The sequence below is a fragment of the Bradyrhizobium sp. 33ap4 genome, assembly GCF_032654765.1.
In the GTDB taxonomy this organism is placed as follows: Bacteria; Pseudomonadota; Alphaproteobacteria; order Rhizobiales; family Xanthobacteraceae; genus Bradyrhizobium; species Bradyrhizobium australafricanum.
This window is the reverse complement of record NZ_JAUMTJ010000009.1, coordinates 1-111,102: the sequence shown is the minus strand read 5'-3', so window position 1 is coordinate 111,102 and position 111,102 is coordinate 1. Positions and strand designations below refer to the sequence as shown.

The 111,102-nt window shown below is 65.0% G+C and carries 110 protein-coding genes, 1 tRNA gene and 2 pseudogenes (1 of these 113 only partly in view); 55 read left to right on the top strand and 58 right to left on the bottom strand.

The annotated features are described in order from the left end of the window. The 3 genes from Q2M23_RS09465 to Q2M23_RS09455 all read left to right on the top strand — a co-directional run. Window positions 1–280, top strand: the 3' portion of a protein-coding gene (locus tag Q2M23_RS09465) for an NADP-dependent oxidoreductase (protein WP_076834990.1). It extends 638 nt beyond the left edge of the window; the window shows 280 of its 918 coding nt (coding positions 639–918); its start codon lies off the left edge, out of view; its stop codon occupies window positions 278–280. 97 nt (window positions 281–377) lie between these two features. Next, window positions 378–995, top strand: coding sequence for a nitroreductase family protein (locus Q2M23_RS09460; protein ID WP_141341232.1), 618 nt, complete (start codon window positions 378–380; stop codon window positions 993–995). A 21-nt stretch (window positions 996–1,016) separates the two neighbouring features. Next, a complete protein-coding gene (locus tag Q2M23_RS09455; RefSeq protein ID WP_076834988.1) occupies window positions 1,017–1,562 on the top strand; it encodes a carboxymuconolactone decarboxylase family protein in 546 nt (181 codons plus the stop codon). A gap of 545 nt (window positions 1,563–2,107) precedes the next feature. Here Q2M23_RS09455 and Q2M23_RS09450 read toward each other — a convergent pair. Beyond that, entirely contained in the window at window positions 2,108–3,166 is a 1,059-nt protein-coding gene (locus Q2M23_RS09450) for a polysaccharide deacetylase family protein (protein ID WP_316395399.1), read from the bottom strand. Between the two features lie 311 nt (window positions 3,167–3,477). On the opposite strand from Q2M23_RS09450, the gene Q2M23_RS09445 reads away from it, so the two are divergent. After that, window positions 3,478–3,693 (top strand): hypothetical protein, encoded by a 216-nt coding sequence (locus Q2M23_RS09445; protein ID WP_076834986.1) that lies wholly within the window; start codon window positions 3,478–3,480, stop codon window positions 3,691–3,693. 137 nt (window positions 3,694–3,830) lie between these two features. On the opposite strand, the gene Q2M23_RS09440 is transcribed toward Q2M23_RS09445, so the two are convergent. Then, entirely contained in the window at window positions 3,831–5,510 is a 1,680-nt protein-coding gene (locus Q2M23_RS09440) for an MFS transporter (protein ID WP_316395398.1), read from the bottom strand. Window positions 5,511–5,681: 171 nt separating this feature from the next. Between Q2M23_RS09440 and Q2M23_RS09435 the strand changes: the two genes are divergently transcribed. The 7 genes from Q2M23_RS09435 to Q2M23_RS09405 all read left to right on the top strand — a co-directional run bounded on the left by Q2M23_RS09435 (window position 5,682) and on the right by Q2M23_RS09405 (window position 13,647). Continuing rightward, complete coding sequence (locus Q2M23_RS09435; protein WP_316395397.1) at window positions 5,682–7,043, top strand: hydrolase; 1,362 nt, start codon at window positions 5,682–5,684, stop codon at window positions 7,041–7,043. Window positions 7,044–7,127: 84 nt separating this feature from the next. Continuing rightward, the gene (locus tag Q2M23_RS09430; protein ID WP_316395396.1) at window positions 7,128–8,513 is read left to right on the top strand and encodes a cytochrome P450; all 1,386 of its coding nucleotides are present in this window, start codon (window positions 7,128–7,130) and stop codon (window positions 8,511–8,513) included. Between the two features lie 41 nt (window positions 8,514–8,554). Then, window positions 8,555–9,964: an adenylate/guanylate cyclase domain-containing protein gene (locus Q2M23_RS09425; RefSeq protein WP_316395395.1), complete on the top strand. Its 1,410-nt coding sequence runs from the start codon at window positions 8,555–8,557 to the stop codon at window positions 9,962–9,964. Window positions 9,965–10,241: 277 nt separating this feature from the next. Beyond that, window positions 10,242–10,745 (top strand): TerB family tellurite resistance protein, encoded by a 504-nt coding sequence (locus Q2M23_RS09420; RefSeq protein ID WP_016847256.1) that lies wholly within the window; start codon window positions 10,242–10,244, stop codon window positions 10,743–10,745. 226 nt (window positions 10,746–10,971) lie between these two features. After that, window positions 10,972–11,751: an SDR family NAD(P)-dependent oxidoreductase gene (locus Q2M23_RS09415; RefSeq protein ID WP_076834982.1), complete on the top strand. Its 780-nt coding sequence runs from the start codon at window positions 10,972–10,974 to the stop codon at window positions 11,749–11,751. A gap of 142 nt (window positions 11,752–11,893) precedes the next feature. Beyond that, window positions 11,894–12,721 carry a glutamine amidotransferase gene (locus Q2M23_RS09410; RefSeq protein ID WP_316395394.1) on the top strand — a complete coding sequence of 276 codons (828 nt, stop codon included), beginning with the start codon at window positions 11,894–11,896 and terminating at the stop codon, window positions 12,719–12,721. 116 nt (window positions 12,722–12,837) lie between these two features. Beyond that, window positions 12,838–13,647, top strand: a complete 810-nt coding sequence (locus Q2M23_RS09405) for an enoyl-CoA hydratase (protein WP_253588455.1) — start codon at window positions 12,838–12,840, stop codon at window positions 13,645–13,647. Between the two features lie 334 nt (window positions 13,648–13,981). On the opposite strand, the gene Q2M23_RS09400 is transcribed toward Q2M23_RS09405, so the two are convergent. After that, a tRNA-Ala gene (locus Q2M23_RS09400) sits at window positions 13,982–14,057 on the bottom strand. A gap of 297 nt (window positions 14,058–14,354) precedes the next feature. On the opposite strand from Q2M23_RS09400, the gene Q2M23_RS09395 reads away from it, so the two are divergent. The 3 genes from Q2M23_RS09395 to folD are packed head-to-tail and all read left to right on the top strand — an operon-like array spanning window position 14,355 to window position 15,888. Then, window positions 14,355–14,645: a YggT family protein gene (locus Q2M23_RS09395; protein WP_016847252.1), complete on the top strand. Its 291-nt coding sequence runs from the start codon at window positions 14,355–14,357 to the stop codon at window positions 14,643–14,645. Between the two features lie 21 nt (window positions 14,646–14,666). Then, complete coding sequence (locus Q2M23_RS09390) at window positions 14,667–15,002, top strand: DUF167 domain-containing protein (protein WP_016847251.1); 336 nt, start codon at window positions 14,667–14,669, stop codon at window positions 15,000–15,002. Between the two features lies 1 nt (window position 15,003). Next, window positions 15,004–15,888 (top strand): bifunctional methylenetetrahydrofolate dehydrogenase/methenyltetrahydrofolate cyclohydrolase FolD, encoded by an 885-nt coding sequence (gene folD, locus Q2M23_RS09385; protein ID WP_316395393.1) that lies wholly within the window; start codon window positions 15,004–15,006, stop codon window positions 15,886–15,888. A gap of 154 nt (window positions 15,889–16,042) precedes the next feature. On the opposite strand, the gene ppa is transcribed toward folD, so the two are convergent. Both ppa and Q2M23_RS09375 read right to left on the bottom strand, forming a co-directional pair. Next, complete coding sequence (ppa, locus tag Q2M23_RS09380) at window positions 16,043–16,573, bottom strand: inorganic diphosphatase (RefSeq protein ID WP_316395392.1); 531 nt, start codon at window positions 16,571–16,573, stop codon at window positions 16,043–16,045. Window positions 16,574–16,738: 165 nt separating this feature from the next. Next, window positions 16,739–17,248 carry a GNAT family N-acetyltransferase gene (locus Q2M23_RS09375; RefSeq protein ID WP_028343770.1) on the bottom strand — a complete coding sequence of 170 codons (510 nt, stop codon included), beginning with the start codon at window positions 17,246–17,248 and terminating at the stop codon, window positions 16,739–16,741. A gap of 374 nt (window positions 17,249–17,622) precedes the next feature. Here Q2M23_RS09375 and Q2M23_RS09370 point away from each other — a divergent pair, with 374 nt between their 5' ends. The 3 genes from Q2M23_RS09370 to Q2M23_RS09360 all read left to right on the top strand — a co-directional run bounded on the left by Q2M23_RS09370 (window position 17,623) and on the right by Q2M23_RS09360 (window position 19,948). Then, complete coding sequence (locus Q2M23_RS09370) at window positions 17,623–18,090, top strand: DUF2269 domain-containing protein (RefSeq protein WP_316395391.1); 468 nt, start codon at window positions 17,623–17,625, stop codon at window positions 18,088–18,090. A gap of 63 nt (window positions 18,091–18,153) precedes the next feature. Then, complete coding sequence (locus tag Q2M23_RS09365) at window positions 18,154–19,482, top strand: SDR family oxidoreductase (RefSeq protein ID WP_316395390.1); 1,329 nt, start codon at window positions 18,154–18,156, stop codon at window positions 19,480–19,482. A gap of 58 nt (window positions 19,483–19,540) precedes the next feature. Beyond that, window positions 19,541–19,948, top strand: a complete 408-nt coding sequence (locus Q2M23_RS09360; protein ID WP_316395389.1) for a thiol-disulfide oxidoreductase DCC family protein — start codon at window positions 19,541–19,543, stop codon at window positions 19,946–19,948. 97 nt (window positions 19,949–20,045) lie between these two features. Here Q2M23_RS09360 and Q2M23_RS09355 read toward each other — a convergent pair whose 3' ends face one another. The 8 genes from Q2M23_RS09355 to Q2M23_RS09320 form a co-directional block, all read right to left on the bottom strand. After that, window positions 20,046–20,384 carry a hypothetical protein gene (locus tag Q2M23_RS09355; protein WP_316395388.1) on the bottom strand — a complete coding sequence of 113 codons (339 nt, stop codon included), beginning with the start codon at window positions 20,382–20,384 and terminating at the stop codon, window positions 20,046–20,048. Then, window positions 20,384–20,797: a hypothetical protein gene (locus Q2M23_RS09350; protein ID WP_316395387.1), complete on the bottom strand. Its 414-nt coding sequence runs from the start codon at window positions 20,795–20,797 to the stop codon at window positions 20,384–20,386. Before Q2M23_RS09350 ends, Q2M23_RS09355 begins: the two co-directional genes overlap by 1 nt. Before the next feature lie 68 nt (window positions 20,798–20,865). Beyond that, window positions 20,866–22,116 carry an NAD(P)/FAD-dependent oxidoreductase gene (locus tag Q2M23_RS09345; protein WP_316395386.1) on the bottom strand — a complete coding sequence of 417 codons (1,251 nt, stop codon included), beginning with the start codon at window positions 22,114–22,116 and terminating at the stop codon, window positions 20,866–20,868. 164 nt (window positions 22,117–22,280) lie between these two features. Then, window positions 22,281–24,107: a translational GTPase TypA gene (gene typA, locus Q2M23_RS09340; protein WP_016847242.1), complete on the bottom strand. Its 1,827-nt coding sequence runs from the start codon at window positions 24,105–24,107 to the stop codon at window positions 22,281–22,283. Between the two features lie 276 nt (window positions 24,108–24,383). Further along, entirely contained in the window at window positions 24,384–24,605 is a 222-nt protein-coding gene (locus tag Q2M23_RS09335; protein ID WP_057021309.1) for a hypothetical protein, read from the bottom strand. Window positions 24,606–24,616: 11 nt separating this feature from the next. After that, window positions 24,617–24,895, bottom strand: coding sequence for a hypothetical protein (locus Q2M23_RS09330; protein ID WP_076834973.1), 279 nt, complete (start codon window positions 24,893–24,895; stop codon window positions 24,617–24,619). Continuing rightward, window positions 24,892–26,337: a radical SAM protein gene (locus Q2M23_RS09325; protein ID WP_316395385.1), complete on the bottom strand. Its 1,446-nt coding sequence runs from the start codon at window positions 26,335–26,337 to the stop codon at window positions 24,892–24,894. The genes Q2M23_RS09330 and Q2M23_RS09325 overlap by 4 nt, the downstream gene beginning before the upstream one ends. Next, a complete protein-coding gene (locus Q2M23_RS09320) occupies window positions 26,318–27,037 on the bottom strand; it encodes a prolipoprotein diacylglyceryl transferase (protein WP_316395384.1) in 720 nt (239 codons plus the stop codon). Before Q2M23_RS09320 ends, Q2M23_RS09325 begins: the two co-directional genes overlap by 20 nt. Window positions 27,038–27,341: 304 nt before the next feature. On the opposite strand from Q2M23_RS09320, the gene Q2M23_RS09315 reads away from it, so the two are divergent. The 4 genes from Q2M23_RS09315 to Q2M23_RS09300 all read left to right on the top strand — a co-directional run bounded on the left by Q2M23_RS09315 (window position 27,342) and on the right by Q2M23_RS09300 (window position 32,788). Continuing rightward, on the top strand, window positions 27,342–28,721 hold the full coding sequence (locus Q2M23_RS09315; protein ID WP_316395383.1) for a hypothetical protein: 1,380 nt from the start codon (window positions 27,342–27,344) through the stop codon (window positions 28,719–28,721). Window positions 28,722–28,985: 264 nt separating this feature from the next. Beyond that, complete coding sequence (locus Q2M23_RS09310) at window positions 28,986–29,444, top strand: hypothetical protein (RefSeq protein WP_028343759.1); 459 nt, start codon at window positions 28,986–28,988, stop codon at window positions 29,442–29,444. Between the two features lie 135 nt (window positions 29,445–29,579). After that, on the top strand, window positions 29,580–31,319 hold the full coding sequence (locus Q2M23_RS09305; RefSeq protein ID WP_316395382.1) for a type I secretion system permease/ATPase: 1,740 nt from the start codon (window positions 29,580–29,582) through the stop codon (window positions 31,317–31,319). Next, window positions 31,316–32,788 carry an HlyD family type I secretion periplasmic adaptor subunit gene (locus Q2M23_RS09300; RefSeq protein WP_316395381.1) on the top strand — a complete coding sequence of 491 codons (1,473 nt, stop codon included), beginning with the start codon at window positions 31,316–31,318 and terminating at the stop codon, window positions 32,786–32,788. Before Q2M23_RS09305 ends, Q2M23_RS09300 begins: the two co-directional genes overlap by 4 nt. Window positions 32,789–32,803: 15 nt before the next feature. On the opposite strand, the gene Q2M23_RS09295 is transcribed toward Q2M23_RS09300, so the two are convergent. The 3 genes from Q2M23_RS09295 to Q2M23_RS09285 all read right to left on the bottom strand — a co-directional run bounded on the left by Q2M23_RS09295 (window position 32,804) and on the right by Q2M23_RS09285 (window position 35,341). After that, window positions 32,804–33,574, bottom strand: a complete 771-nt coding sequence (locus Q2M23_RS09295; RefSeq protein ID WP_057021302.1) for a response regulator transcription factor — start codon at window positions 33,572–33,574, stop codon at window positions 32,804–32,806. Window positions 33,575–33,780: 206 nt separating this feature from the next. Next, window positions 33,781–34,059: a hypothetical protein gene (locus Q2M23_RS09290; protein ID WP_076834967.1), complete on the bottom strand. Its 279-nt coding sequence runs from the start codon at window positions 34,057–34,059 to the stop codon at window positions 33,781–33,783. A gap of 517 nt (window positions 34,060–34,576) precedes the next feature. Further along, window positions 34,577–35,341 (bottom strand): Crp/Fnr family transcriptional regulator, encoded by a 765-nt coding sequence (locus tag Q2M23_RS09285; protein ID WP_057021301.1) that lies wholly within the window; start codon window positions 35,339–35,341, stop codon window positions 34,577–34,579. A gap of 201 nt (window positions 35,342–35,542) precedes the next feature. Here Q2M23_RS09285 and Q2M23_RS09280 point away from each other — a divergent pair, with 201 nt between their 5' ends. Together Q2M23_RS09280 and Q2M23_RS09275 are read left to right on the top strand one after the other, a co-directional pair. Next, window positions 35,543–35,917, top strand: a complete 375-nt coding sequence (locus tag Q2M23_RS09280) for a response regulator (RefSeq protein ID WP_229191914.1) — start codon at window positions 35,543–35,545, stop codon at window positions 35,915–35,917. A gap of 92 nt (window positions 35,918–36,009) precedes the next feature. Further along, window positions 36,010–37,131 (top strand): hypothetical protein, encoded by a 1,122-nt coding sequence (locus Q2M23_RS09275; RefSeq protein ID WP_253588476.1) that lies wholly within the window; start codon window positions 36,010–36,012, stop codon window positions 37,129–37,131. 22 nt (window positions 37,132–37,153) lie between these two features. Here Q2M23_RS09275 and Q2M23_RS09270 read toward each other — a convergent pair whose 3' ends face one another. From Q2M23_RS09270 to Q2M23_RS09260, 3 genes are all read right to left on the bottom strand, one after another. Continuing rightward, window positions 37,154–38,086 (bottom strand): N-acetylmuramoyl-L-alanine amidase, encoded by a 933-nt coding sequence (locus tag Q2M23_RS09270; RefSeq protein WP_076835004.1) that lies wholly within the window; start codon window positions 38,084–38,086, stop codon window positions 37,154–37,156. A 375-nt stretch (window positions 38,087–38,461) separates the two neighbouring features. Next, a complete protein-coding gene (locus tag Q2M23_RS09265) occupies window positions 38,462–40,024 on the bottom strand; it encodes an alkaline phosphatase D family protein (RefSeq protein ID WP_057021298.1) in 1,563 nt (520 codons plus the stop codon). A gap of 182 nt (window positions 40,025–40,206) precedes the next feature. Beyond that, window positions 40,207–41,610, bottom strand: a complete 1,404-nt coding sequence (locus tag Q2M23_RS09260) for a TAXI family TRAP transporter solute-binding subunit (RefSeq protein WP_229160558.1) — start codon at window positions 41,608–41,610, stop codon at window positions 40,207–40,209. 212 nt (window positions 41,611–41,822) lie between these two features. Here Q2M23_RS09260 and Q2M23_RS09255 point away from each other — a divergent pair, with 212 nt between their 5' ends. Together Q2M23_RS09255 and Q2M23_RS09250 are read left to right on the top strand one after the other, a co-directional pair. Further along, entirely contained in the window at window positions 41,823–42,128 is a 306-nt protein-coding gene (locus Q2M23_RS09255; RefSeq protein WP_168858057.1) for a 4a-hydroxytetrahydrobiopterin dehydratase, read from the top strand. A 91-nt stretch (window positions 42,129–42,219) separates the two neighbouring features. Beyond that, window positions 42,220–42,597: a YkvA family protein gene (locus Q2M23_RS09250; RefSeq protein WP_057021296.1), complete on the top strand. Its 378-nt coding sequence runs from the start codon at window positions 42,220–42,222 to the stop codon at window positions 42,595–42,597. 355 nt (window positions 42,598–42,952) lie between these two features. Here the strand turns inward: Q2M23_RS09250 and Q2M23_RS09245 are convergent, their stop codons facing one another. Beyond that, on the bottom strand, window positions 42,953–43,933 hold the full coding sequence (locus Q2M23_RS09245) for an NADPH:quinone oxidoreductase family protein (protein WP_316395380.1): 981 nt from the start codon (window positions 43,931–43,933) through the stop codon (window positions 42,953–42,955). A 105-nt stretch (window positions 43,934–44,038) separates the two neighbouring features. On the opposite strand from Q2M23_RS09245, the gene Q2M23_RS09240 reads away from it, so the two are divergent. From Q2M23_RS09240 to argG, 7 genes are all read left to right on the top strand, one after another. Then, window positions 44,039–44,875 (top strand): SDR family oxidoreductase, encoded by an 837-nt coding sequence (locus Q2M23_RS09240; protein WP_057021294.1) that lies wholly within the window; start codon window positions 44,039–44,041, stop codon window positions 44,873–44,875. A gap of 154 nt (window positions 44,876–45,029) precedes the next feature. After that, window positions 45,030–45,623 carry an invasion associated locus B family protein gene (locus tag Q2M23_RS09235; RefSeq protein WP_057021355.1) on the top strand — a complete coding sequence of 198 codons (594 nt, stop codon included), beginning with the start codon at window positions 45,030–45,032 and terminating at the stop codon, window positions 45,621–45,623. Between the two features lie 125 nt (window positions 45,624–45,748). Beyond that, window positions 45,749–46,963, top strand: coding sequence for a 23S rRNA (adenine(2503)-C(2))-methyltransferase RlmN (gene rlmN / locus Q2M23_RS09230; RefSeq protein WP_057021293.1), 1,215 nt, complete (start codon window positions 45,749–45,751; stop codon window positions 46,961–46,963). A gap of 119 nt (window positions 46,964–47,082) precedes the next feature. Next, complete coding sequence (locus Q2M23_RS09225) at window positions 47,083–47,568, top strand: hypothetical protein (RefSeq protein WP_316395379.1); 486 nt, start codon at window positions 47,083–47,085, stop codon at window positions 47,566–47,568. Between the two features lie 19 nt (window positions 47,569–47,587). Beyond that, window positions 47,588–47,890: a hypothetical protein gene (locus tag Q2M23_RS09220; RefSeq protein ID WP_156436599.1), complete on the top strand. Its 303-nt coding sequence runs from the start codon at window positions 47,588–47,590 to the stop codon at window positions 47,888–47,890. Window positions 47,891–47,927: 37 nt separating this feature from the next. Beyond that, entirely contained in the window at window positions 47,928–48,710 is a 783-nt protein-coding gene (locus Q2M23_RS09215) for a phosphatase PAP2 family protein (RefSeq protein ID WP_316395378.1), read from the top strand. Window positions 48,711–48,800: 90 nt separating this feature from the next. After that, a complete protein-coding gene (gene argG, locus Q2M23_RS09210) occupies window positions 48,801–50,138 on the top strand; it encodes an argininosuccinate synthase (RefSeq protein WP_316395377.1) in 1,338 nt (445 codons plus the stop codon). A 168-nt stretch (window positions 50,139–50,306) separates the two neighbouring features. On the opposite strand, the gene Q2M23_RS09205 is transcribed toward argG, so the two are convergent. Next, a complete protein-coding gene (locus Q2M23_RS09205) occupies window positions 50,307–50,894 on the bottom strand; it encodes a TetR/AcrR family transcriptional regulator (protein ID WP_225163120.1) in 588 nt (195 codons plus the stop codon). A gap of 96 nt (window positions 50,895–50,990) precedes the next feature. Here Q2M23_RS09205 and Q2M23_RS09200 point away from each other — a divergent pair, with 96 nt between their 5' ends. Both Q2M23_RS09200 and Q2M23_RS09195 read left to right on the top strand, forming a co-directional pair. Then, window positions 50,991–51,356 carry a nuclear transport factor 2 family protein gene (locus Q2M23_RS09200; RefSeq protein WP_253588480.1) on the top strand — a complete coding sequence of 122 codons (366 nt, stop codon included), beginning with the start codon at window positions 50,991–50,993 and terminating at the stop codon, window positions 51,354–51,356. A 112-nt stretch (window positions 51,357–51,468) separates the two neighbouring features. Continuing rightward, the gene (locus Q2M23_RS09195; protein ID WP_316395376.1) at window positions 51,469–53,226 is read left to right on the top strand and encodes an alkaline phosphatase; all 1,758 of its coding nucleotides are present in this window, start codon (window positions 51,469–51,471) and stop codon (window positions 53,224–53,226) included. A gap of 298 nt (window positions 53,227–53,524) precedes the next feature. Here Q2M23_RS09195 and Q2M23_RS09190 read toward each other — a convergent pair whose 3' ends face one another. The 6 genes from Q2M23_RS09190 to Q2M23_RS09165 form a co-directional block, all read right to left on the bottom strand. Then, window positions 53,525–55,777, bottom strand: coding sequence for an OmpA family protein (locus Q2M23_RS09190; protein ID WP_316395375.1), 2,253 nt, complete (start codon window positions 55,775–55,777; stop codon window positions 53,525–53,527). A gap of 172 nt (window positions 55,778–55,949) precedes the next feature. Beyond that, on the bottom strand, window positions 55,950–56,240 hold the full coding sequence (locus Q2M23_RS09185) for a hypothetical protein (protein WP_057021353.1): 291 nt from the start codon (window positions 56,238–56,240) through the stop codon (window positions 55,950–55,952). Between the two features lie 106 nt (window positions 56,241–56,346). Next, entirely contained in the window at window positions 56,347–56,733 is a 387-nt protein-coding gene (locus tag Q2M23_RS09180; protein ID WP_316395374.1) for a VOC family protein, read from the bottom strand. 198 nt (window positions 56,734–56,931) lie between these two features. Further along, window positions 56,932–57,789: an FkbM family methyltransferase gene (locus tag Q2M23_RS09175; protein WP_316395373.1), complete on the bottom strand. Its 858-nt coding sequence runs from the start codon at window positions 57,787–57,789 to the stop codon at window positions 56,932–56,934. Between the two features lie 57 nt (window positions 57,790–57,846). Continuing rightward, entirely contained in the window at window positions 57,847–59,871 is a 2,025-nt protein-coding gene (locus Q2M23_RS09170) for an ABC transporter ATP-binding protein/permease (RefSeq protein ID WP_253588484.1), read from the bottom strand. A gap of 269 nt (window positions 59,872–60,140) precedes the next feature. Then, the gene (locus tag Q2M23_RS09165) at window positions 60,141–62,285 is read right to left on the bottom strand and encodes a hybrid sensor histidine kinase/response regulator (protein WP_316395372.1); all 2,145 of its coding nucleotides are present in this window, start codon (window positions 62,283–62,285) and stop codon (window positions 60,141–60,143) included. 333 nt (window positions 62,286–62,618) lie between these two features. Between Q2M23_RS09165 and Q2M23_RS09160 the strand changes: the two genes are divergently transcribed. The 3 genes from Q2M23_RS09160 to Q2M23_RS09150 all read left to right on the top strand — a co-directional run bounded on the left by Q2M23_RS09160 (window position 62,619) and on the right by Q2M23_RS09150 (window position 67,659). After that, on the top strand, window positions 62,619–62,906 hold the full coding sequence (locus Q2M23_RS09160; RefSeq protein WP_057018132.1) for a ferrous iron transport protein A: 288 nt from the start codon (window positions 62,619–62,621) through the stop codon (window positions 62,904–62,906). Next, a complete protein-coding gene (gene feoB, locus Q2M23_RS09155) occupies window positions 62,903–64,777 on the top strand; it encodes a ferrous iron transporter B (protein WP_316395371.1) in 1,875 nt (624 codons plus the stop codon). Before Q2M23_RS09160 ends, feoB begins: the two co-directional genes overlap by 4 nt. Before the next feature lie 128 nt (window positions 64,778–64,905). Next, window positions 64,906–67,659, top strand: a complete 2,754-nt coding sequence (locus tag Q2M23_RS09150) for a bifunctional acetate--CoA ligase family protein/GNAT family N-acetyltransferase (RefSeq protein WP_316395370.1) — start codon at window positions 64,906–64,908, stop codon at window positions 67,657–67,659. A gap of 25 nt (window positions 67,660–67,684) precedes the next feature. Here Q2M23_RS09150 and Q2M23_RS09145 read toward each other — a convergent pair whose 3' ends face one another. The 5 genes from Q2M23_RS09145 to Q2M23_RS09125 form a co-directional block, all read right to left on the bottom strand. Continuing rightward, window positions 67,685–68,470, bottom strand: a complete 786-nt coding sequence (locus tag Q2M23_RS09145; protein WP_028337893.1) for a succinate dehydrogenase iron-sulfur subunit — start codon at window positions 68,468–68,470, stop codon at window positions 67,685–67,687. An 18-nt stretch (window positions 68,471–68,488) separates the two neighbouring features. Further along, the gene (sdhA, locus tag Q2M23_RS09140; RefSeq protein WP_316395369.1) at window positions 68,489–70,327 is read right to left on the bottom strand and encodes a succinate dehydrogenase flavoprotein subunit; all 1,839 of its coding nucleotides are present in this window, start codon (window positions 70,325–70,327) and stop codon (window positions 68,489–68,491) included. Between the two features lie 3 nt (window positions 70,328–70,330). Beyond that, entirely contained in the window at window positions 70,331–70,705 is a 375-nt protein-coding gene (sdhD, locus tag Q2M23_RS09135) for a succinate dehydrogenase, hydrophobic membrane anchor protein (protein ID WP_316395425.1), read from the bottom strand. Window positions 70,706–70,719: 14 nt separating this feature from the next. Then, entirely contained in the window at window positions 70,720–71,118 is a 399-nt protein-coding gene (gene sdhC / locus Q2M23_RS09130; protein ID WP_028337891.1) for a succinate dehydrogenase, cytochrome b556 subunit, read from the bottom strand. Window positions 71,119–71,347: 229 nt separating this feature from the next. Next, entirely contained in the window at window positions 71,348–72,268 is a 921-nt protein-coding gene (locus tag Q2M23_RS09125; protein ID WP_316395368.1) for a LysR family transcriptional regulator, read from the bottom strand. 104 nt (window positions 72,269–72,372) lie between these two features. On the opposite strand from Q2M23_RS09125, the gene Q2M23_RS09120 reads away from it, so the two are divergent. Together Q2M23_RS09120 and Q2M23_RS09115 are read left to right on the top strand one after the other, a co-directional pair. After that, window positions 72,373–72,612 (top strand): hypothetical protein, encoded by a 240-nt coding sequence (locus tag Q2M23_RS09120; protein ID WP_076834686.1) that lies wholly within the window; start codon window positions 72,373–72,375, stop codon window positions 72,610–72,612. Window positions 72,613–72,625: 13 nt separating this feature from the next. Further along, window positions 72,626–73,486: a sulfite exporter TauE/SafE family protein gene (locus Q2M23_RS09115; protein ID WP_316395367.1), complete on the top strand. Its 861-nt coding sequence runs from the start codon at window positions 72,626–72,628 to the stop codon at window positions 73,484–73,486. Here the strand turns inward: Q2M23_RS09115 and Q2M23_RS09110 are convergent. Further along, window positions 73,464–73,988 carry a DUF3658 domain-containing protein gene (locus Q2M23_RS09110; protein WP_316395366.1) on the bottom strand — a complete coding sequence of 175 codons (525 nt, stop codon included), beginning with the start codon at window positions 73,986–73,988 and terminating at the stop codon, window positions 73,464–73,466. The genes Q2M23_RS09115 and Q2M23_RS09110 overlap by 23 nt on opposite strands. Before the next feature lie 26 nt (window positions 73,989–74,014). After that, a complete protein-coding gene (locus tag Q2M23_RS09105) occupies window positions 74,015–75,544 on the bottom strand; it encodes a malonyl-CoA synthase (RefSeq protein ID WP_316395365.1) in 1,530 nt (509 codons plus the stop codon). Window positions 75,545–75,630: 86 nt separating this feature from the next. On the opposite strand from Q2M23_RS09105, the gene Q2M23_RS09100 reads away from it, so the two are divergent. Next, window positions 75,631–76,392 carry an SDR family oxidoreductase gene (locus Q2M23_RS09100; RefSeq protein WP_229192485.1) on the top strand — a complete coding sequence of 254 codons (762 nt, stop codon included), beginning with the start codon at window positions 75,631–75,633 and terminating at the stop codon, window positions 76,390–76,392. A 257-nt stretch (window positions 76,393–76,649) separates the two neighbouring features. On the opposite strand, the gene Q2M23_RS09095 is transcribed toward Q2M23_RS09100, so the two are convergent. Next, on the bottom strand, window positions 76,650–78,050 hold the full coding sequence (locus Q2M23_RS09095) for an MFS transporter (protein WP_316395364.1): 1,401 nt from the start codon (window positions 78,048–78,050) through the stop codon (window positions 76,650–76,652). A gap of 325 nt (window positions 78,051–78,375) precedes the next feature. On the opposite strand from Q2M23_RS09095, the gene Q2M23_RS09090 reads away from it, so the two are divergent. The 3 genes from Q2M23_RS09090 (at window position 78,376) to Q2M23_RS09080 (ending at window position 80,539) form a co-directional block, all read left to right on the top strand. After that, window positions 78,376–78,930 carry a fasciclin domain-containing protein gene (locus tag Q2M23_RS09090; protein WP_057020966.1) on the top strand — a complete coding sequence of 185 codons (555 nt, stop codon included), beginning with the start codon at window positions 78,376–78,378 and terminating at the stop codon, window positions 78,928–78,930. 180 nt (window positions 78,931–79,110) lie between these two features. After that, window positions 79,111–79,743 (top strand): cytochrome b/b6 domain-containing protein, encoded by a 633-nt coding sequence (locus Q2M23_RS09085; RefSeq protein WP_076834681.1) that lies wholly within the window; start codon window positions 79,111–79,113, stop codon window positions 79,741–79,743. A 10-nt stretch (window positions 79,744–79,753) separates the two neighbouring features. Beyond that, window positions 79,754–80,539: a molybdopterin-binding protein gene (locus tag Q2M23_RS09080; protein WP_057020964.1), complete on the top strand. Its 786-nt coding sequence runs from the start codon at window positions 79,754–79,756 to the stop codon at window positions 80,537–80,539. A 113-nt stretch (window positions 80,540–80,652) separates the two neighbouring features. Here Q2M23_RS09080 and Q2M23_RS09075 read toward each other — a convergent pair whose 3' ends face one another. Continuing rightward, window positions 80,653–81,861, bottom strand: a complete 1,209-nt coding sequence (locus tag Q2M23_RS09075; RefSeq protein WP_316395363.1) for a YbfB/YjiJ family MFS transporter — start codon at window positions 81,859–81,861, stop codon at window positions 80,653–80,655. A gap of 89 nt (window positions 81,862–81,950) precedes the next feature. Continuing rightward, entirely contained in the window at window positions 81,951–82,814 is an 864-nt protein-coding gene (locus Q2M23_RS09070) for an EamA family transporter (protein WP_316395362.1), read from the bottom strand. A gap of 262 nt (window positions 82,815–83,076) precedes the next feature. On the opposite strand from Q2M23_RS09070, the gene leuB reads away from it, so the two are divergent. Beyond that, window positions 83,077–84,189 carry a 3-isopropylmalate dehydrogenase gene (gene leuB, locus Q2M23_RS09065; RefSeq protein ID WP_092086966.1) on the top strand — a complete coding sequence of 371 codons (1,113 nt, stop codon included), beginning with the start codon at window positions 83,077–83,079 and terminating at the stop codon, window positions 84,187–84,189. Window positions 84,190–84,365: 176 nt separating this feature from the next. On the opposite strand, the gene Q2M23_RS09060 is transcribed toward leuB, so the two are convergent. Further along, window positions 84,366–84,770, bottom strand: coding sequence for a hypothetical protein (locus Q2M23_RS09060; protein ID WP_057020960.1), 405 nt, complete (start codon window positions 84,768–84,770; stop codon window positions 84,366–84,368). Window positions 84,771–84,946: 176 nt separating this feature from the next. Further along, the gene (locus Q2M23_RS09055; protein WP_316395361.1) at window positions 84,947–85,741 is read right to left on the bottom strand and encodes a hypothetical protein; all 795 of its coding nucleotides are present in this window, start codon (window positions 85,739–85,741) and stop codon (window positions 84,947–84,949) included. Window positions 85,742–85,857: 116 nt separating this feature from the next. Between Q2M23_RS09055 and Q2M23_RS09050 the strand changes: the two genes are divergently transcribed. Together Q2M23_RS09050 and Q2M23_RS09045 are read left to right on the top strand one after the other, a co-directional pair. Continuing rightward, window positions 85,858–86,892, top strand: a complete 1,035-nt coding sequence (locus Q2M23_RS09050) for an aspartate-semialdehyde dehydrogenase (protein ID WP_316395360.1) — start codon at window positions 85,858–85,860, stop codon at window positions 86,890–86,892. Window positions 86,893–86,929: 37 nt separating this feature from the next. Beyond that, the gene (locus Q2M23_RS09045; RefSeq protein ID WP_316395359.1) at window positions 86,930–87,490 is read left to right on the top strand and encodes a TIGR00645 family protein; all 561 of its coding nucleotides are present in this window, start codon (window positions 86,930–86,932) and stop codon (window positions 87,488–87,490) included. Window position 87,491: 1 nt separating this feature from the next. Here Q2M23_RS09045 and Q2M23_RS09040 read toward each other — a convergent pair whose 3' ends face one another. After that, the gene (locus Q2M23_RS09040; RefSeq protein WP_168858194.1) at window positions 87,492–88,148 is read right to left on the bottom strand and encodes a carbonic anhydrase; all 657 of its coding nucleotides are present in this window, start codon (window positions 88,146–88,148) and stop codon (window positions 87,492–87,494) included. A 143-nt stretch (window positions 88,149–88,291) separates the two neighbouring features. On the opposite strand from Q2M23_RS09040, the gene Q2M23_RS09035 reads away from it, so the two are divergent. Continuing rightward, the gene (locus Q2M23_RS09035) at window positions 88,292–89,170 is read left to right on the top strand and encodes an HpcH/HpaI aldolase/citrate lyase family protein (RefSeq protein WP_229192521.1); all 879 of its coding nucleotides are present in this window, start codon (window positions 88,292–88,294) and stop codon (window positions 89,168–89,170) included. A gap of 169 nt (window positions 89,171–89,339) precedes the next feature. Here Q2M23_RS09035 and Q2M23_RS09030 read toward each other — a convergent pair whose 3' ends face one another. The 3 genes from Q2M23_RS09030 to Q2M23_RS09020 all read right to left on the bottom strand — a co-directional run bounded on the left by Q2M23_RS09030 (window position 89,340) and on the right by Q2M23_RS09020 (window position 91,310). Next, complete coding sequence (locus Q2M23_RS09030) at window positions 89,340–90,128, bottom strand: hypothetical protein (RefSeq protein WP_316395358.1); 789 nt, start codon at window positions 90,126–90,128, stop codon at window positions 89,340–89,342. A 93-nt stretch (window positions 90,129–90,221) separates the two neighbouring features. Next, complete coding sequence (gene leuD, locus Q2M23_RS09025; protein ID WP_028336269.1) at window positions 90,222–90,824, bottom strand: 3-isopropylmalate dehydratase small subunit; 603 nt, start codon at window positions 90,822–90,824, stop codon at window positions 90,222–90,224. 87 nt (window positions 90,825–90,911) lie between these two features. After that, complete coding sequence (locus Q2M23_RS09020) at window positions 90,912–91,310, bottom strand: metallopeptidase family protein (protein WP_016847635.1); 399 nt, start codon at window positions 91,308–91,310, stop codon at window positions 90,912–90,914. Window positions 91,311–91,425: 115 nt separating this feature from the next. On the opposite strand from Q2M23_RS09020, the gene Q2M23_RS09015 reads away from it, so the two are divergent. The 3 genes from Q2M23_RS09015 (at window position 91,426) to Q2M23_RS09005 (ending at window position 93,002) form a co-directional block, all read left to right on the top strand. Continuing rightward, entirely contained in the window at window positions 91,426–91,752 is a 327-nt protein-coding gene (locus Q2M23_RS09015) for a hypothetical protein (RefSeq protein WP_057020952.1), read from the top strand. 553 nt (window positions 91,753–92,305) lie between these two features. Then, a complete protein-coding gene (locus tag Q2M23_RS09010) occupies window positions 92,306–92,539 on the top strand; it encodes a hypothetical protein (protein ID WP_057020951.1) in 234 nt (77 codons plus the stop codon). A gap of 127 nt (window positions 92,540–92,666) precedes the next feature. Then, window positions 92,667–93,002 carry a hypothetical protein gene (locus tag Q2M23_RS09005; protein WP_063790190.1) on the top strand — a complete coding sequence of 112 codons (336 nt, stop codon included), beginning with the start codon at window positions 92,667–92,669 and terminating at the stop codon, window positions 93,000–93,002. A 75-nt stretch (window positions 93,003–93,077) separates the two neighbouring features. Here the strand turns inward: Q2M23_RS09005 and Q2M23_RS09000 are convergent, their stop codons facing one another. After that, the gene (locus Q2M23_RS09000) at window positions 93,078–93,371 is read right to left on the bottom strand and encodes a DUF1330 domain-containing protein (RefSeq protein WP_225163585.1); all 294 of its coding nucleotides are present in this window, start codon (window positions 93,369–93,371) and stop codon (window positions 93,078–93,080) included. 158 nt (window positions 93,372–93,529) lie between these two features. Between Q2M23_RS09000 and Q2M23_RS08995 the strand changes: the two genes are divergently transcribed. Beyond that, window positions 93,530–94,096 carry a hypothetical protein gene (locus tag Q2M23_RS08995; RefSeq protein ID WP_316395357.1) on the top strand — a complete coding sequence of 189 codons (567 nt, stop codon included), beginning with the start codon at window positions 93,530–93,532 and terminating at the stop codon, window positions 94,094–94,096. A 125-nt stretch (window positions 94,097–94,221) separates the two neighbouring features. On the opposite strand, the gene Q2M23_RS08990 is transcribed toward Q2M23_RS08995, so the two are convergent. From Q2M23_RS08990 to Q2M23_RS08960, 7 genes are all read right to left on the bottom strand, one after another. Further along, on the bottom strand, window positions 94,222–94,431 hold the full coding sequence (locus Q2M23_RS08990; RefSeq protein ID WP_016847629.1) for a hypothetical protein: 210 nt from the start codon (window positions 94,429–94,431) through the stop codon (window positions 94,222–94,224). 171 nt (window positions 94,432–94,602) lie between these two features. Further along, complete coding sequence (leuC, locus tag Q2M23_RS08985) at window positions 94,603–96,009, bottom strand: 3-isopropylmalate dehydratase large subunit (RefSeq protein ID WP_316395356.1); 1,407 nt, start codon at window positions 96,007–96,009, stop codon at window positions 94,603–94,605. Between the two features lie 359 nt (window positions 96,010–96,368). Then, window positions 96,369–96,749, bottom strand: coding sequence for a 50S ribosomal protein L19 (rplS, locus tag Q2M23_RS08980; protein ID WP_018269387.1), 381 nt, complete (start codon window positions 96,747–96,749; stop codon window positions 96,369–96,371). A 109-nt stretch (window positions 96,750–96,858) separates the two neighbouring features. Continuing rightward, on the bottom strand, window positions 96,859–97,620 hold the full coding sequence (gene trmD / locus Q2M23_RS08975) for a tRNA (guanosine(37)-N1)-methyltransferase TrmD (RefSeq protein WP_316395355.1): 762 nt from the start codon (window positions 97,618–97,620) through the stop codon (window positions 96,859–96,861). 9 nt (window positions 97,621–97,629) lie between these two features. After that, on the bottom strand, window positions 97,630–98,376 hold the full coding sequence (locus Q2M23_RS08970) for a zinc-binding dehydrogenase (protein WP_316395354.1): 747 nt from the start codon (window positions 98,374–98,376) through the stop codon (window positions 97,630–97,632). Then, the gene (locus Q2M23_RS08965) at window positions 98,373–98,711 is read right to left on the bottom strand and encodes an alcohol dehydrogenase catalytic domain-containing protein (RefSeq protein WP_316395353.1); all 339 of its coding nucleotides are present in this window, start codon (window positions 98,709–98,711) and stop codon (window positions 98,373–98,375) included. The genes Q2M23_RS08970 and Q2M23_RS08965 overlap by 4 nt, the downstream gene beginning before the upstream one ends. Window positions 98,712–98,845: 134 nt before the next feature. Continuing rightward, complete coding sequence (locus Q2M23_RS08960) at window positions 98,846–100,045, bottom strand: MFS transporter (RefSeq protein ID WP_253638300.1); 1,200 nt, start codon at window positions 100,043–100,045, stop codon at window positions 98,846–98,848. A 172-nt stretch (window positions 100,046–100,217) separates the two neighbouring features. On the opposite strand from Q2M23_RS08960, the gene gcvA reads away from it, so the two are divergent. Next, window positions 100,218–101,129: a transcriptional regulator GcvA gene (gene gcvA / locus Q2M23_RS08955; RefSeq protein ID WP_316395352.1), complete on the top strand. Its 912-nt coding sequence runs from the start codon at window positions 100,218–100,220 to the stop codon at window positions 101,127–101,129. A 13-nt stretch (window positions 101,130–101,142) separates the two neighbouring features. Here the strand turns inward: gcvA and rimM are convergent, their stop codons facing one another. From rimM to ffh, 3 genes are all read right to left on the bottom strand, one after another. Next, on the bottom strand, window positions 101,143–101,664 hold the full coding sequence (rimM, locus tag Q2M23_RS08950; RefSeq protein WP_057020943.1) for a ribosome maturation factor RimM: 522 nt from the start codon (window positions 101,662–101,664) through the stop codon (window positions 101,143–101,145). 18 nt (window positions 101,665–101,682) lie between these two features. Further along, window positions 101,683–102,015 (bottom strand): 30S ribosomal protein S16, encoded by a 333-nt coding sequence (rpsP, locus tag Q2M23_RS08945; RefSeq protein WP_016847621.1) that lies wholly within the window; start codon window positions 102,013–102,015, stop codon window positions 101,683–101,685. A gap of 85 nt (window positions 102,016–102,100) precedes the next feature. Beyond that, on the bottom strand, window positions 102,101–103,648 hold the full coding sequence (gene ffh, locus Q2M23_RS08940) for a signal recognition particle protein (RefSeq protein WP_018269389.1): 1,548 nt from the start codon (window positions 103,646–103,648) through the stop codon (window positions 102,101–102,103). A 600-nt stretch (window positions 103,649–104,248) separates the two neighbouring features. Here ffh and Q2M23_RS43970 point away from each other — a divergent pair. Next, window positions 104,249–105,125 (top strand): annotated as a pseudogene (locus tag Q2M23_RS43970) (MBL fold metallo-hydrolase). Between the two features lie 145 nt (window positions 105,126–105,270). Here Q2M23_RS43970 and Q2M23_RS08925 read toward each other — a convergent pair. Next, the gene (locus Q2M23_RS08925) at window positions 105,271–106,011 is read right to left on the bottom strand and encodes an SIMPL domain-containing protein (protein ID WP_316395350.1); all 741 of its coding nucleotides are present in this window, start codon (window positions 106,009–106,011) and stop codon (window positions 105,271–105,273) included. Between the two features lie 5 nt (window positions 106,012–106,016). Further along, entirely contained in the window at window positions 106,017–106,721 is a 705-nt protein-coding gene (locus Q2M23_RS08920) for a GyrI-like domain-containing protein (RefSeq protein WP_316395349.1), read from the bottom strand. Between the two features lie 183 nt (window positions 106,722–106,904). Between Q2M23_RS08920 and dapF the strand changes: the two genes are divergently transcribed. Together dapF and mtaB are read left to right on the top strand one after the other, a co-directional pair. After that, window positions 106,905–107,789: a diaminopimelate epimerase gene (dapF, locus tag Q2M23_RS08915; RefSeq protein ID WP_316395348.1), complete on the top strand. Its 885-nt coding sequence runs from the start codon at window positions 106,905–106,907 to the stop codon at window positions 107,787–107,789. Between the two features lie 18 nt (window positions 107,790–107,807). After that, window positions 107,808–109,082 carry a tRNA (N(6)-L-threonylcarbamoyladenosine(37)-C(2))-methylthiotransferase MtaB gene (gene mtaB / locus Q2M23_RS08910; protein ID WP_316395347.1) on the top strand — a complete coding sequence of 425 codons (1,275 nt, stop codon included), beginning with the start codon at window positions 107,808–107,810 and terminating at the stop codon, window positions 109,080–109,082. Window positions 109,083–109,338: 256 nt separating this feature from the next. Here mtaB and Q2M23_RS08905 read toward each other — a convergent pair whose 3' ends face one another. Both Q2M23_RS08905 and Q2M23_RS08900 read right to left on the bottom strand, forming a co-directional pair. Continuing rightward, window positions 109,339–110,478, bottom strand: coding sequence for a DUF2336 domain-containing protein (locus Q2M23_RS08905; RefSeq protein ID WP_057020939.1), 1,140 nt, complete (start codon window positions 110,476–110,478; stop codon window positions 109,339–109,341). A gap of 204 nt (window positions 110,479–110,682) precedes the next feature. Then, window positions 110,683–111,027 (bottom strand): annotated as a pseudogene (locus Q2M23_RS08900) (pseudouridine synthase); the annotation flags it as partial. Window positions 111,028–111,102 lie beyond the last annotated feature (75 nt).

The following is a 111,102-nucleotide window of genomic DNA, read 5'->3' as shown; positions in this document are numbered from 1 at the left end:
GCTTGGCGGCGACATCGCGAAGCGGTCCGCGCGCCTGATTCGAGCCGGAGGAACGCTCGTGACCATCGCCGGTCCGACTGAGGCACGGCCCGCTGACGGCCGGACGATAGACTTCGTCGTCGAACCCGATCGCGCGCAACTGAGTGAGATTGTCCGGCGGGCGCGTGACGGACGTGTGCGGACAAACATCGGCAACGTGGCTGCCCTCGACGATGCCGTTGCCGCCTTCAACCCGACCGAGCGGATCAGCGGGAAGACGATCATTCGCGCTCGTCCGTGAGCGGCGCGCGCCTATCGATGAATGCGGCCGGCCCGCTCTCAAAGAGAGCGAAAGCACTCTCGCGCCTCAACCTATCCCGTCACTTATAGGACCAACCATGACCAATGCTGTTATCGAATGTATCCTGAGCCGCAGCTCCACCAAGTATTACGACCCTGCCGCCACCCTGAGCGACGACCAGATCCGAGAGCTCGTGCGAATCGGCACCGCCGCACCGACATCCTTCCACATGCAGAACTGGCGCTTCATCGCCGTGCGCACGCCTGAAGCCAAAGCCCGGCTGAGTCCGATCGCTTGGAATCAACCCACGATCACCGACGCAGCCGTTACCTTCATCGTCTGCGGCAAGTTGGCCGATTCCAGCGTAATACCAGAGCGCCTGGCGCCGCTGGTGGAATCGGGCGTCATGCCGGCGAAGATGGTGCCGGAATGGGAGATCCCGGCGCGCAATCTGTACATGGAGTACCCACAACGCCAGCGCGATGAAGCGCTACGAACCGCCTCCTTCGGCGCGGCAGCGATCATCTATGCGGCCCGCTCGCTAGGCCTGGGTTCGACGCCGATGATCGGTTTCGACGCCGAACCGGTGCACCGCGAGTTCGGATTGGCGAAGGACGAAGTGCCGGTCCTGCTGTTGGCCGTGGGGCCGGAGCGTCCGGGAAACTGGGCGCAGAAGCCGCGCCGTCCGGTGGCCGATGTGCTGGACCTGGTATAATACGATCTACGGAGATTACTGATGGCTCGAAATGCATTGCCAACACCGGCTCAGGTGCCGGCAGCTTCGAAACCGACTCTCGATGGATTCACCAGGAACATCGGGTTCACTCCGAATATGATGACGACCTTCGCGCTGAGCCCGATCGCGTTCAACGCATGGGCTACACTGCTCAGCTCTTTGAGCAAGGCGCTTGACGTGAAGACACGTGACAGCATCGGCCTCGCTGTCTCCGAAGTGAATGGGTGCAACTACTGCCTGACGGTTCACAGCTTTACGGCCGAGCATATGGCCAAGCTGCCGGCTAACGAAATCATTCTCGCTCGGAAGGGTCATGCCAGTGATCCGAAGCGGGACGCCGCTCTCCAGTTTGCGCGCAAAGTCATCACAACCCGCGGCAAGGTCGGTGACGCCGATATGAAAGCCGTCCGGGACGCTGGCTACACAGATGCGAACGTCATGGAGATCGTCGCGCTAGTGGCCATGTACTCCCTGACGAACTTTTTCAATAACGCGTTCGATCCCGAGCAGGATTTTCCTGCCGTTGCGCCAGCTGGCTCGATCTGAACTCTATCCGATCGCATCAGCGTTTCCGAAGATGGTTGGAGGTTTCATGTGATGGGAGCGTGAGACGGGACAATACATCTCGGCCGATCCGAACGCCCGCTGCGCCCGCGCCGGGGCGAAGGTGAGGATGCGCCTGGCCGGCACCATCGAGCAACCCGGTCAACGTTCCGGTGCTCCCGATCCGAACCACGAATGGAAACAAGCCGGTAGATGCTGCGTCGAGGGCCTCAAGCCTTCGCCGTCTTGCAAAAGGAGGGCTCCAGAGGGCTATGGAGTAAAGATAGTTCTCATCTTCACCTGGTGCGGCGCACCAGCCCTCAAACGGTCAGTCTGGAGACGGCATCCGCCAGCTCCTTTGCATGGGGTTGTTTTCGATATTTTGGTTGAGCCGCAGCCACCGGGCGCGATGGTGCCACTCTCGAAGGCGCACGGGCGTTCACCGTCGTCCGGCCGTGTCGGATCAGCAGAGGGTGGCTGCGATCAGAAAGCGAAGCGCCCCTGGATCGGGTCCAGGGGCGCTTTGCGTTGAGAGTGCGTTCGCGGGGTTACTCGGCGACCGTCTGCACGACGTTGCCGATCGGCCGGCCCGTTGCGATCGGCTTCTCGGTCTTCGCCATCATCGCGTCGTATTCGGGCAGCGTCTCGAGCTGGGTCTTGGCCTTCATCCAGACCACCTTGTAGCCGCCGGCCTTGAGCTTGCGGAGCAGCGTCGGCAGCGCCTGCGCGGTGTGCTTCTGCAAATCGTGCATCAGGATGATGCCCTTGTGCTCCTTGTCGAGCTTGGTCATCACGTTGTTGATCACCTCGTCCGCGCTCTTGGACTTGAAGTCGTTGGAGTCGACGTCGACCGAGAACATCGCGATGTTGCGGGTGCCGAGATAGGCTGTCGTCGCCGGCGTGTGCGCCAGCGCCGGGAAGCGGAAGAACGGGGCGGGGCTCGCGCCCAGCGCCATCTTCACCGCGCTAAAACCCTTCTCGATCTCGTCCTTGGCCTGCTGCTCGGTCAACTTCTTGCTGGCGAGATGCGCATGCGACCAGGTATGGGCGCCGATGGTGTGGCCGGCGGCGGCGACCTGGCGCAGGATGTCCGGGTGATAGGTGGTGTGCAGGCCGATCGGGAAGAACACCGCCTTGGTGCATTCATCGGCCAGCGCCTTGAGCACGGCCGGCGTGGTCGGCCACGGACCGTCGTCGAAGGTCAGCACGACCTCCTTGTCGGTCAGGAAGTCATACTGCTTGTACTGCAGGAAACCGAAGCCCGGGCCGCCATTGGTGTCGACCACGACGGTGCGGCTGATGCCGAGCGCGTCGGGGTTGGCGCATTTGGGCGCGGCCGCGACGGGGGCCGGCGCCGGCGCCGGGGCAGGAGTGGCGGCCGGGGCCGCGGCCTGGGTGGCATCGGCGCGCTTCGACAGCGCGGCGGTCGTCTCGACATCGTCCCTGGCGGCCTGTTTTGCCGCCGCAGGCATCGGATCGGCCTTGGCCGCAGCCGTGGTTTGCGGAGGAGCCGCGTCGGCACGCGGCGAGGAGGTCCAGAACCACACGCCGGCGATCACGATCGCCGTTACAACACTGGCCAGCATCAGGCCCAACGCACTACGCATCGCTACACACTCTCTCGGAACTTAAGGATACGCCACAGCCGTAACGAGCGATTAATGCCAACAAGGTCTTAACGCGATCCCAACAAGGCGCCGGAAGGACAAGAAAAAGCGGGCGTTACCATGCGTGATGACCGTCACAGTCGGTTTCAAGCTTCTTCGCGGCACGGAAACGCTATAGAACCGGCGTCGCATTCCCTGGAGCTGTTTCCGCTCCGATGAAATCGGAACGGGGCTCCGGATTCCTTATTTGACGCGTTGTCTTCACGCGAACCGCACCCCTTCGCGCGAAAACGCTTGAGAGGCTTTGAGAGATGACCCGATTTCTGCTTGCCGTCGTTCCGCTGGTTCTGTTGACGTCGGCCGCCTCGGCGCAGCAGCAGGGGCGCGATGCCTGCTCGCGCGATGCCTCGCGGTTCTGCCGCGCCCATCTCGGCGAGGGCGATCAGGTCGTATTGGCGTGCCTGAAGGAGCATCGCAGCCGCCTCAGCAAGGCCTGCCAGCAGACGCTCGCCGATCACGGGCAGTAGACCCATCAGCTGTCATTCCGGGGCATTGCGGAGCGATGAACCTCAGATGCGCAACTGCGCATCGGGGAATCTCGAGCTGATGATCTCCAGATTCCGGGTTCGCGCTATTCGCGCGCCCCGGAATGACAATGGAGTGACTACGTACTGCTGCCCGCTGCGGTCGCGACCACCGGGATCACCTCCTTGGCGGCGCGGTCCGGGGTCTCGTCCTTCCAGCGCACCGATCCGAACGGACGCTCCAGCATCCGGCGCACGCGGATCGGCTCGGCGCCGATGTGGAAGTCGGCGGCCTTCTGATGCAGTTCGCGCTCGATCTGCGTGGCGCGGTTGCGCTGGCGCAGGAAATCGAGCCAGGTCGGGCAATGATAGCGCTCGGTCCACAATTCGGGATCGGCGATGTCGCGGGCGATCGACCAGCCATAGGCGCCGTTGCGCTGGCGGCTGAGCTGCACGTCCTGCATCACATTGTGGAACGCGCGGGCGTTGTCCTGGGCCACCCGGTATTCGATCTCGACCACCAGCGGGCCGCTGCGCCCGCTCAGTTGCAGCCGCACCTCGGGGTCGGCCAGCGCATCCGTCGCGTCCTCGTTGCGCGCGCCGATCGGCGGCATCCTGAGCCAGATGCCGAGCAGCGGCGACAGCAGCATCAGACCGGCGGAGATCAACAGCGCCATCTCGACGCCGCCGACGTCCGTGATGCGGCCCCAGCACCAGCTGCCGATCGCGATGCCGCCGGCGATCGCGGCCTGGAAGGCCGCCAGCGAACGTCCCGCGACCCAGCGCGGTGCGGAGAGCTGCACGCCGATATTGAACAGCGCGATCGCCAGCATCCACACCGCTCCGGCAACCACCAGCGCGGCGGCGGTGATCACCGGCTGCTTGCTCACGGCAACCGCGGCGATCGCCGCGCCCATCGTCAACGCACAGACGCGGATGGCGGCTTCGCCGCTGAGCCGGCTGCGGATCTCGCTGATGTTGAGCGCGCCGATCACCGCGCCCATGCCGAAGGCGCCGAGCATGATGCCGTAGGTCTGCGCGCCGCCATGCAACAGATCACGCGCCACCAGCGGCATCAGCGCCGAGACCGAGCCGCCGATGATGCCGGTCACCATGGTGCGGGTCAGCACGATCTTGATCGACGGCGAATTGGTGATGTAGCGCACCCCGGAGACGATGGCGCGGTTCAGCCGCTCGCGCGGCAGCCGCGACGGCTCGCTGACGCGATTCCACAGGAACAGCACGACGAGCAGCGGCAGATACAGCACGGCATTGGCGGCGAAGGCGGCCACGGCGCCCGCGGACGCGACCACGATGCCGCCGATCGCCGGACCAAAGCTGCGCGCGATGTTGTAGCTGATGCCGTTCAGCGCGACCGCCGCGGGCAGCGTCTCCGGCGGCACCTGTTCGCTGACCGAGGACTGCCAGGCCGGGCCGAACAGCGCCATGCCGCTGCCGACGACGAAGCACAGCGCGAGCAGGATGTTCGGCGTTACCAGATTGAGCCAGGCCAGCACGGTCAGGCTGGTGGCGCCGGTCAGCGCGATCGCCAGCGACACCAGCGCGACGATGCGGCGGTCGTGCATGTCGGCGATGGCCCCGGCCGGCATCGAGATCAGCATCACCGGCAACATCAAGGCGGTCTGCACCAGCGCGACCTTGTCGGCCTCCGAGGTCATTTGCGTCATCGCCCAGGCCGCGCCGACGCCCTGGATCAGGATGCCTAGATTGGAGAGCAGGCTCGCGAGCCAGATTCGCCTGAAGATTGAATGCCGCAACGGTGCAGTGATACTGTCGGAGCGATCGCGCGGTTCGGTCATATCCAGTTCCGGTTGGCCTGCTATGGCTTGTTGGACGATTCCGGCTGCACCAACTGATGCCCGCGAAACGCGTGTTCTGTCCAGCGATTACGGCATCCTTGGCGGGGACAGGGCACAGCTAAGGCACTGAAAGACCTGAGGAAGGCCGAGGAAAGTCGGGGGAAGGGGCCAATGGCGCTGTCGCGGCGGAGAATATTGCAAGGGGCCGGCGCCCTGTCCCTGCTGGCCGGCCGCCTCGGCGCCCCGGCCTTGGCTCAGCCGGCGCCCGCCGGTGACACCCCGCCGATTCTGTTCGTGCACGGCAATGGCGATCACGCCCCGCTCTGGATGACGACGTGCTGGCGGATGGAATCGAACGGCGTGCCGCGCGAGCGCATGGCCGCGATCAATTTCACCGATCCGCTGGCACGCACCGACGACAAGGTCGAACAGGCCGGCCGCTCCTCGACCGAGGATCAGCGCCGCGAGCTCGCCGAGGCGATCAGGGAGCTGAAGCAGAAGACCGGTGCGCCGCGGGTCGCACTGGTCGGCAGTTCGCGCGGCGGCAACGCGATCCGCAATTACATCAAGAATGGTGGCGGCGGCGACATCAGCCACGCGGTGCTGTGCGGCACGCCCAATCACGGTGTGTATGCGTGGGACGACGGGCTCGGCAACGAGTTCAACGGGCGTGGTCCGTTCCTGCGCGGACTGAACGATGGCGACAGCGAAGTGACTGTCGGCACCCTGTTCCTGACGCTGCGCAGCGACGGCCTCGATAAATATGCGCAGGCCGACGGCCGCTTCGTCGGCAAGCCGGGCACGCCGACCAACGTCACGACGGACGGCCCGGCGCTGAAAGGCGCGACCAATCTGGTGCTTGGCGCGGTCGATCATCGCGAGACCGCCTTTCATCCGCGGGCCTTTCGCGAGATCTACAAATTCATCGCAAGGCACGAGCCGTCGCGGATCGAGATCGTGCCGGAGACCGCGGTGAGGCTGAGCGGCCTCGTCACAGGCATGCCCGGCGGCGTGCCGACCAACCGGCCGGTGCCGGGGGCCACGGTAGATATCTATCATGTCGCGGCGGAGACCGGCGAGCGCATCGGCGGCCCGCTGCACAGCTCGCAGACCGGCGCTGACGGTCGCTGGGGTCCGGCGCAGGTCGATCCGTCGTGGCCGCTCGAATTCGTGCTGACGTCACCTGGTACGGCGACGACGCACATCTATCGCTCGCCGTTTCCGCGCTCGTCCGAGATCGTGCATCTGCGCGCGGCGCGGCCGCTGGGACCGGCCGATGCCGGCGCAGGCGCGGTCGTGCTGATGTCGCGGCCGCGCGGCTATTTCGGCCTGCCGCGCGATATCGTGCTGTTCGACGGCAAGGGGCCGGCTGATGTAAAGCCGGGCGTGCCGACCGATTCGGTGACGACGCTGCGGCTCGCCGCGGACGACGTCGGCCGTCCGGTCGCCGCGATCTTCAACGGGGAACGCATTATGATGCGGGCCTGGCCGGCATCGGAGAATCGCATTGCGGTCGCCGAGCTGACTTATTAGGTCTGGTGCAGGGTCCGCGCGCCTTCATGGCGCCGGGATCGCATGGCCGGATCGGCCGTCGCGTGAGGCAGGGAAGCGAGGACCATGAGCATAGCCGAGGTCTACGATATCACGGTCACGCGGCGTCCCCTGGTCCCGCCGGCCCCGCCGCGCGCGCCCGACGACATGGGCGCGTTCCAGCGCATGCGGGTGATGCGCAACTCGCCGATCGAGACCTGGGGCCAGCGCGCCTATGAGGACGATATCGTCCAGGGCCGCTTCCTCAAGCACTCGAGCTTCATCCTCAACACGCCGGATGCGATCCGCCATGTGCTGGTCGACAATTACGAGAACTACACCCGCACGCCGGCCGGCCTTCGCGTGCTGCGTCCGATGCTCGGCGAGGGGCTATTGATCGCCGAAGGGCGTGCATGGAAACACCAGCGCCGCACGCTGGCGCCGGCGTTCACGCCGCGCGCGGTGACGACGCTGGTGCCTTACATGATTGCGGCGGTCGACGAGACCATCGCAAAGCTGAACTCCGCCAGCGGCGGCCCGGTCGATCTGCGCGAGGCGATGCAGCGGATGACGCTGGAGATCGCCGGCCGCACCATGTTCTCGTTCGGCATGGATCGCCACGGCGCCGCGCTGCGGGATTTCGTGATGGAGTATGGCAACACGCTGGCGCGGCCGCACATGCTGGATCTGGTGCTGCCGTTGAACTGGCCGACGCCGCAGGATTTCCGCCGCGCCCGTTTCCGCAAGCGCTGGACCGCGTTCGTCGGCATGCTGATGGCCGAGCGACGTGCGGCCGGCAAGGATGACAACGCGCCGGCCCGCGACCTGTTCGACCTGATGGGCGCCGCGCGTGATCCTGAAACCGGCGAGGCCTTCACCGATGCCCAACTCGGCGATCAGGTCGCCACCATGATCCTGGCCGGCCACGAGACGACTGCGACCGCGCTGTTCTGGGCGCTCTATCTGCTGGCGCTCGATCCCCTGACCCAGGAACAGCTGGCGGCAGAAGTCGGGAGCGCGGCGACGTCTGGCGCGCTCGACATCGAGCGGCTGAAATTCACCCGCGCGGTGATCGACGAAACCATGCGGCTTTATCCGCCGGCGTTCCTGATTGCGCGTGCGGCAGGCGGTCCCGATACCATCGCGGGCCGTCCGGTCAGGAAGGGTGACGTAATCCTGATCGCGCCGTGGCTGTTGCACCGGCATGAGAAGCTGTGGCGCGATCCGAACGCGTTCGTGCCGTCGCGTTTCATGACGGGAGCGCCGCCCGATCGGTTCGCCTATCTGCCGTTCGGAGTCGGCGCGCGGGTCTGCATCGGCGCGCATTTTGCGCTGGTCGAGGCGACGCTCGCGCTTGCGAAGATTGTCGGCGCATTCCGCGTTGCGCTGGCGGACAAGGATCCGGTGCTGCCGATCGGCGTGGTGACGACACAGCCGAACCGTTCGCCGGTGTTTACGATCAAGCCGCGCTGATCTTGCGCGGCGGTGTCCCAATGCTCATCTAGGGGCTCACCATGAGCGATACGCAGGCCCATTTCGCAGTCCTCAGGCAGACGACCGATCCGGCCGTCGTCGATGCCATGCAGCAGCTGATCGCGGACGGTCATGATAGGGATCTCAATCGCATCAATCTGCTGGATTTCTCGAGCCGCACCGGGCTCGACCAGGAAAAGGTGATTTCCGGCTTCCTGCATGCGTCGCGGCTCGGCCTGTTCGACATGAGCTGGAATGTGCTGTGCCCGGGCTGCGGCGGCGTGCTCGACGCGCATTCGACGCTGAAGTCGTTGCGCCATGACGACTACAACTGCGCGCTGTGCGCGGCCGGTTACGAGGCGTCCGTCGACGATCTGGTCGAGGTCGCCTTCACCGTCAGCCCGCGCGTGCGCCGCATCGGCGCGCATGATCCGAACACGCTGCCGATCTGGGAATATGTCCGCCAGATGTTCTGGAGCTCGGGCATCGAGCTCAACGAAGACTCGCTGGAGCGCCTGCTCAAGGAGGTGACGCTGGAATCGCTGGAATTGCCGGCCGGCGAGAAGGCGCTGCTGTCGCTGCAATTGCCGAAGCAGTTCCTGATCGTGTTCGAGCCGGTGACGCACTCGGCGCATTTCTTCGACGTGCAGGGCGAGCCGACCACTGAGCGCCAGCAATTCTCGATCGTGTTCAACAAACTGCAGGCGCCGACCGGCACCACGGTGCTGCGGCCGGGGCCGCTCCGGCTGTCGCTGGACAACCAAACCGACACCCGCGTGCTGCCCGCTGTTTGGGTAGCAGCCGATGCGCTGCATGAGCTGCTCGGCAAGCGCAAGCCGATCCTCACCGCGAAGCGGATGCTGTCGAACCAGACCTTCCGCGATGTGTTCAAGGCCGACAACCTCACGGTCGACCAGCGGCTGAAGATCACCGCGCTCACCTTCCTGTTCACCGACCTCAAAGGCTCGACTGCGCTCTATGAACGGGTCGGAGATCTCGCCGCGTTCGATCTGGTGCGCGCGCATTTCCACGCGCTGCTCGAGATCATCGCTTCCGAGCACGGCGCCGTGGTGAAGACGATCGGCGATGCCGTGATGGCGACCTTCATCCGGCCAGAGCATGCATTGTCGGCGGGCCTGCGCATGCGGGCGGCGATGAAGCAGCTCAACACCGAGCGCGGCAAGGAAGATCTGATCGTCAAGATCGGCATCCATGAGGGGCCGTGCCTCGCGGTGACACTCAACGAGCGGCAGGATTATTTCGGCCAGACCGTGAATATCGCAGCCAGGGTGCAGAGCCTGTCGACGTCGCAGGAAATCCATTTGACGCAGCCGGTGATGGAATCGGCTGAGGTCGCGGGCATCCTCGATCGCGCCGCGATCAGGCCGATCCAGAAGGAAGCGGCACTGCGTGGCATTGCCGACAAGCTCGTGGTGTACGAGATACCGTAGTTGAGCACATCGTCATTCCGGGATGGTCCGTCAGGACCAGACCTCAGATGCGCAATTGCGCATCGGGGAATCTCGAGATTCCGGGTTCGATGCTTCGCATCGCCCCGGAATGACTCAATCCATGTTGCCGAAACGTAATGTCGCAGCGGGAACCTGCGCGGATTGCACCGGTTCTGTTTCCACGCCATATAGATTTCAACGGAGCGGGATCCGGAAAAACTTGATAGCCGGATAGATCGCGCTCAAATCAGGCAGACTTCATTCCACAGAGAGAACGATGCTCGACGGACTTCGCCAATTCATTGCCGATATCGTTTCCCCCGACGCCCAGGCCGACCGCACCTTCGATGACGGCGACTATCGCCTGGCGGCGACCGCGCTGCTGGTGCATGTCGTCTCGCTGGACGGCGAGCCGACGCCGGCCGAGACGCGCAAGCTGCACGGCCTGATCGAGAGCCGTTTCCAGCTTGACCGCGGCGCGGCCGACAAGCTGATCGCCTCTGCCATGCGCGTCGAGGGTGAGGCCGTGGATCTCTATCACTTTACCAGTGTGATCATGCGCTCGGTGAACGAGGAGGGACGCCTGCGCATCGTCGAGATGATGTGGGAGCTGGTCTATGCCGACGGTCAGGTCAGCGAGTTCGAGGACAATGTGGTCTGGCGCGCCGCCGATCTGCTCGGCATTTCCTCGCGCGACCGCATCGATCTCAAGCATCGGGTTGCCGAGAAGCAGGCGGCGCTGCCAAAGGGCCCATGGGGCACGGCGGACGCCGCAATCTGACGCGATTGCCCGCGTCGGCGGACGCATCGTCACCGGTATCAGGGATGACGAAATTTTAATGTCCGCCGCGATTGTGGGCGATCCGACTGAAAATCTGGCGTTTCATCACAAAACCAGTGCCTCGCCGCTGTCCACAAGCTTACACACGGCTTGCGTCCCACCGCATGCCTATGCTCTCGTCGGCTTGTTGGGGACCTCACTAGAATTTGCAGTAAGAGTTTGAAACGTGACCGAGCGTGTGACGCTGATAACCGGGGCATCGGCGGGCATAGGCACCGAACTGGCGCGCGTGTTTGCATCGAATGGTCACCGTGTGGCGCTGGTGGCGCGGCGCGCCGACCGCCTGAAGGCGCTCGCCGACGAACTCGGGGCCAAGGGCGGCGCAGCGCCGATTGTGATCCCCTGTGATCTCCAGCACGCCGATGCGGGCGACCGGATCGCGCAGGCCCTGACCGACGCTGGGGTCGAGGTCGAATTTCTCGTCAATAATGCCGGCTTCGGCCTGTTCGGCCGCGCCATCGAGCGCGACCGTGCCGAGCAACTCAACATCATCAACGTCAACATCCGAGCGCTGACCGATCTGACGCTGCGCTTTGCCGACCAGCTGATCCGCAACCGCGGCGGCATCCTCAATCTCGGCTCGATCGCCGGATTTCTGCCGGGCCCCGGCATGGCCGTGTACTACGCCAGCAAGGCCTATGTGCTGTCGTTTACCGAGGCGTTGCGCTGTGAGCTGGCGCCGCAGGGCGTGCGTGTCACCGTGTGTTGCCCGGGCCCGGTACCATCGGAGTTTCAGGATCGCGCCGGATTTGCCCCCGGATTCGATTCCGCCATCCTCAACGTTTCACCGGAAGAGGTGGCCCGTCAGGCCTATCGCGGGTTGATGGCCAACAAGCGCGCGGTGCTGCCCGGCACCTTCATCAAGCTGGTGCCGTTCCTGCTCCGGCTGTTTCCGCGCGACTTCATCCTGACGGCGGTCGGCGGATTTCAGCTCCGCAAGCGCTAGCTGCCCTGGAAAGCCCACTCGTTGCCGCTAAGGCTGTTTCTGGCCCGCGATTTGCTTCGCCTGGCTGTGCGCAAACTCACACGATGTTAACGACCACTTAGCTATGATCGCGCCTTACGTGCCGAAACTTTAAGCAGAGGCAATGTCGTTCCGGACTGACCAGAGCCGTGTCGTGGTGCCCTTCGCCAGCCGAAGGCAGGCCGCGGCCACGCCCAGGGATCAGATCTTGGATCAGGTTTCGGCTCAGGTCTCGTTGCGGCCGGTGCTGATCGTGCTGCATCAGGAGACATCGACTCCCGGCCGGATCGGCAACGCCCTGCGCGCGCTGGGCTACCGCCTCGACATCCGCCGCCCGCGCTTCGGCGACGCGCTGCCCGAAACGCTCGACGCGCATGCCGGCGCGGTGGTCTTCGGCGGTCCGATGAGCGCCAATGATGGCGACGACTATGTGCGGCGCGAGATCGACTGGATCGCCGTTCCGCTGCGCGAGCAGCGTCCGTTTCTGGGCATCTGCCTCGGCGCGCAGATGCTGGCGCGGCAGCTCGGCGCCGAGGTCGCGCCGCATCCGCAAGGCCGTGTCGAGGTCGGCTATTATCCGGTCAGGCCGACCGAGGCGGGCCGCGCGCTCTGCCCGGACTGGCCGGCGCGGGTCTATCACTGGCACGGCGAGGGATTTCAATTGCCCGCCGGCGCCGACCTGCTCGCGGCGGGCGACGATTTCCCGGTGCAGGCGTTCCAGTTCGGCAACGCCTTCGGCCTGCAATTCCATCCCGACGTGACCTACGCGATGATGCATCGCTGGACCACACGCGGTTGCGCACGGATGGATTCGCCGGGCGCACAACCGGGCCATCTGCACTTCGCCGAGCGTGCCGTGCACGATGCCGCCGAGCGCGCGTGGCTGAAGCATTTCATCGACGGCTGGATCGCGCGCGTGCCGCAGCGGCAGCTGCTGCAGGCCGCTGAATAGCCGCCACGCGGAATTTCGCGCCGGCTTTTCATTCTCGTGAATGTGCTACTGTCGGCCGCCGCGCGCAGGCCGCATCGCCGCGCGTATCGATAACAACAAGGCACAGGGAGATCGCCGTGAGCTACGAGCACATCCTCTATGAGGTCAGCGACAGGATCGCGACCATCACGCTCAATCGCCCCGATCGCATGAATGCGTGGACCGCGATCATGGAGCGCGACGTGCGCCACGCCATGGAGGCGGCGGCCAACGACGAGAACGTTCGCGTCATCGTGCTGACCGGCGCGGGCCGCGGCTTCTGCGCCGGCGCCGACATGGACGCGCTGAAGGGGATCGATCCCAACGAGGTCAGGCGCGGCGAGAACATCCCGTTCGACATGAACCGCCGCGCCGACTGGCAGACGCGCTACGCCTACTATCCCGCGATCCGGAAGCCCGTGATCGCGATGCTCAACGGCGCCACCGCCGGCATCGGCCTGGTTCACGCGCTCTATTGCGATTTGCGCTTCGCCGCCGACACTGCGGTGTTCACCACCGCCTTCGCGCGGCGCGGCCTGATCGCCGAACACGGCATCAGCTGGATGCTGCCGCGGATCGTCGGCCACGCCAACGCGCTCGATCTGTTGATGTCGGCGCGGCGGGTGTCGGCCGAGGAGGCGCTGCGCATCGGCCTCGTCAACCGGCTCTCTTCGCCGGAGAAGCTGCGCGAGGAGACCTATGCCTATGCCCGCGACCTCGCCGATTTCGTCTCGCCGAGCGCGATCGCTGTGATCAAGCGCCAGATCTACGACGTGCCGTTCCAGACGCTCGCGGAGGCCACCATCGATGCCAACCGCGAGATGCAGATCGCGCTGAAGGGCAATGATTTCAGGGAAGGCGTCGCGAGCTTCGTGGAGAAGCGGCCGCCCAGGTTTACCGGGACGTGAGGGGGAGGGGCTAACGGATAAAGTCCGTCTTCGCCCTTTGGGCGTGGGCAGCTTGTCTCAGCCCGGCTTCGTCCTTCGGGCTACGCCGCGGCAGCCTTCGTTCGCATCGCTGCGATGGACTATCCGGGCTTGCCGAGCCGAAGCTCGCGAAGCGAGAGCTTCGTCGGGAAGCGGCCACCGCGGTTTACGGGGACGTAAGGGGGAGGGATTGGGTCGGAGTTCATAACACCAGCCCGGCTTCGCCCTTCGGGCTACGCCGCGGCAGCCTTCGCTCGCATCGCTGCGATGGACTATCCGGGCTTGCCGAGCCGAAGCCCGCGAAGCGAGCGAAGGCTGGTGGAGCCAGGCGGGATCGAACCGCCGACCTCGTCATTGCGAACGACGCGCTCTCCCAGCTGAGCTATGGCCCCATCGCGGCCGGGTGTTGCTGAGTATCCCGGCCGTCAGTCGGGCGCCATTTACAGTCCCGTCCAAGGTCAAGTCAAGAACAGTGAAAGCGCGGTTTTCGGCCCGTCCCGCCGGGAACTTCCCTTGTTTGCGGGGGGATGAACCGATATCTAGGGCGTGATCCCGACCCGGCGGACCGCCCGAGCGCCCAGTGCATAGCGGTTTTCCGAAACGATCCCGCTCAAACAAGAAGCGCGATGGCGGCTCAGTCCGGTCTCGTTGCGCTTCATCCGGTTGTCTTACCCGCGAGCCCCCCTCATATGCGCGCTGTTCTCGACATCGTCATTATCATCCTCGACCTCTATGTCTGGCTGCTGATCGCCTCCGCCATCCTGTCCTGGCTGGTCGCCTTCAATGTGGTCAACACGCGCAACCAGTTCGTTTCCGCGGTGGCCGAGTTCCTCTACCGGATCACCGAGCCGGTGCTGCGGCCGATCCGCAACGTGATGCCGAATCTGGGCGGGCTCGATATCTCGCCGATCATCGTGATCCTGATCATCATGTTCATCCAGCGGGTGATCGCCTATTACATCTATCCCAACGTGATCTGACCCTTTCTCGACGTGGCCTTGATGGATCCGTGGCGCTATTCCACCGAGGGCATCAGCATCGCGCTGCGCGTGACGCCGCGCGGCGGCCGCGACGACATCGACGGGATCGAGACGCTGGCCAACGGCCGTTCGGTGGTGAAGGTGCGGGTGCGCGCCATCGCCGAGGGCGGCGAGGCCAACCGTGCGGTGACTGAGCTGCTGGCCAAGGCGCTCGGCGTGCCGAAAGCCAGGGTGAAGCTGCTGTCCGGCGCAACCTCGCGGCTCAAGCAGGTCGCGGTCGACGGCGATCCGAAAGGGCTCGGCGATACATTGAGGAAGCTGACTGCGGCCAAGCCGAACCAGCAGACAAGGGACTGACATGACTGCCCGCATCATCGACGGAAAAGCCATCGCCGCCGAGCTTCGCGCCCGCGTCGCCGACGAGGTCGCCCGCGTCAAGCGCGACCACCAGCTCACGCCGGGGCTCGCCGTCGTGCTGGTCGGCCATGATCCCGCGAGCGAGGTCTATGTCCGCAGCAAGCACACCCAGACCCAGGCCGCCGGCATGGCTTCGTTCGAGCACAAGCTGCCGGAGGATGTGTCGCAGGCCGATCTGCTGGCGCTGATCACGCGGCTCAACCGCGATCCCATGGTGCATGGCATCCTGGTGCAGCTGCCGCTGCCGAAGTCGCTGCACACCGAGACCATCATCAACGCGATCGATCCGGCCAAGGACGTCGATGGTCTGCACCCCAACAATGCCGGCCGGCTCGCCGGAGGCCTGACCGCGCTGTCGCCCTGCACGCCGCTCGGCTGCATCATCCTGACCAAGAGCGTGCACGCCTCGCTCGAAGGCATGAACGCGATCGTGATCGGCCGCTCCAATCTGGTCGGCCGTCCGCTGGTGCAATTGCTGCTGAACGAGAATGCGACGGTGACGATCGCGCATTCGCGCTCGCGCGATCTGCCAAAGCTCTGCGCCCAGGCCGATCTGGTCTATGCCGCGGTCGGCCGGCCCGAGATGGTGCGGGGCGACTGGCTGAAGCCGGGCGCGACGGTGATCGATGTCGGCATCAACCGCATCCCGGTGCCCGGCGGCAAGCCGAAACTGGTCGGCGATGTCGCGTTCCTGGAAGCCCTCAATGTCGCCGGCGCAATCACGCCGGTGCCCGGCGGCGTCGGGCAGATGACGGTGGCGTGCCTCCTGGTCAACACGCTGCGCGCCGCCTGCGCGATTGCCGGCCTGCCGGCGCCGGCGGTGTGAAATGCTCCCTCGCCCCGCTCTTGCGGGGAGAGGGTTGGGGTGAGGGGCCCCTCTCCGAGATGGGACTGTCGAAAGACCTGTACCCCCTCACCCGGATCGCATTCCGCTCCGCTACATGCGATCCGACCTCTCCCCGCAAGCGGGGCGAGGTTAGTCACTTCATCTTCGCGCGCTCGATGCCTTCGAGGATCAGCCTGCGGGCTTCGTCGGCGTCGCCCCAGCGCAGCACCTTCACCCACTTGCCCTTCTCGAGATCCTTGTAGTGCTCGAAGAAGTGCTGGATCTGCTGCAGCGTGATGTCGGGCAGGTCGCTGTAGTTCTGCACCTTGTCGTAGCGCTGGGTCAGCTTCGATGACGGCACCGCGATGATCTTCTCGTCGCCGCCGGCCTCGTCCTCCATCAGGAGCACGCCGACCACGCGGACGCTCATCACCGCGCCCGGCACGATCGCGCGGGTGTTGACGATCAGCACGTCGCAGGGATCGCCGTCGCCGGACAGCGTGTGCGGGATGAAGCCGTAATTGCCGGGATAGCGCATCGGCGTGTAGAGGAAGCGGTCCACCACGAGCGTGCCGGCTTCCTTGTCCATTTCGTACTTGATTGGCTCGCCGCCGACGGCAACCTCGATGATGACGTTGACGTCGTGGGGCGGATTTTTTCCGATCGATATGGCGTCGATACGCATGGATTGCTCCGCGTGGCCTCTGGAAGTTGAGAACGATGTGATTTTTTGGTTGGCGCCGCCGGGCCGCGAAACGGCTCCCGGCCCGGCCTTGAGACCGGGCTGGCCGACGCGCGCAGCGCTGGAGGCTGGTTTAGCCTTGCTGCAGCTGCGAGAGAAGCAGGATTTTCAGTTGGCCCAGGCGAAAGCGACCTTGTCGAGCGACTTGGGCCCGAACCGCTCCGAAGAGCGCGCCACCATCCGGCCGCCCAGCGCACGGTAAAACTCGGTTGCCGGCTCGTTGTCGGAGAGCGCCCAGATCACCATGCTCTTGAGGCCGCTCTGCATCAGGTCGCGGCGGGCGGAGGCGAACAGGCGCCGGCCGAAGCCAAGCCCCTGGAATTCCGGCCGCAGATAGAGCTCGTAGATCTCGCCTTCGAAATGCAGGCTGCGGGCGCGGTTGCGGCCGTAATTGGCGTAGCCTGCGACCCGGTCGCCGAACACCAGCACGCTGACGCGGCTGCCCTTGCGGATGGCGCTGTCCCACCACTGCGGGCCGCGGCGATTGATCAGCTTTTCGAGTTCGGCGCCGGGGATGATTCCCTGATACGCCGAGCGCCAGGCTTCGTCATGGGTAGACGCCACCGCCGCCGCGTCTGCAGCTTTGGCCGGCCGGACCTCGATTAGCGTTGTGCTCATGGGTGTAATCAAAGCAAGTCGGCGGGCCGCCTTCAAGGTCCATCGTTAATTATCGGTTAATCTGTGGATTTTTTGCATCAGTGTCGTGAGAACTTGTTCCGAAAGAGGACACTTGCCGGAGTTCAAGCGGCCAACCGCCGATCCGGAGCTGTGCAAAGCGTGGATCGCGAGCGCAGTATGACACTGCCATAGTTGGAAAAAGCTCATTCGGGGGCTGATTCGCGGCCGGGATTCTGCGGGCGAATCCAGACGCGATGTGGGTACTCCGACCGCGCCACGCCTGCGCCGCCGCAGTGGATTTTCGCGCCCGACCGGCCTATGGCAGCGGCGGTATTTGTGCGCGCCGAAGTTGGCCTGATCACGAGCGGACTGCGATGACGCTCTACTTCCTGATCAAATATCTGCACGTGCTCGGGGCCATCGTGATCCTGGGCACCGGGACCGGCATCGCCTTCTTCATGCTGGCGGCGCATCGCACGCAGGATGTGGCGTTCATCGCGCGCACGGCGGCGACCGTCGTGATCGCGGACATGATCTTCACGCTGAGTGCCGTGCTGCTTCAGCCGGTGAGCGGCGGACTGCTGATGCTGTTGTCGGCAACGAGCATCACCGAGCGCTGGCTGGCGGTTTCGCTTGCGCTCTACGCGCTGGCCGGCGTGTTCTGGGTTCCCGTCGTCTTCATGCAGATCGAGATGCGCAACCTCGCGCAGGCGGCCGTCGAAAAAGGCCTTCCGCTGCCGCCGCGTTATTTTGCGCTGTTTCGCCGCTGGTTCCTGTTCGGTATTCCCGGCTTCGGCTCCGTGATGAGCATCCTCTGGCTGATGATCGCGAAACCATTTTAGCGCAGTGTCGTCATTCCGGGTTCGCTTCGCACCCCGGAATGACGCCAAATAGTCTGGGGCCTCATGAGTGACGACGCATCACACAACATCCTCGTGCTCGGCGCCTCGGGCCTGATCGGGCGCACCATCACCGACGATCTGAGGGCGCGCGGCTTTCACGTGATCGGGGTCGCGCGGCATTTCACGCCGGCGCAGAAAATCAGCGCGACCGACATCGAGCTGCCTGTCATGTCGATGGATGCCGCGGCGCTGACGCAGCTGCTTCGCACGCACGAGGTCAACATCGTCGTGAACTGCCTCGGCGTGCTGCAGGATGGCCCGGGCAGCGACACAAGCGCGGTGCATCGCGACCTCGTCGCGCGGCTGTTGCAGGCGATCGGTGACAGCCACCGCGCCATCCGTCTCGTCCACATCTCGATTCCCGGCACGGCCGATGCGGACCGCACCGCCTTCAGCACCACCAAGCGCGAGGCCGAACGGCTGATCGCGGCGTCCGGGATTCCCCACGCGATCCTGCGTCCGGGCTTCGTCATCGCGCCGTCGGCTTATGGCGGCAGCGCCATGCTGCGCGCGCTGGCGGCGCTGCCGGTCGATCTGCCGGCCGAGGAGGCTGCTACGCCGTTCCAGCCGGTCGCAGTCGAGGATATCGCCGCCACCATCGCCTGGCTCGCGGCGCGCGATGTCGCTGATGAAGCGGTGCGATCGGTGACATGGGACCTGATGCAGGAGCAGCCGATTTCGCTCGGCGGCGTTATCGCCCAGTTCCGCCGGTCGTTCGGCACGGCAAAGCATGTCCGCATCGCGACGCCGCCGGTCCTGATCGATCTCGGCGCCCGCCTCGGCGATCTCGCGAGCCGGCTCGGCTGGATGCCGCCGCTGCGCTCCACCGCGATCGCCGAACTGCGCCGCGGCGTCACCGGCGATCCCGCAGGCTGGATGCAAGCGACCGGCATCGTGCCGAAGACAATCGCGCAAGCGGTCGGCGGGCGCCCCGCGACCATTCAGGACAAATGGTTCGCGCGGCTGTTTTTGATCAAGGCGCTGATCTTCGCAAGCCTCGTGCTGTTCTGGGTCGCATCCGGCTTCATCGCGCTGGTGATCTCTTATGACGCCGCCGCCGGCATCCTGAGCGCGCACCATTTCCCGCCGCCGCTGGTCGGGCCGGTGACGGTGTTGACCAGCCTGATGGACATGAGCATCGGGGTGCTGATCGCGATCCGTCGCACCGCGGCGTTCGGTCTGATCGCAGGCATCGTCGCCTCGCTCGGCTACATGGCGGGATCGGCGATACTGACGCCGGATCTCTGGATCGAGCCGCTCGGCGCGCTGGTGAAGACGGGACCTGCGATCGTGCTGATGCTGATCGCGCTGTTGATCCTGGATAACCGGTAGCGTTTTCGAGCGAAGTGGGAACCGGTTCGCGTGAAGAAAACGCGTTGAGGGAATCGAGATGAGCACTTGGCCCGACGACGACGTGATCCTCTATGACGGCGTCTGCATCTTCTGCTCGCGCTGGGTCCGCTTCGTCATCGCCCGCGACACGGCACGCCGCTTTCGCTTCACGCCGATCCAGTCCGGCTACGGCACGCGGCTGGCGAAGAGCTTCGGCATCGATCCTGACGACCCCGACACCAACGCCGTCGTCCACGGCGGCGTCGCCTACATGAAATCCGACGCGGCGCTGACGGTGCTGAGCCATCTGCCCGGCTGGCGCTGGACCCGCACGCTGTTCGCCGTGCCCAAGCCGCTGCGCGACGCCGTCTACAACCTCATCGCCCGCAATCGCTATAAGATTTTCGGGAAGTACGAGACGTGCTTCGTGCCGGATGCGGATTTGCGGGCGCGGGTCATGGAGTGATCTTTCTTAGTTCTTAATTGAGGTGTTGCAGTAAGGGTGTGTCATCTGGCCGTTGGCGGCGGCGCCGACGCCGCCATCGCGCACTCGATCCACGTGATCATACGAAACAGATTTCGCAGGCTCGATTATTCTCCATCGTCGCGCGCGCCTTAATGAACTTCTTAAAGAAGAACCCGTCGTTGTTCTTTATTCTCTCTTTGAATAAGTAGAGCATTCCAAGCAAAAGATCAGGAATATGACGCCCCTTGTCGGAGTAGAAGTACACTGCTGGATGAAGTCCAAGGCTTGCAGCGTCATTTCCGGTCACGCGGTTCATTACGTCCAAACACTCATCCAATACCCCAATGGTCTCTGAGCCATCGGCGTCAACTGCAAAATCACTGATCGAGCGTCGGCTCTTGCCTGCATCGGCGCACGTCGTTGAAATCAGATTCATTAGTAGGTCGAGTGCAAGTATCGGAGATTTTGTTCCGCCAAGTGGTAGGTCGAGCGTTTTAATGGGTTGATTGATCTCGGGCGTGAAGAACAGCTCGTGCAATCGCTTTGACTTTTTTTCGATGGCTGACCGCCATCGATCACGAAGACGTACGACTCAGACTGCCATAGAATGATCGATGGAATCAGCTCGTTGTCCAAAAAGCTTTCGAGAAATGAAACGACCTGTACTGATGTCCAGTGATTGGTCTCGCGCTGAAAGTCGGGCTTGCGCAGCAGCGGAACCAGCATTCCCGTACTGCTCAAAGTTTCGATCGAGAGTGATTTGATTGGTTCTGCGGATGCTACTTGCGATCCTTTGACAGCAAAATCATCTCGACGAATCATTGCATCTAAATTTACTGCGTCAGACATTTCATCCCCCAAGACAGAAATCCTGGAGAAATATCCATTTTCGGGCGGCCTGTCGACCGAGTCGCAACTTATGGGTGTTGAACTAAAGAATTAAGGACTTCCCTCGCCGCTCTCTCCCCCGAATCCCGCGCGCCGTGCGCGGTCGAGAAAAACTCCGGCGAAGTCGCTTCGCCGGCGAAGAACAGCCGGCCGTCGACCGGCGCGGCCAGCACGGCGCGCTTGTCGGCGTGGCCGGGCAGTGCGTGCGAGTAGGAGCCGCGGGCGAACGGGTCGTGGGCCCAGCGAGACTCGCTGAGCGGCTTCAGCTTGCGGCGGAAATCGCTGCCGAGAAAGGAGACGATCTCGTCGATGCTGTGCGCGGCGATGGCGCCGTCGCCGGCATCTTCAAGCTGTCGCGCAAAACGGCCGCCGAAGAAACCTTCGATGCAGGGCTGGCCGAACGGGCGGATGTGATAGGTGCCCATCTCGGTGCGCATGGTGGCGCCGCGCAGATTGCCTTCCTTCGGCAGCGCCTCGGGCTCGGCGAGCGCCAGCGTCACCTTGTCGGCGAGGCCGAGCGGCAGGCCGCGCGCGGCGTCGAGCTTGTCCGGCAGCGCAGGTAAAAAGCGGATCGTCTGATCGGCGATCAGGTTGGTCGGCACGGTGACGATCACCTTGTCCGCCTCAAGCGCGCCGCGCGAGGTCTCGATGCGGATCCGCTTGCCGGAGTGATCGATCAGGCTGACCTCGCAGTTCAGCGCCACCGGCACCTGCGCGCCATAGGCCGCGACCAGCGCGCCATAGCCGCGCCGCACCCGCCAATTGATGTCGGTGTCTTCATAGGCATCGACATCGAGGATCGAGACCTGGTCGAGCTCGCTGCCGTTTACATAGGTGGAGATCGCATCGATCATCGGGTTCCAGCGGTTGCCGGGCTCGAGATACAGGCTGGCCGGGCAGTCCTTGCCATGCCGCGCCGCCTGCTCGATGCGGTCGTAGAATTGGTCGAGTGCGTGCGTGAAGTCGTCGCGAGCGGCCTGCGGGAACGCCTCGCCGTAGGCGCGCTCGCGCCACGGCGGCAGGTCCTTGTTGAGCTCGAAGTTGAGTTGCCGGGCGATGCCGACAAAGTTGTTCCGGTCGGCCGAGTGCAGCCAGCCGCAGCCGATGTCGAACACCACGTCAGGCGCGGCCTGAATCGTATGCGCGCGGCCGCCGAGGCGGTCGCGGGCTTCCAGCACGATCGTGGAGAGGCCGGAGTCCTTCAGCGCATTCGCGGCACCGAGGCCGGCGGCGCCGGCGCCGATGATGGCAACATCGACCGTGGAGGGAGGGGAAGTCATGTCCCGGCTCTAGCACGTCCGCCGCCGGGCCTGAAGCCGCCACATGCATGACTGTCATCACCCGCGCAGGCGAAGGCGGGTGATCCAGTATTCCAGAGACAGTAGCGATTGAACTGATGGGCCGCGGCGTACTGGATGCCCCGGTCGAACCGGGGCATGACAGCTTACGCCACCGCTTCCTTGGCCTTTTCGGCGCGCTTGCGGTCGTTCGGGTCGAGGTGCTTCTTGCGCAGTCGGATCGACTTCGGCGTCACCTCGACGAGCTCGTCGTCCTCGATATAGGCGAGCGCCTTTTCCAGCGTCATCCGGATCGGCGGTGTCAGGCGCACCGCCTCGTCCTTCGAGGTGGTGCGGATGTTGGTGAGCTGCTTGCCCTTCAGCACGTTGATCTCGAGGTCGTTGTCGCGGGTGTGCTCGCCGACGATCATGCCCTTGTAGACCTTCCAGCCCGGCTCGATCATCATCGGGCCGCGGTCTTCCAGCTTGAACATCGCATAGGCCACCGCTTCGCCCTGGTCGTTGGAGATCAGGACGCCGTTGCGGCGGCCCTGGATCTCGCCCTTGTAGGCGGCATAGCCGTGGAAGATGCGGTTCATGATCGCGGTGCCGCGGGTGTCGGTCAGCAGTTCGCCCTGGTAGCCGATCAGGCCGCGGGTCGGCGCGTAGAACACCAGCCGCAGGCGGTTGCCGCCGGAGGGGCGCATCTCGATCATCTCGGCCTTGCGCTCGCTCATCTTCTGCACGACGACGCCGGAATGCTCCTCGTCGACGTCGATCACGACTTCCTCGATCGGCTCCTGCCAGGCGCCGGTCGCCTCGTCCTTCTGCAGCACGACGCGCGGGCGCGACACCGAGAGCTCAAAGCCCTCGCGGCGCATGGTCTCGATCAGGATCGCGAGCTGCAATTCGCCGCGTCCGGAGACTTCCATGGAATCCTTGTCGGCGGCCTCGACCACGCGCAGCGCGACATTGCCCTCGGCCTCGCGCATCAGGCGGTCGCGGATCATGCGCGAGGTCACCTTGTCGCCTTCGGTGCCGGCGAGCGGCGAGTTGTTGACGATGAACGACATCGACACCGTCGGCGGATCGATCGGCTGCGCCGGCAGCGGCGTCTCGACGGTGGGATCGCAGAAGGTGTCGGCAACGGTGCCCTTGGTGAGGCCCGCGATCGCGACGATGTCGCCGGCCTCGGCCTCCTCGAGCGGGGTCCGCTCAAGGCCGCGGAAGGCGAGGATCTTGGTCAGGCGGCCGCTCTCGATCAGCTTGCCGTCGGCGGATAGCACCTTGACCTGCTGGTTCGGCTTGATCGAGCCCGAGGAGATGCGGCCCGTGATGATGCGGCCGAGATAGGGGTTGGCCTCGAGGATGGTGCCGATCATGCGGAACGGACCTTCCTCGACCTTCGGCGGCTCGACGTGACGTACGATCAGGTCGAACAGCGGCTGCATGCCGAGGTCCTTCGGACCCTCCGGGCTTTCCGCCATCCAGCCCTGCTTGGCCGATCCGTACAAAATCGGGAAGTCCAGCTGCTCCTCGCTGGCGTCGAGCGCCGCGAACAGGTCGAACACCTCGTTGATGACTTCAGTCGGGCGCGCGTCGGGACGGTCGACCTTGTTGATCACGACGATCGGCTTCAGCCCGATCTTGAGCGCCTTCGACACCACGAACTTGGTCTGCGGCAGCGGGCCCTCGGCGGCGTCGACCAGCACCAGCGCGCCGTCCACCATGTTGAGGATGCGCTCGACCTCACCGCCGAAGTCGGCGTGGCCGGGGGTGTCGACGATGTTGACGCGGATGTCCTTCCACTGCACCGAGGCGGCCTTGGCCAGGATGGTGATGCCGCGCTCGCGCTCCAGGTCGTTGGAGTCCATGGCGCGCTCGGTGACCTTCTGGTTCTCGCGGAAGGTGCCGGATTGCTGCAGCAGGCGGTCGACGAGGGTGGTCTTGCCGTGGTCGACGTGGGCGATGATGGCGACGTTGCGAAGGTTCATGGCTCTTCTTCTGGTCGTGCAATGGTCAGATGCGCGATCTCGCCGGACCAGTTTGGCCGGCCGCTCGCTCGCGTGGCCCATTCGGGCCCGGATCACGCTCATACCCAAGAAATTTGACGGGGACGCATCACCCCAAAAAGGAAGCCCGGTCAGAGGACCGGGCACCTTGCGCGTTGCGGCGCAATATAGTCAGAAAACGCCAAAAAACAATGATTTATTGGCTGTTTGGAGGGCTGATTTTGGTTCCAAAGGCGGGTTTTGGGGGGCTTTCAGGTCTTACTTCCGGGTAATCGCGAACACAATCAGGCCAAGCCCACCCAGCGCCACCATCATCACGAACATGGTGATGGGGTCGCCGCCGGCCCCGGCGCCCATCTTGGCGTTGAGAATGGCGCACAGGACGCCAGGGATCAGCAGGATCACCCCTACCACCAGCATGAGGGCGGTCAGGCAGCCGTTGCGCTGTCTCTGTTCCGGGTTTTGCTGAAAACTGCTCACGATACCCCGGACTAGCGTCCCTTAATCGCGGCGCGGATCAGCATCACGCCGGCGAAGCAGACCGCGAGCCCGAGCAGGATCAGGAAGAGAATGGAGGGATCGGTTTTCGACTCGCTCAGGACGCCGAACCCGAACAGCAGGGCGCAGAGCCCCGGCAGCAGCAGGACCAGCCCGAACAGCACCATGAACGCGGTGGCGCAGCCGCTGCGTGGTGACGGTGGCGGCGGGACGTATTGGTAGGGTGGCTCCGGTGGTGCAGGCGGGATGGGCGGTGGATTGGTCTCGCTCATCGCGGCGCCTCCTCGCTTTGCCGGGCTTCACGATAGGTCTGGCCGGCCAGCGCGGCGCGGATGCCGTCGATCTTTCCGTCACGGTAGAACAGATTGTAGGTGTCGAATGGGATGATCGCGCCGCTTTCGGTGACGAAGTGGATGCAGCTTCGCTTGACGTTGCCGACACAGAAATTGAAGCGGTCGAGAAACTGCACGATGGTGACGCGGAACACGTTCTCGTAGGTAAGCCCCTCCGGCACCTCGAAGCTCGGCAGGCAGCACAGCAATTCGCAGACCCGCTCCGATGTGTTCAGCGGCCCCGACGACAGCGAGAACAGGTCGACAAACTTCTCCCGCAACACCGGATACTTCTCCGGGCTGATGGTGTTGGGCATCACGGCGATGAGCTGCTCCTGCGGAATCAGCGACGTCAGCGGCAGCACCTTGTCGCCGTTGCGCAGGCCGTAGCCGATCGAGATGCTCTCGGGATTGCAGGGCAACGGGATCATGTCGTCAGCGCCGAACACCCCGGTCTCGATCACGCGCCGGCGGATCTCCGACAGCATGATGCGGTCGGTGTCCTTGTTGAAATGCTCGTTGCGGCCGGCATCCTGCACCGGCTGCAGCGTGACGCCGCGGACGCACTTCCAGGTCAGCGCGTGACGGACGATGTCGCCGATCTCGCCGTCGTTGACGCTGCGCTTAATGGTCGCGACCAGCGTGGTCGAGACGCCGTGGCGCTCGAGATTCTCCAGTGCCTGTTGGCGGATCTTGCGTAAGTCCGCGCCGCGCAGATTGACCAGCGCCTCGCGCTGCAGCGAATCGAACTGCAGATAGACCTCAAGCCCGCGCTTGTTCTCGGCGAGCTTCGCCACGAAGTCGGGCTCGCGCGCGATCCTGAGGCCATTGGTGTTGATCATCACATGGCGGATCGGGCGGGCGCGCACCGCATCCAGAATGGCGAAGAAATCCGGATGCAGCGTCGGCTCGCCGCCGGAGATCTGCACCAGGTCGGGCTCGCCCTCGCTCGCGACCAGCGCGTCCAGCATCTTCTCGATTTTCGCCAGCGGCGTGAAGCTGGTGCGCGCCGGCGAGGAATCCGCAAAGCATACCGGGCAGGTCAAATTGCAATGCTCGGTAATCTCGATCAGCGCCAGGCAGGAGTGCTGCTCGTGGTCGGGGCACAGTCCGCAATCATAGGGGCAGCCGAATTCGGTGTGGCGCTGGAACGCGAGCGGCCGGTCGCCGGGCTTGATGAAATCCTTGCACAGCCGCCAATAGGCCGCATCCGTCGAGACCAGCGTCGACTGCACGCCATGCTGCTTGCAGCGCTTCTCGTACCAGACCTCGTTGCCTGATATCTGGATCTTGGTCGGCACCAGGGTGAGGCAAGTTTCGCATAGCGACTGGCTCTGGCCCCAGAAGATGTAAGGGCGTGCGTTACGCAGCGGCGCGTTCATGCTTCAAGCTCACATTCGGCGCCGTCGCCAGCATGACGGCGGCGTAAATCATGACAAACAGCGACAGCAGGTGAAACAGCGAGAATGGTCCGATCAGCGCGCCATAGGGCTTGATGAATTCCCACAGGAAGCGCTGCAGCCCGTAGTAGAACAGCATGAGGTAGAATCCGTTGGTGATGACGGCGGCATTTCGGTTCAATACGGCCCAGGCATAGAATGCCGCGAACCCCGCCATCGCCAAGCTTTCATAGAGCTGCACCGGATGGCGCAGCACGCCGTCGCCGAAATCATGGCCCCAGGGCAGCGTGGTCGGTGTGCCATAGGTGAAGTCCTCGAGCCCCGCGAAATAGCAGCCGAGACGGCCGACCGCGACGCCGATCGCAAGCGGCAGCGCGAACCGCGCGCCGGTGCGCAACGAAATCCCGTGTCGCCATTTGTAGAGCTCGATCGCGACGATGCCGCCGGCCAGCGCGCCCTCGACCGAGCGGGCGATGCCGGACATGCCGGAGAACCACAGGTTCAGCGTGCCGAAGATGTAGGCGCCGATGCCGGCGCCGAATACCAGCGCGGCGATGTAGGTGAGCTCGAAGGATTGCCGCGGGAATTGCAGCCCGCGCCGGCGCGACAGCCACCACATCGCGAGCGCGGCCGCGCCCCATGCTGCAACGTCGAAGACGGCGTGAAGTTCAGCCCCACCCATGAGGCGAGTGTAGCGCGATTTTCGCGGTCCGCGATAGCGGCTTCCCGATTGCAATGGCGGGGCGAGGTTATCAACCGTCCGCCTGGGAGCGGCGCGCTGATGGACCACACCGGCGACGCCGGCCCCGCGCAAAACGACAAAGGCTGTAACCGCGCCAGAACGGATATAGCCGATGTTACGGCGTCCATCCGAAGCGCTATATCCGAACTGACGGCTGGGCTTTCGACCGTCCCAGGATGACATTCTGTCCGGAGTGCAGGACCCGTCCCGATTGCGCGGAGCGATTGCGATGAGGGAGGCTACGATGGATTTTTCGCGGATGTCGGATGGGATCCGGCTGCATCACGCCTCTCATCGCCACGATGGGCACGATGGTGACGACGAGTCGGGTCCGGCACCGAGCAGCCCGTTTGCAGGGCTCGATGCGCATCCCGCGACGTCGAATTCCCCGCCCTATGACTCTGGCCTAGGCCAATCCGTCCATCCCACCGCGTCGGGGGTCGGCACGGGCGGCCACGTCGGCAACCACACTGCAGCGAGCCTGGATGCTTCGGCAACGAAGCCTGCTGCCGGCGCATCGCATTCCGCGACGGGCATCGCTTCGATCGAGAGCGGGGCGAACACCGCCGGGAACGGCGGAGACGGTTACTTTTACGGAGGTATCATTCACGCATCCCTGTTGATCTATGAACCGATCAACATTTCGGTGAGTTTGGGATACGGCTCGGCCGCCGTGGCCAACCAGTCGAACGATTTGAATGTCGATCAATCCGCCTTTCAGATCGCCGGCGTCGGCGGACATGGTGGGAATGACAACCTTGCATCGGGAGGCAGCATCAGCGCTTCCCTGGGCTCCGGCGTGATCGGGAGCGGCGACAACGGCGCCGGAAACGGCGGCAGCGGCTATTTCTCGGGTGCGTTGGTGGACGCTCCGGTGGTGATCTATCATCCGATCAATATTGCGGTGGCGAGCTCAGGCGGCACGGCCCATGCAAGTCAATCGAACACAGTCGACATCGATCAATCGGCTACGCAGGTCGCGGGCGTCGGCGGCAGTGGCGGAAATGGCAATGTGGCCGTCGGCGGCAGCATCATCACGCTCGACCCCAGCTGGGGATCAAGCAACGGAGGGAGTGTCTGGGACGTTCAAACGGGCGGGAGTCAGGCCGGCAATGGCGGCGACGGCGCGTTCCACGGGAGTCTCGTGCATTCCTCGATCTTAGTGTACGACCCGATCAACATCGCAGTCGCGGGCTATGGCTCCAACGTTCATTCAGTCCAGACGAATGACGCCAACGTGGATCAATCCGTAGTTCAGATCGACGCTATGGGCGGGCACGGCGGCAATGGCAACGCCGCGACGGGCGGCCATGCAAGCCTTCTTTCCCACGGCTTGTGGGGCGGCTCCGACACCATTGCGACCGGCTCGAACGGCGCAGGCAACGGCGGCAACGGCTATTTTGCCGGCAGCCTGATCGATGTCAGCGTCGCGATCTATGCACCCATCAATATCGCAATCGCGGGGCCCCATTCGACGGCCGTGGCCGATCAGGTCAACAACGTGCACATCGACCAGAGTGCGGTCCAGATTGCCGGACTTGGTGGGGACGGCGGCTACGGCAATCTCGCGCTGGGTGGCGATCTTTCCGCCCATCTTCTGTCCGATCTTCACCTGTTGGCATAGCGAAACATCGCACCGCTCGCGCAGGCCGGTCGCAAGGTAGCGGACTCCCTGCGCATGCAAATCTCGCGCAGGGGCGCCTCCCGATGTTTCGAGCTCCGATGTTGCGCGACGAATGTCATACTTTCGTACGTAGGTCGACCAAGCCGGATGGTGTCCGATTTGACATCTATCGGCAGCGCGCATCGCCGGATCAGACTCGCCCGTGCGCGTCCGCCTGATCGGGATGGATGATGCACGACAGCCAACACAAGGACGGAGGCTCAAATGTTGCCCAAGGCGATCAGCATCTCGGATTCGATCGAATTCAAATCGATCAACACCGGTGGTCAAAGTGTCGGAAATGGCGGCGACGGTACCTTCAAGGGAGCTATCATCAGCAAGCCGACCCTCAACTTCGATCCAACCAACAAGGCAGAAGGCGCCGATGTGCATGTGAACACCGGCGACCACGTCACTCAGACGGCAGATTGGGACGCCGGCGGCGCGAACGCGACGGCCTCGGTGTTTGCGAAGGCCCATGGCGGAAGCGCCGAGTCGAACGGAAGCCAGAAATCCTACAGCGGCCACGATACCTCCAAGGTATATGCCAATACGGATGCCACCCAGATCAACAAGCTCGCGGTGGACCAGCACCAGGAGGTCCTGGCCGGCATCGGCGGCAATGGCGGAGACGGCAACGCCGCGCTGGGTGGAGAAGTGAGCTTCCACCTCGATACATTCTGACCATCGGCTCGTCCGACCGTGGCGGGACCGGCGGCCTTTGCTGCCGGTCCCGCAGTTCAAGCCGATGCCCTTCTTGGCAGATCGCGTTGGCCGTCGGGCAAGTGCGCCGGACTTCGATTTCAGGCGGTGACGATCATGCTGATGCCGCCCATTCGGTTGCCTGTCCTGCCGCAGATCTCGACGCCACTGCACGCGGCCCTTTGGTCCTGTGCGGGACCGCTTGGTCTCGTATTCGCATATAGCTGCAGCTACAACCTGCTTTTGTTTGCGCCCTCCATCTACCTTCTTCAGATCTACGACAGGGTGTTGTCGAGCCGGAGCGGCGACACGCTGCTCCTGCTCACGCTCATTGTCGCGATCACGGTCGTGGTCGGCGGCGTGTTCGATGCCTTGCGGCGCGCTGTCCTGGGTCGCCTTGGCGCCTGGCTCGACGATCGGCTCCGTCCTTGCGTGCTTTCGGCCAGCCTCGAATCCGCGTTTCGCAGCGATTGGACGCGGGCGTCGGACGCATATCGGGATCTCACCGCGCTGCGCCAGTTCATCGATTCCGGCGCATGTCCGATGCTGTTCGACGCACTCTGGGCGCCCCTGTTCCTCCTGGTCCTCTTTCTCATCCATCCCCTGCTTGGCGTGGTAGGCGCCTGCTGTGTGGCTTTCCTCTTCGCTCTCACGGTTGCCGGAGATCTGGTTACCGAGGACGTTCTGCTCAGATCCGGCGCCGCGCTGTCCAGAAGCTACGGCCGCCTCCAGGCCGCCGCAGGCAACATCCATATGATCCGCGCCATGGGAATGCTCGATAGCGCTGCGCGCGCGATCTATCATGACGCGCAGGAGGCACGCAGAGAGCACGATGTGGCAGTCCGGCGAAGCGAGATCGTGATGCTGGTCACCAAGCCGATCCGCGCGCTGTCGCAGGTGTTGATAATGGGGGCTGCCGCGTGGCTTGTCCTCGAGCACGGAAAGAGTCCGGCGATCATTTTTGCTTCGACACTGATGTTCAGCCGCGCGCTCGCGCCGGTCGAAAGTGCGATCGCAGGCTGGAAGTCACTCAGGACGGCCGTGAGTGCCTGCCAGCGGCTCGGCGCGGTTCTCGCCGCGTCCCCCGCCGCCGCCGGACGGCAGGATCCGGAGGTTTCGCAGCGGCAAGCATCGAGCGGTCTCGTTGTCGACAACGTCGGCGTGAGGCTATCAGGGACCAACCACCTTCTGCTGAACGGTGTCTCGTTCACGCTCGCGCGCGGAGAATGCCTTGGCGTTATCGGTGCGTCCGGGTCAGGCAAGTCGCTGCTTGGCCGGGTGATTGCCGGGCTGTCGACGCCAACCCATGGCTGTGTCCTGCTCGACAATACCGACGTCTCGCTGCTTCGCGAGGGCCTAAGCGGTCACCGTCTCGGTTATCTCCCCCAGGACATCGACCTGCTCGGCGATACGATAAGCGATATCATCGCACGGCTTGATGATGCCGATCGGCGGAAGGTCGTGGAAGCGGCCAAGCTGGTCGGAATTCATGAGGCGATCATGCGCCTGCCGAACGGGTACGACACGGTGATTCACCGTGAAAAATCCTTCTCGCGCGGATATCGGCAGCGCCTCGGTCTTGCCCGGGCCTTTTTCGGCGGTCCACGCCTGATCGTTCTCGACGAACCGAATGCCAGTCTCGATTACGGGGGCGAGCGAATGCTGCTGGACGCTATCGAGCGCATGAAGCTCGCCGGTGTCATCCTGGTCGTCGTCACTCATCGTATGGGTCTCCTCGCAGCCACAGACAAGATTGCCATTATGGAAGAGGGGGCGGTCGTCGCTTTCGGCGACAGCGAGGAAATCTTTGAGCGGCACCTGAACCGACCCCAGGTTACATCGCGGATTGCGCCATGATCCGGAACCCTCTCACCATCTGGAAGCTTCCCACGATATCGAGGCTACCCGCGATCTGGGACCAGCTCGTGCGAACGCCGGCAAGCCCCCCGCTCGCCGGACGGCTCGGAGTCGTGGTTACCGCGATCGACGATTTCGAGCCCCTCGAATATCCATGGTGTGCGACCCCGACACCCATCTCTCCGCGTAGACGGCTTCGCGGTATCACGCTGGCGGGCAACCTGCTGGTGCTCTGCTTCATGCTGGGGCTTGGCACATGGGCGTGCCTCGCGCCTCTCGAGAGCGCCGCGATCGCTTCCGGCGTCGTGGAATCAGAATCGAGCCGCAAGACGATTCAGCACCTGGAAGGCGGGATCGTCAGGAAGATCCTGGTTGCGGACGGCGATATCGTGCGAAGCGGACAGACGCTGATCGCGCTGGACGACACACGGCCCGGTTCGGAGGTGCAAAGCCTTCAAGGCCAGTTGTGGGATGCAATTGCTCGTGCCGCACGGCTTCAGGCCGAGCAGCAGAACTTCGAGAGCATCGCAATCCCGAGCGCGCTGGAGCAGGACAGCAAGCGAAATGGGGTGGCCGCCGCCGCGGTATCGGCGCAGCAGTTCATTTTTCTGGCGCGCCGGCAGGTTCATGAGTCGCAGCTTGCGGTCGTTCGCGAACGGAGGCTTCAAGTCGAGAGGGAGATCGAAGGTCTCAAGGCTCAGCAGAACGCTACCGGGCAGCGGGTCGACATCGTCCGGGAAGAACTGGATATGGTCACGACGCTCGTGAACAAGGGACTCGAACGGCGGCCGCGGCTTCTGAACCTGCAACGTGAACTGGCCGACGTTGAGGGGCGCCGCGGCGAGATCACCGCGCAGATTTCTCGCGCCGGGCAGGTCATCAGCGAGCAGCAGGCCACATTGTTCAAGCTCGAGAGCGACAGGCAGAGCGAGATCGCACAGTCGCTTCGTGAAGCACAGAACCAGATGTTCCAGCTCCGCGAACGGTTGCTTGCGGCCAGGGATCAGCTATCGCGAACGGAGGTGAAGGCGCCTGAGGACGGCGTGATAACCGACTTGCGGATCCATACGACGGGCGGCGTCATCGGGGCGGGTGCTCCGCTCATGGAGCTGGTGCCGCGGCAAGACCGCCTCATCGTGACCGCCCGCCTGAGGCCCGAGGACATTGATGTGGTTCATCCCGGCCTCAATGCCGAGGTGCATCTCGTGCCGTACAATCAGCGTCGCGTACCGCGCCTGAAGGGAATCGTCGTGCACGTATCGGCAGACCGGCTACTCGACAAGCGTACCGACCAGCCATACTACGCGACCAAGATCCGGATCGACGATGCGCAGATCGCCGCAAACGACTTCCAGATCGTCCCCGGTATGCCGGTTCAAGTGTTCATCACCACGGGGCGCGGTACCGTCGCACTTTACGCGCTCAGGCCCCTGCTCGACAGCTTCCGCGGTGCATTCAGAGAGGATTGATCCCGCTCAGCGTGACTAGGTCTCCGGCATTGGGGCTGTGCCCGGGTCGTGATCGCGATTCTGCGCGAGCGACCGGCCGCGCCAGCGGAGGACCGCTTCCGTGCGATTGTGAGCGGCACATTTCCTCATGATATGCTGAATGTGCATTTTGACGGTGCTTTCCGAGAGCTTCAATTTGGCTGCGATCAGCTTGTTAGGCAGGCCGAGCTCCAATTCCGCGAGAACGTGCTGCTCTCGAGGCGTGAGACCGCTCCTGTCGATGGCCGCCCTGGCTGCCTCGTTCATCAGATATGCGGACGCAAGCCCGCGCGCGTCCGGCGGATCGAAACCCGGCATCCTGTTCATCTCGGCGACCGGCAACGGCCTGTAGACGCCGCCGACAAGAACAAGGCGCAGGCCGGCTATGACGACCTCGATTGGTAGCGAGGTGGGAAGAAAGCCGCGAACACCCCGCTGCATCGCGGCTTGCGCGGTCGGCTCGTCGTCATGGTTTGACAGGATTGCGACGGCGGCATTGGGACAGTGCTCGGCCACGAAGGCGAGATCGTCCTCGACCGAGGGATCGCCGATGGGCTTGTCCGCGATGCTCAGCAGCACCAGACGAACGTCGCGGGTTGACATGCAGTCCAGGCCTCGGACCGTTGCCATGTCGAGGATCTCGAAGTCGGCCAATTCCCGCCTGAGGACGTTGAGAATACATGTGCGGGGCAACAGGTGCGGCTCGATGATCACCAGAACCGGTACGTGAAGCGCTCCATTGAGCCGTTTTGAGGTTATGTCGTCCATGATTTCCTCGGAATGAAAAGAATTTCTGCGACAGTCCCATCGATCCGTATTGCGCATTTACCGTTGCGGCATTCATCCTGAATGCATCATCACGCGCAGCCCCGACATCAGGATCGCATCCATTGCGGGATAGCCTGGCGCCTCGGTGGGAAATTCTTTCCGCTCAAATCATTTGGACGCGCGCCGTGGCGCGGTCGACGCATCCCCTATTTGCAGATATTTCGATACGCCGTTGACGCCGCCGACCCCGACTTGCCGTCGACGACATACGCTTCATCCTCCTTCACAAGATACAGAAACGGCCTCCCTCCAGTCTCTCCGCCCGACGCACTTCTTCCTTTCACGCGCCCGCAAATCGTATCCACGGCGCGTCCGAACGTGTTCTTTCGCATGGCGCGCTTCATGTCGCTGAATTCGGCCGATCCCGGATCCTCTATCTGCGCTGCAATCGTGACCTTCGCTTTGGTGAGGACAGGATCTGCCATGTCCGCGGCGTGTTCGGGTGTCGGGACGTTGAAGTCGGATCGTAGCCATGTCGTTCTGTGAGCCAAGGAGTTGAGTGTTATAGTTGTCTTCCTAAGACCGCTTGGCCTCCGACTTATTTTGCCGGGGTTGCAGAATTCGATTTGACGATCGCAGGCGCGGGCGCTAACGCCGCCGGCACTGGCTCCGTGGGTCGGGCGACTGCAACCTTGTCGAAACAGGGTCTTGACTCACACCCAAGGAAATCCCCTCGGGAAGGCGCGAACCAGCCAAAGCCGATCAGGATTCCTGCCAGCGCTCCGACAAAAAGCAGTCCCATCCGATTCCCCTCCTCGGGAGCTCGGCTCGCACTCATAACTAGGACTAATTCCGCGCTGGTGATCCTATCTGTTGCGCAAAAGCGTTAAGCGCTCATTAAGCGCGCGGGGTTGGGGCGATAGGACGAACCCCTACGGCGATATCGGGTTCAGCGTCGGCTTCCGGAAGCATGGCGGATGCGACGAATAATGAGTACACACCCTAGTTCTGCGGGTTGTCCTCGCTTGGATACACGCCGCGCAGCACTTCCTCGAAATGATCCTTGACGGCGTCGTTGCACAGGCAAGAGCGCTGCCGCAGCTTGTCCGCGTCGCGGATCACGATCGCGCCGCGACGCGTCTCGAGCACGCCTTCCGCCTTGAAGTTCTGGATCACGCGGCTGGTGTAGCTGCGGCCGACGCCGAGCAAAGTCGAGAGCTGTTCATGCGTGAGTGGCACCATGCCGTTGCCATTGGTGCGCTCCATCGCCGAGATGATCCATTTCGCCGCGCGCTGCTCGATCGAGTGGATCGCATTGCAGGCGGTCGACTGAAAGATCTGCGCCAGCATACAATCGGCATAGCGCGCGAAGATGTTGCGCACGGAGATCGACGTCAGCTTGGCGGCGTCGAGCTTGCTGACCGGCAGCCGCGCGAACGGGCCGCCGAACTTGACGGTGATGCGGGTGTAGGCCGGCAGGAAGCCCTGGCTGACGATGCCGCCGACCGCGCCCTCGCGACCGACCAGGATGGTCTCGACATCGCGGCCGTCCTCATTGGGCACCATGTAGGACGCAAGGCTTGGCCCGCATGGAAAATGCACGGTCTGGACGTCGTCGCCGGGATTGTAGAGCAGATCGCCGGCCGCGGCCTCGACCAAGGCAAGGTGCGGCGCGATCAGTTCGTAATCGGCGGCGTTCAGCCGGCGCAAAAGATTGTTGAACGGCCGGTCACTCGTCCCGGCCAACTCGGTCCGTTTCGTGATCATTGGAAATCCTGAGAACCCAACGCGGACCATAATCGGAAAGTTCCCGGATTTATGTTCACTAGTGAACAGACGCGGCAGCCCGCGATGTGATGGGTTTCACCTCGGGAACAGCCGGCGTGCTTTCAGGCGCCGGTCGCGGGCCAATCCGGCCGGACTGATCCGGTCTTTCATCCATGCTTTAAAAACGGAAACTGGCACGCCATGGACTTCACCCCCAATGCCGGCACGCCCGGTGACGTCCTCGTGGTTGAGGACGATCCGATCATCTCGCTCTATTTCGAGGACACCATCCTCGGCTTCGGCGCCCGGACGGTGCGCACCGCCACGAACGTCGCCCGGGCGCTCGAATTGATCGCCGAACGCGCGCCGGATTTCGCGCTGCTCGACGTCGGCCTCGTCAGGGGCGAGAAGACGTTCGCCATCGCCGAGCGGCTGGATGCGCTGAAGGTGCCGTTCGCGTTCGTCACGGGCTATGGTGCGGACATCCGGCTGCCGGCATCGCTCGCCGACAAACCGCGGCTGACCAAGCCGTGCTCGAGCGAGGCGCTGGAGGCGGCGCTGCGAAACGGACGTTGACGCATTGCCGGCTTCGGCCTCGCCGTCGGCGCGTTCGTCGTCTACCATCCAGCCTGTCGGATTCGGTGACGCAAGCGCTTCGGGAAAGCGTCATGGTGGTCAGGATATTTGCCGCGCCCGCAGCCGCGCTCGCTCTCGGGCTGCTGCCAGCGCCGCCGTTCGGCTCGGCCGTCGTCGGTCGCTTCGTGTCGCCAGCTCTCGCTACGCCGGCCGCACTCTCGAGCGAGCAATCGGCCGCGCTTGAGACCTACGACAAAGCCCTGAAGGGCTTCGAGTCGATCCTGCGCCAGCGCCGCGCGCAGATCGATGCCAATCAGCCGCTGCCCGACTTGCCGGGTCAGGCGATCTATCTGGCCCGTGTCGAGATGATGAGCGCCTACAAGGACCTCACCGATGCGCTTCCGTCCAGGATCGGTAGGCCCAACAGATTCGGAATCCCTCCGGCCTATTTCGACGCCGACAAGGAGCCGCTGCTCGATGAGTACCGGAAGCTCTTCGACGTCATGGAGGCGCCGCCCGCCGGTGCGCAAACATCCGATACGCCATTCAAGGACGTGGTCGATCTGGCGACGGTGATCGCGCGGGCCAAGGGTCTTGACGCCGCCGACGCCGCCGTCGCGGGCCGTATCAGCCTCGGCCTCTTCTTTGCCGAGACGAACGGCAAGCAGAATGCGGGCAATGCACGATCGAACACCTATAAAGGAAGCCTGCAGACCGGCCCGTCCGAGGATCGCGACGGCCGAAGGAAATGGGCCGCCATCAAGGGGTCGATCGCGACGCTCGATCCTGCGCTGAGCCGTCGCGACGACCGGGAAGAGGCGCGGGTCGGCAACCTCGACCACAGGTTCAATCACTGGACCGCCGTGCGGGACGGCCTCATGAACGCACACGCCGAACTTTTCCCGCAGGTCGCGGCGATCCAGAAAGCGCTGCCGGACCCGATCGATCAGATGAAGGTCTTTGAGCTGATCCAGATCATTCCCACGCCGACCAGGGCAGCGCTCAAATCGGGCAACCTCGTCGGCTACAGAATTTCCGATCCCAGGATCATGCGATATCTGCGCAACAACAGCATCTTCGCGTTCGGCCGGGCCGACCGGGTAAGAACATCCGCGACCTTCCGCGAGATCCTCGATGCGATGTGGCTGTTCAACGCCAAGTTCGAGCAGGCGCTTGCCAAGTTCAAGGAGATCAAGTCGGGCAAGCCGGGCTGAGGAGGAGTCGATCGCTCGGCCGTCAGGGTGGACCGAGCAGCGCCCATCGCGGCTCGCAGAATTCCTTCACGGCGGAAGCAACGCTGCTGCTGATGAGGTTTTGGCGCTCGGGCGAGTCCATCTCGCGTTCCTCGTCCCGGTTGATGATCGAGCCCGCCTCCAGCAGGATCGCGGGCATCGCGGTCTTTCTCAGCACGATGAGTTCATCATTGCTGTAGACGCCGGTATCCTTGTTCAGCAACGGGTGCTGGTAACGACCCATGATGGCCTGGCTGTATTGCTCGGCATAATGCAGGCCCTGGGCCTTCATTTCCCCGGCGACCAGTTCGGCGAACCGGAGGCTGGTCTTGAAGTCCGGATTGTCCCGGGAGACGAACACGGAGTAGCCGCTGAAGCGGTCGCTGAAGTGGCTTTTCTTGCCCTCGAACTCCCAGTCCTCGAGCATCTTGTTGGGCACGGAGTCATGGTGGATCGACATCAGCAGATCCGCGTGCAGATTGTTGGCGGCGGCGACCCGCTTGAAGAGGCTCGGTCTCGCTTTGCCTTCGGTCAGTAGCAGCCTGGTTTCGGTAAAGCCTTCGGCCTTCAACCTCTCCTCGATCAGCCGCGCAAGGCGCAGGTTGAAGGTGAACTCGGCGACATTCCGCGCGCTGATCGCGCCTTCCGATTGCGCGGTATGTCCGACATCCAGCACGATCCGGAACGTCGCGGGATCGCATTTGGCAGCGGCCGGCTTGAGAGCCGAAAGCGGCAGGGTGACTGGCCCAAGGGCGGCCAGCCGCATGGCGCGGTGCCTGGGCGGAGCGCGGTGCCTTGCCAATTTGGCAGCCCTTGTCGCCTTCGCGCGCTTCGGCGACTTGGCATGCTTGGGTGAGCTCCTGAAGAGATCGGGCAGCCAGCCGGCATCGCTGACTTCGATCGGCAGCAGCGCGAACACTGCGATCGCGACGACCAACAAGCGGCGAGGCCGAAACCTCGCAACGCTACCACTGAGCACGCGAAAGAATTCGCAGCGCCTCATGCTCCGCCCCTCCGGGCCCCCAGCATAACGGCTCCGACATCGGTACCGGAAGATGCCGGGGAGGTCCATCCCCGGCAATCGCGTTGCCTCGCCTTGGCGGCAAGGCCGTCAAGACCAAGAGTCCGGTTCCGTCGTGGCTGTGACCGAACTAGTGTCCCGAATCCGAAGTTCGCATCATTTGCCGCACCTTCGGAGCGAACTTCGGATTCGATAAGGACACTAGCAAACTTATAATTCTAGTGTGCTTTATGAATGCGAAGTGCGTGAAAGTGGCTGCCGCGAAATCGCACGAACTTCGCATTCAGCACACTAGACCGGCTTCGGGTCGAGCGTGATCGCCCACAGCTCGGCGTCGACGCGGTCGCGCAGGCTTACCGTCATCTGCCCGCTCTTGCCGTCGATCTTGACGTGGCCGAAGAACTGCATGCCGGCCGACGGCGGCAGGTTCTGGTTGCCTTCGCCCGGCGCCTTGATGAACTTCACCTCGGGGCCGAAGGTGTTGTCGAGCTCGTTCGGACCGAACGTGCCGGCATGCAGCGGGCCGGAGACGAATTCCCAGAACGGATCGAACTCCTGGAACTGGGCCTTGTTCGGGTTGTAGTAGTGCGCGGCGGCGTAATGCACGTCGGCGGTCAGCCACACCGTGTTGACGATTCCCGCGGTCTTGATGAAACGCAGTATATCGGCGATTTCGAGCTCGCGGCCGCGCGCCGGGCCATCGCCCTGCGCAAAGGCTTCCGAGCCCTTCTTGTTGGCGGCATCGTCATAGACGATCAGCGAGAGCGGCATGTCGGAGGCGATCACCTTCCAGGTGGCGCGCGAGTTGAGCAGCGCGCGCTTCAGCCAGGCCATCTGGTCCGGGCCGATGAAATAGGCGTCGGGGCCATACTGCTCCTGCAGGTTCGGGCCGTTGGGGCCGCGATAGCTGCGCTCATCGAGCATGAAGACGTCGAGATGCGGACCGTAGCTCAGCGTGCGATAGACGCGGCCCGGCTCGACGATACTCTCGCGCATCGGATACATCTCGTGGAAGGCCTTTGCCGCGCGCGCCGCGAGCACGGTGATGTCGCGCTCCTTGTAGGCCGCCGGCAGCTGTTTCGACAGCGACCAATTGTTGGTCACCTCGTGATCGTCCCACTGCACGAAGATCGGCACCTCGGCATTGAAGGCGCGGACGTTGTTGTCGAGGAAGTTATACTTGTGGGCGGCCCGGTATTCGTCGAGCGTCTCGGCCACCTTCGCCTTCTCGGGTATAGTGACGTTCTTCCAGATCTTGCCGTCGGGAAGCTTCACCTCGGACGGGATCACGCCGTCGGCGTAGATCGTGTCGCCGGAGTGCAGAAGGAAATCCGGAGCGTGCTTCTTCATCGCGGCGAAGGTGATCATGCCGCCGTCGTCGGGATTGATGCCCCAGCCCTGGCCGGCGACATCGCCGCCCCACACGAAGGAGACGTCGCGGCGGTCGCTCGGCGCGGTGCGGAAGCGTCCGACCACCGGCTCGCCGACGATGTCGATATGGGCGAGGTCGCGGAAGCGGACGCGGTAGAAGATGTCCTGGCCGGAGGGCAGGTTCTCCAGCAGCATCTTGGCGGTGAAGTCGCTCTCGGGCAGCGCCGTGATCGGCGGCAGTGTATGGGCGTCCTTGAACGATTCAGTGGTCGCGACCTCGACCATCATCTGCGCCGGCCGGTCCGCACGCGCCCACACCACGCCGCCGTCGACGCCGACATCGCCGGACTGCACGCCATGGGTGATCACGGGACGGTCGGCGGCGCGCGACAGATAGGGCATCGCAATCACGCCGGCGCCGGCCGCAGCCGCCGTGGAGAGAAAGCGTCGGCGGGTGAGATTTCGCGAGAACCGGATCGTCATAGGGAGCCTCCTCAGGTCACAGCGACAATGCGCCGCAGGCGCGCCAAGACCTAGAAAAACTCCATGACGGAGAGATTACAGCGGCGGGAGTGCGGGACGTAAGGGAACCGCATCTGTCAGGCTCCCTCTCCCGAGTGCGGGGGGAGGCAAGGGGGATTTGCGGATAAAGATTGGCGGCGCCCCTACGCCGTGCCCGCCGCCCTGAACTGCGTCGCAGCCCGTTGCAAATTCTGCGGCATGCTGAACAACAGCGCCTTGCGGTCTGCGACGGCGTTATGAAGCTGCTCGAGCGCGATGTTGAACGCGGTCAGCGTGCCTTCCTCGATCGCGCCGTGCTCGAAGCAGTCCAGCGTGTGGCGCAGGATGTCGTCGGCCTCCGCCTGCATCTGGTCGAGTTCCTCGATCGAATCGCTGTGCCGCGCGGCTTTCAGCATCTCCAGCAGGCGTTCGCGCTGCGAGGTGTTGGTGTTGCGCTCGTCCTGCTTGAGATAGCCGGCGAACCACGCACCGGCCGAGCCCATCGCCGAGAACGCCATCAGACTCCACCAGATGTAGTCGCTGTAGCGGTCGAGGAAGGTTTTTTCCTCGCCGTCGACAAACGCGGCGGCGCCCGGATGCACCGGAATGGTGGCATCCTTGTCGGTGTCCGGCGTCTCGATCTTGGCGGCGAGCGGGAAATCGGTCTTGAGCGACTGCCGGATCGCGAACAATTGCCGCGTGAATGCCGCGACCGTCGAGTCCGACAGGCCCTTCCGCGCAACGATGTGGTGCGAGAAGCTGATCGTCTTCACCTCATCATCGGGCCGGTCAGCGGAGCCGAGCGAGCCGGCGGGGATTTCCGCGGCCTCATAGGCCGGATGGTTCTGCGCGATCGCCTCGGAGGCGTCGATCGCAAGGAAGCTGGGCTCGCCGCCGTCGCGGACCGACGCCGTGATCGCATCGATCGTGATCTTGCTGTTGGCCGGGCCGACGGCGAGATAGGCGTCGGCCTTGAGGTTCTTGATCGCTTCCGCCGCCTCATTGGCCGGGAATTGAACGATCTCGACCTTCATCGGGTCGACGCCGTATTGCGTCAGGATCAGCTTCAGCAGATTGACATTGGCCGGGGTGCGGCCGACGACGCCGATCTTGCGGCCGGCAAGCTGCGCGATCTTGGTGATCCGCGCGGATTTCCGAACCTTGCCCTTGGCGGGCGGAACCCACATCACCACGACATTCTTGCGCAGGGTCGCGACCGCCTGGGCATTCTTCGGCACCTCAAGATCGCCGCGGATGATGGCGAGATCGGCCTTGCCGTCGGCCAGCGTCTGGGCGCTGGCAGTGGCGCCCTCGGTCTGCACCGGCCTCAGCTTGACCTGGGTGTTCTGCTGGTTGTTGAAGGCCTGCGCCAGCGCCTGCACGACCTTGACGTCATCGCTGTTGGCAGGACCGACCGCGATCCGCAGCGTCACCGGACGCACGGCGAAATAATAGCCGGCCAGCAACGTGCCGATGATGGCCAGCGCGCCCGCGATCAAAACGAACATCAGCCGCCGCTTTGCCGAACGCAGCGGCTTGGGCGACATGCTGGCGGAGCCGTCTGTCATCGATCTCGCAAACAATCGTCGGGGCTCAATCTCGCAAAACTACCAACGCGCACACATCCTCTATGTGTAGCAAATTACTGAACGGACAGATGTTACAACTCCGTCATGGTTACCAGCGGCGATAGGACGCGATTTCGGCCTTAATTTGGGCGTGGATCCCATCCCGGAGGCCGGTTGTTAGGCTAAAGTCGGCGTCAAACGGGAGGGTTACCATGGTCGAACGGCTGTCAGCGGAAGCAAAGAAGGCCGCCCTTTGGGAACTGGCCGGCTGGTCGGAGATGTCCGGTCGCGAGGCGATCGCCAAGACTTTCGTGTTCAAGGACTTCAACGAGGCCTTCGGGTTCATGGCCCGCGCCGCCCTGGTCGCCGAGAAGAGCGACCATCACCCCGAGTGGAAAAACGTCTACAAGACCGTCGAGGTGGTGCTGTCGACCCACGATGTCGGCGGGGTGACCAAGCGCGATATCGACCTCGCCAAGGCCATGAACGCGATCGCAAGGCAGCTTGGGGTCAATTGACTCCGGCGCGTGGAACCTTGCGCGGGTCCGCCGATGTCCCCAGATTCGCATCGTCCGCCGCCGAACTGGCGCGGCGTCGAGGAACCTTGCGATGACATCGAGCGAACCCGGCGTGGGATTTGGGCCTGCCGATCGGCTGGCGCAGGACCCCGAAAGCGTGCGCCGCCGTTTCTGGATCAAGTTCAAGAAGGTGGTGGCGAGCCTGCCCTTCGCGGAGGACCTGCTGGCCGCCTATTACTGCGCCTTTGACCGGCAGACGCCGCGCCATGTCCAGGCGGCGCTGCTCGGGGCAATCGCCTATTTCATCCTGCCGTTCGATTTCGTGCCCGACATGCTGCCGATCCTCGGCTTCACCGATGACGCCGCAGTGCTCGCAACTGCGCTCCGCATGGTGGCAAGCCACATCACGCCGGAGCATCGCGATGCCGCCCGCGCCGCGCTGAAGCGCGGGGTGCCGGAAGAGGAGTGAGATCTGCCTTCTCCTTCCCCCTGAAAGGGGGAAGGTCGGGAAGGGGGTCAGCCACAGGCGACGCTGCAAGCCGGCAGATTTGATCCCCACCCGCTTTGCTCTCGCGAGCAAAGCGACCTCCTCTTTTCAAGGGAAGGTTATGATGCATCCCGGATTTCGCTGCGCTCCATCCGGGCTACGAAACTTTCGATCCGTCATCCTGAGGAGCGCGAAGCGCGTCTCGAAGGATGTACGGCCACCAGCGGGGCCGTCGACCCGTCGAGACGCGCGCAAGAGCGCGCTCCTCAGGGTGACGGAGACGGTAGGGAGCGCCATGGTAGTCCGTTCGGCTCCTTCCGGGCTGCGCAATCTCGGTTCAGCTTCCCGGATGCAGGATCACCTTGCCCATCGCCTTGCGGCCGGCGAGCACCTTCAGGGCTTCTGATGTCTGCGACAGCGGGAAGGTGCGGTCGACATGCGAGGAGATCTTGCCTTCCGCGGTCCACTGCACGAGCTTCTCGAGGTTCTTGCGGTTCTTGTCCGGATTCTGCCGCGCCCAGGCGCCCCAGAACACGCCGCGGATATCGCAGCCCTTCAGCAGTGCGAGGTTGAGCGGGATCTTCGGAATCTCGCCGGCGGCAAAGCCGATGACCAGGAAGCGGCCTTCCCACGCGGTCGAGCGCAACGCGGCTTCGGCATAGGCGCCGCCGACCGGATCGAACACGATGTCGGCGCCCTTGCCGTCGGTCAGCTTGCGCAGGCCCTCTTTGAGATCTTCCTTCGCATAGTTCAGCGTCAGCTCGGCGCCGTGTTGCTTGGCGAATGCCAGCTTCTCGTCCGACGAGGCGCAGGCAATCACCTTCAACCCCATCAGTTTGCCGAGCTCGCACGCAGCAAGGCCGGTGCCACCGGCGGCCCCCAGCACCGCGAGCGTCTCGCCCGGCTTCGGGCTCGCGCGATCTTCCAGCGCATGCAGCGCGGTGCCGTAGATGATGATGATGCCGGCGGCGCGGTCGTAGTCGAGATTGTCGGGAATCTTCACGATCGAATTCGCCGGCAGCGCGATCTTGTCGCGCGCGCCGTTGTGGCCGCAGGACGCGACGACACGATCGCCGACCTTCAGGTCAGTGACGCCGGCGCCGACGCTTTCGATCACGCCGGCAACTTCGGCAGCCGGCGAGAACGGGAACGGCGGCTTGATCTGGTACTTGCCCTGGATCATCAGGATGTCGAAGAAATTCAGCGCCGCCGCCTTGATCGCGATCACGGCTTCGCCGGTAGCCGCCACCGGATCGGGCACATCAGCCAGCACGAGATCGTCAGGTTGACAGTATTGCGAGCAGAGGATGGCTTTCATGGACACACCTGAGTTTCGGACGCAGAAAGAGCTGCAAGATCTTGGACTACAAGCTTCATGCCGGATTTGCGGCGGAGCGACAATACAAAGCGGAGGGATCAAACTATGTTTGAAAAAGGCCTGCTAGCAAAAAAGCGCATCCTGATCACCGGCGGCGGCTCCGGCCTTGGTGCTGCGATGGGCTACCGCTTCGCCGAACTCGGCGCCGAATTGATCATCTGCGGGCGGCGCGAGGGGCTGCTGGAGGAAACCGCAGCAAAATTCCGTAGCGAGCTCGACGCCAAGGTTTCCATCGCGCGCTGCGATATCCGCGACGGCGCAGCGGTCGAAGCGATGATGGATCAGGTCTGGCAGGACGCGCCGATCGACGTGCTCGTCAACAATGCTGCCGCAACCTTTATTGCGCAGAGCGAACATTTGTCGTTCCGTGCGGCGGACGCGATCCTCGCGCCGACACTGCATGGCACGATGTACTGCACGCTCGCCGCCGGCCGCCGCTGGATCGACGGCAAGCACAAGGGCGTGGTGCTCTCGATCCTGTCGACCTCGACCATCACCGGCCGCGCGTTCACGGTGCCGTCCGCGATGGCGAAGACCGCCGTGCTGGCGATGACCAAGAGCCTGGCGGTGGAGTGGGGCCCGAAGGGCATCCGCACCGTCGCGATCGCGCCCGGCGCGTTCCCGACCGCAGGCGCGACCGGACAGTTGCGCCCCGAAGGGCGCGGCGAGAGCTGGGCGCATCGCAATCCGCTCGGCCGCGCCGGCGAGCATTCGGAGCTCGCCAATCTCGCGACCTTTCTGATCTCGGATCAGGCCGGCTACATCAACGGCGAGATGGTGGTGCAGGATGGCGGCTCGCACTTACGCAGTTCCGGTGCCGAGGACCTGCTGCAATGGACCGATGCGCAGTGGGAGAAGCAGCGCGCTGCGCGCGCCAAGTGATAACGCGTCGCGATTACGCGCCCGACGGTGAGCGGCGTTCGCCTTTCAGCCTAACTGCCTTCCCAAAAAAGCGTTTCCCGGTTATCCATCCGAGCCGGCGGAGGGGAATCGCCGGGCCATCTTGCAGTCACAATGATGGGGGAACCAGTTGGCCGTGCGGCAGATTCTGACATCACTGGTTGCTTGTATCCTGGGCGGGTTCATCACCCTCGCGCCGGCGCAGGCCGCGCCCAAGAAGGATACGGCCAAGGAAGCAGCCAAGCCGGCGCCTTCGGCCGCGGCGGCTGCGGCCGGCGGCGCGGAGCCGACGCTGATCGGCCAATTCGGGACCTGGGGCGCGTACACGGCATCGCCCAACGGCAAGAAGGTGTGCTTTGCGCTCGCCAAGCCGTCGTCGTCGAAGACCAATCCGGCGAACCGGCCGCGCGATCCGGCCTATGCCTTCATCTCCACCCGTCCGGCGGAGAAGGTCGTCAACGAAGTCTCGATCATGATCGGCTACACGGTGAAGCCGGGCTCCGAATCGACGCTTCAGGTCGGCGGCGGGACCTATGCGATGTACACGCAGGGCGACGGCCTCTGGATCAAGAATGCGGCCGAGGAGGAGCGGATGGTGGAATCCATGCGCAAATCGGCCGAACTGACGGTAAAAGCCGTCTCGGCCAAGGGCACCGAGACGACAGACACCTTCTCGCTGAAGGGCCTGGCGCAGGCGCTCGACCGGCTCGGGCAGGACTGCCGGCGCTAGAGCATGATCCGGAAAAGTGTGAAGCGGTTTTCCGGAAAGATCATGCTCTAAAAATCGACTTAAGGCCTGAAATCGAGGTATTCGGTGGCTTTCCAGCACCGGCTGGAAGGCCTATTTGAGGTTTCATGACCGACACCGTGACCACCCATGCCGTCTCCGGCGCCAGCGCGCTGGTCGAGAAGGTTCCGCTCGAGACCTACGTGCCGCCGGCCAAGCCGTCGCTGATCGGGCTGTCGCGCGCCGAGATCGCCGATCGCCTAGGCGAGATCGGGGTGCAGGCCGGCCAGCGCAAGATGCGCACCCAGCAGCTCTGGAACTGGATGTATTTCCGCGGCGCCAAGAGCTTTGCCGAGATGACCAACGTCTCGAAGGACATGCGCGCCGAGCTCGAGAAGCATTTTACCGTCGATCGTCCCGAGGTGGTCGCCGAGCAGATCTCCAACGACGGCACCCGCAAATGGCTGCTGCGGCTGCCGAGCGGCGACAAGGTCGAGCGGCCGCACGAGGTCGAGTGCGTCTACATCCCCGAGACCGATCGTGGCACGCTGTGCGTTTCCTCGCAGGTCGGCTGCACGCTGAACTGCGCGTTCTGCCACACCGGCACGCAGCGGCTGGTGCGCAACCTCACCGCCGGCGAGATCGTCGGCCAGGTTATGGTGGCGCGCGACCGGCTGAATGACTGGGCCGACCGCGAGGACGGCACGCGCCGCGTCACCAACATCGTGATGATGGGGATGGGCGAGCCGCTCTACAATTTCGACGCGGTGCGCGATGCGCTGCTGATCGTCGCCGACAATGAAGGCATCGGCATTTCGCGCCGGCGCATCACGCTGTCGACCTCGGGCGTGGTGCCGAACATCCAGCGCACCGGTGACGAGATCGGCGTGATGCTCGCGATCTCCTTGCATGCGGTGCGCGACGAGCTGCGCAACGAGCTGGTGCCGCTGAACCGCAAATATCCGATCAAGGAATTGCTGCAGGCCTGCCGCGATTATCCCGGCGCCTCCAACGCCCGGCGCATCACCTTCGAATATGTGATGCTCAAGGGGGTCAACGATTCGCTCGATGACGCCAAGCTCCTGGTGAAGCTGCTCAAGGGCATTCCGGCGAAGATCAATCTGATCCCGTTCAATCCGTGGCCGGGCACCGCCTACGAATGCTCGGACTGGGAGCAGATCGAAAAATTCTCCGAATACATCTTCAACGCCGGCTATTCCTCGCCGGTGCGCACGCCGCGCGGCCGCGACATCCTCGCCGCCTGCGGCCAGCTCAAGTCGGAGACCGAAAAGCTCTCCGCCCGCGAGCGCCAGGCGCTGCGTGCGATGGCGATGACGGATTGAGTGTGACGCCCTCCATGCAATCCGTCCTTGCGAGGAGCGAAGCGACGAAGCAATCCATGCCTCGGCGAGCTGCGAGATGGATTGCTTCGCTCCGCTCGCAATGACGGGGAGGTCGTAGCATGGCCCTGATCGGCCGCCTGTTCGTCGTCGCCTTCGGCTTCCTGATGGCCTGCTTCGTGGCAGGGATCATCGTGGTCGTCGCGGTGCTGTATCCCGAGATCAGCGATTTCGGCGGGCAGATCGACCAGAGCGCGATCAACGTTGTGCTCGGCTTCGGGTTCATCTTTATCTCAGGCTTTGCGCTGCTGCCGGCGTTGATCGTGGTGCTGATCACCGAGGCGTTCTTCATCCGGAGCGTGCTGGCCTATGCCGTCGGCGGCGCGATCGTCGGCGCGGCCTGCTATCTCGGTCTGGTTCCGTTCGATCCCGATACGATGCAATTCCACGGCATCGTGCGCCGGCACATGGAGATCATGACCGGCGCCGGCATCGTCGCGGGCCTGGTCTACTGGCTGATCGCCGGCCGCACCGCCGGCGCCTGGCGCGAGCCGGCGCGACCGTTGCCGCCGCCCCCGCCATTGCCGTCGCAATCGCAGCGGCCGTGACCTCGTCCAGAGTGCCAACATGGATTCGAACCAGAGAGCCGCATCCGCAATCTTGGGAAGCGTGATAAGCGCGCAGTCGGGCAAATTGTCACTTCCCGAGCTTGAACGAGATATCCTCGCTCAATTGCCGGCGATCGACTCAACCTTGCCCAGAGCGACCCGGGAACTTCTGGATGGACTAGTATTGAGCGTTTTTCAGGCGCAGACGAAAAATGGTGCTGCAGCGCTCAATACTCCGCGGCAGTTTAACTACGACGAAAATGAAGGTGTCGATCACCTGTTTGATCAAGCGGCAAATGCCCTTCGGGCTTACTTGAAATGATTGCGTCGCCTCATCCGCCTCGGCTAAACCGCGCGCCATGAACCGGACCGGACTTTTCATTGCGCTGGGGCTGGCGCTCATCATCGGCATCCTGTTCGGGATCTATCCCGAGCTCGACCTGAAGCTGGCGGCGCTGTTCTACGATGTGGCGCAGAAAACCTTCCCGCTGAAGCTCGACGCGGTGGCGTCGTTCGCGCGCGATGCGGCGATGTGGATCGCCTGGGCGCTGGTGCTGCCGGCGATCGTGACCATCGTCTGGAAATTCATCCGCCCGGACCGGCCGATGCTGATGTCCGGCCGCGCCGCGGTGTTCCTGCTCACCACGATGCTGCTCTCGGCCGGCGTGCTCACCAATTTCACCTTCAAGAATTATTGGGGCCGGCCGCGGCCGGTGTTCGTGACGCAGTTCGGCGGCGACCTGCAATTCATGCCGTGGTGGGACCCGCGCGGCGGCTGCTCGCGCAACTGCTCGTTCTTCTCCGGCGAGGGCGCCACCGCGTTCTGGACCTATGCACCGGCGGCGCTGACGCCGCCCGCGTGGCGGCCGCTGGCCTTTGCCGGGGCCACCGTGTTCGGCATCGTCACTAGCGGGCTTCGCATGGCCTTTGGCGGCCATTTCTTCACCGATGTGGCGATCGCGGGCCTGGTGTCGTTCTTCACGGTCTGGCTGTTCTACGCGCTGATCTACCGCTGGGCAGCGACCCGGCTGACTGACGCCCAGGTCGATGCCGCGCTGACGCGCCTTGCGATGCCCGGCTACCGGTGGATGCAGCGCTGGCGCCGGGGCGGCAAGGCGGCGTCCAGCCAGACCGAGGCCTGATTTGGGCCTGATTAAAGGCGTGCTCAGCGTTCGGAAATTTGATATCGCCACCCCGGAAACATCATTGATTTCGACCGATTGGACCGTCCCATGAGTACGATTCTGAAAAGCCTGCCCACTGGCGAAAAAGTCGGCATCGCGTTCTCGGGCGGGCTCGACACGTCGGCGGCGCTGCTCTGGATGAAGCTGAAAGGCGCCAAGGTCTTCGCCTATACCGCCAATCTCGGCCAGCCCGACGAGGCCGACTACGACGCGATCCCGCGCAAGGCGGTGGATTTCGGCGCCGAGAAGGCCCGCCTCGTCGATTGCCGCACCCAGCTGGTCCATGAGGGCATCGCCGCGATCCAGTCCGGCGCGTTCCACATCTCGACCGGCGGCATCACCTATTTCAACACCACGCCGCTCGGCCGCGCGGTGACCGGCACGATGCTGGTCGCGGCGATGCAGGAGGACGGCGTCAACATCTGGGGCGACGGCTCGACCTTCAAGGGCAACGACATCGAGCGCTTCTATCGCTACGGCCTGCTGACCAACCCGAGCCTGCGCATCTACAAGCCCTGGCTCGACCAGCAGTTCATCGACGAGCTCGGCGGCCGCGCCGAGATGTCGGCGTTCATGACCGCGCAAGGCTTCGCCTACAAGATGAGCGCGGAGAAGGCCTATTCGACCGACAGCAATCTGCTCGGCGCGACGCATGAGGCCAAGGATCTCGAGAGCCTTGCGAGCGGCATCACCATCGTCAACCCGATCATGGGCGTGCCGTTCTGGCGCGCCGATTGCGACGTCAAGGCCGAGAAGGTCGTGGTGCGCTTCGAGGAGGGGCAGCCGGTCGCGCTGAACGGCAAGACGTTTGCAGATCCGGTCGCGCTGTTCCTCGAGGCCAATGCGATCGGCGGCCGCCACGGCCTCGGCATGAGTGACCAGATCGAGAACCGCATCATCGAAGCGAAGAGCCGCGGCATCTATGAGGCGCCCGGCATGGCACTCTTGCACATCGCCTATGAGCGCCTCGTCACCGGCATCCACAACGAGGATACGATCGAGCAGTACCGCATCAGCGGCATGCGGCTCGGCCGCTTGCTCTATCAGGGCCGCTGGTTCGATTCGCAGGCCTTGATGCTGCGCGAGACCGCGCAGCGCTGGGTGGCGCGTGCCGTCACCGGCGAGGTGACGCTCGAGCTGCGCCGCGGCAACGACTACTCGATATCAAACACCGAGAGCCCGAACCTCACCTACGCGCCGGAGCGGCTCAGCATGGAGAAGGTCGAGGGCGCCGCCTTCACGCCGGCCGACCGCATCGGCCAGCTGACGATGCGCAACCTCGACATTGCTGACACCCGCGCCAAGCTCGGCCTGTACAACAAGACCGGCCTCATCTCGAGCGGCGAAGGCTCGCAGATCTTCCAGCTCGAGAACGACAAGGACTGAGGCGGCACCCTCTCGCCTTGTCGTCCCGGGCAAGCGAAGCGCGACCCGGGACCCATAACCACCGGCCATGGTTATGAAGCACGCTGGTGCTCCAGCGCGCTTCCACGGCTCCTCCCTGTGGTTATGGGTCCCGGCCTTCGCCGGGACGACGTGGGGAGAGAGGCCTGCCTACTTCACCCTGAGCGCATCGAGCAGCGAGCGGAACGCGCGCGCGTAATCGGTGCCGGTCTTGCCGATATCCGGCCCCGCGGAGACCGCAACCGCGGCTTCCGTCACCGCGCCGAGCAGCAGCCGCGCCAGCGGCTCGATCGGCTGCCTGGCGATCACGCCGGCATCCATCGCGGCAGCCAGCGCGCGCGGAAACTTGCCGCCGAAATGCTTGGCGTCGATCTCGCGCCAGCGTTCCCAGCCGAGCACGGCGGGGCCGTCGCGCAAGATGATCTGGCCGGTCGGGCCTTTCGAGCACGCCGCGAAATAGCCCTGCGTGCCCGCCGCCATCGCCGCCAGCGGATCGTTCTCGGCGCGCGAGATGCGGTCGAGATCGGCAACAAGGTCGATCGACACCTGCTCGAACACCGCCTCGAACACCGCCTCCTTGGTCGCGAAGTGATGATAGACCGCGCCCTTGGCGACACGCGCGCCGGCGGCGATGTCGTCCATCGTCGCAGCGGCGAAGCCGCGCTCGCCAAAAATGCGCCGCGCCGCCTTGACGATGGCGGCTCTGGTTTTCTCGCGCCGTTCGGCCTGGGTTGCCATCATCCATCTCTAGCCCAGGTTCCGTAGTCGCGCCAGTTGACTTACCGACTCTTGGTCGATAAATACCGACTATCAGTCGGTAAATGGAGAGTGCTTATGCCTTCGCTCAAGACGTTGCAAGCCTTCGCCGACACGGTCGAGTCCAACGACCATGTCGGCGCGATCAGGAACTTCTACGCGGTCGATGCCCGCACCCAGGAGAATGACGGCGAGTGGCGGGTCGGCCGTGAGGCGCTGGCGGCGCGCGAGGCGGCGGTGCTGGCGGCGGTCGCCGGCGTCAAGACCACGCGGCTCGGGCCGCTCCTGCTCGACGGCGATCATTCGGCGATCTGCTGGCGCTTCGAATTCACCGGCAAGGACGGCAAGGTCCGCAGCATGGAGGAGGTCGCCTGGCAGACCTGGCGCGGCGATGAACTCGTCGAAGAGCGCTTCTTCTACGATCCGCAGCAGATGGCGCGCTGAAATCGCGCCGGCCCTTGCGGCAATACGCCCCGGCGCCGCCTCATTGCGCCGTCATCCGCCGCCACTAGCCTCCGCCCCGATGCGCATGATGCGCAAGGGCGGAGCATCGATCATGATCAAGCGAGTTGCCGGCGTGGCCGTCACGCTGGTGTTGTCGGCAGCGCCGGCGTTCGCCCAGACGATCTATCCGATCGATCGCGCCGATATCCTCGTCGGCGCCAAATTCGACTTCAAGGTCGACCTTCCGGAATTGGTCGATCAAGCAAAGCTCAAGGTCACGCTGAACGGCGCGGACTATGCCGCGGTGTTCGGCCAGGGCGGCACATTCACCGCGCACGAGGCCGGCCGGGAGCAGTCGGCGTTGTTGCTGCGCGATGTCTCGCTCGTCAAGCCTGGGCAGGTCGCCGTCGAAGTCAGTGACGGCACGCAGAGCCGGACCGTGAGCTGGACCGTCTACGACACCGGGGCACGCAAGGCCAGGAACGTGATCCTGTTCATCGGCGACGGGATGTCGCCGTCGCATCGCGTCGCCGCGCGAATCCTCTCCAAGGGAATCGCGGAGGGCAAGAGCCGCGGCAAGCTCGCGATCGACGACATGCCGCATATGGCGCTGGTCGCGACCGCCGGCTCGGACTCGATCATCACCGATTCGGCGAATGCCGCGAGCGCCTACGCCACCGGCCACAAGGCCGCGGTCAATGCGCTCGGCGTCTACGCCGATCGCACGCCCGATCCGCTTGACGATCCGAGGGTCGAGACCATCGCGAGTCTTGCCAAGCGGCGGGCGGGCCTCGCGGTCGGCATCGTCACCAACACCGAGGTCGAGGACGCGACCCCGGCGGCGATGGTTGCGCATACCCGCCGCCGCGCCGCCTATGACGCGATCGTCGCGCAATATTTCGACGCGAAGCCCGACGTGCTGATGGGCGGCGGCTCCGCGAACTTCCTGCCGCAATCCGGGTCCGGATCGAAACGCAAGGACGATGTCGACTATCTCGCGCGCTTCCGCGACGCCGGCTATCCGGTCGCGACGACCGCAGGCGAACTCGCCACGCTCGCGGCCAAACCGGACACCCGCCAACTGCTCGGCCTGTTCGCCGCCGGCAACATGGACGGCGCGCTCGACCGCAAATTCCTCAAGGGAGGCGGCGTCAGGAAATTCCCCGAACAGCCGGACCTGACCGAGCAGGTCCAGGCCGCGCTCACGGTGCTGTCGAAGCACGAGGCCGGTTTCTTCCTGATGGTCGAGTCCGGCCTGATCGACAAATACGCCCATCTGCTCGACATGGAGCGCGCGGTCTACGACACCATCATGCTCGACAACGCGGTGCGGCTCGCAAAGGACTGGGCGAAAGCGCGCAACGACGACACGCTGATCCTGGTCGTGGCCGACCACAACCATCCGAACAGCCTGGTCGGCACCATCAATGACGACATGGTGGCGACACCCAACGTGCCGCTGCGCGAGCGCGTCGGCGTCTACGAGAAAGCCGGGTTTCCGAATTATCCGGCGCCGGACGCCGAAGGTTATCCGTCAAGGGTCGATGTCAGCCGGCGCCTTGCGATCTTCTCGGCCAGCCTGCCGGATCACTACGAGACGTTCCGCCCGAAGCTCGACGATCCGAACGAGCCGACCGTGAGGGGCGACCAGCCCGACACGTTCAAGGCCAATGACAAGTACAAGGATGTCCCCGGCGTCGTGCTGCGGTTCGGCAATCTGCCGGCGATGATCGGCGCCAGCGTGCATTCCGGCGAGGATGTCATCCTCACTGCGACCGGGCCGGGCAGCGAGCGCGTCCACGGCTCGATGGACAACACCGAAGTGTTCCGCGTGATGGTCGAGGCGCTGGGGCTGGGTGCGGGCAAGTAACGGATGATGAGATTGAGACGAGGCATGCCCGCTGTACCCCTCCCGCTTGCGGGGGTCGAGATGAACAAAGTTTGCTGTTGGAGGGTTGGTGTGAGCGGCGAGGCTTCTCCGACCTCCCCCTGAAAAGGGGAGGTCGCTTTGCTCGCGAGAGCAAAGCGGGTGGGGATCTGCTCTCTCCGTAGACACCGTCACCTGCGGCTGACCCCCATCCCGACCTTCCCCCTTTCAGGGGGAAGGAGAACAAACAAAAATGGCCGGGATCGCTCCCGGCCATTTCGTATCGTGATGTCGCGCCGGCTCAGCGCGGCGGCGCGGCCGAGGCGGTGCCGCCGTTGAGCAGCGGGGTGATGCGGCGGACGGTGACGCGCCGGTTGATGCGGCTCGGTCCGTCGGTCTGCTCCTTCGGATATTGAGAGCCATAGCCCTGCGAGGTCAGGTTCTCAGCCGGCACACCGAACTGCTGCGTCAAGAGCTCGGCGGCGGATTGCGCACGGCGGTCCGACAGTGACAGATTGTCGGTGTCGTTGCCGGTCGCATCCGTGTGGCCCTCGATCAGGAACACCTCGCGCGGGTTGCGCTGGATGGCTCGGTTGAGGCCGTCGGCGATCACCTGCAGCCTCGCCGCCTGGTCCGGTGGGATGGTCCACGATCCGGAGTCGAAGTTGATCGTGTTGACGTCGATGCTCGGCATCTGCATGCGGACATTGGGGCTGTAGCGGATCTCGTCCAGCGAGTAGCGCCGTTCGATCCGCTGCACCGGCGGTGCCTCCATGGTCTCGTAGATCACGTCGGGCGACGCGTCCTGCGCGTCGACGATGTAGCGATCGTAGGGAATGTTGACCACGGGCGGCGGGGCGTCGACATAGAAACCACCGACTGCGCGCGGATCGCGATAGCTGTTGTCGATGATGACGACCTCGCGGCCGCCAGTATCCCTGCGGATTCGGCGCAACATCTGGCCGTCGGAGCCGACCACGGTGATGATCTCGCTGCCGTCGGGACGAACCACGACCGTCCGCGTCTCGCCGCCGATCGTCTCGGTGCGGATGTCGCGCGCGCCATAGCGGAAGCGATAGACGTCGTCGCCGCGCACATAGGCCTGGCCGCCGGGATCGCGGATGATGACGCGGTCCGGCTCGGTGTAGATGGTGCGGCCGCCTTCGACCACCTCCTGGCGCTGGCTGTGCAGGTCGGCGATGCTGCCGCCGATGATGGCGCCGGCGACCACGCCGGCACCGACGGCGGCACCGATCGCGAGCGGCTTGATGTTGTCATGGCGCGGTGGCGGCGGCAGCGGCGCTGCGACGGCAGGCGCGGCGCGGAAGGCGGGCGCAACCGTCGGCGGCGCATATTGCGCGCGGCCGGGCGGCGGCGTTGCGGCGGCCGAGCCGGGGACGACCGATGGCGCGGGCGCGCCCATCGCGGCGCCCTGGGCCGGCGATACGCCGGGCGCGACGCCCGGACGTGCTGCCGGCTGACCCGGAGCCGGGGCCGCGCCGGGCGCGCCCATTGCCGCGCCCGGGGTTGCCGGTGTTCCGGGCGGTGTCGCCGGACGTCCCTGCTGACCTGGCGCCGGTGGCGTCGGCGTCGCGCCGGGTGCCGGAGGCGTTGTTGCGGCAGGCGGGGTGCCTGGACGCGCGGGCTGTGCGCCGGCTGCCGGAGGTGTCGGCGTCGGTGTCGCACCGGGAGCTGTCGCGGCGGGCGGCGTGCCCGGTCGTGCCCCTGCTGCCGGCGGCGTTGTCGTTGCCGAAGGCGCGGGCGTTGAAGTCGCCGCGGGCGGGGTGCCCGGCGGTTGCTTGGCGCCGCCAGGGCGTTCACCGCGTTCGCCACCCGGACGATCGCCGGGGCGGCGTTCGGCCGGCGCCGTTGTCGGAGCTCCCGGCGTTGCGGGCGTCGGAGTCGGCGTTGCCGCCGTGGGCGGGGTGCCGGGACGTGCTGCCGGCGCGGCATTCGGCGTGGCGCCGGGCGCCGGCGTTGGCGGCGTGTGCGCGGGTCCTGCGCCGGGCGGCGGCGTGCCGGGTCGCTGCGGTGCTGCGGCCGGCGGCGGTGGCGTCGGCGTCGGATGTGCGGGGGCGGCCGCCGGCGGTGGCGGGGTTGGCTTCGCAGGCGCTGCTGCGGGCGGCTCCGGCCGTGCCGGTGACGGCGATGGCTTCGCGGGTGCGGCCGCGGGCGGCGGCGGTGTGGGATGTGCGGGAGCAGCCGACGGCGGAGGCGTCGTCGGGCGCGCGGCAGGCGGCTCGGGCCGGGCAGGGGCTGCAGGCGGGGTCGGCTTCGCGGGCGCTGCGGCCGGCGGCGGAGCAGGATGTGCGGGTGCCGCGGCGGGAGGTGGCGCCTGCGGATGCGGTGCTGCGGCCGGCGGTGCGGGACGTGCAGGAGCACCCGGCGCGCCCGGCGCTGGCCGCGCCTTCGGCTTTCCGTCCGGTCCGGTTTCTTCCTTTTGCTGCGCCTGTGCGACGACCAGCGGCGAAGTTTGGGCGTGCGACGCTGAGGTGGCGAACTGCATCACCGTCAGCGCAGTCGTGGCAAGCAGCACGAGACGAAGCTTTGTCATTGTCTAGGAGTCCCCGGCGGAAAGTCTGGGCAGGAAAGCAAAGTGAGAACCGAACAATTCGGCAGGACGATGAACCGCCAGCCGTTAGGCCGGATTGTGGCGAGCCACGAATCATCGGCGAAGTTTATTTCGACATTATAACGGGTTGCATGTGTGGTTGTTCACCGCGCGTTCAGAAGAAACGCGCCGACACATTTGCAATCGACGTGGAACTTGGGCGCATGAGCGACTCACCGGCGGGGAGTCGATCTGTCGCAGGCGGCGGGCCGGACGGTCCAGGCGGTCCGCGCACCGGTGATTCGTCAGGTGTCTTGCCGGGCAACTCGTCCGGTCGCGGCGGCTCGCCGGGTTCGCGCACCGGCTCCGGAATCTCGGGGCGCGGACTGCCGGGCGGAATTCCCGGCGGCGGTTCGCTCGGTGTGCCCGGCGTCGTCGGCGGAATCTCGGGAGGCTCGATCGGCATCATATCGAGGCCCCGCGGCTGCCGCCGCCAGATCGCGTCGCGCGCATTGATCGCTCCATCGAAGTTCGAAGCGACAACGGATCGCGCGCCGCGGCGTTCCGATGTTTCACCCGGGCGTGTGGCAGACCGCCTCGATATTGTGGCCGTCGGGATCGAGCACGAATGCGCCGTAATAGTTCGGGTGGTAATGCGCACGGATGCCGGGCGCGCCGTTGTCGCGGCCGCCGGCCGCCATCGCGGCCTTGTAGAAGGCGTCGACGGTAGCGCGGTCCCTGGCCGTGATGGCGATATGCACCGGCTTGTTCATTGCGCCTTCGCCGCCGATCCAGAAGTCCGGCTTGCCGTCGGCGCCGAAGCCCGCGGCGGGCGCGTGCCCGGTCACATCAGCGGGCACTTCCATGATCAGGCCGTAGCCGAGCGGCGCCAGCGCCGTCTGGTAGAAAGCCTTCGCGCGTTGATAGTCGGAGACGGAAAAGCCGATATGGTCGATCATCGCGAGCCTCCCTTGTTGTGTGACGCTACAGACTCGTTGCACCTCCTCCGCAAGCGGGAGAGGGAGCAGATCTCAGAAGCGTAGCCCGGATGAAGCGAAGCGCAATCCGGGGCTGCTCTAGTCGCGGACGGTCTGGTCCCGGATTTCGCTGCGCTTCATCCGGGCTACGGCCATTCGAACCTCAGCCGCGGCCAGGTCTCAACTCCGCACCAGCAGCGTGTTGCTCCGCGTCCGGCCGTGCTCGACGTAACCGCGCGCATGCATGTCCGCAATGCAGTCGTCGGTCCATTCGTCCTTCGACAGATGCTCGATCACCACCGCGCGCGGCCACAGTGCCTGGGGCGCGTCGCGGAAGAAGCCGATCAGCACGCGGTCCTCGAAACCCTCGACGTCGATCTTGAGCGCATCGACCTTGCTCGCGCCGGCCTCGTCGAGGATGTGTTGCAGCCGCAGCGACGGCACTTTGAACGCCTTGCCCGTCGGCGTGCCGGTGACGATGTGGCTGGCGCCGAGATTGTCGCCGTCGGTCTCGATCATCAGTTCGCCATCGGTCGGGCCGGCGGCCGCCGCAACCAGGCGCACCTGCGGAAAGCCGGAGGCCTGGGTGTTGAACTTGAGCCGCGCATGCGTCACCGGATGCGGCTCGATCGCGATCACCTTGCCACCGAGCCCGACGTCGCGCGCCAGCGCCAGCGCATAGGTGCCGACATTGGCGCCGAGATCGACGAAGGTGCCATCCGCGCCGACATGCGCCCGCAGGAAGGTGAGTTCTTCAAGGTTGTAATCGGGATTGAACAGCGCGCCGCGCTCGGTCGCGCTTTGCTGATGATAGAAGCGGAATGATGCGCCCTGATAGGTCACGTCCAGCGGCCCAGCGCCGAACAGATTGACCAGTTTCGACAGCCAGGGCCGGAACGCGCCGCGCTTCAATCCTGAGCCATGCGCCAGGCGGATGATGGCGGCCTGCGCCGCATTGGGCGCGAAGGCGCCGAACGGCGCCGGCGATATGTCGTTGCTCGGGATCACGCATGGCCTCGTCGAAAGCGCGGCATGCATAGCCGGTTTTGCCGGCAGCGCCAACGCCCGTTACGCCGCCTTGCCCGCTGCCTGCCGTTACCGCAGGAAGCGGCCGAGCAGCCTTCGCTTGCCCTTGCGCGGGATCAGATCGACGTCGCTGACCAGTTTGGCGCCGCCCTTGCGGCGCTCCAGCACGATCTTGCGGCTATGGAACGCTTCGAGCTCGACGCGGTGGGCGACGCTGACGATAGTCGCCTTCGGCAGTTCCGTCGTCACCGTCTCCATCATCTTGTCCTGGCTCTTCTCGTCGAGCGCGGACGTCGCCTCGTCGAGCACGACGATGTCGGGGGCATGCAGCAGCAGTCGGGCAAAGGCGAGCCGCTGCTTCTCACCGCCGGACAGGGTCTGGTCCCACGGCGCGTCCTCCTCGATCTTGTCCTTGAGATGGTCGAGGCCGACCTTGTGCAGGGCACGGCTGATCTCATCGATGGTCCAGTCTTCCGCCGCGCCGGGATAGGCCACCGCGCGCCGCAGCGTGCCCGAGGGCACGTAGGGCTTTTGCGGCAGCATGAACAATCGGCGGTCCGCGTGCAGGCCGACACTGCCGCCGCCCCACGGCCACAGCCCGGCGATGGCGCGCACCAGCGTGCTCTTGCCGGTGCCGGATTCGCCGGCGACCAATAGCCGCTCCCCCGGTTCGATCACCACTTCGGTCTCGCCGACCACGGCGGTGCCGTCGTCCAGTGTGACGGAGAGATCGTTGAGGCTCAGCATGGCCTCGCCCGCGGTCTCGCCGCGCTCGATGCGGCCGAAGCCGTCGCCGGTCTCGGCGCGTTCGAGCCCGTCAAGCGACGTCATCAGCGAGGCGATGCGCCGGGCGCAGGCGTTCCAGTCGGCGAGCCGCGGATAGTTGTCGACCAGCCAGCCGAACGCGGTCTGCACGATGGTGAAGGCCGAGGCCGCCTGCATCACCTGGCCGAGCGACATGCTGCCGTCGAGGAATTTTGGCGCGCACAGCAGCAAGGGTACCACCGGCGCAATGAGGTTAGATCCCTGCGACACCAGCGTCGTGCGCATGTGCTGCCCAGCGAGCCGCGCCCATTGCCGCAACACATTCGAGAACGTCTTGTCGATGCCGTCGCGCTCCTCGGTTTCGCCGCCGAGCAGCGCGATGCTTTCGCCATTCTCCCGCACGCGGGTCAGTATGTAGCGGAATTCCGCTTCCGCCTGGTTCTTGTCCTCGGAGATCTGCACGAAGCTGCGGCCGATCGCCGTGATCGAGCCCGACGCGATCGCAGCATAGATGATCGCGGCAATGACCAGGAAGCCCGGGATGCTGATCGACGAGCCGCCGAGCGTCACCGTCAGCGCGCCGCCGATGGTCCAGAGCACGACGATGAAGGTAACGGCCGAGAGCAGCGCCGACGTCACGCCGGCGATGAAGTCGACCGGAGAATCGGTCGCGATCCGCAGATCCTCCGCGATCCGGTACTCCGGATTCTTGTGATCGCCGTCGACGAGGTTGAGCTGGTAGTAGCGGCCGTTCGTCAGCCAGCGCGACACGACGGCGTTGGTCAGCCAGGCGCGCCAGCGCCGCTGGATACCCATGCGGCCGAACACCTGGGCGACCCCCAGCAGCACGCTGCCGATCGCCAGCGGAAAGAAGATGGCCGTCAGGTGGAAGACACTGGCCGCGTCGCGCTTTTCGATCGCATCGAAGATCGCGCGATTCCAGACATTGATGCCGTACTGAACGGCGACATTGGCGACGATCAGCAGCAGCAGGCCGATCGTGAACAGCCACGCCAGCCGGTCGCCGCTCCGGCCCCAATAGCCGCGCGCGCTGATCCAGAACCGAGTCAGCAAATAGTCCTTGCGCGCCTGTTCGGCTTCTTCGGCGGACAATTCGGGATCGGGTTCGACGATTTCCGGCGGCGGCGGTTCGACATCCTCGCCGCCTTCGGCAATCACCTCGACGAATTCCGACTTCTCATCCCCTTCGCTTGCCGCGGGATCCTTGCGCTCTTGACCGGCCGCCTTTGCGCTCGCTTTCCGAGACGATGAAGTCCTGGCCGACGACGGCCCGTCCGACGATTTGGATTTTGCCTCAGCTTTGCCCATGGCACGATAACGCCAGGCAAATTACCCGGTTCCGCACTGGGACCGGCGGTCAGTCGCGCGGATTGCAACGACTTCAGGGGCTGAGGCCCGCGCATGCGGGCGATCCAGTACGCCGCGACCTCTTGATTCAAGCACAGCCGTCTCTGGGACACTGGATCACCCGCGGTTGATGACAGCGATATTCGATATCTTGAAACGAGACCTATCCTCATCGTCGTCCTGGCTTTCGCCAGGACGACAACGTGCTTGAGATGTGCCGCGCAACTACCTCACTCCGCCGGCGCCTGATCGCGCTTCAGCCGGCGCGAGCGCGTTGCTTTGTGCAGCACGCGCGCGAGCTGCTCGGCCGAATAGGGCTTCTGCAGCAGCTCGAAGCCGCCGCTGCCCTGCTGCGACAGCACCTGGCTGTAGCCGGAGGCGAGCACGATCGGCAGATCGAGGCGCTGCCGGCGGATCTCTTCCGCAAGCTCGATGCCGCTCATGCCGGGCATCACGACGTCGGTGAACACCAGGTCGAACCGGTCGGCGTCGACGGCGAGCTCCTCCAGCGCGTGGGTGGCGTTGTCCACCAGCACGCAGGTGCAGCCGAGCTGGGTCAGCGTGTCGGCGGCAAACTTTCCGACCTCGGCATTGTCCTCGACGATCAGGACCGATGCGTTGGTCCGATCGACCGAGGGCGCGTCCTCGGTGCGCTGCGCTCGCGCGCCATGCCCGCCGACGACGCGCGGCAGATACAGCGTGAATGTCGCACCCTTGCCGACTTCGCTGGTGACGGTCACCTCGCCGCCGGACTGCTTGGCGAAGCCGAACACCTGCGACAGGCCAAGGCCGGTGCCGTGACCGACCTCCTTGGTGGTGTAAAACGGCTCGAAGATGCGGCCGAACAGCTCCTGTGGAATTCCGACGCCGGTGTCGGTCACCGACACCGCGACGTGGCCGGGCGAGTTCGGCGGCGTGCTGGTCGCGGACGGCAGTCTGTCCACGGCGCGGACCGCGATCGTGAGCCGGCCGACGCCGTCCATGGCGTCGCGCGCGTTCACCGCCATGTTGATGATGGCGGTCTCGAACTGGCCGGCATCGGCGTTGACGAGACAGGTCTCGTCCGGCACCTGCGCTGTGATCTCGATGCGCGCGCCGATCAGGGTTGCGATCATCTCGCTCAGGGTGCGGACATTCTGGCAGGCGTCGAACACCTCGGGCTTGAGGGTTTGCCGCCGCGCGAATGCAAGCAGCTGGTTGGTCAGCTTGGCGGCACGGTTCACGGTGTTGGAGATCGCATCGATGTAGCGCTGCCGCCGCGGCTCCGGCAGGTCCGGCCGCCGCAACATGTCGACCGACGCGCGGATCACGGTGAGCAGGTTGTTGAAGTCGTGCGCGACGCCGCCGGTGAGCTGCCCGAGTGCCTCGAGCCGCTGGCCGTGCCGCAATGCCTCCTCGGCCTCGATGCGCCGGTTGGCCTCCTCCTGCAGGCGCTGGGTTCGTCGGAAGGCGAGTGCGAGCAGGCCGAACAGCAGGGCGGTGGCCGGGATCCCGAAGATCAGGTGCTGGGCCATGGTCGACATCCAGCGCGACTGGATCGCCGAGGTTTCAAGGCCGGCACTGACATAGACCGGGTATTCCGCCAGCCGCTGATAGCGCATGCGCCGCTCGATGCCGTCGGCTGGGGATTGGATCGTCATCGTCCCGGCCTCGGGATTGGCGACGATCTGCCGCCCGAGCGGGCCGCTCGGCTCGAACCGGACATCGTGGCCAACGGCAGGGAAATGCGCCAGCACGGCGCCGTCGGTCCGGATCAGCGCCAGGAAGCTGCCCGGCTCGCGGCCGATCCTGGCGTAGAAATTCTCGAAATATTCCGGAAGCACGGAGGCCTGGATCACGCCGGCAAAGCTGCCGTCGTCGCCGTTGCGGCGCCGGCCGACGCTGAAGAACCGCGAGCCCTGATAGGGCGGCCGCGGCGTCAGCACCTCGCCGATATAGGTGCCGATGTCGCCCTGGGCATGGATCCGGAAGTAATCCCGGTCCGAGAAGTCGACGTCGGGGGCCGGCTGCACCAGGCTGTTGACGAGGGCACGGCCGTTGGCATCGAACACCCAGACCGATTTCACCTGGGGAAGCGCCATGGCGACCTGCCGCAGCCGCTCGTGCAGGCTCTTCTCGCGCGCGCCGATATCGGCATCGCCCATGCCGCGGACGACCTCGGTGACCTCGGCTAGGCCCCGATCGATGGTCTCGAACACCTTCAGCGCATGCTCATGGGCGACATCGAGCGTGCGCTGGATCTCCCGGTCGGCGGCCTCGCTGATCGAGATCCAGGACATTGCGGAGGCAAAAACGAACAGCGCCAGCGGAAGGGCCAGCGCGGCGGCCATCATCCATTGCAGCAGTCTCAGCGAATTGCGTTGTGCGGTCTGCACGGGCGCTCCGGCTCCGCGCGGACCATAACGCAAACCGTTGCGCGGGAGGAAGCGAAACGGCGCCGCCGGGCGCGGCGCGGACGCCCGTTCGCCATTCCGCGACCCGTCAAGGTTACCGGAGGCCAACCCGGATCGATCAATTCGCAGCCGGCTCGCGTCCGGGGCAGCACGGGGCGGCTGCGGCGCGGCGGCATCACGACCTCGTTAGCGCCTCGCCGGCAGTCAAGCGGAAAATCGGCCTGGATGGCGCTTCCGGGCGCTGTTTTTAGGAGTTCTAAAACCTCTCATGGGCAAACGCTTGACCCTGTGACTACCTGCTGAAAAACAGGCCGCATGACAGGCGATCCAAACAGCTCCCGGGATGATTTGCAGGACGTCCGGCTCGGACATGCGGATCGCGGTTTTGTCGGAAAGATCATCAGGCTCGATGCGCTCGTGACGGGCTCATCGCTGTCTCCGCAGGAGCTGGAGCAGCGCCTGGTCGAGATGGGATTTGTCGAGGGCGCGCGCGTGGAAATCCTGCATGAAGGCACGATCCGAAAGGACCCGATCGCGGTGCGCGTCGACAACATCACGATCGCGCTGCGCCGGAGCGAAGCCATGGCTGTGATCGTCGAATGACCGCTGCATCCCTGCGCCTGGCGCTGGTCGGCGCGCCGAACACCGGCAAGACGTCGCTGTTCAACAGCCTGACCGGCAGCCGTCAGAAGGTCGCCAACTATCCGGGCGTCACGGTCGAGCGCAAGTCCGGCGGCTTCGTCACGCCCGAGGGCCGCAGCGTGACCGTGCTCGACCTGCCCGGCACCTATTCGTTGCGCGGCCGCAGCCCGGACGAGGAGATCACCCGCGACATCGTGCTGGGCCGCTTCGACGGCGAGGCGGTGCCCGACCTCGTGCTCTGCGTCGCGGACGCCACCAATCTGCGGCTGACCCTGCGGCTGGTGCTCGAGCTGAAGCGCGTCGGCCGGCCGATGATGCTCGTGCTCAACATGATCGATATCGCCAAGCGCCGCGGCGTCACGATCGACATCGACCGGATGTCGCAGGAGCTGGGACTGCCGATCGTGACCTCGGTCGCGGTCCGCAAGGGCGGCATCGATGAGCTCCTGAAGCGGACCGACGAATTCCTCTCCAAGTCGCATGAGGCGGCGGCCAGCGAATGGACGACGCCGACGATCGCCGACCTCAAGGTGGCGCAGCGCGAGGCGGACCGCATCATCGCGGCGGCGGTGACGCTGCCGACCAAGCCCGACACGCTGACCAACCGGATCGATTCCGTGGTGCTGCATCCGGTCTGGGGTCTCGTGATCCTGGCCGTGATCCTGTTCGTGATGTTCCAGGCGGTGTTCACCTGGGCGCAGCCCGCGATGGAGTTCCTGTCGGACAGCTTCGCCGCGCTCGGGCAGCTGATCCACAATTTGCTGCCCGAAAGCTGGAGCCTGTTGCAGAGCTTCCTGCAGAACGGCGTGATCTCCGGCGTCGGCAGCGTGATCGTGTTCCTGCCGCAGATCATCATCATCTTCCTGTTCATCCTGCTGTTGGAAGATTTCGGCTACATGGCGCGCGCCGCGTTCCTGATGGACCGCATCATGGGCGGCGCCGGGCTGCATGGCCGCGCCTTCATTCCGCTGTTGTCGAGCTTTGCCTGCGCCATTCCCGGCATCATGGCGACGCGCGTCATCGACAACCGCCGCGACCGCCTGACCACGATCCTGATCGCGCCGCTGATGACGTGCTCGGCGCGCATTCCGGTCTACACGCTGATTATCTCCGCTTTCGTTCCAGCGACCACGCTGTGGGGTTTCGTCAATCTGCAGGGACTCGTGATGTTCGGCCTCTACGCCGCCGGCATCACCAGCGCGCTGACGGTGTCGGCGATCGCGAAATTCTTCTTGTGGCGCGATCACGCGCCGGCACCGTTCATGCTGGAATTGCCCGACTACAAGATGCCGCGGCCGAAGAGCATCGCGATCGGCGTGTTCACCCGCGCCAAGATGTTCCTGTACCGGGCCGGCACCACGATCCTCTCGATGATGGTGCTGATCTGGTTCCTGGCCTCGTTCCCGCAGGCGCCGGCCGGCGCCGAGGGGCCGGCGATCAACTACAGCTTTGCCGCGATGATCGGCCATGCGCTCGAGCCGCTGCTGCGGCCGATCGGCTTCAACTGGCAGATCGCGGTGGCGCTGATCCCCGGCATGGCGGCGCGCGAGGTCGCGGTCGCGGCGCTCGGCACGGTCTATTCGATCGAGGGCGGCAAGGAGGCGGCGGACCAGATCGGCCAGGTGCTGGCGCAGAAATGGACGCTGGCGACCGCGCTCTCGCTGCTGGTCTGGTACATCTTCGCCCCGCAATGCGCCTCGACGCTCGCGGTGATCCGCCGCGAGACCGGCGGCGCGAAGTGGATGGTGGTGACGTTCATCTACATGCTCGCGCTGGCCTATGTCGCGAGCTTCCTGACCTTCAATCTCGCGCAGGCGCTCGGCCTGCATTGATCGGCAACGCGGTTTCATCATCTCTATTCGAAACTGCGACAGGTGCACGCAGCCAAGCGAAGCGGTAGAGTTGGTCGAGGGCGCGTGAAGCGGCAGGCGCCTCCGCGTGTTCCCTGCGAGACCCTGCAATGTCGACGTACGGCCTGGAGCGGCTATTTTCGCCTCGAAGCATCGCAATCGTCGGCGGCAGCCCGCGTCCGTCGTCGCTCGGCGCGGCGGTGCTCAGGAACATCAGAGCGAGCGGCTTCACCGGCCGCGTCGGCGTCGTCAATCGGAACTATTCTGACGTCGATGGTACCCCGACCGTCCCCGACCTGAAATCGCTGCCATTCGTTCCGGATCTCGTCGTCATCAGCGCACCGGCGGCGGCGGTTCCCGAAATCGTCGCGGAGGCGGCTTCGGCCGGCGTTGCCGGTGCGGCAATCCTGTCGGCCGGTCTTGGCCATGGCGCGGGCTCGCTCGCGGAGACTGCGGGGCAGATGGCGCGACGGCATGGCATGCGCCTGATCGGGCCGAATTGCCTCGGCGTCATGGTGCCGCGCGCCAAGCTCAATGCGAGCTTCGCCTCGCATCAGCCGTCCGACGGGCACGTTGCTCTGATCTCGCAGTCCGGCGCGGTCGCGTCGGCGATGATCGAATGGGCGGCGGAGCGGCGGCTCGGCTTCTCCGGCATCGCGTCGATCGGCGACCAGCTCGATGTCGACGTCGCCGACCTCCTGGATTATTTCGCGCTCGACGACCACACCAGCGCGATCCTGATCTATCTCGAAGCCGTCAAGGACGCGCGCAAGTTCATGTCGGCGGCGCGCGCCGCGGCGCGGCTGAAGCCGGTCGTCATCGTCAAGTCGGGACGGATGGAGCAGGGCGCCAAGGCGGCCGCGACCCACACCGGCGCGCTGGCCGGCTCCGATGCGGTCTACGACGCCGCATTCCGTCGCGCCGGCATGCTGCGCGTCTACGACCTGCGTCAGCTGTTCGATTGCGCCGAACTGCTTGGCCGCGGCTTCGTTCCGCGCGGCAACCGACTGGCGATCCTGACCAATGGCGGCGGGCTCGGCATCCTCGCGACCGACCGGCTGGCCGAGCTCGGCGGCGTTCCTGCGACACTGACGGCGGAGACCATCGAACGGCTCGACAAGGTGCTGCCGCCGGGCTGGTCCTATGCCAATCCGGTCGACATCGCGGGCGATGCCGATGCCGATCGCTACGTGGTGGCGCTCAGCGCACTGCTCGATGATGCGAACAGCGATGCGGTGCTGGTCGCGAATGTGGAAACCGCGGTTGCGCCGGCCCAAGGAATTGCAGAGGCGGTGGCGCAATGCGTCCGCGACCGCAGGACGAAGCGGAGTGCGGTCGCCGCACTGGTGCTCGCGGCCTGGGTCGGCGCCGACGAGCGCACCGGCGCGATCTTCGAGGCGGCACGGATTCCGCACTTCCCGACCGAGGACGATGCGGTGCGCGCCTTCATGTATCTGGTGCGCTATCGCGAGGCCTCGACCGCGCTCGCCGCAACCCCGCCTGGCGTCGCATCGGTGTTCACGCCGGAGACGGCGGCGGCGCGCCACGTCGTCGTGAACGCGCTGTCGGAAGGGCGCGCCTGGCTCGATCCGGCCGAGATCGTCGCTCTGTTCGCGGCCTATCGTATTCCGATCGCGACGACGCTCGTCGCCAACAGTGCCGAGGACGCTGCCGAGAAGGCGGCGCCGTTCCTTGCCGAGGGACATGCGATCGTGGTCAGGGTGTTCTCGCGCGACATCCGGCACGCCTCCGACGTCGGCGGCGTGATCCTCGACCTGCGCACCAAGGACAGCGTCGTTGAAGCTGCGCGGACGGTCATGGCGCGGGCACGAAGTGCGCGGCCCGACGCCACCCTGCAGGGTGTGACGATCCAGCCGATGATCGTGCGGCGCGCGGCGCGCGAACTGATCCTCGGCATCGCCGACGATCCGACTTTCGGTCCGGTGATCGTGTTCGGGCGTGGCGGCCCCGCGGTCGAGGTGATCAACGACAAGGCGCTGGCGCTGCCGCCGCTCGACATGAATCTCGCCCGCGAGTTGATCGGACGCACCCGCGTCTCGCGGCTGCTCGGCGGCTATGGCGATGTGCCGGCGGTCCCGGCCGATGTGGTGCCGCTCACCCTCGTCAAGCTGGCGCAGATGGCGGCCGACATTTCCGAGGTCGCCGAGCTCGACATCAACCCGATGCTGGCGGACGAGAGCGGCGTGCTCGCGCTCGATGCGCGGGTCGCGATCCGCAAGCCGGCGCGGCTGTTTGCCGGCCAAACGCGGCTCGCGGTGCGGCCCTATCCGTCGCAATGGGAAGGTGAGCTTGCGCTGCGCGACGGCTCGCGTGTCACGGTACGCCCGATGCGGCCGGAAGACGAGCCGATGGTCAGCGAGTTCTTCAAGCGCGTCACCGCCGAAGACCTCAGGCTGCGCTTCTTCCATGCGATGAAGGAATTCTCGCACGCCTTCATCGCGCGCCTGACCCAGCTCGACTATGCGCGGGCGATGGCGTTTGTGGCGCTCGATCCGAACACCGGCGAGATGATGGGTGCGGTCCGGCTGCATTCGGACTCGCTGTACGAGAATGCCGAATACGCGATCCTGCTGCAGTCCGATCTCAAGGGCAAAGGGCTCGGCTGGGCGCTGATGCAGCTCCTGATCCACTATGCGCGGTCGGAGGGATTGAAGCGTCTGTCCGGCCAGGTGCTGACCGAGAACACCACGATGATCGGGATGTGCCGCGATCTCGGCTTCACCGTGACGATGGATCCGGACGATCACAGCATCGTCGATGTCGTACTCGACCTCGATCGATCCGGCGTCGATGCGGTCGGCGCCGATATCCTGATCCGGCCCGCTGCGGCTGGCCGCCGATAACAGCGCCAGCCGCGGCTGCAACGGATCAGATTTGGCGTTCGACCAGCTTGAACTTGAGCTCGGCGATCGCTTCGGAGGGGTTGAGGCCCTTCGGACACGCCTTGGCGCAGTTCATGATGGTGTGGCAGCGATAGAGGCGGAACGGATCCTCGAGATTGTCGAGCCGCTCGCCGGTCGCTTCGTCGCGGGAGTCGGTGACCCAGCGGTTTGCCTGCAGCAGCGCGGCGGGGCCGAGGAAGCGCTCGCTGTTCCACCAGTAGCTCGGGCATGAGGTCGAGCAGCAGGCGCACAGGATGCACTCGTAGAGGCCGTCGAGCTTCTCGCGGTCCTCGTGGCTCTGCCTCCACTCCTTCTGCGGCGTCGGCGTCGTGGTCTTCAACCACGGCTCGATCGAGGCATATTGGGCGTAGAAATTGGTCAGGTCCGGGACCAGGTCCTTCACCACCGGCTGGTGCGGCAGCGGATTGACCTTCACCGCACCGCCCGCGCCGACGTCGTGCATCGACTTGGTGCAGGCCAGCGTGTTCTGGCCGTCGATGTTCATCGCGCAGGAGCCGCAGACGCCTTCGCGGCAGGAGCGGCGGAAGGTCAGCGTCGGGTCGATGTGGTTCTTGATCCAGATCAGGCCGTCCAGCACCATCGGACCGCAATCATTGGTGTCGACATGATAGGTGTCGACGCTCGGATTCTTGCCGTCGTCCGGGTTCCAGCGATACACCCGAAATTCGCGCGTCTCGGTGGCGCCGGCCGGCTTCGGCCAGGTCTTGCCGCCGGAAATCTTCGAATTCTTCGGAAGTGCGAATTCAACCATGCTTGCTCGCCTTCGTTCTCAGTAGACCCGCGCCTTCGGCGGGATGTACTGCACGTCATTGGTCATCGTGTAGCTGTGCACCGGACGGTACTCGATCGCGGTCTTGCCGGCCGGATCGATCCAGGTCAGCGTGTGCTTCATCCAGTCCTTGTCGTTGCGGTCCGGGAAGTCCTCGCGCGCATGCGCGCCGCGGCTTTCGGTGCGGTTGGCCGCCGAATCCATCGTCACGACCGCCTGCACGATCAGATTGTCGAATTCCAGCGTCTCGACCAGGTCGGAATTCCACACCAGCGAGCGGTCCGACACCGAGATGTCGCCGACGCCGCCATAGACCTTGTGGATCAGGTTCTGGCCTTCCTGCAGCACGTCGCCGGTGCGGAACACCGCGCAATTGTTCTGCATCACATGCTGCATGCTGTCGCGCAGCTTCGCGGTCGGCGTGCCGCCGGAGGCATGGCGGAAATGATCGAGCCGGCCGAGCGCGAGGTCGGCGGAATCCTTCGGCAGCTCCGGCTGCTTGGCGTTCGCGGTCAGCTTGTCGGCAAGGCGCATCGCCGCGGCGCGGCCGAACACCACGAGGTCGATCAGCGAGTTGGAGCCGAGGCGGTTGGCGCCGTGCACCGAGACGCAGGCCGCTTCGCCGATCGCCATCAGGCCCGGCACCACCGAATTGTCGTCGCCATTGCGCTTGGTCAGCACCTCGGCGTGATAATTCGTGGCGATGCCGCCCATGTTGTAGTGCACGGTCGGCACGATCGGGATCGGCTCGCGGGTGACGTCGACATTGGCGAAGATCTTGGCCGATTCGGAGATGCCCGGCAGCCGCTCATGCAGCACCTTCGGATCGAGGTGGTCGAGGTGCAGGAAGATGTGGTCCTTCTTCTTGCCGACGCCGCGGCCTTCGCGGATCTCGATCGTCATCGCGCGCGAGACGACGTCGCGCGAAGCGAGGTCCTTGGCCGACGGCGCATAGCGCTCCATAAAGCGCTCGCCCTCGGAGTTGACGAGATAGCCGCCTTCGCCGCGGGCGCCTTCGGTGACGAGGCAGCCCGAGCCGTAGATGCCGGTCGGATGGAATTGGACGAATTCCAGGTCCTGCAGCGGCAGGCCGGCGCGCAGCACCATGCCGCCGCCGTCGCCGGTGCAGGTGTGCGCCGATGTGCAGGAGGCGTAGGCGCGACCATAGCCGCCGGTCGCCAGGATCGTGGTCTGGGCGCGGAAGCGATGCAGCGTGCCGTCATCGAGCTTGAGCGCGATGACGCCGCGGCAGACGCCCTGATCGTCCATGATCAGGTCAATGGCGAAGAACTCGATGAAGAACTCGGCCGAGTGGCGCAGCGACTGGCCGTACATCGTGTGCAGCATGGCGTGGCCGGTGCGGTCGGCGGCGGCGCAGGTGCGCTGTGCCTGGCTCTTGCCGAAGTCGATGGTCATGCCGCCGAACGGGCGCTGATAGATCTTGCCGTCCTCGGTGCGCGAGAACGGAACGCCCCAGTGCTCGAGCTCGTAGACCGCGTCGGGCGCGTTGCGCACCATGTATTCGATCGCGTCCTGGTCGCCGAGCCAGTCCGACCCCTTCACGGTGTCGTACATGTGCCAGCGCCAGTCGTCCTGATGCATGTTGCCGAGCGAGGCCGAGATGCCGCCCTGCGCCGCCACCGTGTGCGAGCGGGTCGGGAACACCTTGGTGATGCATGCGGTGCGCAGCCCGGCTTCCGAACAGCCGACCACTGCGCGCAGGCCCGCGCCGCCGGCGCCGACCACGACGACGTCGTAGGTGTGGTCCTGGATCGGGTAGGCCTTGCCGTTCGTGGCCGGGCCACCGTTGGTGGCCTTGCCGTTTCCTTCACCGGCCATGGATCAAACTCCCGACGACAATTTGAGGATTGCGTAGATCGAGGCCAATGCGACCGCGACGCAGAAGAAGTTGTTCGCCATCACGCTGGCGATCTTCAGCTTCTCGTTATGGATGTAGTCCTCGATCACGACCTGCATGCCGATCTTCATGTGCCAGGTGCTGGCGACGATGAAGAGCAGCAGGATCATGGCGATCGGGATCGAGCCGAGGATCTGCGCCGCGCCGGCATGGTTGCGGCCGATCAGCGTGATCACCACGACGATCACGGGAACGATCAGCAGCGTCATCGCAACCGCGGTGAGGCGCTGGCGCCAGAAATCGCCCGTGCCGGTGTGCGCGGAGCCGAGGCCGCGGACGCGCTCCAGCGGCGTGCGCATCGAGGAGGGGCCGCTCATCGTCCACCTCCCACGGCGTAGGCAATGATCCAGACCAAAACGGTCAACGCGATGCCGGCGACCAGCGCGCCCCAGGTCAGGGCTTCGCGCTCATTGGCCTTGAAGCCGTAGCCGAGGTCCCAGACGAAATGCCGGATGCCGCTGCAGAGATGGTGCATCAGCGCCCATGTGTAGCCGAACACGATCAGCTTGCCGATCGCGCTGCCGGTGAAGGCCTGGACGTTGGCGTAAGCCGAGGGGCCGGAAGCGGCGGCGATCAGCCACCAGGCCAGCAGCAGCGTGCCGAAATAGAGGGCCAGACCCGTGGCGCGGTGGACGATGGACAGCGCCATCGTCAGCGTCCACCGGTAGGTCTGCAAATGGGGTGAAAGCGGTCGTTCGATCCTGGCGGTCATCGGCGGGCTTTATGTTGTGAGGGACCGCGGCCGGCCCATCGGGGAACGCGGTAGAGGAGTTCTATTTACGGAGTCGGATCACCCCGCGCAACGGCCAAATAGCCTTCGGTCGAACCGAAGTTCATTGTTAGAGTTGCCGAATTCTGGTTGATCCGCAGTGTGGTATACCAGATGCAAGGTTGAGCGAACCAAGTAGTGAATTGAGATGTTCGAGGATCGATTGGCGCGCTCAGCTGCCCGCAAACGGGGGGCGCAAGGCGTCGATTTTGCCCCAGCGTTCCACCAGATAATCGACAAATGCCCTGATCTTAGGCGATGCGAGACGTGACGGCTGAAGCATCAGATGTAGCGGCGTCGGCGCCGGCTCATGGTCGATCAACAGGCGCGTCAGGCGACCGTCGGCGAGCTCGGACTGCACTTGCCAGGACGGCACGCGGACGATGCCGGCGCCCTCCCGCGCCGCGCTGACCAGCGCGTCGAGGCTATTCATCCAGAGCCGACCGGATATGCGGATTTTGCGACCCGTCTTGCTGCCGTCGGCAAAGCGCCACTCCGCGCTGCCGGGCGAATCGGAAAACACCAGGCAGTCATGCCCGGCAAGATCAACCGGTGTCTGCGGCGCGCCGCGCCGGGCCAGGTAGTCCGGCGACGCGCACACAATCATCTGCAGATCGGTGAGCTTGCGCGCTACCAGCTGCGAGTCGCGCAAGCGGCCGATGCGTATAGCCAGATGGATATCCTCCTCGACCATGTCGACGGCGCGGTCGACCAGAAGAAGGTCGACGGACAGCGCCGGATGGCGGCGCAGAAACTCGACCAGCAGCGGCGCGATCACGAGCCGTCCGATCAGACTCGGCGAGCTGACGCGGATCCGTCCCGATGGCTGATGCGGGTCGCGCGCCAGCGCCGCCTCGATCTCCCTGACTTCGCCGAGGATCGATTTCGCGCGCTCGTAGAGGATGCGTCCGTCGTCGGTCAGCGCGAGCTGGCGGGTGGTGCGCAGCAGCAGGCGAGTGCCGAAATGCTCCTCGAGCGCGCTGATCTGCCGGCTCACCGAGGTCAGCGAGCTCGGCAGCGAGCGCGCGGCCGCCGACAGGCTGCCGCTCTCGACCGCGCGGACAAAGGCCGCCATCGCCGCAAGCCGGTCCAAGCCCGATCCTTCCGCATTTCGCAAGAGAGCCTGCTCATCTGCAGCAATACCCCCGTCTTCCAGAAGGGTCTAGCCTGACGGCTCCACGATTTGAGGAGTTCGACATGGCCTCAACGTCCATCCGTCCAAATTCGCTCGAGCGGCGCGGACGTGCCGGCGCCGACGATCCGGCCATCCTGCTTGTTTTCTCCTGCGTCGGACTGTTAATCGACGTGCTGACGTTGCCGATGCAGGGCGCGACGTCCTCGATCCCACTCCGCTTTGCCTTGATTGCGGTCGCTGCTCCCGTGGCAGCGCTGGTCGCACTGTGGTTGGCCGACCGCACCGAGGCAGGCGCCTCCTGACGATGCGAAGGACATGATGGCCGGCCTCGATCCCAAGGAATTGCTCGAACTTGCGCTGCTGCTGATTGCGGTCGGGGCGCTGTCCGGCTTTCTCGCCGGCCTGTTCGGCATCGGCGGCGGCGCGATCCTGGTGCCGGTGTTCTACGAATGCTTCCGGCTGGCGGGCGTGCCGCTCGAGGTGCGGATGCCGCTGTGTATCGGCACCTCGCTCGCGATCATCATCCCGACCTCGCTGAGCTCGTTCCGCGCCCATTATCGCCGCGGCGCGGTCGATATGGAGATCCTGAAGCGCTGGTGGCTGCCGATCGTGATCGGCGTCGCCGCCGGCAGCGTCACCGCGCGGTTCGCGCCGGAGCGGCTGTTCAAGATCGTGTTCGTGATGGTGGCGTGGTCGGCGGCCGCGCGCCTGCTGCTGGCGCGCGAGACCTGGAAGTTCGGCGACGACGTGCCGAAGGGCTTCCTGATGCGCGTCTATGGCTTCTTCGTCGGCCTGCTCTCGACGCTGATGGGCATCGGCGGCGGCCTGTTCGCCAATTTGCTGATGACCTTCTACGGCCGGCCGATCCATCAGGCAGTCGCGACGTCTTCGGCGCTCGCGGTGCTGATCTCGATCCCCGGTGCGCTGGGTTACGTCTATGCCGGTTGGCCCGCCGCCGCGCGCTTCCCCGACGTCACCGCGTTGCAGCTGCCGTTCGCGCTCGGCTACGTTTCGCTGATCGGTGCGCTGCTGGTAATGCCCACCACGCTCGTCACCGCGCCGCTCGGCGTCAAGGTCGCGCACGCGCTGTCGAAGCGGGCGCTGGAGGTGGCGTTCGGGGCCTATCTCTTCATTGTCGGCGGACGGTTCGTGATCAGCCTCGTCGGAGGGCACTGATCGGCTCGTCCTTCAGCCGTACTTCGCTGTGACCCGACCGTCGGAGGTCTCCGACACCCTCGATCCGATCGGCGTGGGACAGGAATCGCAAGCGTGCTCCGATCATTTCAGGAGCTATTGGCAATTTCAGTTTCTCGCAGTCTGCCATCGCGACCCCTATAATCATCGCGACCTTTTGCCATCGCGATGTCAGGGCCGACATGATGATGTCGTCGAGCGCAGCTTCCGTAGCGTCGCGGGGGAGACGCACGTCGCTCCACTTCAGTTCGGAGGTCGGGGGAGGCAGTTCTTCATGAAGCTCCAGCTTCATCAGGTCGCGAAACTGTTCGTAGAGCGGTAGCATCACCTGCCATTTCAGCTCGAGCAGGAGGTCATAAAGCGGGCCATCCAATTCAAGTCGCTCCTGTTTTCCGAGCTCCGCAATCGCGACTCGAGCCTTCTTCATCGCCTCGTGCGCGATGACGAGTTGATCGTTAATCTGGATAGCCTGCTCCCGCTCCATCTACCCCTCACGACGTTCTTGCGGCTTCATCCCTTTGCGTAGATATCCTTATACGTATCGCGCAAAATATTCTTCTGCACCTTGCCCATCGCGTTGCGCGGCAATTCCTCGACGACGAAGACGCGCTTCGGCATCTTGAACTTCGCCAGCCGTCCGTCGAGCGCCTTCAGCACCGCGGCCTCGCTGACATCGGCGCCCTTGGCGCAGACCAGAACGGCGGTGACGCCTTCGCCGAAATCGGCATGCGGCACGCCGATCACGGCTGACTCGATCACGCCGGGCATGGCGTCGATCTCGCTCTCGATCTCCTTCGGATAGACATTGAAGCCGCCCGAGATCACAAGATCCTTGCCGCGGCCGAGGATGTGGACATAGCCCTTGTCGTCGATCTTGCCGAGGTCGCCGGTGATGAAGAAGCCGTCGGCGCGGAATTCGGCCTTGGTCTTCTCCGGCATCCGCCAGTAGCCCTGGAACACGTTCGGGCCGTTGACCTCGATCATGCCGATGGTCTCCCGCGGAAGCTCCTTGCCGGTCTCGGGATCGGTGACCCGCACCGAAACGCCGGGCAGCGCGACGCCGACCGCGCCGGGCACGCGGTCGCCGTCATAGGGGTTGCTCGTGTTCATGTTGGTCTCGGTCATGCCGTAGCGCTCGAGCACGGCGTGGCCGGTGCGATCAGACCATTCGCGATGGGTGTCGGCGAGCAGCGGCGCCGAGCCCGAGATGAACAGCCGCATGTGCCCGGTGGCGTCCTTGTTCAGGCCGGGATTCTGCAGCAGGCGGGTATAGAAGGTAGGCACGCCCATCATCACGGTGGCGCGCGCCATCAGCTTGATGATCACGTCCGGGTCGAACTTCGGCAGGAAGATCATCGAGGCGCGCGCAAACAGCGTCACGTTGCTGGCCACGAACAGGCCGTGGGTGTGATAGATCGGCAGCGCGTGGATCAGCACGTCCTTGTCGGTGAAGCGCCAGTAGTCGACCAGCGAGTACGAGTTCGAGGCCAGATTGTCGTGCGACAGCATCGCGCCCTTGGAGCGGCCGGTGGTGCCCGACGTGTAGAGGATCGCGGCGAGATCATTGTTGCCGCGCGGCACGGTGGCGAATTCCTTCGCCGCCTGGTCGGCGGCCTCGGTCAGCGAGCCGTTGCCGTTGGCACCGAGCGTCTCGACCTTGGCGCCTACCTTGGCGGCGATCGCCTTGATGCCGTCCTGCTTGGAAGGATCGCAGACCACCAGCGCCGGCTCGGCGTCGGTGATGAAGTATTCGAGCTCGTTCAGTGTATAGGCGGTGTTGAGCGGCAGATAGGCGCCGCCGGCGCGCACGGTGGCGAGATACAGCACCAGGGCCGAAACCGACTTCTCGGTCTGCGCCGCGACGCGGTCGCCCGGCTTGACGCCGCGCTCGACCAGCACGTTCGCCATCTGGCCGGCGCGCGCGATCAGATCGCCATAGGAGATGCGGCTGCCGTCGAGCTGCTCGATCGCGAGCCGGCTGGGGTCGTCGAGGCCGTCGAACAGGCGGGAAAACAGGTTGGCGTTGGTGGTCGTGTTCATGCAAAGATTCCCCGAGGGGCGAAGGGCCGGAAGAGTTCGGCTGGATTAGCAAAAACGCCCTTCAGAAAGCAACGGAGACAGTTTGCATGACAAATAATGGGAAACGCGTGGCCTGGGTCACCGGCGGCGGCACTGGAATCGGCGAATCCGGGGCGGAATTCCTGGCTGCGGACGGCTGGACGGTGGTGGTCTCCGGCCGCCGCAAGGAAGAGCTCGACCGCGTGGTGGCCAACATCACCAAAAAGGGCGGCAAGGCCGAGGCGATCCCGCTCGATGTCAGCAACAAGGCCGACGTCAACAAGGCCGCCGAGACGATCGTCGGCAAGCACGGCCGCATCGACCTCCTGGTCAACAGCGCCGGCATCAATGTGCCGAAGCGCAGCTGGGCCGACATGGAACTGGAAGGCTGGGACAAGCTCGTCGAGGTCAACCTCAACGGCGTGCTCTACTGCATGCGCGCGGTGCTGCCGACGATGCGCAAGCAGAAGGACGGCTGCATCATCAACGTCGCCTCCTGGGCCGGCCGCCACGTCTCGAAGATGCCGGGCCCGGCCTACACCACGACCAAGCACGCGGTGCTGGCGCTGACCCATTCCTTCAACATGGACGAATGCGTCAACGGCCTGCGCGCTTGCTGCCTGTCGCCGGGCGAGGTCGCGACCCCAATCCTGAAGCAGCGGCCGGTGGTGCCGAGCGAAGCCGAGCAGGCCAAGATGCTGCAGCCCGAGGATTGCGGCCGCACCATCGCCTTCGTCGCCAGCATGCCGGCACGGGTGTGCATGAACGAGATCCTGATCAGCCCGACCCACAACCGCGGCTTCATCCAGACGCCGGCGAACCGGGATTAGATGAGGACCGTCTTCTCCTTCCCCCTGAAAGGGGGAAGGCCGGGATGGGGGTCAGCCGCAGGCTATGCTGTATGCGGAGAGCGCTGATCCCCACCCGCTTTGCTCTGCGAGCAAAGCGACCTCCCCTTTTCAAGGGGAGGTTGGAGCTCCGTAGCCCGGATGGAGCGAAGCGTAATCCGACGGTCTGCCCGCGGAGAGGCTGGTTCCGGATCTCGCTGCGCTTGATCCGGGCTACAAACGACGGAGTCCCGCGCGACTCACTCGATGATCTCGTTCAGCTCTTTCCCGGTATGCTCCGGCACGAACAGGAACACGCCGATCGCCATCGCGATCATCAGCACCGGGATGCAGAGGAACGACAGCGCGAACGAGCCGGTGTGCTGCTGAAGCGCGATCGAGACGAAGGGAAACAGCACGAAGCCGACGAAATAGGCGATCGCCCAGACCACGCCGTTGGCGGCGCCGCGGATGCGGGTCGGGAAGATCTCAGCGGTCAGCGTCGTGCTCGGCCCCCAGAAGCCGAGGAAGCCGAGACACCAGGCGAGCCCGAACGTCCATAGCAGCACGCGGTCTTCGGAATAGACCCAGAGCGTCATGAAGATCGCACCCTCGATCAGGGTGATGATGAAGGTGCGGCGGCGGCCGATCTTGTCGATCAGCCAGCCCACCAAGCACAGTCCAAGGAAGCCGCAGAGCCCGTAGAACACGTAGAACAGGCTGTACTCGGCGGTCGACCAGTGCTTCTCGGTCGACAGATACAGCGGCATCCAGGCGCCGACCGTGCCGTAGATGCAGGTCGAGGCGCAGGCGACGAACAGCGCAACAAGCGTGGCGGGCAGCACGTCGGGCATGAACACCTGGCGGATGCCGACCGACTTGGCCTTGCCGAACCAGGCGCTGTCCTCGGCGCTGACCGTGCCGCCGCGCGCCAGCGTCTCCGAGATGCGCCGCTTGCGGTCCTGCGCGCGCACCCAATAGGGCGATTCCGGGCAGGTGGAGCGGATATAGATCGCAAGCAGCGCGATCACGCCGGGCACCATCACTGCGATGCGCCAGCCGAGATTGGCAGCCACGAGCCCGGTGATTGCGCCGGCGAGCGTGGCGCCGAGGCACCAGGCCGAGCGGGTGATGCTGATGACGCGGCCGCGCAGCCGGGCCGGCCAGGTCTCCGCGACCAGCATCGAGCCCAGCGACCATTCGCCGTTGAGCGCGAAGAACAATAGCGAGCGCGCGATCACGAACACCGCGAAGGTCGGCGACATCGCCGCGACCGGCATCAGGAGCGAGAACAGCGCGATATTGACGGCGAGCAGCGTGCGGCGACCGTAGCGGTCGGCGAGCCATGGCCAGAAGTAAAGCCCCGCGATGCCGACGAACAGCGCGATCTGCATGCCGGAGCGGTACTCCGGCAGGCTCAGCGAAAATTCCTTGATCACCATCGGCGAGATCAGCGCGAAGATCACGCCGTCCATGCCGTCGAAGCCCCAGCCGAGCGCGTTGGCGGTGGCGATGTGCCAATGCGTTTTCGTGATCTCGGTTGTGTCCGCAACCGCGCGGTAGTTGGCGTATTGCAGGTGCTTCTGCTCGAGCGGACCGATGTCGATACTTGCATCGTTCACCGCAGGTGCGGCGTGGCCGTCAGCCGTGATGCTGCTCATGATGCCTCCCCGCGGCCGCTTTCTGCGAAGCTGTGCCGCAACCTCAAGCTGAACCAATCAGCTGACTGCGGCAAGCAAATTGCTCGCGGCAGCGCACGCGTCCATTCCGCTGAATGGAATGCATGCCGGGCGCGCGAGGCGTCGCGTGTACGCAGCGCGCGCCGGCCGGTTTCAACAATCACAAAGAATTATTTCCGGAAACCGTCCGGAAAGCCTGCCGTAGCTCAGCCAACGACGACGCACTGATCAACCAGCACGCGCCGTTGTTGCCCCTTCAACGCCGGCGAAGCCTCGCCGGTCGGCCTACTCATCGGGAGATGAAACCATGTCGAAGCGTATTGCCTATCTCGCCGCCGCCGCCTTCAGCGCGCTTGCGATCACCGCCACTGTCGTGGCGCCGGTCCGTGCCGAGGAAAAGACCGTGATGGTCGGCGGCGCCGCGATGTTCCCGTCGAAGAACATCGTGCAGAACGCCGTCAACTCGAAGGATCACACCACGCTCGTCGCCGCAGTGAAGGCTGCGGGCCTGGTCGGCACGCTGGAAGGCAAGGGCCCGTTCACGGTGTTCGCGCCGACCAATGCCGCGTTCGGCAAGCTGCCGGCCGGAACCGTCGACACCCTCGTCAAGCCCGAGAACAAGGCGACGCTGACCAAGATCCTCACCTACCATGTGGTGCCGGGCAAGCTCGAGGCCTCCGACCTCACCGACGGCAAGAAGCTGAAGACCGCCGAGGGCGAGGAGCTGACCGTCAAGAAGCAGGACGGCAAGGTCTGGATCGTCGATGCCAAGGGCGGCAGCTCGATGGTGACGATTTCCAACGTCAACCAGTCGAACGGCGTCATCCATGTAGTCGATACCGTGCTGATGCCGGCGACGTAACACCTGGCGGCCTGCTTTAGTCCCTCAAAGGACCCGCGACATAGCGAGCCGGCGCCTCGCCCGGCTCGCATTTTTGTGACCATGTGAAGCAGCCTATATCAAACTGATGATGCCTGACCCCGTAACGGAACGCCGGTTCCGGGCGTATAACCTGGTAACGATCACGAGCAGAGACATCCCATGACGAGCCTTGCCGTCAGCGACCACCAGGCAGAGACCGCGACGCCCGCGAAGGCGATCCAGCCGGTCTGGGTGCGCATGGTGCACTGGATCAACGCCTTCGCGATGATCCTGATGATCATGTCCGGCTGGCAGATCTACAACGCCTCGCCGCTATTTAGCTTCACCTTCTCGCGGAGCATTACGCTCGGCGGCTGGCTCGGCGGTGCGCTGCTCTGGCATTTCGCCGCGATGTGGCTGTTGATGGCCAACGGCTTGGTCTATCTGGCGCTGGGTTTCGCCACCGGCCGCTTCCGCAAGAAGCTGCTGCCGATCACCCCCGGCGGCGTGATTGCCGACACCAAGGCGGCGCTGGCCTTCAAGCTGTCGCATGACGATCTCAGCAAATACAATTCGGTGCAGAAGCTGCTCTATGCCGGCATCATCGTGGTCGGCGTCGTCATCGTGCTGTCCGGCCTGTCGATGTGGAAGCCGGTGCAGCTGCATTGGCTGGTGTCGCTGTTCGGCGGCTACGATTTCGCCCGCTACGTTCACTTCACCTGCATGGCGCTGATCGTCGCCTTCCTGGTGATCCATGTCGCGCTCGCGCTGCTGGTGCCGAAGAGCCTGCGCGCCATGATCATCGGACGCTAGGGAGGTAGTCATGGGTCGTCTCCGCAAGCTCCTGATCCCCGGTGTCGACAAGAAGCTGCTCGTGCGCGATGCGGTGAAGACGATGCCGGAGCTGACGCGCCGCCGCTTCATCACGGCGGGCACCAGCCTCGGCGCGCTGACGCTGCTCACCGGCTGCGATGTGGTCGATTCGTCGTCAGCCGAGGAAATGCTGAAGCAGGTCTCGAAGTTCAACGATGCGGTGCAGGCCTGGATGTTCAATCCGGATGCGCTGGCGCCGACCTTCCCCGAGAGCATGATCACCAAGCCGTTCCCGTTCAACGCCTATTACGATCTCGACGACGCGCCTGAGATTGCGGCAGCGGACTGGAAGCTCGAGGTGCGCGGGCTGGTCGAGAACAAGAAGTCGTGGACGCTCGACGAATTGTACAAGCTGCCGCAGGTCAAGCAGGTGACGCGGCATATCTGCGTCGAAGGCTGGAGCGCGATCGGCAGCTGGACCGGTACACCCTTGCGCGATTTCCTCAAGCTGGTCGGCGCCGACACCCGTGCCAAATATGTCTGGTTCCAGTGCGCCGACAAGGACGGCTACAACTCGCCGCTCGACATGCGCTCGGCGCTGCACCCGCAGACCCAGATGACGTTCAAATTCGGCGACGAGATCCTGCCGCGCGCCTACGGCTTTCCGATGAAGATCCGGGTCCCGACCAAGCTCGGCTTCAAGAACCCGAAATACGTGCTCTCGATGGAAGTCACCAACGACTACAAGGGCGGCTACTGGGAAGACCAGGGCTACAATTCGTTCAGCGGAAGCTAACTCGCTGTCGTCCCGGCCTAATGCGCAATTGCGCACGGGAGCAGGGACCCATACTCCGCGGCCGAGGGAATAGGCAGGCTGGGAGACGCTCCCTCCATCGCAACCGCTTGTGGTTATGGGTCCCGGCCTTCGCCGGGACGACGCTGGGAGGGGATCTTCCTCTGAAACGCCGACAGCAGCGCGCCGAGCGCGAGCATCGCGGCCGACACGTTCAACGCAAATGACAGGCTGCCGACAGCGTCGGTGATGGCGCCGACCACGATCGGTCCGAGCGTCTGGCCGATGCCGAAGGCGATGGTCATCGCCGCGATCGCGGTCGGCCAGGATTGCGGCGGGTAGTTGAAGCGCACGAAGGCGGTGGTCGAGCCGACCACGGCGAAGAAGGCGACGCCGAACACCAGCGCCGAGATCGCCAGCAGCAGCGGCGAATGCCCGAAGATCGGCAGGCTGGCGCCGAGGGCGTTGACGCCGAGGATGATGGTGGTGGCGAGCCCGCCGCGGTCGAGCGCCAGCACCCGCCCCCAGACCCAGGGCGTCACGAATGCGCTGACGCCGATCAGGCTCCAGAACGCGCTCTGTGCAGCCGCGCCGCCGCCGCCGTCCCGGACATAGGCGATCATGAAGGTCATGTAAGCGATGTAACCGGCGCCGAACAGGAAGTAGGCGGCGAGGTAGATCAGGACCGGCATGACAGCGAATTGGGTCCGCACGATGCCGCCGGCGGCGGTGTTGGCGTGGAGCGGCGCCAGCATCAGCGGCACGGTCATGATCGCGGAAAGCAGCGTCATCGCCCACCACACGATCCACCACGAGCCGGCGCCGAAGCCCTGCAGCACGAAGGGCGCGATCAAGCCCGATGCGAGGATGCCGACGCCCGGCCCGGCATAGAACAGGCTGAGCAGGAAGTTCGCGCGTTCGGGTCGCGATTGCGCGATGGTCGCCGCAAGCGCGCCGCCGCCGACAAAGCCGATCGCGGCGGCGAAGCCGACCAGCAGGCGGGCAAAGCTCAGCACCGCGAAATTGCCCGAGAGGGCGCAAAGCGCCAGCGACAGCGCGCAGGCCAGCGTCGACCAGCGCACCGATGCGGCAAGTCCGAAGCGCTCAATCAGCCGCGAGGCGAGCAGCGCACCGACCAGATAGCCGGCGGCATTGATCGTGTTCATGAAGCCGGCGGCCGAATAGGACCAGGCCAGCTGCTCGCGCATGTCGGGCAGCACCAGCGAATAGGCAAACCGGCCGATGCCGAGACCGACCGTCGGTGCGAGCGACAGAATAAGGATCAGCCGCGCGGGATGCGGGTAGGACGGGGCGGGGGCTCTCACAATTCACTCCGGCAATGCGGCCATTGTGACAGGCCGCGGCGGCGCTGCCCAGCGCCGATGCCCGCAACACTGTCTTGCGTATCAGGCAATCAGGCGATCAGGACCAGCGCGACGCCGATCACGGTCAGCAGGGTTCCGCCGACGATCCGCGCCGTGATCTCGACATGCTTGAGCATCATCGCGCTCATCACCACGGTGACCAGCGGGTAGATAGCGGCGAGCGGCGCCACCAGCGTGATCGGGCCGTTGCGGACCGCGGCGAACAGGCTGAGCGCGCTGAGCCCGTTGCTGATCCCGGTCAGCGCGAACCAGAACCGGCCCTCGCGCGGCGCCTGCACCATGAAGCTGCCCTTGCGGACCCGTTGCACGGTCAGCACCACCAGCGAGGACATGACGTAGCCGACCAGGCAGGCCCATAGCGGGCTCGGCCAGATCGCAAGGCCGAGCTTGGCGATCGGCGGCACGATGCCGCGCACCAGCGCGCTCGCGAGCGGCAGCAGCAGCGCCCAGCTGCGCCAATGGCCGAGGTCGCGCGGCCTCGTCACGGTGATGATGGCGGCGCCCGCGACCGCGACGACGAGGCCGATGAGCTGCTGCGGCAGCAAGGGCTCGTGCAGCAGCACCACGGCGGCGGTCACCGCAAACAGCGGCGCCAGATTGCCCAGCGTCGAGGTGATGACCGGTCCCAGCGCCCGGTTTGACGCAAAGGTCAGGAGCGTCAGCGAGGCCGGGAAGAACAGCCCGATCGCCATGAAGATCGGCAGCGCACGCCAGACCACCGGCTCGCCATGCAGGATCAGCGGCGACAGCACCAGGAATAGCAGGGTGAAAGTGGGCACGCTGATCGCGGCGCCCGACAGCGGCTCGACGGTGCGCAGGCCAAGCTGCGCCAGCACCACCCCGGCGCCGAGGAAAATCGCCGAGGCGAAGGCGTAGACGATGGCTGCGGTCATGAGGTCCGTCTTGTTGGCTTCTAGAGGCGCGGGTTGCCCGTTGGGACCATTCTGGGCCGATCCGAGGTGCCTTGCCAATCCGGCTCCGGCGCTTTAGCACTCCGGCCGGATTTCCCCCGCTCGTCATGCCCGGGCTCGACCCGGGCATCCATCCATCTTCAGAGGCCTTTCGAAGCGGGATGGATTGCCGGGTCATCTGTGCGAGGACGCGCTTCGCGCTCTTGCCCGGCAACGACAACAACGATTAGCTCGAGGTAACACCATGGCGACCCATAAACTGCTGCTTCTCCCCGGCGACGGCATCGGCCCCGAAGTGATGGCCGAGGTGCAGCGCCTGATCGACTGGCTGAATGCGCAGGGCATCGCGAAGTTCGAGACCGAGCAGGGCCTGGTCGGCGGCTCCGCCTATGACGCCCACAAGGTGTCGATCTCCGAGGGCGACATGGCCAAGGCGACGGCGGCGGACGCCGTGATCTTCGGCGCGGTCGGCGGCCCGAAGTGGGACAGCGTGCCCTATGAGGTCCGTCCCGAGGCCGGCCTGCTGCGGCTGCGCAAGGATCTCGGCCTGTTCGCCAATCTGCGCCCGGCGGTGTGCTACCCGGCGCTCGCCGAGGCCTCGAGCCTGAAGCGCGACGTGGTTGAGGGTCTCGATATCATGATCGTCCGCGAGCTCACCGGCGGCGTCTATTTCGGCGAACCGAAGACCATCACCGATCTCGGCAACGGCCAGAAGCGCGCGGTCGACACCCAAGTCTACGACACCTACGAGATCGAGCGCATCGGCCGCGTCGCCTTCGACCTGGCGCGCAAGCGCCGCAACAAGGTGACGTCGATGGAGAAGCGCAACGTCATGAAGTCGGGCGTGCTCTGGAACGAGGTCATGACCCAGGTCCACGCGCGCGAATACAAGGACGTCACGCTCGAGCACCAGCTCGCCGATTCCGGCGGCATGAACCTCGTCAAGGCGCCGAAGCAGTTCGACGTCATCGTGACCGACAATCTGTTCGGCGACATGCTGTCCGACATCGCGGCGATGCTGACCGGCTCGCTCGGCATGCTGCCATCGGCCTCGCTCGGCGAAGTCGACTCGAAGACGAAGAAGCGGCGCTCGCTGTTCGAGCCGGTGCACGGCTCGGCGCCCGATATCGCTGGCCGAGGCCTCGCCAACCCGATCGCGATGATCTCGTCGTTCGGCATGGCGCTGCGCTATTCCTTCGACATGGGCGAGCTCGCCGACAAGGTCGATGCCGCGATCGCGGCCGTGCTCGCCAGCGGCCTGCGCACCGCCGACATCAAGTCGGAAGGCACCACGCCGGCCAGCACGAGCCAGATGGGCGAGGCGATCCTGAAGGAATTGCAGAAGCTGCACGCGTGACGGCTCTGCCGTCATTCCGGGGCGATGCGTAGCATCGAACTATGGTGTGCGCTTGCGCACCTGAGAATCTCGAGATTCCGGGTTCATCGCTGCGCGATGCCCCGGAATGACAGCACCAAAAATGAAAATGCCCGGCCGGAGCCGGGCATTTTCGTATCGGCTGCTCGCCGAAATTCTCAGTACAGCGGGAAATTCCGCGGATAGCCGCCGAGATCGGCCGGCGGGCTGAGCGGCTGGCGATCGATCGGGCGGTTGTTGTTCTCACGCGCGAACGAGGGATAACCGATCTCCGGCGGATAGGCGTAGTCGTTGAACTTGCGGTCGCCCGGCAGCACTTCGGTGCCGGCGTCGAGCCACGAGCGCGTGGTGACGTAAACGCGGGTGCGCGGACCCTGCTGATAGACCCGGTTCGGACCCTGCGCGCCGTAGTAGCGGCGGCCATCGCGGTCATACTGCTCCTGCTGCTTGCGCGTGCTCGGGCTCTGCGCGCTGGCTGCGGTCATGCCGAACGCGGTTGCGGTGACGGCAGCCGCGGCAAGCAACACCACGAGCTTGTTCGCGGCAGGGAATTCTAGGGTCATCGCATCCTCGTCATTACGGCCCCGTCGGGGCTGGCGCGTCCGCCAAAATCACTCGGAACACATTGTAGCCATGGTGGGGAGGCCGTCACTAGGTCAATTGCGCCACACCGGCCGAGATAATGAGTGTCCAAGCGCAAAAGTTTCATGAAAACCAGTGCTTTGCCACGGTCTCGCCATCAAAGGGCGCCGCGCAGGCGCGGGTTCTCGCTGCCCATGACCCAGTCGGCCGACAGGGCCGGCGCGCCGGAGGTAACGCAGTCGGTGCGCTTGAGCTCGGCATGCGCGAACAGGGCGGCGAGCCGCGGATCGTTGCCCGCGGCCAGCAGGGTCAGGCGGTTCAGCATGCAGATGATCGCGGCGCGCCGGGCCGGCAGGCTGGCGCCCTGGCAGGTCCAGCCGGAGATCCGGAGGTCAGGCGCGTCGGCCTGCTTGAGGAAGCCGAGGCAGGCGCGGTCGCCGTCCTGCCGCGCCGGGCGCAGCAAGGTGACGCTGCCGAACTTGCTGTCGACGATGCCGGCAGCCTCGAACTCGCGGACGCCGCCCGGGTGGAGTCGCCCGGCAATCTCGGTGACCGCAGGCCCCATGGCCTCGCCGCCGGGGCGATAGATCTCCAGCTCGGCGACTGTTGCACCGTTGGCATCGGCCCAACGGAAGGCGTCCTTGCGGCCGCCCTCGGGGTGCCGGAAGATCTCGTAAGTCTCTGTTTTATCTCGCAGATCGAGCCGGCTTACGGCAAAGGCCGGCGCCGTGCGGCCGGCCGGGCTCCAGCCTGCGGCGGCAGGGGCCGCCATCGCCGTTGCGTCGGGCAGTTGCTTCCATAGATAGTTGCCGAGGACGACGAACAGCGCGAGCACGGCGACATAGGCGAACAGCCGGGAGAGCGTGGCGTACACCTCGTCGACGAAGCTCGTCAGTGTTGACGGAATTCTCGTATGATGGGGCGCGGCCGGATCGGCCCGAAATAAACGCATCAAAACGCTCAAAAACTACGCAACGTTGTCTTGACGGGGTTTCTCGCATAGAAGCGCTGCCTCTTCCCTTTCCGCAGCTTGCGGGGGAACGGGCATTTTTCGTCGGAGAGTGAACGATGGGTTACAAAGTCGCGGTGGTCGGAGCGACCGGCAATGTCGGGCGCGAAATGCTCAACATTCTCGACGAGCGCAAATTCCCCGCCGACGAGGTCGTCGTGCTGGCCTCGCGCCGCAGCGTCGGCATCGAGGTCTCCTATGGCGACCGCACGCTGAAGGTGAAGGCGCTCGAGCACTATGACTTCTCCGACATCGACATCTGCCTGATGTCGGCCGGCGGCTCGGTCTCCAAGGAATGGTCGCCCAAGATCGGCGCCGCCGGCGCGGTCGTGATCGACAACTCCTCGGCCTGGCGCATGGACCCGGATGTGCCGCTGATCGTGCCCGAAGTGAACGCGGATGCGACCGCCGGCTTCACCAAGAAGAACATCATCGCCAACCCTAACTGCTCGACCGCGCAGCTCGTCGTCGCGCTGAAGCCGCTGCACGACAAGGCGACGATCACGCGCGTCGTGGTCTCGACCTATCAATCGGTGTCGGGCGCCGGCAAGGACGCGATGGACGAATTGTTCTCGCAGACCAAGGCCGTCTACACCAACGACGAGCTGGTCAATAAGAAGTTTCCGAAGCGCATCGCCTTCAACGTCATTCCTCAGATCGACGTCTTCATGGAAGACGGCTACACCAAGGAAGAGTGGAAGATGATGGCGGAGACCAAGAAGATCCTCGATCCGAAGATCAAGCTCGCCGCCACCTGCGTACGCGTGCCGGTCTTCGTCGGTCACTCCGAAGCCGTCAATGTCGAGTTCGCCAATCCGATCACGGCGGACGAGGCGCGCGACATCCTGCGCCGCGCGCCGGGCTGCCTCGTGATCGACAAGCACGAGCCGGGCGGCTACGTCACGCCCTATGAGGCTGCCGGGGAGGACGCGACCTATATCAGCCGCATCCGCGAGGACGCGACGGTGGAGAACGGCCTGTCGTTCTGGTGCGTGTCGGACAACCTGCGCAAGGGCGCGGCGCTCAATGCCGTGCAGATCGCCGAAGTCCTGATCAACCGCAAGCTGATCACCGCCAAGCAGCAGGCTGCATAGCACCGAGCGCGGTTAGCGGCGTCAGGAAGCGCGTGGCATGGCGGAAGCGGAACAACCGGGGACCTATCGGCCCAATCCGACGCTGAAGCGGGTTGAACGTCGTTTCGAGAACCTGCTGTTCAACAGCCGTTGGCTGATGGCGCCGTTCTATTTCGGTCTCGTCATCAGCCTCGCAGCATTGCTGTTCAAGTTCTGCATGGAGCTGTGGCACTTCATCCTGCATGTGCCGGATGCCAAGGAATCCGACTTCATTCTCGGCGTGCTGGCGCTGATCGACATCTCGCTGACCGGCAATCTGATCCTGATCGTGGTGTTCTCAGGCTACGAGAACTTCGTCTCGAAGATCGATCCGGAAGGGCATCCGGATTGGCCGGACTGGATGACCAAGGTCGATTTCGGTGGCCTGAAGCAAAAACTGCTGGCGTCGATCGTCGCGATCTCGGCGATTCAGGTGCTGAAGGCGTTCATGAACCTCGATACCGCGTTCGACCCCAGCAAGCTCGCCTGGCTGGTCGGCGTGCACCTGGTATTCGTGGTGTCGTCCTTCATGCTCGCGATCTCCGACCGCTGGGGCAGCGGCCATCACGGCAACGAGTAGATTACTGGTCTGATTTCAGCTCGTCGCGGACGCTGATGAATTCCTTCGCGACCCGGTCGAGCACGAACAGCGAGCCCTCGGCGACGCCGAAATAGGCACCGTGCAGCTGCATCTCGCCGCTCTCGACGCGTTCGCGCACGAATGGGAACGTCATCAGGTTCTCCAGCGAGCGGAACACCGCGGCCTTCTCGATGCGGACGACGAAGTCCTGCATGGTCTCATGCTCGCGCTGCTCGACGATTTCGCCGGGCTTGATGAACATCTGCATCCATTTGCCGATGAAGTCGCCGGGCGTGAGCGGCTTGATCTTGTCGACGAAGGCGCGGATGCCGCCGCACTGCGCGTGGCCCAGCACCACGATGTTCTTCACCTTCAAAACGGTCACGGCATATTCCAGCGCGGCCGAGACGCCGTGGGCGTTGCTGTCGGGCTGATAGACCGGAACCAGATTGGCGATGTTGCGGACCACGAACAACTCGCCGGGTCCGGCGTCGAAGATCACCTCCGGCGAGACGCGGGAGTCGCAACAGCCGATCACCATGGTCTCGGGAAACTGGCCGCGCTCCGAGAGATCCTGGTAGCGCGACTGCTCGGTCGGCAGCCGCTGGGTCGCGAACGTCCGGTAGCCGTCGATCAACTGCTTCGGAAAGAATTTCATGGCCTCTGGCTAACCACATGCGGGTAACGGGAACAAGACTTTCGGCGTGTGGCCTGAGATGATACGGCAGCGTTGAAGAATGGTTCCCGCCCGATGCCTAAACAATGGCCACCGGCGGAGCCCGAGCCTCCAGGAGAATGTCGATGACCCGTCCGCGCCGCAGCTTGTTGTTCATGCCGGGATCGAATGCACGGGCGCTGGAAAAGGCCCGGACGCTGCCGGCGGACGGCATTATCCTCGACCTGGAGGATTCCGTTGCCCCCGACGCCAAGGCCACAGCCCGGGAGCAGATCGCCACGGCGGTCGCGGCCAAGGGCTTTGGCAAGCGCGAGGTGCTGATCCGCATCAACGCGCTCGACACTCCCTGGTGGGTCGACGACATCGGCATGGCCGGCAAGTCGCAGCCGGACGGGATCCTGGTTCCCAAGATCTCGACCGTCGACGATCTCAACGCCGTCGCCGATCGCCTCAGCGACATCAATGCGCCTGCCTCGATCCGGGTCTGGGCGATGATCGAAACCGCGCGCGCGGTGCTCGACGCCGACAAGCTGGCCGCGGCATCGAAGGATTCCGAAACCCGGCTCGCCGGCTTCGTGTTCGGGCCGAACGACATTGCCCGCGAAACCCGGATCCGGATGAAGCCGGGCCGCGCGGCGATGATTCCGATGATCACGCATTGCATCCTGGCGACCCGCGCGCACGGGCTCGAGATCCTCGACGGGCCCTACAGCGACATCAGCAATGTCGACGGCTTCGCGGAGGAATGCGCGCAGGGCCGCGATCTCGGCTTCGACGGCAAGACGCTGATCCATCCGAGCCACATCGATGCCTGCAACGCGATCTTCACGCCGCCCGAGGCCGAGGTCGCCGAGGCGCGCAAGATCATTGCCGCTTTCGAGAAGCCGGAGAACGCCTCGCGCGGCGCGATCCAGCTCGACGGCCGCATGGTCGAGCGCCTGCACGCCGAGATGGCCAGGCGCACGATCGCGATCGCCGATGCGATCGCCGCGATGGGGCATTAGCCCAGCGAAGCGTCTTCCTTCTCCCCCCTGTGGGAGAAGGTGGCGCGAAGCGCCGGATGAGGGGTTGTCTCCGCTTCTGGGATTCTCCCGTGGGAGAGAACCCCTCACCCGGCTTCGCTTCGCGAAGCCGCCCTCTCCCACAAGGGGAGAGGGTGCAGCGGTGTTTGCGTTACGCTCCAAATCTCTCCGCCGCCCACGCGTAGAGGCTGCCCGGGATCGGCGCCTCCTTGCCGCGCCCTTTCGGCGAGATGTGCAGGCCGATGATCCCGGGATCGTTCAGGTAGCGCGAAAAATCCGACGGCTCGAAGAACAGCTTCGGCTCGGCATGCACGGCGTAGAATGATCGCTTCGGCAGCGCGTGCTGCAATTCGCCTGCGCGGCGCGCCAGCGCGGTGAGCGCCGCCGGGCCGTAGATCGCGACACGGATGTCGGCGAGGCGATTGGACTTGCCGCGCAGCCGGCGCATCGCGAAGGTCAGGCGATGGCGCAGCGCCAGCCAGTCCGGGATCAGCTCGTCCTGCTGCATCAGCGCCTCGAACGCGCGCACGATTGGATCGTCGGTCGGCAGATACAGCACGGAGTTGCCGAGCTGCCGCGGCCGCTCCCAGGCAAAATAGGGCTTGGCCGGATCGAGCTCGACGCCCTTCAGCAGCAGCACGTCAGCGTCGAGCCAGAGACCGGCGCGCCGCGCCATCAGCCGCATGCGGAAGAAGTCGCTGAACTGCAGCATGGTCCAGTCGCGCCACGAGCCGTCGGGCTCCGCCGGGCGCAGCTTCTCCGCGAACGAATGCGGCAGCACGGCTTCGGCTTCGGCATTGCCGATACCGTCGGGCAGGCCGGGAATCGGATCGAAACTGTAGACGGTGACCTTGTGCCCCGCCGCCGCCTGCGAGCGCAGGCAGGTCTGGCGCAGCGCGTCCATCGAGCCGTGCCAGAAGGTGACGATATCATGCAGCATGCGCGTCAGCTATCAGCGGGTTTGCGGCGAGCGAATTCGGCAAAGAAAAGCCCCGGCGCTTGACGGCACCGGGGCACGATGATGCGCTGAGCCTCAAGCCCAGGCGCGTTCCCTAAGCTTCGTCTCGTAGCTGTCGATCGACGATTTCTTTTCCATCGTCAGGCCGATGTCGTCGAGGCCGTTGATCAGGCAGTGCTTGCGGAACGGGTCGATCTCGAACTTGACCTTGCCGCCGTCGGGACCGCGGATCTCCTGGTTGGGGAGGTCGATGGTCAGCGTCGCGTTGGCGCCGCGCTCGGCGTCGTCGAATAGCTTGTCGAGGTCCTCCTGCGACACGCGGATCGGCAGGATGCCGTTCTTGAAGCAGTTGTTGTAGAAGATGTCGCCAAACGAGGTCGAGATCACGCAGCGGATGCCGAAGTCGAGCAGTGCCCAGGGCGCGTGCTCGCGGCTCGAGCCGCAGCCGAAATTGTCGCCGGCGACCAGCACCTTCGCGTTGCGATAGGCGGGCTGGTTGAGGACGAAATCCGGGTTCTCGCTGCCGTCATCCTTGTAGCGCTGCTCGGAGAAAAGCCCCTTGCCAAGGCCGGTGCGCTTGATGGTCTTGAGGTATTGCTTCGGAATGATCATGTCGGTGTCGACATTGATGATCTTCAGCGGCGCCGCGACGCCTTCCAGCGTGGTGAACTTGTCCATCGGTGCTCTTCCCGGGCAAAAAATAGCGGATATCGGCCGGATGTTTATCGCGAATGTGACAGCGGTAAAAGGGCCATTTCTGCAGGGCTAGCCCGCATCGGCCTCAATCGCCTCCATATCGGCGTCGGAGAGGCCGAAATGGTGCCCGATCTCATGGATCAGCACGTGGCGAACGATGTGGCCGAGGGTCTCGTCGTGCTCCGCCCAGTAATCCAGGATCGGCCGGCGGTACAGCCAGACCAGGTTGGGCAGCCGGGCCACGTCGCTATGGCTCTGCTGCGGCAGGCCGATGCCCTGAAACAGGCCGAGCAGGTCGAACTCGCTCTCGGCCTGCATCTCGTCGAGCACCTCGTCGGTCGGAAAGTCGTCGACGCGGATGATCAGGCCCTCGCAGAGGGCCCGGAACGTCTTGGGCAGGCGCTCGAAAACCTCGTGCGCCATGGCCTCCATCTCGGCCAGCGAGGGGGCTTTTTCTGTGGTCCACATGACACTCCTTTAGCGCGAGTGCTATCGGCGGCGCCAGCGCAGTTGACCTTGGCGGCGCAATGGGAGACCGTGCCGCCCACGAACGGGGCTCAAGAATCGAGCTTGGGTGGGCGTAATGAAACGGATCGTGGCGACAGCGCTGTTGGCTGTAGCAGTCGGGCTCTCGCTCCCGGCGACAAAGGCGCAGGCACAGAGCGCGGCGGCTGAGGCGCGCGTCGGCGAGGCGGCACCGGTCGCGCGCACGCGCGTCGTCGAGCGCCGCCGGCTGAAGCGCGTGCCGATCTACCGGTCCCGGCCCGATCATTGGGAACCCGATGTCATCCCGCGCTACAACCCCGGTCCGAACGCCGTGCGCGACTGCACCGCGACCTATGTGCAGGAGCACCGGCCGAGCGGTACCGTGATCACGCCGCGCATGAACTGCTTCTGGCGGCCGGGCTAGTTACGCGTATGTCGGCGCGTTGCGCCGATCATCGCAACAGCCGCGATCAAACCTGTCGCCCATAAACCGCCGCCGCCATCAGCATCCGCGTGCGATGGCTTGCGGTGCCGATGTCGTCGCCCGGTCCTTGGCGGCGAGCGCGACATCGCCGAGCATGATGGAACAGCTGAGCGCCGCGAGGGCTGTTCGAAGCAGCCACCTGCGTGCGCGTTTGTGTCATGGCAATCCTGCAACGGACAGAACGCGAGATACGACCATCGTCTATGTCGTTTGCACACCAACGCGAAAAATCGCGCGCAGTGCCGGAACCTGAAGCGCGCCGGCAGCATTCATGTTCGTGGCGCAGTCATTCACTTCCCATTCACGTCGTCCGCATTCTGCTAGCGATCTGCGTCGCGGCAACGGCGTCGATTCGAAAGCTGAAGCGTTTTCCAGCGGAGCCTGTCCCGCGCGTGATGCGGGACGGACACCGGTTCGCGTGAGGAAAACGCGTCAAGCAGAAGTTCAAGTCGTCGCTGCAAGACGTGACATCAAAGGATCAAGGAGACAATTCATGAAGGCGATGAAGGTTCTGGGGCTCGCGGCTGTCGGTGCCGTGTTGGTGTTGGCGGCGCCGGCCGAGCGTGCAAGCGCGATGTCGCTCGCCACGCCGGGCACAGCCGCCACGGTTCAGGACAACGCGAACCAGGCGACCACGCAGGTACGCTGGGGTGGGCGCGGGTGGCATCGTGGCTGGCATCGCGGACATCACCGCGGCTGGGGGCATCGTCGCCACTGGCGCCGTTGATCGCGCGGCGTATTAGCGCAGTTGAGACACAGGCCCGTGAGCAGCGGGCCTGTTGTCGTTCTCAGCCATCAAACCGGCAGATTCGCCCACGCGAGATGATATCCATCGCAATCTGCAGGAGTTGATCATGATGAGATGGATCGGTGTCGCGGCTGTCGCTTGTACATTCGCGTTGACGGCGCCGGCATCGGCAACCGCCGCGGCATCAGCCCAGCCGCAGGCCGCGGCACCGCAGCGGCAAGTAGGCAAGGCAACGGATATCAGCGCGCAGCGCTATCATCATTACCATCGTCGCCACTATCACTACGGCTACCGTCCTTATTACCGGCCGTACTACCGGCCCTATTCCTATTATCGGCCGTACGGCTCCTATTATTACGGGCGGCCCTATTACTATCGGCCGTACCCCTATGCTGCGCCGGCGCCATTCACCTTCGGCTTCGGGTTCGGCCCGTTCTGGTGATGCACGCAGTCGCGCCGTGCGCGACATCAGCCGTGCAACAAGAGAGCAGCTCCGATCGGAGCTGCTCCGTCCGTCTCAGGGCGCGAAGCCCTTCGCCAGCAGCACAATGCCCTGCGCACCCGCCTTGCGATCCCTGGAGATCTCGACATATTCGGGCGACTCCGACCAGGCACGGAATGCGGCTTCGTCAGGGAATGACATCAGCACCAGCTTGTCGCGATCCCAGCTGCCCTCGATCACCGCGGGCTGTTCGTCGGCCGACAGCAGGCGTCCGTTGAACTTCCTGAATACGTCGAAGAAGCGCGCCTGATACCGATCATAGGCGGCGCGATCGGTCATCTTGAGTTGCACGATCACATAGACAGTCACTGACGTTTCTCCCGGACGTTTCGCCGCAGCGTTTTGCGCGTTCATGGCGCATTCACTCAGCGATTTCTAGCGTCATGCCGGGAGCGACTGCAATGAACGCAATGAAACCGGCTGCCATGCAGCTTGGTGCTCGTTGCCGTTGTCAGGGAGGTTCAGAGATGAGGGAGAGCTATTTGCGGCGCGGATTGGTGCGCCGTCTCGGCGTTGCGGCGGCCGCTGTCTTCGCATTGTCGGTTGCTTCGCAGCAGCGCGCCGAAGCGCTGTCGCTGGCGAGCCCGGCCGCCGCGCTCGCGGCAAGGTCTGCGGCCGATGCCATGACGACCCAGGTCCGGCACGGCGGTGGCGGCCACGGCGGCGGAGGTTTTCATGGTGGCGGCTTCCGCGGTGGTGGATTCCACGGCGGCGGATTTCACGGCCGCGGCTTCCGTGGTGGCGGCTTCCGCGCCGCGCCGGCGTTCCATGGCGGCTATCGCTATGGCGGCTTCCATCGCCATTATGGTGGCTACCACCGCTTCTACGGCGGCGGTTACCGCTACGGCTATCGGCCCTATTACCGCCGGCACTTCCATCACCGGCGCTTCTTCTACGGATCGTCCTACTATTACCCGGCCTACTACCATCACCGCCGTTGCCGGGTGGTCTGGACCTATTACGGACCGCGCCGGATCTGCCGGCCGTGGTGGCACCACCGCCACTACTGGCGGCCGTATCGCGTCTATTGGTAAAGTTTGAAATGACAGCGGGCGCCTCACGGCGCCCGTCTTGTTGGGTCCCTCTCTTCGCGCGCTGGAGCGTGTTCGAACGAAGTGGGCGCCGCTTCGCGTGAAGAAAACGCGTCAGGAAAGGGGCGTTAGTCCCAGTTCTTCAGCTTCCAGGACTTTATCTTCCACGGCGTCAGGTTTTCCATCCGCCATTGCGTCCAGCGCTCCGGCGGCCAGTGGCTGAGGCGCGAGGTTTCCTTCACCTCGGGAAGCGGATCGATGATGCGCGCCACGGCACGACGGCGCTTCTGGCGCGTCGCGTCGCTGATCATGTCGACGAATTCGGGTTTATCGGCCACGGCACGCGCTCCTTGCGAAGGCTTGTTTTCGCAAGGAGGCAGTTTGCGTGCGCCCCGTTAACGAGCCGTTTCCGAAACGGCTCGAGCTTGAGACGAAGCAATAGCGTTTTCGAGCGAAGTGGCCCCGGTTCGCGTGAAGAAAACGCGTCAAAAAAGAATCTGGCGCGTACCTTACCGCCAGTCGCGGACGTCGACGAAGTGTCCGGCGATCGCGGCGGCCGCGGCCATCGCGGGCGACACCAGATGGGTGCGGCCCTTGAAGCCCTGGCGGCCCTCGAAATTGCGGTTCGAGGTCGAGGCGCAGCGCTCTTCCGGCTTCAGCTTGTCCGGGTTCATCGCAAGGCACATCGAGCAGCCTGGCTCGCGCCAGTCGAAGCCGGCCGCAATGAAGATCTTGTCGAGGCCTTCGGCTTCCGCCTGCTCCTTCACGATGCCGGAGCCCGGCACGATCATCGCGTTGACATTGCCGTTGACGGTTTTGCCCTCGGCGATCTTCGCGGCGGCACGCAGGTCCTCGATACGGCCGTTGGTGCAGGAACCGATGAAGACACGGTCGAGCTTGATATCGGTGATCTTCGTACCGGCGGCCAGGCCCATATATTTCAGCGCGCGATGCTTGGAGATGCGCTTGGCCTCATCGGCGATCTTGTCGGGATCGGGTACGAAGCCGGTCACCGAGATGACGTCCTCAGGGCTCGTGCCCCAGGTGACGATCGGCGGCAGCTTGGCCGCATCGAGCCGGATCTCGTGGTCGAAATGCGCGCCCTCGTCGGAGCGCAGCGTCTCCCAGTAGCGCATCGCGGCGTCCCAGGCGGCGCCCTTCGGCGCCTTCGGGCGGCCGCGCAGGAAGTCGAACGCCTTCTGGTCGGGCGCGACCAGGCCGGCGCGTGCGCCGCCTTCGATCGACATGTTGCAGACCGTCATGCGGCCTTCCATCGAGAGCGCACGGATCGCCTCGCCGGCATATTCCAGCACGTAGCCGGTGCCGCCGGCGGTGCCGATCTCGCCGATGATCGCCAGGATGATGTCCTTGCCGGTCACGCCTTCGGGCAATTTGCCGTCGACGATCGCGCGCATGTTCTTGGCCTTCTTCTGGATCAGCGTCTGCGTCGCCAGCACGTGCTCGACTTCGGAGGTGCCGATGCCGTGCGCGAGCGCGCCGAACGCGCCATGCGTCGAGGTGTGGCTGTCACCGCAGACGATGGTGGTGCCGGGCAGCGTAAAACCCTGCTCCGGGCCGATGACGTGAACGATGCCCTGGCGCTTGTCGAACTCGTTGTAATACTCGATGCCGAATTCCTTGGCGTTCTCGGCCATCACCCGCATCTGCTCGATGCTTTCAGGGTCGGGGTTCGGCTTCGAACGGTCGGTGGTCGGGATGTTGTGGTCGACGACGGCGAGCGTCTTCTCGGGCGCGTGCACCTTGCGGCCGGCTGCGCGCAGCCCTTCGAACGCCTGCGGCGAGGTCACCTCGTGCACCAGGTGGCGATCGATATAGAGCAGGCAGGTGCCGTCGTCGGCCTCGTGGACCAGATGGTCGTTCCAGATCTTGTCGTACAGCGTGGTCGGTTTGGACATGAGCTTCAGCTCCAGAAGAAATTCAGTGGTGGGATGACATGAGCGCGTCTTAAGCGCGCGATCAGGCGAAAGCGTCCAGGCAGCGTTACGCTGCGCGTCTAAGCTCAGACGTTGCCGACGTCGCAAAGCGACCGAAGAAGCGGCCGGGCAGCCGCGAGCGATCGTCGATCACGACGCGCTTGCAGGTCTGACTTGGACAGCGCTTGCTTGCTTGATCCGGAACCATTCTAAATTTCTAACACAGGGCTCGCGCCCACGACAATCGATCCATGCGCGGGCCTGCACGTCAGATAGGTATGCCGCAACAAAAAAGCGCGGGGCAGGCCCCGCGCTTTTGGTCACATCCCCTGAGGGAAACGTTACTCGCCAACGGCGGTCTGGCGGTCCTGCTTCTCGACGATGCGGGCCGACTTGCCGCGCAGGTTGCGCAGATAATAAAGCTTGGCGCGACGAACCTTGCCGCGACGCACGACCTTGATCGAGTCGATCATCGGCGACATCACCGGGAAGACGCGCTCGACGCCTTCGCCGTAGGAGATCTTGCGCACGGTGAAGCTCTCGTTGAGGCCCTGACCGGAACGACCGATGCAAACGCCCTCATAGGCCTGCACGCGGGTACGCTCGCCTTCGACCACCTTCACGTTGACGATGACGGTGTCGCCGGGGCCGAATTCCGGGATATCCTTGGTGGCGGCGAGCTTGTCGAACTGCTCTTTTTCGAGCTGCTGAATAAGGTTCATTGAAATCTCCATCGGCGGCGCGCCCAGCCTTTCGCGGGCTGCGCAAACGTCCATCTATCCTGCGCGGGTGCGGATTTGGCCGCCCGTATAAGGCAAAGCGCAGGGTTTGTCACCCGTCTGTCTTGTTTTTTGTCCCTCGCGGAGCGGCTTTTTGGCCGGCCTTGCGGGCCCAGAGATCGGGCCGCCGGGCCGCCGTCAGGGCCTCGGATTGGGCCAGCCGCCAGGCCGCGACCTTGGCGTGATCGCCGGAAATCAGGATTTCCGGGATTTGGCGGCCCTCGAACTCCTGCGGGCGGGTGTATTGCGGGTATTCCAGTAGTCCTTCGGAAAAGCTTTCCTCGGTTCCCGAGGCCTGCTTGCCCATCACCCCCGGCAGCAGGCGGACGCAGGCGTCGATCAGGGCCATCGCGGCGATTTCGCCGCCGGACAGCACATAATCGCCGATCGAGACCTCCTCGAGGCCCCGCGCCTCGATCACCCGCTGGTCGATGCCCTCGAAGCGGCCGCAGACGATGAGGGGGCCGGGGCCGGCCGCAAGCTCCGCGACCTGGGCCTGGCTCAATGGCCGACCCCGCGGGCTCATCAGCAGGCGCGGGCGGTCAGGCACGATATCGGCGGCGTCGATCGCCGCCGCCAGCACATCGGCCCGCAGCACCATGCCCGGACCGCCGCCGGCCGGCGTGTCGTCGACGCTGCGGTGCTTGTCGGTCGCCGAGGCCCGGATGTCGCGCGCTTCCAGCGCCCAGAGTCCGCCAGCCAGCGCCTTGCCGGCGAGGCTCACGCCGAGCGGCCCCGGAAACATGTCCGGGAACAGGGTCAGCACGGTGGCGCGCCATGGTGTCGCCTGGGCTGTGGTGTCTTGCGATGTCATGGCCTCTGGTTACGGCACCACGGCCGTGAGGTCGAGGCTCTGCATCATGGCGGCCGCGTCCACCGCGCGGCGGAAGTCGGCAAGCTTGAAGGTCGCGACATTGATCTTGCGCAGGTCCAGCAGGCCTTCGGCGGCGAGGCCGGCGAGCTGGCCTGGTGCCGTGCGGTCGTACATGAACTGCCCGACCACCTCCCAGTCATTGGCCAGCATCTCGCGGAACGAGAGTTCGAGCGGCACCTCGGCGCTGCCCATCAGCACCATCCGGCCGCCACGCCTGAGCGCGCGCAGGGAGGACAGCGTGGTCGAGGTGCTCTTGGCGGCGCCGAGCAGATCGAGCGCGACATCGGCGCTGCCGCCAGCGGCGCGGCGGATGACCGCAAGGTCGGCTGCGGCATCGCCGCTGACGACGGCGGGAATGACGCGCGGGCCGAACGCGTCGCGCAACTGCTCGAGCGCGGCCTCCTTGCGGCCGACGGCGACGACGCGGCCCGCGCCCATCGCGACCGCGAGCATCACGCCGCCCGAACCGAAATAGCCGGTCGCGCCGTTGACAATGATGGTCTGCCCGCCGCGCAGGCCGGAGCGCTGCAAGCCGCCGAACGGCACGATCAGTTTTGCGAGCCCGATCAGCTCGGTCGCCCGCTTATCGTCGAGATTGGCAAGTGGCGTAACGCAGGCGGCCGGCCAGTGCGCGATCTCCGCGAATACGCCGTCGCGCCAGCGCGCCTGCAATGCGAGCGCCTCCGGCGTCGTCACCGTGGCGGTAGGCCGATCAGGATCTGCGGCGGATCGCGATCCGGCACGTCGCCGCGCAGATGCGGGCTCAGGAACACGCGGTCACCGCTTTGCACGTGCGTGACGTTGTCGCCGGCGGCGACGACGCGCGCGATCGCGTTGGTGCCCGGCACGAACGGCATTGGTGGCAGGCTGTAGGGCAGTGCGCCGGACAGCAGCCTGTTGGTGTAGGACAGCACCATGCCGGCTTCGATCCGCACCACGACGCCATCGGGCGCGGGCATCGGCGTCGTGACATCCTCGAAGCGCAGATCGTTGTGGCCGTGCAGCCGCCAGGCCTTGTGCGTGCTTGTCATTGGGATGCTCCGTGAGACCATTGCTTAAGTAGCCCGGATGGAGCGAAGCGCAATCCGGGAATCACGCAAGCAATGACGAGCGGCCCCGGATTGCGCTGCGCTTCATCCGGGCTACGGGCTAACCCACGTTATGGTCACGCCGTCGTCGGATCGTCAGCGAGATGCCGCGCGAGCGCGACGGCAAGCGGACAGATCGCCAGCGCCGTGAGCGCGGTTGCTGCGGTCGCGAGCGACGGGCCGAGCGCGTCGCCAAGCAGGCCGTAGATAACAGGCGCGACGGCGCCCGATCCGATGGTACCCGTGTAGAACAGCGCGAAGGCGCGCTCGGTCTGGTGTGCCGGCGTGAGCTCGGGCACTGTGCCGTAGAGCACCGAGGAGGTGCCGTTGAGCATCACGCCGAGCAGCGGCAGCAGCACGATGGCCGGCGCCAGCGGCAACACCAGCACGGCCACGATCAGCGCCGCCGTACCACCTTCGGTGATCAGCACCGTGCGCAGCGTCCCGACCCGCGCGCCGAGCCATCCGCAGGTGAATTTTCCCGCCGCGCCGCCGATGAAGACCAGCGCCAGCGCAAGGCCGTTGGTCGGCAGCGAGGCGCCCTTGTCGCGCAACAGGAACGGCAGGAAGGTGAGAAAGCCCATCCTGACCGCGGTGTCGAGAATTCCGATCGCGAGCAGCCAGTGAAAGCCGCGGCCTGTGCTGGCGCCGCGCGATGCTGATGCCGCCTTGTGCTCGGCGCCCTTGCCGACGGCCGGCATCCAGAGCGCAATGCAGACCGCGACGAGCAAGCCTGCGAGAGCGAGCACGAGCAGCGCGTGCCGCCACGACATGATCACCAGCAGGATCGAGGTCAGGGCCGGGATCGCCGCCTTGCCGAGATCGCCCGAGAAATTGTAGATGCCGAGCGGCCCGCGCGCCGCCGCGCCATAGGCGCGCGACACTGCGGCCGATGCGATCGGATGCTGCGTGCTCGAGCCCGCGCCGGAGAGCGCGAGCGCCAGGCCGAGGCCAATGACACCGCCGGAGAATCCAGCAAACGCGTAGCCGAGCGCCGACAGCGCCGTGCCCGCGATCAGGATGATCTTGCCGTCGATCCGCTCCGCGATGCGTCCGACCGGAATCTGCAGCCCGGCCATGGCGCCGGCATAGAGCCCGCGCAGCAGCGCCAGCAGGCCGTAGCTCAGCGCGAATTCGGCCTGCCAGACCGGCAGCAGCACGTAGATGACGTCGGTGTAGCCGTCGTGGAGCGCGTGGTTGAGCCCGGTCACGGTCAGGGTGCGGGTTGACCGGGCACGGTCGGGCCGCGCCGTGCCAGTTTCGGCCGACACGCTCATTGCCGCCCTCCTGTGCAAGAAAATCTAAAGTTGGGGCGGGCGGGCATCAGGCGGGGACCTCAGAAAAGAAAGCCGTACAAGTAGCTTGCATGGCAGTATGCGCCGCCAAGGCTGTTGTCACAAATCAGTAATAATCGGATCATGCGTTAGAAAATCTTGTATTGAGGGGTCAATGTTCGTCCCACGCCGCAGCCTGCCACCGCTCAATGCGGTCCGCGCCTTCGAGGCCGCCGCACGGCTCGGCAGCTTCAAGGAGGCCGCCGCCGAGCTCAGCGTGACCCATGGCGCGGTCAGTCAGCAGATCCGCCTGCTCGAGGAATGGCTGGGGGCGCCGTCGCTGTTTCGGCGATCGGTGCGGCGCGTGGTGCTGACGCCGGCAGGCGCGGCATTGCTGGCAGAGTTCGCGCCCGCGCTCGACCGGATTTCCGCCGCCGTGCAGCAGCATCGCGAGCGGCGCGGCGATCTGGCGGTCGCGGTGTTGCGCGTCAATGCACTCGCGACCTTCAGCCTCCGCTGGCTGCTGCCGCGGATGAGCCGGTTTCGCGCCGAGCATCCCGATATCGAGGTGCGCCTGAGCACGTCGAACGATCCGGTGGATGCGTTGTCTGAATCATTCGACGTCGTGATCCGCGGTGGCCCCGACACCTTCCACGGCTTCTCGTCACGCTTCCTGGTGTCGGAGCGGAGATTGCCGGTATGCAGTCCGTCGCTATTGGCGCAGCTGCCGCTCAATGAGATCGCGGACCTCTCCAGGCACACGCTGCTGCATGTCACGTCGATGCCGCGGCTGTGGCGCGACTGGCTCACCGAGGCCGGGCAATCCGCGCTGGAGCCGGCGGCCGCGCTGACCTTCGATCACTTCTATCTGACGATCCAGGCCGCGCTCGATGGTCTCGGCGTCGCGATGGGACCGACCGCGCTGATCGCGGACGATCTCGCGGCCGGGCGCCTGGTGACGCCGTTTCCGGATGTCAGCCTGCCGGCGCGGAGCTACTTCGCTTACTTCCCGGCGGGGCGCAGCAACGATCCGCACAGCGCGGTGTTCTGCGACTGGCTCGAGCAGCAGGGCCGGATGACGCGTTGAAGATTATTTTCGATCAGGCCGCCGACGGATCGTCGCCGTCGATTTCCTTGGGCAGGTCGATCACCACGCGGCCGCCGTCGAGATCGACAGTCGGCACCACGGCATTGGTGAACGGCAGCAGCATCGTCGCGCCCTGCGGCGGGGCGATCTCGATGATGTCGCCGGCGCCGAAATTATGGATCGCGATCACCTTGCCGAGCGGCTGCTCCGTCGTCGTCACCGCGGCGAGCCCGATCAGATCGGTGTGGTAGTATTCGCCGTCGTCGGTGTCCGGCAGCCGGTCGCGCGGAACGTAGAGCTCGAGCCCGTTGAGCCGTTCGGCATCATCGCGGCTGGCGACGCCCTTCAGCGTCACCACCAGATGGTCTTTGGCCTCACGCAGATGCGTGACCTCGAACTGGCGCGTGCCGTCCTTGGTCATCAGCGGACCGTAGTCCTTCACGGCCAGCGGATCTTCGGTGAAGGTCCAAAGCCTGACGGCGCCGCGCACGCCATGCGCAGCGCCGATACGGGCGACACAGACCGGTGCAGCCACCGTGGTCGCCGTTCAGCCTTAAGCCTTGGCGGCGGCTTCGGCCTGCGCCTTGCGCTCCTTGCGCGGCACGGCCTTTTCCGGGTTGTTGCGCGGCGCGCGCTTCTTGACGCCGGCGGCGTCGAGGAAGCGGGTCACGCGATCCGACGGCTGCGCGCCCTTGGCGAGCCAGGCCTTCACCTTGTCCATGTCGAGCTTCAGGCGCGACTCGTTGTCCTTCGGCAGCAACGGGTTGAAGTGGCCGAGACGCTCGATGAAGCGGCCATCGCGCGGGAAGCGCGAGTCGGCGACGACGACGTGATAGACGGGACGCTTCTTGGTGCCTGCGCGAGCGAGGCGGATAACAACGGACATTCAGTTCTCCTTCAAAGGTCGATGTGTTCGATTGATTGGCATTCCGCGTCGCGCCGGCCGTATACGAGCCGTCGCGACGAATTCCTCATTTCTTCTTGCCCGGGAAACCGCCGAGGCCCGGCAGCATCGGCTTGCCGGAAAGGCCGGTTAGGCCCGGCACGTTCGGCAAGCCGCCGCGCAGCCCGGCCGGCAAATCCTTCGGCAGATTGGGCAGGCCGCCGCCGGCGCCGCCCTGCATCTTCTCGGCGAGCGCCTTCATCTCCTCGGCCGAGGGCGGCTTCATGCCGCCGCCGAATCCCATCGCCTGCGCGATGCCGGCGAGCGGGCCGCGTTTGCCGCTGCCCATGGCCTTCATCATGTCGGCCATGTTCCGGTGCATCTTCAGCAGCTTGTTGACGTGCTCGACGCTCTGGCCAGCGCCTGCCGCGATGCGCTTCTTGCGGCTCGCCTTCAGGATGTCCGGGTTCTTGCGCTCCTGCCGCGTCATCGAGTCGATGATCGCGACCTGGCGCTTCAGGATCTTGTCGTCGATGCCGGCCGCCGCGATCTGGTTCTTCATCTTGGAGATGCCGGGCATCATGCCCATCAGGCCGCCGATGCCGCCCATATTCGCCATCTGCTGCAGCTGCTCGCGCATGTCGTTGAGGTCGAACTGACCCTTGCGCATGCGTTCGGCGGTGCGCGCGGCCTTCTCGGCGTCGATATTGGCGGCGGCCTTCTCGACCAGCGAGACCACGTCGCCCATGCCGAGGATGCGGCCGGCGATGCGGTTCGGATGGAAGTCTTCCAGCGCGTCGGTCTTTTCGCCGGTGCCGATCAGCTTGATCGGCTTGCCGGTGACCGCGCGCATCGACAGCGCGGCGCCGCCGCGGCCGTCGCCGTCAACGCGCGTCAGCACGATGCCGGTGAGGCCGACGCGCTCGTCGAACGAGCGCGCGAGGTTGACCGCGTCCTGGCCGGTGAGGCTATCCGCGACCAGCAGCACTTCGTGCGGATTGGCGGCGGCTTTGATCTCGGCCGCCTCCTTCATCATGTCTTCGTCGAGCGTGGTGCGGCCGGCGGTGTCGAGCAGCACGACGTCGTAGCCGCCGAGCTTGCCGGCCTCCAACGCGCGCCTTGCGATCTGCGGCGGCATCTGGCCGGCGACGATCGGCAGCGTCGGAATGTCGAGGTCGCGGCCGAGCACCGCGAGCTGTTCCATCGCCGCCGGGCGGTAGACGTCGAGCGAGGCCATCAGCACCTTGCGCTTGTCGCGCTGGACCATGCGGCGCGCGAGCTTTGCGGTGGTGGTGGTCTTACCGGAGCCTTGCAGACCGACCATCATGATCGGCACCGGCGGCACCGAGTTGATATCGATGGTCTGGCCGTCGGAACCGAGTGTGGCGACGAGCTCGTCATGGACGATCTTCACCACCATCTGGCCCGGCGTCACCGACTTGACGACGGTGGCGCCGATCGCCTGCTCGCGGACCCGGTCGATGAAGCTACGGACCACCTCGAGCGCGACGTCGGCCTCGAGCAGCGCGCGGCGCACCTCGCGCATTGCGGCATCGACGTCCTTTTCGGTCAGCGCACCGCGCCCCGTCAGACGATCGAGAATGCCACCAAGCCGTTCCGACAGATTGTCGAACAATGCCGTTGTCCTCTTTTACCTCTCCCCGTCTGCGGGGAGAGGTCGCCACGCACTTGCGCGGCGGGTGAGGGGGTACAGGGCTATCCACACGCACAGTGCGCGGAGAGAGCCCCTCACCCCGACCCTCTCCCCGCAAGAGCGGGGCGAGGGAGAAGGAAATCCAAACACTTTCGCGCCCGAGGGCGCATCGCGCTGTCGGGCGTTGGCCTCTGGCCTCCAGGACCAGTCGGCGGGTCGAAAAGACGGAGCTTTCCGAGAAAGTAGCCGCGTTAAACGCCGCCGGGGCGGCAAAGTCAAGGAAAGTTTCGCTGAAATCCGCTCAGCTTGGACAGTAAGGTGCTGAAATCACGTCGATTTGCCCTATTAGTTCCGAATTCGCCGCTGCCACCCATATAACCGGAGCCTGCCTCCTATTCCGGAACCCGCGTGCTGATCACCCGCCGCCGCCTTCTTGCAACCTTGACCGGAGCCGCCGCCGCAATCGGCGTGCCCTCGATCTGGATGACTACCATGAAAACCTACGACGGCCCCGTGTCCGATCATTTCGACGGCCTGCACTTCTTCGATCCGGACGGCTCGCCGCCGAAATCGCTTGGTGAAGTGCTGCGCTGGCAGTTCGGGGGCGGCCGGAAGCGCGCGGTCTGGCCGGAATGGGCGCCGAGCCCCCATGCCGATACGCCGCCGCCCCGCGTCGAAGGCGACAAGGTGCGGCTCTGCTTTGTCGGCCATGCCAGCTGGCTGATCCAGACCGCGGGCCTCAACATCCTGTTCGATCCGGTCTGGTCGATGCGGGCCTCGCCGTTCAGCTTCGCCGGGCCGAAGCGGCACAACGATCCCGGCATCGCATTCGATAAACTGCCCAGGATCGATGTCGTGCTGGTGTCGCACGGCCACTACGACCATCTCGACGTCGCGACGCTGTCGAAGCTCGCGGGGGCATTTGGTCCTCGCGTGATCACGCCGCTCGGCAACGACGTCACGATGCGGGCATCCGATGCCGCGATCAAAGCCGAGGCGTTCGACTGGCATCAGCGCGCCGAGCTCGGCAATGGCCTTGCCGCGACACTGGTGCCGACGTCGCGGCCTGTTCGATCGCAACAAGGCGCTGTGGGCGAGTTTTGTTTTGGAGACGCCGGCCGGCAAGCTCTACATCGTCGGCGATTCCGGCTACGGGGACGGGGGGCATTTCCGCCGGGTGGCCGAGGCGCACGGCCCGCTCAGGCTCGCGATCCTGCCGATCGGCGCCTATGAGCCGCGCTGGTTCATGCGCGACCAGCACATGAACCCGGAGGATGCGGTGAAGGCGCTGGCCGATTGTGGCGCCGCCCAGGCGCTGGCGCATCACCACGGCACATTCCAGTTGACCGACGAGGCGATCGACGCGCCCGCGATCGCGCTTGGCGAAGCGCTCGATGCGGCGAGCGTGCCGCGCGAGAAGTTTGTCGCGTTGAAGCCCGGGCAGGTGTTCGAAATCTAAATGCTGTCGTCCCGGCGAAGGCCGGGACCCATTACCCCAAATATTAATTGTTGCGCGACGCTGGGGCCACGATTCCGTTCACAACTAAACTCGGTGGTAATGGGTCCCGGCCTTCGCCGGGACGACGTCAATTGGCTGCCTTGAATTACTTCTCCTTGATCGCCCAGGAGACGCTGACATTGACCGTCAGTGTTTCCTCGCCTTGCGCCACCGGCGTCGGCGCGGCGAAGCCGGCCGTTGCCATCTTGGGACGGAACACCGGGACCGGCGCCGAGCCGACCTCCGCGATATTCAACGGCGCGCCGAGCGTGACGCCGGCGGCCTTGGCGTAGATCTCGGCCTTGCGGCGGGCGTCGGCGATCGCCTTCTCGCGCGCCTCGTCGAGCAGCTTCGAGGCCTGCGACACCGAGAAATTGAGCCCGCCGATATCGTTGGCGCCGGCACCGACCAGCACGTCGATGACGCTGGCGACCTTGCTCACATCGTGCAGCCTGATCGTGACGCGATTGCTCGCATGGTAGCTGACGATGCTGGGCGGGGCGTTCGGCGACGACGGCCCACGATTGGCGAATTGCGGCTGCAGCGACAGCCGCGAGGTCTGAAAGTCCTTCTCCGCGACCCCGGCGCCCTTCAGCGCGGCCAGCACCTTGCCCATCGTCACATTGTTGGCTTCGGCGGCTTCGCGTGCGGTCTTGGCGTCGGTGGTGACGCCGGCGTCGAGCTGCGCCTGGTCGGGCGGCGCCGACACGGTCGCCTCGCCGGTGACCGAAATCGCAGGCGGAAAGTCGTCATTCGCCAGTGCGGGCGCAGCCAGCAGCGTGGTCGCGATCAGGGTGGCGGCGAAGGAGAGGCCAACGGGGAGGCCAAGGAGAAGGCGATGGGTCATCTGGCTCACTTCAGGGGTACGTAGACGTTGATCACAAGCTTGTCCTCCGCGGTCTTCAGCGGATCGGTGATGTATTCCTCGACAAAGGTGTCCTTGGCTTCGAGCTTCTTGTCGTCGAGGTGGTTGGTGATCGCCTCATAGGTGTTGTCCATGTTGTCGTAGGAACCGCGATGGACGAACTTCAGCGCCTTGCCGTCGGGCGAATTGCCCATGCTCATGTTCTTGCCGAGGTTCTTGACGTCCTGATCGACCGGGATCTCGGCGATGAAGGTGAAGCCGGTGTCGTCGGTCGAGGTGTAGACGATCATCGGATTGCCCGATGCCTTGACGCCGTCCTTGTCGAGCAGCGCGGTGAGCTGCTTGAACGCCTCGATCAGGGCGTCGAAGGCGGAATCCCAATTGGCCGTGCCCTTCAGCATCACGACCTTTTTCGGCTCCAGCGTGAACGGCTCGCCGAAGGGATCGGCGGTCTGCACCGGGGCGGCCGGCGCCGGCGCCGGGGTCTGCGCTGCGGCCGGGCTGTCGGCCGGCGACTTGGTCTCGGCCGGCGGGGGCACCGGTGTCGCCGACGGTGCAGGCGCAGGGGTCGGGCTCGCTGCGGGAGCGGGCGAGGCTGACGGCGACTGGGCAGGGGCCGGGCTTGCCAGTGCGATCGCGGCCAAGGGCAGCAGCGCGACCAGGGCCGCGCGGAGCGTGTTGATACGGTTCATTGGTTTTTCTCCATCCCCTGCCTCGAACGGCCGCTCGATCTGTCCCGGCGCGCGGTCCGCGAGGTGCGATATTCCTAACACGCAAGTTCTGCATTCGTCCCATGACAGATGTGTCATGGGGCCATTCAGGCTGGCTAACTGGCCACCACTCGCCATATAACCGGGCAGAATTTGGGAAAATCGATGAGCGCGCTCGCCAATCACGCATTCGCCAAGATGAACGGCATCGGCAACGAGATCGTCGTCGTCGACCTGCGCGATTCAGCGGTACAAGGTCGGGCACAGGTGTCGGCGGCGGAGGCGCGCGCCGTGGCTTCGCCGGCGGGCGTGCCCTATGACCAGCTGATGGTGCTGCAGCCGCCTCGGCTCGACGGCACCGAAGCGTTCATCTCGATCTACAACAATGACGGCTCGGAGGCCGGGGCCTGCGGCAACGGCATGCGCTGCGTGGTGCGGCGGATTTTCGAGAAGACCGGCCAGACATCAGCGACGTTCCAGACCCGCGCCGGCCTGCTCAATTGCTGGCAGGGGCCGGCGCCCGATCTCTACACCGTCGACATGGGCGCGCCGAGGTTCGGCTGGCAGGACATTCCGCTGGCTGAGGAATTTCGCGACACCCGCTACATCGAGCTGCAGGTCGGGCCGATCGACAATCCGGTGTTGCATTCGCCCTCGGTGGTCTCGATGGGCAATCCGCATGCGATCTTCTGGGTCGATGACGTCAATGCCTACGATCTCGAACGTTTCGGCCCGCTTTTGGAAAACCACCCGATCTTTCCGGAACGCGCCAACATCACCCTCGCCCATATCGTCGATCGCGACCACATCACGATCCGCACCTGGGAACGCGGCGCCGGCCTCACCAGAGCGTGCGGCTCGGCGGCCTGCGCGACAGCGGTCGCGGCGGCGCGGCTCAAGCGTGCCAATCGCAGCGTCGAGATCACACTGCCCGGCGGCAAGCTCGGCATCGAATGGCGCGAGCGCGACGATCACGTGCTGATGACCGGCACCGCCGATTTCGAATATGAGGGCCGCTTCGATCCGGCGCTGTTCGCCAGCGTTGCTTGATCGGGCGTGAGATCGGTTATGGGCGTCGATGTCGTCACCTTTGGCTGCCGCCTCAACGCATTTGAGTCCGAGGTGATTCGCCGCGAAGCCGAGCAGGCGGGGCTTTGCGACACCATCGTCATCAACAGCTGCGCCGTCACCAACGAGGCGGTGGCGCAGGCGCGGCAGTCGATCCGCAAGCTGAAACGCGAACGCCCGCATGCGCGCATCGTCGTCACCGGCTGTGCGGCGCAGACGCAAAGCCGGATGTTCGCCGAGATGGCCGAGGTCGATCGCGTCGTCGGCAATGACGAGAAGATGCGTGGCGACGCCTGGCAGGCCACGCGCGCCGCGTTCGAGGCGCCGTTCGGCATCGACACAAGCGAGAAGGTCGCCGTCGCCGACATCATGGCGGTGACCGAGATGGCGCCGCATCTGCTCGACGGCTTCGAGCGCGGCCTGCCTCGCGTATTCGTGCAGGTGCAGAACGGCTGCGACCATCGCTGCACCTTCTGTATCATCCCCTACGGACGCGGCAATTCGCGCTCGGTGCCGATGGGCGCGGTGGTCGATCAGGTCCGCGCGCTGGTCGAGCGCGGCCATGCCGAGATCGTGCTGACCGGCGTCGATCTCACGAGCTATGGCGCCGACCTGCCGGGCGCGCCGAAACTCGGCCAGTTGACCCGGCAGATCCTGCGCCATGTGCCCGAGCTGAAGCGGCTGCGCATCTCGTCGATCGATTCGATCGAGGCGGATCGCGACCTGCTCGATGTCATCGCCGACGATGCGCGGCTGATGCCGCATCTGCATCTGTCGTTGCAGTCCGGCGATGACATGATCCTGAAGCGGATGAAGCGCCGACATTCACGCCGGGACGCGATCGATTTCTGCGCGCAGGTCCGCCGGCTGCGGCCGGACATCGCTCTCGGCGCCGACATCATCGCGGGCTTCCCGACCGAATCCGAAGAGATGTTCGCGCGTTCGCTCGATCTGGTCGCGGAATGCGATCTCACCTTCCTGCACGTGTTTCCCTATTCGCGGCGTCCGGGCACGCCCGCCGCACGGATGCCGCAGGTCGATGGCGGCGCGATCAAGGAGCGCGCCAGGCGGCTGCGCGCGGCCGGCGAAGCCGCGCTGCTGCGCCGGCTTGATGCGGAAGTCGGCGCGACGCGCGAGGTGCTGATCGAGAGCGGCACGCAGGGCCGCACCGAGCACTTCCTGCCGGTCGCGATCGAGAGAGATGTGCCGGGCATGGTGCGCGCGATGACTATCCGCGGCCATGACGGTGCGCGGCTCATTGCATCGGGCCGCTGAGAAAGTTCGCTCCCATTGTCGTCCCGGCGCAGGGACCCATTACCCCAGATCTCAATTGCTGCGCGACGCTGGGGCCGCGATCTCGCACGGTCGCCGAATGCGGTGGTTATGGGTCCAGGCTTTCGCCACGACGACGAATGTGGGGAGCCGCGCATGGCGGGTCCGGAGCAGCGGATCACCTGCATTTCGCATGTGATGATACTGAACGAGCTATTTGACAGGTTGAATCTCTACATGCGCATCGTGCATGACGCACTCAGTGCGTGCGCCCGCCCAGCCTTGCCGGCTGCGACGCGCGAACCTGCCAGAACCGCAGCAGGCGATCGGCGTTTTCGCGGGTCAATTTCGTGAACTGGCTCTTCGCATGGGCGAGTTCGACCGGTCCCATGGAGCCGGTGGTATAGCGACATTCCATCACGGCGGCGGCGGTATCCCAACTCAGGCCTGCCGCCCGGCACGGCACCAGCAGGCCCTCACTGCGCAGGCTTTGCATCAGGGAGCGGATCACCTCGATGTTCGACTGCGCAAGATACGCCAGCGCAACGATGGTCTCTTCATATTTTCGCTGCCTGGCGAAACCGAGCAGTGAGGCTTCGTTGAGCTCGCCGTCGTCCTTCAGCTTCGCGACGTGGTGCTTGGCCGCGGTGAAGTCGCGGACTTGCGACATGTCGCGCTCGACGCCGGCGGCGACCGCTGCGATCGCATGCCGGATTTCTTCGAACAGATAGGGCGGGGCGCGTTCCAGCAGACGGCCGCGAACCTCTTCCGTCGCGCGGCGCAGGAGCTGAAGGCGGAGCTCCGACGGCAGGTCGGCGCGAATGCCGGTCTCGACCGCAAGGACCGGATCGTGCTCGGCCTGCGCGAGGATGACGGCAAATCCGCCCGGCGATACTTTGGCGCCGGGATTGGTGACCAGGCGGTGGCTCACGCTCGCAAAGCGACGCGCCAGAAGCGCGTCAGTGACGACCTCCTTCAGCCACCAGCGGCCGGAGACGGCGAGCAGATGCTGCTCGCTCTTGGTCCGTGCGATCTCGACCAAATCGTCCGCGCTGAGCCGCGACGATTCCTGCAGGATCGGCCGCGCGATCCTGATCTCGTCATTGCTGGCGAGACGGCGAATGATCGCGGGCGGTGCCTGGGCGACCGGTGCGAGCTGCTCGCTGATGTCGGTGAGCGCCATCCGGGCGCTGATGTCAGCGAGCGCGCGCAACTCGATGGTCTTCACCAGACGCTCGAGCACGTTGTCGAACAGCTCGATCTGTTCGCTGTTGAACTTGCCGGCGGATGCGAGGAAGAGGCTGGTGACGCGCCTTGCCGTGGCCAGGCATTTATCGGCGGAGCCGGCGCGTATCGCAGCCTCGACCTCGTCGACAATTGCTTGTCCATCATTCAGCATTGCTCGTCCTGAGCCGTCGCAGCGCGCTTTTCTAAGCTGCCTTCAGGACTAGCGGATGGGCCTGAATGTTCCGTAAAGGATAATTCTCCGTAAAATCACGGAGGCTAAAGCGCGATGAGGTTGGGCTGGATCGTCATCGCGCTTTAGCTCTTTGTTTGAGCATAATCTTTTCGGAAAACCGCTTCGCACTTTTCCGGATCATGCTTAGTCGCCGTTCCAGCCGCAGGCCCTGAGCCGCTCCCGCATGTGTTCGGGTGCCGGCGCGACCACATGCACCGGGTCCTTGTTCCTGGAGATCGGGATGCCGATCTCGCGGGAATGCAGATGCAGGGTCGGCTCACCGAAGCGCGGACCATTGCCATAGATATTGTCGCCGACGATCGGCCAGCCCATCGCCGCCGAATGCACCCGCAGCTGATGGGTGCGGCCGGTGACCGGCTCCATCGCGAGCCAGGTGAGGCCATCGCCACGCCCCAGCACCTTCCAGTTGGTGATCGCCTTCTGGCCATCCGGGTCCGGCTTCTGCCACCAGCCGCGCTCGGCGTTGAGCCAAGTCGGATCGTAGCCATGTCGTTCTGTGAGCCAAGGAGTTGAGTGTTATAGTTGTCTTCTTATGACCGCTTG

Coding starts and splice junctions, on each gene's coding strand:
- Q2M23_RS09275 (WP_253588476.1), top strand. CDS start 36,010: ATGGTGGTCAGGATATTTGCCGCGCCCGCAGCCGCGCTCGCTCTCGGG.
- Q2M23_RS09010 (WP_057020951.1), top strand. CDS start 92,306: ATGAAGGCGATGAAGGTTCTGGGGCTCGCGGCTGTCGGTGCCGTGTTG.
- leuD (WP_028336269.1), bottom strand. CDS start 90,824: ATGGACAAGTTCACCACGCTGGAAGGCGTCGCGGCGCCGCTGAAGATC.
- Q2M23_RS09005 (WP_063790190.1), top strand. CDS start 92,667: ATGATGAGATGGATCGGTGTCGCGGCTGTCGCTTGTACATTCGCGTTG.
- folD (WP_316395393.1), top strand. CDS start 15,004: ATGACTGCCCGCATCATCGACGGAAAAGCCATCGCCGCCGAGCTTCGC.
- Q2M23_RS09375 (WP_028343770.1), bottom strand. CDS start 17,248: ATGAGCACAACGCTAATCGAGGTCCGGCCGGCCAAAGCTGCAGACGCG.
- Q2M23_RS09250 (WP_057021296.1), top strand. CDS start 42,220: ATGACATCGAGCGAACCCGGCGTGGGATTTGGGCCTGCCGATCGGCTG.
- argG (WP_316395377.1), top strand. CDS start 48,801: ATGAGTACGATTCTGAAAAGCCTGCCCACTGGCGAAAAAGTCGGCATC.
- Q2M23_RS09305 (WP_316395382.1), top strand. CDS start 29,580: ATGCTGATGCCGCCCATTCGGTTGCCTGTCCTGCCGCAGATCTCGACG.
- feoB (WP_316395371.1), top strand. CDS start 62,903: ATGACCGCTGCATCCCTGCGCCTGGCGCTGGTCGGCGCGCCGAACACC.
- Q2M23_RS09325 (WP_316395385.1), bottom strand. CDS start 26,337: ATGAACGCGCCGCTGCGTAACGCACGCCCTTACATCTTCTGGGGCCAG.
- Q2M23_RS08905 (WP_057020939.1), bottom strand. CDS start 110,478: ATGCTGAATGATGGACAAGCAATTGTCGACGAGGTCGAGGCTGCGATA.
- leuB (WP_092086966.1), top strand. CDS start 83,077: ATGGCGACCCATAAACTGCTGCTTCTCCCCGGCGACGGCATCGGCCCC.
- Q2M23_RS09220 (WP_156436599.1), top strand. CDS start 47,588: ATGGATTCGAACCAGAGAGCCGCATCCGCAATCTTGGGAAGCGTGATA.
- Q2M23_RS09085 (WP_076834681.1), top strand. CDS start 79,111: ATGACGAGCCTTGCCGTCAGCGACCACCAGGCAGAGACCGCGACGCCC.
- Q2M23_RS09240 (WP_057021294.1), top strand. CDS start 44,039: ATGTTTGAAAAAGGCCTGCTAGCAAAAAAGCGCATCCTGATCACCGGC.
- Q2M23_RS08925 (WP_316395350.1), bottom strand. CDS start 106,011: ATGACCCATCGCCTTCTCCTTGGCCTCCCCGTTGGCCTCTCCTTCGCC.
- Q2M23_RS09195 (WP_316395376.1), top strand. CDS start 51,469: ATGATCAAGCGAGTTGCCGGCGTGGCCGTCACGCTGGTGTTGTCGGCA.
- Q2M23_RS09330 (WP_076834973.1), bottom strand. CDS start 24,895: ATGAGCGAGACCAATCCACCGCCCATCCCGCCTGCACCACCGGAGCCA.
- Q2M23_RS09160 (WP_057018132.1), top strand. CDS start 62,619: ATGACAGGCGATCCAAACAGCTCCCGGGATGATTTGCAGGACGTCCGG.
- sdhC (WP_028337891.1), bottom strand. CDS start 71,118: ATGACCGCCAGGATCGAACGACCGCTTTCACCCCATTTGCAGACCTAC.
- Q2M23_RS09395 (WP_016847252.1), top strand. CDS start 14,355: ATGCGCGCTGTTCTCGACATCGTCATTATCATCCTCGACCTCTATGTC.
- Q2M23_RS09175 (WP_316395373.1), bottom strand. CDS start 57,789: ATGCATGCCGCGCTTTCGACGAGGCCATGCGTGATCCCGAGCAACGAC.
- Q2M23_RS09040 (WP_168858194.1), bottom strand. CDS start 88,148: ATGAAATTCTTTCCGAAGCAGTTGATCGACGGCTACCGGACGTTCGCG.
- Q2M23_RS08995 (WP_316395357.1), top strand. CDS start 93,530: ATGAGGGAGAGCTATTTGCGGCGCGGATTGGTGCGCCGTCTCGGCGTT.
- Q2M23_RS09030 (WP_316395358.1), bottom strand. CDS start 90,128: ATGCTGCATGATATCGTCACCTTCTGGCACGGCTCGATGGACGCGCTG.
- rpsP (WP_016847621.1), bottom strand. CDS start 102,015: ATGTCCGTTGTTATCCGCCTCGCTCGCGCAGGCACCAAGAAGCGTCCC.
- Q2M23_RS09315 (WP_316395383.1), top strand. CDS start 27,342: ATGGATTTTTCGCGGATGTCGGATGGGATCCGGCTGCATCACGCCTCT.
- sdhA (WP_316395369.1), bottom strand. CDS start 70,327: ATGGCCGGTGAAGGAAACGGCAAGGCCACCAACGGTGGCCCGGCCACG.
- gcvA (WP_316395352.1), top strand. CDS start 100,218: ATGTTCGTCCCACGCCGCAGCCTGCCACCGCTCAATGCGGTCCGCGCC.
- Q2M23_RS09420 (WP_016847256.1), top strand. CDS start 10,242: ATGCTCGACGGACTTCGCCAATTCATTGCCGATATCGTTTCCCCCGAC.
- Q2M23_RS09050 (WP_316395360.1), top strand. CDS start 85,858: ATGGGTTACAAAGTCGCGGTGGTCGGAGCGACCGGCAATGTCGGGCGC.
- leuC (WP_316395356.1), bottom strand. CDS start 96,009: ATGTCCAAACCGACCACGCTGTACGACAAGATCTGGAACGACCATCTG.
- Q2M23_RS09255 (WP_168858057.1), top strand. CDS start 41,823: ATGGTCGAACGGCTGTCAGCGGAAGCAAAGAAGGCCGCCCTTTGGGAA.
- Q2M23_RS09105 (WP_316395365.1), bottom strand. CDS start 75,544: ATGAACACGACCACCAACGCCAACCTGTTTTCCCGCCTGTTCGACGGC.
- Q2M23_RS09185 (WP_057021353.1), bottom strand. CDS start 56,240: ATGCCGATCGAGCCTCCCGAGATTCCGCCGACGACGCCGGGCACACCG.
- Q2M23_RS09345 (WP_316395386.1), bottom strand. CDS start 22,116: ATGACTTCCCCTCCCTCCACGGTCGATGTTGCCATCATCGGCGCCGGC.
- ppa (WP_316395392.1), bottom strand. CDS start 16,573: ATGCGTATCGACGCCATATCGATCGGAAAAAATCCGCCCCACGACGTC.
- Q2M23_RS09285 (WP_057021301.1), bottom strand. CDS start 35,341: ATGATCACGAAACGGACCGAGTTGGCCGGGACGAGTGACCGGCCGTTC.
- Q2M23_RS09180 (WP_316395374.1), bottom strand. CDS start 56,733: ATGATCGACCATATCGGCTTTTCCGTCTCCGACTATCAACGCGCGAAG.
- dapF (WP_316395348.1), top strand. CDS start 106,905: ATGAGCGCGCTCGCCAATCACGCATTCGCCAAGATGAACGGCATCGGC.
- Q2M23_RS09310 (WP_028343759.1), top strand. CDS start 28,986: ATGTTGCCCAAGGCGATCAGCATCTCGGATTCGATCGAATTCAAATCG.
- rlmN (WP_057021293.1), top strand. CDS start 45,749: ATGACCGACACCGTGACCACCCATGCCGTCTCCGGCGCCAGCGCGCTG.
- mtaB (WP_316395347.1), top strand. CDS start 107,808: ATGGGCGTCGATGTCGTCACCTTTGGCTGCCGCCTCAACGCATTTGAG.
- Q2M23_RS08960 (WP_253638300.1), bottom strand. CDS start 100,045: ATGAGCGTGTCGGCCGAAACTGGCACGGCGCGGCCCGACCGTGCCCGG.
- Q2M23_RS09450 (WP_316395399.1), bottom strand. CDS start 3,166: ATGCGTAGTGCGTTGGGCCTGATGCTGGCCAGTGTTGTAACGGCGATC.
- Q2M23_RS09410 (WP_316395394.1), top strand. CDS start 11,894: ATGTCGTTCCGGACTGACCAGAGCCGTGTCGTGGTGCCCTTCGCCAGC.
- Q2M23_RS09150 (WP_316395370.1), top strand. CDS start 64,906: ATGTCGACGTACGGCCTGGAGCGGCTATTTTCGCCTCGAAGCATCGCA.
- Q2M23_RS09090 (WP_057020966.1), top strand. CDS start 78,376: ATGTCGAAGCGTATTGCCTATCTCGCCGCCGCCGCCTTCAGCGCGCTT.
- Q2M23_RS09100 (WP_229192485.1), top strand. CDS start 75,631: ATGACAAATAATGGGAAACGCGTGGCCTGGGTCACCGGCGGCGGCACT.
- Q2M23_RS09440 (WP_316395398.1), bottom strand. CDS start 5,510: ATGACCGAACCGCGCGATCGCTCCGACAGTATCACTGCACCGTTGCGG.
- Q2M23_RS09170 (WP_253588484.1), bottom strand. CDS start 59,871: ATGGGCAAAGCTGAGGCAAAATCCAAATCGTCGGACGGGCCGTCGTCG.
- Q2M23_RS09435 (WP_316395397.1), top strand. CDS start 5,682: ATGGCGCTGTCGCGGCGGAGAATATTGCAAGGGGCCGGCGCCCTGTCC.
- sdhD (WP_316395425.1), bottom strand. CDS start 70,705: ATGCGCACGCCGCTGGAGCGCGTCCGCGGCCTCGGCTCCGCGCACACC.
- Q2M23_RS09460 (WP_141341232.1), top strand. CDS start 378: ATGACCAATGCTGTTATCGAATGTATCCTGAGCCGCAGCTCCACCAAG.
- Q2M23_RS09265 (WP_057021298.1), bottom strand. CDS start 40,024: ATGACGATCCGGTTCTCGCGAAATCTCACCCGCCGACGCTTTCTCTCC.
- Q2M23_RS09365 (WP_316395390.1), top strand. CDS start 18,154: ATGAGTGACGACGCATCACACAACATCCTCGTGCTCGGCGCCTCGGGC.
- Q2M23_RS09115 (WP_316395367.1), top strand. CDS start 72,626: ATGATGGCCGGCCTCGATCCCAAGGAATTGCTCGAACTTGCGCTGCTG.
- Q2M23_RS09245 (WP_316395380.1), bottom strand. CDS start 43,933: ATGAAAGCCATCCTCTGCTCGCAATACTGTCAACCTGACGATCTCGTG.
- Q2M23_RS08965 (WP_316395353.1), bottom strand. CDS start 98,711: ATGACAAGCACGCACAAGGCCTGGCGGCTGCACGGCCACAACGATCTG.
- typA (WP_016847242.1), bottom strand. CDS start 24,107: ATGAACCTTCGCAACGTCGCCATCATCGCCCACGTCGACCACGGCAAG.
- Q2M23_RS09020 (WP_016847635.1), bottom strand. CDS start 91,310: ATGTGGACCACAGAAAAAGCCCCCTCGCTGGCCGAGATGGAGGCCATG.
- Q2M23_RS09120 (WP_076834686.1), top strand. CDS start 72,373: ATGGCCTCAACGTCCATCCGTCCAAATTCGCTCGAGCGGCGCGGACGT.
- Q2M23_RS09280 (WP_229191914.1), top strand. CDS start 35,543: ATGGACTTCACCCCCAATGCCGGCACGCCCGGTGACGTCCTCGTGGTT.
- Q2M23_RS09095 (WP_316395364.1), bottom strand. CDS start 78,050: ATGAGCAGCATCACGGCTGACGGCCACGCCGCACCTGCGGTGAACGAT.
- trmD (WP_316395355.1), bottom strand. CDS start 97,620: ATGACATCGCAAGACACCACAGCCCAGGCGACACCATGGCGCGCCACC.
- Q2M23_RS09215 (WP_316395378.1), top strand. CDS start 47,928: ATGAACCGGACCGGACTTTTCATTGCGCTGGGGCTGGCGCTCATCATC.
- Q2M23_RS09455 (WP_076834988.1), top strand. CDS start 1,017: ATGGCTCGAAATGCATTGCCAACACCGGCTCAGGTGCCGGCAGCTTCG.
- Q2M23_RS09390 (WP_016847251.1), top strand. CDS start 14,667: ATGGATCCGTGGCGCTATTCCACCGAGGGCATCAGCATCGCGCTGCGC.
- Q2M23_RS08920 (WP_316395349.1), bottom strand. CDS start 106,721: ATGAACCGTATCAACACGCTCCGCGCGGCCCTGGTCGCGCTGCTGCCC.
- Q2M23_RS09045 (WP_316395359.1), top strand. CDS start 86,930: ATGGCGGAAGCGGAACAACCGGGGACCTATCGGCCCAATCCGACGCTG.
- Q2M23_RS09370 (WP_316395391.1), top strand. CDS start 17,623: ATGACGCTCTACTTCCTGATCAAATATCTGCACGTGCTCGGGGCCATC.
- Q2M23_RS09190 (WP_316395375.1), bottom strand. CDS start 55,777: ATGACAAAGCTTCGTCTCGTGCTGCTTGCCACGACTGCGCTGACGGTG.
- Q2M23_RS09015 (WP_057020952.1), top strand. CDS start 91,426: ATGAAACGGATCGTGGCGACAGCGCTGTTGGCTGTAGCAGTCGGGCTC.
- Q2M23_RS09290 (WP_076834967.1), bottom strand. CDS start 34,059: ATGGCAGATCCTGTCCTCACCAAAGCGAAGGTCACGATTGCAGCGCAG.
- Q2M23_RS09110 (WP_316395366.1), bottom strand. CDS start 73,988: ATGGAGCGGGAGCAGGCTATCCAGATTAACGATCAACTCGTCATCGCG.
- Q2M23_RS09035 (WP_229192521.1), top strand. CDS start 88,292: ATGACCCGTCCGCGCCGCAGCTTGTTGTTCATGCCGGGATCGAATGCA.
- Q2M23_RS09360 (WP_316395389.1), top strand. CDS start 19,541: ATGAGCACTTGGCCCGACGACGACGTGATCCTCTATGACGGCGTCTGC.
- Q2M23_RS09295 (WP_057021302.1), bottom strand. CDS start 33,574: ATGGACGACATAACCTCAAAACGGCTCAATGGAGCGCTTCACGTACCG.
- Q2M23_RS09320 (WP_316395384.1), bottom strand. CDS start 27,037: ATGGGTGGGGCTGAACTTCACGCCGTCTTCGACGTTGCAGCATGGGGC.
- Q2M23_RS09260 (WP_229160558.1), bottom strand. CDS start 41,610: ATGACAGACGGCTCCGCCAGCATGTCGCCCAAGCCGCTGCGTTCGGCA.
- Q2M23_RS09205 (WP_225163120.1), bottom strand. CDS start 50,894: ATGGCAACCCAGGCCGAACGGCGCGAGAAAACCAGAGCCGCCATCGTC.
- Q2M23_RS09200 (WP_253588480.1), top strand. CDS start 50,991: ATGCCTTCGCTCAAGACGTTGCAAGCCTTCGCCGACACGGTCGAGTCC.
- Q2M23_RS09350 (WP_316395387.1), bottom strand. CDS start 20,797: ATGTCTGACGCAGTAAATTTAGATGCAATGATTCGTCGAGATGATTTT.
- Q2M23_RS09070 (WP_316395362.1), bottom strand. CDS start 82,814: ATGACCGCAGCCATCGTCTACGCCTTCGCCTCGGCGATTTTCCTCGGC.
- Q2M23_RS09355 (WP_316395388.1), bottom strand. CDS start 20,384: ATGAATCTGATTTCAACGACGTGCGCCGATGCAGGCAAGAGCCGACGC.
- Q2M23_RS09145 (WP_028337893.1), bottom strand. CDS start 68,470: ATGGTTGAATTCGCACTTCCGAAGAATTCGAAGATTTCCGGCGGCAAG.
- Q2M23_RS09225 (WP_316395379.1), top strand. CDS start 47,083: ATGGCCCTGATCGGCCGCCTGTTCGTCGTCGCCTTCGGCTTCCTGATG.
- Q2M23_RS09445 (WP_076834986.1), top strand. CDS start 3,478: ATGACCCGATTTCTGCTTGCCGTCGTTCCGCTGGTTCTGTTGACGTCG.
- Q2M23_RS09300 (WP_316395381.1), top strand. CDS start 31,316: ATGATCCGGAACCCTCTCACCATCTGGAAGCTTCCCACGATATCGAGG.
- Q2M23_RS09060 (WP_057020960.1), bottom strand. CDS start 84,770: ATGACCCTAGAATTCCCTGCCGCGAACAAGCTCGTGGTGTTGCTTGCC.
- rplS (WP_018269387.1), bottom strand. CDS start 96,749: ATGAACCTTATTCAGCAGCTCGAAAAAGAGCAGTTCGACAAGCTCGCC.
- Q2M23_RS09080 (WP_057020964.1), top strand. CDS start 79,754: ATGGGTCGTCTCCGCAAGCTCCTGATCCCCGGTGTCGACAAGAAGCTG.
- Q2M23_RS09430 (WP_316395396.1), top strand. CDS start 7,128: ATGAGCATAGCCGAGGTCTACGATATCACGGTCACGCGGCGTCCCCTG.
- Q2M23_RS09055 (WP_316395361.1), bottom strand. CDS start 85,741: ATGCGTTTATTTCGGGCCGATCCGGCCGCGCCCCATCATACGAGAATT.
- Q2M23_RS09425 (WP_316395395.1), top strand. CDS start 8,555: ATGAGCGATACGCAGGCCCATTTCGCAGTCCTCAGGCAGACGACCGAT.